Source organism: Paenibacillus sp. JCM 10914 (genome assembly GCF_001315105.1).
Taxonomy (GTDB): domain Bacteria; phylum Bacillota; class Bacilli; order Paenibacillales; family Paenibacillaceae; genus Paenibacillus_AQ.
In genome coordinates this window covers 1-105,673 of the sequence record NZ_BAZR01000017.1, presented here as the reverse complement: position 1 = coordinate 105,673, position 105,673 = coordinate 1, and the positions used below count along the sequence as shown (strand labels likewise).

The window sequence follows — 105,673 nt, the reverse complement described above, 5'->3', positions numbered from 1 at the left end:
TTCGCTTAATTTGGATATTCTGCGATTTTGATCCTCATTGGCCACTTTGAATAACCCCTTTAAAATTAAATAAGGATGAACGCAAGTGCTAATAAACGGTTTATTTACAAAACTCCTGATTAGTTGGAGCAAACTAGAAATTAAGGACATGAAGAGACGATACGAAATAAGAGACGATCAATGGGAAATCATAAAGACATACTGTCCCCTGCCTATAAAAAAACTAGGAGAAAGACGTCCGAAAGATCATAAGATGATGTTAAACGCGCTGTTTAGGGTAGCCAGAACCGGGGCACCCTGGAGGGATCTACCCAAATATTATGGCTCGTGGTCCTCGGTGTACAGCAGGTTTCGTAGCTGGCAGAAGGCTGGAATTGGGGATCAAATCTAAGAGCATGTTTCTATTGAACTTGATTTTTATAAATGTGATGATCCACGCTACGATTGTACGCGTACATCAGCATGGAGCCGGGGCAAAAGGGGCAGAAATTTCAGATTATGGGACGCTCCAGAGGCAGATTAACGACTAATATTCATGCCGTTGTTGGTGCACTTGGCAACCCGCTTCGCTTTGAATTGATGGCGGGGCAAGATCATGATTCAGTTAAAAGCTACGAGATGTTGAAGCCATGGATCTAACCCAATAAATAAGTCTTGGCGGTTCGAGTGTAAGATACCAAAAAGTATGTTGGAACTGCTTCTAGAACAAGAGGCGTCCTTTACCAAGGAATCCCCGAGGGGGATTTGCGCGTCTTTAACACAAGTAGTTACCAGCTCGAACTAAGACACAGCCTGTCCGTTACGGGTGACATCGATCGTAGCCAGATAGAGCATTTTAAGCAAGAATTCATCGGTTAAGAATATACTTATTCCCTTGGTCACATGGCGGAGCTACCGGTGGTAGCTCTCGATCATGTTCGTTATGTAAATCAGTTTGCCGATCTCGGGTGGTCGTTTGTTGTTGAGTTTCTTCTTCTATGATTTGTACATCTGTCAACCAAGAGACCTTTAGGCTTAAACAACATTTCGAGAAGCGCATCTTGCAGGCGAGATCGCTCATTTGAACAACAGACGAACAGCCGGAGACCAAGCCGGTACACCGCTGCGTTTAAAAATTCCGGACTGTGTCAGAAGTAATGAAAAATCGAACCTGTCCCGAGAGTACACAAAATTGGCGCATTCCCCCTGTGAAAGCTTTCGGAACCGTGGCTGCTCAAGGGGTTATCTCAAAACGATCACCTTCGCTATTATTGAGGCGGCATCAAAAACTTAAGTGTTTTCGACAATATTCAACTATAAATTTCAGCTGACTACAGTTACTATGTTATGGGACAAAACGTACAATGGTACATTGCAGGTAATATTATACATTATTTTGTTGTTTTTTGGAATAGGAGTATAAACATTTCCTAGCTGATTAAAACTGGAAGAATACTGCGAACCCTTTTGACATTTGCTATTGACAAATAAAAGAATCTATAAGGATCTGTACTCTAAGACATCCTTAAACCTGCTGAAAGAATGCCTTTTGCCCGAGGGGATTAACGAACGAGGCGATAACTGGCACGAGGTGATTAAGAAGGCTACCAGAACGTGCCCCTTTCATTCGCGCTTGATCGCCAATTTCACTCCTTACAACCCGCCTACCTGTTCCCTCTTATCGAAAACCAAAAAGACCCGCAGCAAGTCATGTCATCCCATGACGTTGCTGCAGGTCTTCTGTGCTTCGGAGCCTTAACTGTTACAACTATTATGAAACCTCATTATCGACTTATCGTTTATAACGTCCACACCAACCCCATTCCTCACATCTACTTTCCCTCAAACATGCTCGTAGATGCTCTGACAATCAGCTCCGGTTGAAGCTTGAGGTGTTTCACCTCGTTGTCTTCCGTATCTTTTTTGCGCCTGATCTGCTTGAGTAGCAGCTCGATGGCCTGGGCGCCGATACTTTCGACTGGCTGGCGTACGGTCGTGAGCCATGGATGGAACTGCGTCGCGAACACTTGATCATCGTATCCGACGATCGACATGTCGTCCGGTATGCGAAGCCCGTTGTTCTTCAGGGCATCCATCACCCCGAAGGCCATCATATCATCTCCGGCGAAGACCGCCGTCGGCAGGCTGCCTGATGCAATCCAGCTTTCAGCAATTTGATAACCGGACGGAATGTCGAAGTTCCCTTGCTCGATACGGCACTCGAGCCCCGCTTCCGCCATCGCTTCCTGATAGCCGCGAACCCGCTCCTTGCTGCTAAGGAAGGAGCTCGGACCGCTTATATGAGCGATGGAGACATGGCCAAGATCGATCAGATGCTTCGTCGCCTCATAACCGCCGCGGAAATTATCAACCTGTACGGACGGTGCAAGCGAGTTATCCTTCTGATTGTCGACGAGCACGTACGGAATATTTTTGCGCGTCAATTTCTGTTCATACCGCTCTTCGTTAATCGGGGAAAGGACGATCATCCCGTCTACCCGATCCTCTTGAAATATAGCATTGTTCATATCATTCTCATCCGCTTGCGAAATGAAGAGCGCCATCAAATAATGATGCTCCGCCACCTTATCATTGATTTCCTTCACAACCGCATCCAGGAACGAGTCGTTCAGCGTCATGATCGCAATGCCGATCACGCCTGTTTTGCCAAGGGCCAGACTTCGTGCGGCGGCGCTGGGGGAATAACCAAGCTCCTGCATCGCCTGAAGCACCTTGATCCGGTTCTTCTCACGTACCGTTCCGGCATGATTGATGACCCGAGATACGGTTACAACCGATAATCCCGACTTCCGTGCCACATCAAAAATATTCACTTTCATCCGTTCTTCTCTCCTTGCGATAATACCGCGTATGTCATTACGATATCACATTTTGAGTGAAGTTGGCAGTCCCGCCGCCTGCACGGATCGAATAAATATTTTAGGTGCTAAGCAGCGTTCTCAATAAAGTAATAACTTCACCGCGAGTCAGCGATGCATCAGGTCCGAAAGCCGAGGATTGGGGCTGGAATAACGAGACACCCGCTTCACTCAACGCCACAATCGCTGGTTTGGCCCAAGTAGGAATATCTGCATCATCAGTGAAATCAGTTGATGCGGATTCCGTGGCCAGCTCCAGCTTCTTCGCCGATGCCAGCAATACGGCCGCTTCCGCTCTCGTCAGCTTTTGCGACGGTAGGAATTGCTCGCCAAAAAGTCCCTCCCCGATTCTCGCCTGCGCAATTTGGGCTACAGAACGGCTGGCCCAAGGCGCGATAGCCGTTTGATCCACGAACGGCAGCGCTGCGCCATCCCCTTCGAGCTTCAGCGTCTTCGCCAGCATAACGGCAAACTCCGCGCGCGATACGCTTCATCCGGCTTAAATTTACCGTTCGGATATCCGTTCACAACACCCTCTGCAAGCGATTTCACAATATCCTCTTCTGCGGCATGACCGGCAATATCGGTTGCCGCTACGCCCGTCGGGGACCACCAGTTGCCGGAGACGACGATCATACTGAGCAGACGAATCGAGTTGCCATAGTAATAACGCCATTCGACCGCGGTCGAGTTCGCTTCTTCCGTATGATAATCCCACAGATCGTTCAGCCATTGCTGATTGCTCTTGTCGATCATCGCACTGACCATGAACGGTGCTGTAAATTCAAGACCGCCATCCCATTCGCTTAGCTTCGTCTGGCCGTCAAGCGAGTAGCCCGACCAAACTTCGTGCGGCGCGTTATGCTTCTCAGATACGAATTTATTCAATGTCGACAGTTGATCATACGCTCTTTTATCGCCTGTGAGCAGAAAGTCGGATGCAATTCGCCAAGGCGTACGGCAGGAGTTGTAATTATACGCTCCGTCAAACTCCGACTCCAGAAAATGTCCGCTCTCCGACGTCCATTCAAATTCCGATACGGGTTTATAAGTACCGTCCAAATCACGATAGACAAAGTCCGGCAGCAAGCCGGTCTGCGGACTATACGACGTATGTACATCATGGATAATGCCGTATGTAGTCTCGATTACGTTGAGCCAGCGCTCATCGCCTGTAGCTTTATAGAATTCCTTCAGGTGCTGAAGCATGAAGTCCGAGGGACGGGATGCCGGTTTGAAGCTCGGCTCGCTGTCGGAAATCGGAACCCAATCGCCAAGTTGCAGGTGAAAATGCTCTGGATGAACTTCGCTTTCCATGATTGCGTTAATCACTTTGACCGCTTCATTCTTGTAATTAATCGCACCGGAACTGCCCCATTGCTTATCTGCTAGTAGCAGCGCATAAGCGATGTCCATGTCGCCGTCGATCGCGGAGTCTGTACCGTTCACATCGATGATCGCACCGTCGCGGTCAGCTTGCTGCCAAGCCATCAGATCAGGATGAATCTCGCTCGGATGGGCGCGGAAGAACCGGTACATGCCGTCGAATATCTTCTTCGCTTCCGAATCATGGCCAGCCATAAGCGCGGTAATCATCATGCCGTAGCCATGCGCTTCAGATACCGTAATAGCATCCCCGTTCCAACCACCGTCGTTGTACCAGACATAATACTGGTTGCTGTTGTGCGGGTTTTTCTTTATATATTTCAGCTTATATTGGTCGTACAGCAAAGCAACTTCAGCGTCCATTTGCTTCTGGGTCACATGACTTGGCTTGATGCTTCCTTCCGCATAACTCATATGCTGAGGGAATGGCCGAAGCGGTTTATCCTTACCGTCTCCACTCCCCGCGCTTGCGGCATGCCCGACCGGGGCCAATGTAAGGGATAAGATCAAGGCAAATACCAGCACGATAATGGAAATCATGGCTGCTGGCGGGTAAGGCTTGTAGGAATCACGAAGCTTCATGTTCATCACTGCCTTTCGGTTATAGTTGATTTTCCGATTCACGAAATATAAACGCTTTAACTTTTGGTGTTACAAATCCCGTCCCCCAAATACTCCCTTCGCTCCTTCCCATTTTGAAAGCGCTTATATATGGATTGTAAAATTGTGTTATATGAAAGTCAATCATAAAATTAAAGCGTTTTAATTTTAATTTATGGACCAACCATTTTCAGCACGAACTGCCTCTCATTTGTACCTGGGGTCTCTCCTAACTTATCAACTCAAAATAAAAAGAGGAATGACCATAAAACGGCCATTCCTCAGTCCTCCACATCTAAAGTTCATCTATATAAATCCCTTAAGAACACTTACTATACCACAGTTCCCGCACGTCTTACAGCCTTCGATATTAATCAAGGATGCACCGCCGCAGGATGGACATAGATCGAGTGACATGGTGCTGCTGCCTGTATGTGAGCCATGTCCGCCATACCCTGTGGCTGTCGTCGCCTCGGCATCGCCTGCATCAGGCGGTGCCATCGTGGCCGCGACCGGTGCCGGATCATGGTCATGATCCTCCTCCACGCCGCTGGCAACATGCGTTTCCAGCGCCTTCGCGACCGCATCCGCGATAGACTCCACGCGGTTCGCGCCGAAGCCGATCGCGCCGGTGCCCCCGATGCCCTTGAGATGCTTGATCAGCAGTTCCACCTTGTTGCCGTGATCCCCGTAACGGAGGAACAGCGAGCAGACACGGCCGAGCGCCTCCGCCATGGCGAACACATCCGATCCGGCCTTGCCGACATTGAGGAAGATCTCGCTTGGAATGCCGTTCAGATCGTTGATCGTAATGTACGCCATCCCGAACGGCGTGTTCATCTTATACGTTGCTCCGCGCAGCACCTGCGGGCGCTTCTTGTACTGCTTGTCGAGCCCGCTCTTGCCTGGAGCCGCAATAGCTTGAACAGCCGGTTCCATTGTTGCCGGCTGAGCGCCTACTCCATCTTCGGCAGTTTGACCTGCTGCACTTTGCCCCAGAGCCGTATCTGGTGAAGAGGCTATAACAGCCTCCGTGGCTGTGGCTTTGTCTTCCTTCTTCTCGGTTTGTAGCACCTGTACGTCGCGGCTGCCGTCGCGATAAATCGTAACACCCTTACAGCCAAGATCGAACGCCAGCTCATACAGGTTCTTCGTGTCCTCGACGGTGAAATCTGCCGGACAGTTAGCCGTCTTCGAGATCGAGCTGTCAACCCACCGCTGAATCGCGGCTTGGACCCGAATATGATCCTCGGCGGACAAACTCATCGCTGTGACATAGTAATCCGGAAGCTCTTCACCCGGATGACTATCCACCATTCCTGCGCAATCGGCACGAACTGCTCGTCGAAGCCCAGTCGGCTTTGACGGAAATACTTGAAGGCAAAATATGGCTCAATGCCTGTTGAAGTCCCGACCATCGTGCCCGTACTACCGGTAGGCGCCTGGGTAATCACCGTTACGTTACGTGCACCTTTCTCACGAACTGCTTCGGCCACTTCAGGATATACCTCAGCCATGTTTTTCATAAATCCGCTTTGCAGATACAACTCCGCATCGAACGCTTTGAACGAACCCTTCTCCTCCGCTATATCAGCAGAAGCCAGGTACGCTTCACGAGCTATGAAGCCGTACAGCTTGTCGAGGAATTCGAGCGATTCCGGACTGCCGTAACGAATATTCAGCTTGATCATCAGTTCCGCGAGACCCATCGTTCCAAGGCCCACCCGGCGCTCATTCTTCTGATTCTCTTCATTCTCTGCAAAATGGTATGGCGTCCGGTCGATAACATTATCGAGGAACCGCACGGAATAACGCGTTGTGGTCGCCAGCTCATCCCAGGCTACATCGTGGTTAGCTTCATCGTAGAACTTCGACAGGTTCATCGCGGACAGATTGCAGACGCCCCAACCGGGAAGCCCCTGCTCACCGCACGGATTCGTGCAGATGATCGGGTTAAAATACCAGCTGTTGGACATCTGGTTGTAGTATTCCATGAAGACAACGCCCGGTTCAGCCGATTTCCATGCCGATTCGATGATCGTATGCCATACTTCGCGCGCTTTGACGGTTCTGTAATGGATCACTTGGCGTCCAGCGGCCTTCCATTTATCCAAATCCCCGTCCCACAACTCGTCATAGTCTGGATCGGAGGTGTCCGGGAACACAAGCTCCCAGTCCAGGTCTTCCTTCACGGCCTTCATGAAATCATTGGACACGCATACCGACAGGTTGGCATTCGTAACTTGTCCCATCGTCTGCTTGACCGTGATGAAATCGACGACGTCCGGATGCCAATCGTTGATCATCAGCATCAAGGCACCGCGACGACTTCCGCCTTGTTCGATCAACCCTGTCGTATAACTGAACAAGCCGCCCCAGGACACCGCACCGCTGGAAGAGCCGTTCACGCCTTTTACAATCGCACGACGAGGACGCAGCGAGGACAGATTGATCCCAACACCGCCGCCACGAGCCATAATCTCGGTCATCTCCGTCAACGTCTCCATAATGCCCCCGCGGCTATCCTTAGGCGAAGGAATCACGTAACAGTTAAACAGCGTTAACTCATCGCTTGCGCCTGCACCTGCGGCGATACGCCCGCCTGGCACCAGCTTCCAATCATCCAGAATCTCGCGGAACTTGCCGCGCCACTCCTCTTGCAATTCCGGTGTTGCCTCTACCGATGACATAGCGGATGCAAGCCGATCCCACATTTCTTCCGGTGTCTTCTCGATGGTTAACGTCAACTTCTCCACGTTCGATTCCACAAGCTCGCCCTTACGTGTCTTCACGGTGACCTTGCGACCCTCGCGCTTCACGATCTCGCCAACTTCCTTCGTCGGAAACTTAGGATCATCCTTCGTCAAGGCCAGCACTACATCGCCAACCTTAGCGTTGTTGGTGTCCGCATCCTTCCAAGCATACCGGTCCAAAAAGATCTTCTCACTTAAACCTTCCAGCCGCTGATTCTGCATCGTACTCAAGCGCAACTACCTCCTATATAAAATATGAACTAGAACAACTGCTTCCCAGGCAACACATAGCCTGTTATGTAGCGTATCAAACATATAGAAATATTCCGCCAAACCATATATATTGATGTATTTTTATTATACTACACTATATATAGATTAACTATGCCAATAATGTGAAAATTAAGGCAGCAACCCCACCAACATAACCTCCAGCTTCCGCGTTCTTCCTCTCGCTCTCTTTTTTGTTAGAGCCTATGAAAAATAACGTGAAAATCTCCAAATCCAACAATCATGCGCTCTCTTTAAGTTCCACCCTAACCAAGTAGTCTCTCGGATGGGCGCATCGGTTATGAAGATACTCTTTTTCGTCCATACTACATATACGCCATGGACCGTAAATCTTTCATCTTTAGGAGGAAATCTCAAATGAATTATCAGCCGTCAGCTGATTCAGACACCACCATCGACCCGCGCTTGCCTGTACCGCTGCAGATCGATCGTTCCTGGCTTGAGGACCTGGACAGCCGACTGGATAAGGGGGGACCGTGGGGCGACCACCGCTTGTCACAGCTTGCCCTAGAGGGCGAGAAGTCCCGATTGGTTACAAGCTTTGATGAGCTGCAATGTCTCAAGCACCTGAACGGACTATCCCCGCTTCCGCATCAGACCGATACGGCCAGAAGAGTGCTGTTTGAAATGTCGGGTCGCGCAATCCTTGCCGACGAAGTGGGGCTTGGAAAGACCATCGAAGCCGGTCTCATTCTCAAAGAATACATCGTTCGCGGTTTGGTAACCAAAGTGCTAATCCTTGTCCCTGCCTCCCTCGTGCTGCAATGGTACGTGAACTGAATTCCAAATTCGGAATTCCGGCTGTCGCACAGAAGAAAGCTTATTCCTGGGGCAATGATATCGTTGTCGCTTCAATGGATACGGCCAAGCGCGATCCGCACCAGGAGCTTCTCCTCAGTCAGGAGTACGATATGCTCATCATTGATGAGGCCCATAAACTTAAGAACAAAAAGACATCCAACTACCAATTCATACAGAAGCTGCGCAAAAAATACTGCCTGCTGCTGACCGCAACCCCCGTGCAGAATGATCTGAGCGAACTGTTCAATCTCATCACGCTGCTCAAGCCCGGCCAATTGGGTGGACAAGGGCAATTCGCGGCCAATTTCGTGGTCGATAAACGCAGACCCAAGAATCAGGACCAGCTTAAAGAGGAACTCGCCAAGGTGATGATTCGTAACCGCCGCGGTGAGGGTGAGGTGAAATTCACCAAACGATCGGTTCGTAACGTCGCCCTTACCCTCTCACCCGAAGAACAGTCATTATACGACGGGGTCACTTCCTTCGTCAAAGACCAGTATCAGGCAGCGGGCGGGAATTTGAGCAGCATGCTCTCCCTCGTTACGCTGCAGCGGGAAGTTTGCAGCAGCCGCGATGCGGTGTTCGTCACTCTCGTTAATCTGTCCAAGAAACTTCCGGAGGACTCTCCGCTCCGCGAGAAAATATGGGAACTTGTCTATTTAATCAAAGCCATTAAGTCCAACACCAAAGCCGAGAAGACCATCGAGCTGATCAAGCAGATGGACGAGAAGGTCATTATCTTCACCGAATACCGGGCGACACAGGAATATCTGTTAAATTACTTCCGCGATCACGGGCTGATCTGCGTACCTTATCGGGGCGGCATGAACCGCGGGAAGAAAGACTGGATGATGGATCTCTTCCGCGGTCGTGCCCAGGTCATGATCGCGACCGAGGCCGGTGGTGAAGGCATCAACCTGCAATTCTGCCACCATATGATCAACTTCGACTTGCCATGGAACCCGATGCGGGTAGAGCAGCGAATCGGACGTGTGCATCGCCTCGGACAGACACATGATGTACAGATCTACAATCTGTCCACGACCGGTACGATTGAAGAGCATATTCTTAACCTGCTGCATGAGAAGATCAATATGTTCGAGATGGTCATCGGAGGACTGGACGTAATTCTAGAGCGGTTCGAGAAAAAAGAATCCATCGAGAAGAGCCTGTACAAAATCATGCTGGAAGCTGGCAACGAGGACGAAATTCGTCAGCGTATTAACAAGCTCGGAGAATCGCTTCACGATATCAAGCAGGATGTAGAGCAAGAGAGCAGCCAAATCGAAACCTTACGAGAGGAAGAAGCCTAATATGACCATGACGCCGCAGGAAGTGCAGCAGCACTTCATGGCTTATCTAGAAGCCACCGAATGCACCGTCATCGAGAAGTCGCCCGAGCATATCACCGTCAAATTGTCTCCGCAAGCGGATAAAACGCTTACGAACCGCCCTTATTATTGGGGCTTTGTAGAGCGTACAGGCGCTCCGGCGGAGACCTTATCGTTCAACTTTGTATTTGATTCCGAAGCTTATGACGAACGGTTAGCCAAGGCGAAGGAAGCCGACACTGAGTCCAAACTAGCCGCGCCTGCCCAGGATCAGATTCTCTCCCGCTATTACGGTAATGCCCCGATCCTGCCCGTTCTCGGGCCGGGACGGATCCAGCGGGAGAACGTAGGCTACGGCAGCAGCGACTTAACCAGATCTGGAATGCTTCGCGAGAAGAAGGGAAATGTCTATACCTGTTTCAGCAGAGGGATAAAGAGCCGGGGCCAAGGAGCCGCTCAACGCCCTATGAACAGTGGCTCGGCGTATGCTTTAAGGTGGAATTCAGCTGCGATTTGAAGCGCGAAGAATTGTATTATCTCGGTATTTCGCTATCCAGCCGTGCAATCAGTGCTAACTTCCCGGGCATTCTTGAAGGACGTGACCTCACTCCACGCTTGCCCGAAAGTGTACACGTTCGCCCAGCCATCCTCTCTCTGAAGGAAGCAGCCTCCATACTGGAGAATCATTTGATTCAACAATTGAGTAAGCTCGACTACGAGTGGGCATCGCTGGCCAGAGAACGGCTTGAGGATGAATGGCTCGTGATCGACGGGTATTATGAAGATCTGTTGAAGGAGCAGGATGAGGAGAAAAAAGCGCTCATTGAAGCACAGTATCAGAATCGCCGCTCTGAGATGCAATGGCAATATGAGCCTAAAGTAAGCCTGTCCACCATAACCTGCGGATTATTCCATCTTTGTTCGCCGGTGAATGCGTCCACATGACGCCCATCTACAAAAGCAGGCAAAAAAAGAACCCTGCTCCCGCATCTGCGCGCGACATCTTGCAACAGCCTTTGCAAGGCTTGTCCGATATGATGAGGGCATCACCATATCCATGGCGTGCAAGAACCAAGGAAAGGCGGTAAAGCCCTTGAAGTTCTGGAAGCATAAGCAATCTGATCTACAACGGATAGCATTCCCATCCGTTAGGAAAAGCGTTCGTACAGCTTCGTCAACCTTGGCGGCCTCGATGATTTGGCTGTCCGTGATGCATTCACTGGGCGGCGTAGTCTGGGCCGATTTGGTTCATACTACTGCGCCATTGGCCGAACAGGCCGTTAATACGTTCCATTCAAGCTACTACACAGGATCCTCCTACTGGGGGTCAGATCATACAAGCATCCACTCCTCAAAGTTTGACGCAATTTGCAGAGGAGACGGTATCCCGATTATCAGCGCACGCACCGTTCACGGCATGGGCCGATGCTAAGTTGACCTATACCCCACTCGGCCCGGGAACGCATGGCTGGCTTGTCACGATAACAGCGCAAGATATCCCGCAATGGTACCTAATCATCAGCGCCTCCGAAGATGGCGGATATATTCTTAGCGAATACGGAATCGGAACCACGCTTCCCTACAGCCAGGCTTCACTCGGTGAGCGGCTTGTCGCAGAAGGGCTTATGAGGGCAGGTGGCGGTTTGCCGACAGGAAGTACGGTCCGTATGCTCTACAATGTGTCTCCCTTATGGCAGATTGAGCTTCCCGATCAACCGCCCGTTTATATCAACGCACTAAATTATGAGCGCTTGCCTGAACAGCAATCACTGACCTTAACGAGCTACAAGCGAGATCTGTCCGGCGGTACAGGTCAGGTTAAGGGAGTGGTATCGTCATCAGACATGACAATGGATGCTTGGCGTGTAGGACAAACAGCCTTGGCCCCTCGTTCTCATAGCGATAATCCGTATGACAATCTAATGTGGCTGACAACAACGGACCTTCCCGCCCACAGCAGTACCGAGCTTCGAGGCTTGCTGGAGCAGCATCGGGTCTTAACCTTTCGCTCGCAGGACGGTAATGCTGCGTTTGGTGCGCCGTTCAACATAACGGGCTGGCATCGCTGGATTTCAAAGAACGCCGACAACCGAGGAGCCACTTACGTTGCCGTCCCGCTTGCCCATACAGACACACTTCGTTTTCTTCCGGGGTCGCAGTTAATTGGCGAAGGCAAGTTCTACGTCTATCCCCAGTCATTATCACAAACCTAACAAAAAAGGACGCGTATTCCCGCAGTTGGGAAGCGTCCTTTTTTTCATTTGGAACGTTTTTTTCGTTTACTCGTAACATCCTGCTTCCATATGGAGACCGATAACGGAATCATGCCGAACCATTTGGTTGTCCACGCTTCCTTCACCTTCGCCTTTCGTCGAACTTCCCTAGGTGTATCTATATAGTGAACAACACGTTCCGTAATGTATTTAATCAGTTCATCTCCGCTAGCCATATCATCATCTCCTTAAGGTATATCCACGTCCCGCTAATAGTTTGCTCCATTCGGTCAGATCCTAGACCTCCATATGCTGCACGATCGCATGAAATCCGGAAAGTTGCACATTCTAATCAGACCGACACTCATTCGAAAGAAGGAATCATTATGATGAAAACGGCAGGGATGTGGGTGCTTTTGCTCGCCCTTGTGGTTCCGTCCCCCGTTGCAGCAGAAGCAGCTACTGGCATTACCACGATCCCCGTCAGCAGGCTTGTAACCGAGACACCCGAAGTCACCCCTACTTCCGATGTGAACAGAAACAACGTAGAAACTCGGCACCTCCACCCATTCGCCTACGATGTCATTCTCATTGATGTCGGTCATGGCGGTATTGATGGCGGCACTTCCTACGGAACCATTCTGGAGAAGGATATCAATTTGGCGATATCCCGCCGACTATTTATGCTGCTGCGTCAAGAGGGATACCATTGTGTCTTGAATCGCGACGCCGATTATGCACTCAGTGACGATAATCGGTGGCATCGCACATCTTCGCGACATCGGCGCGATCTGTCACAGCGTAAACAGTTAAGCAAAGAACTGCCTACGAAAATGGTCGTTAGTGTACATGTTAACTGGGGCAAGAATCCGTCCAAGGGCGGCGGGATCGTCCTTCATCAAGCGGAGGGCCGCAGTACTGCGCTCGCAGCGATTATTCAAGATCAACTAAATCAGGTTTACCGTAATCACAACACGATCATGGTGGGCAAACCCTATTATTTGCTGAATACGACCGATGTACCGGCCGTCATTGTAGAAACGGGATTCCTGAGTCATGCGCAAGACCGTGATTTACTTACGAGCCGTAATGGTCAAATGCGCATTGCCGAAGCGATTGCAGATGGGATTATTAGCTACCTGACAGCCCTCTAATGGGGCTGTTTTTTATATATTCGACCATTTTTCCTAACTATGACTAGGCAATTCACCTCATTTAATGTAAGATAAATTGACATTAAAGTGAAAAAAGAATCATTTTTGCGAAAAATTTAGTAGAAATTTCAGGGAATTATGATAGTATAACTAACATAAACAGAGATTAGAACAAAGCATGTACCGACAATAGGGATTGGGGGAGATCGCTATGTTTGATTGGTTAGGTTTTCGGCAAGGACTTCCGCTCTGGGTTTCCTGGCGGTTGAATCGCAACCTTGAGAAGGATGTCGAGGAGATTTTTGAGGGCATTGCCGAGACGCGCAAAGAACTTCTCTTCTCGTGGAGCCATGAGTATTGGGGACACATCGAAAGATTGAAAGAGCAATGGGACAAGCTAAACCTGGGAGATAGCGGCATAGAGATGTCCGCAGAAGCTGGCTTGAAATTAAACCAGGAACAGCTTTTTCAATCGTTGTATTCAAGAGCTGAAGATTTTACTGAATTATTTCTTTTGAATACTGCTGGCAAAGTCACATTCTCTACATATACGCCACATATTGGCACGATGTATCGTGACGATAGCGTTCTGGGTATCGCCATAACGAACCTTCGCAACACTTCAACTGATCAATTGCTATATGGTCCATACGCAGACGCCATGACGAGTTCAATCGGCCCGCGAACTTCTACCTTTCATGACCAAATGACGCTGTTATTCATGCATACCTTGCGTGTTAACGGTCAATTTGCCGGTATCTTATGTGGCCGAGTACCGGGTGACGTGATCGGCGACCTGATTCAACGTGAATCCGGCCATGTGTATCCGGATTCGGGGGATAACTATATATTTATGGCGAAGCCAAATCTTAATCTGCATATCGCTCCGGGAACCGCCTTGTCCAGAAGCCGCTTTGAGGACCGAACCTTCACGCACGGGGAGAATCTTAAGGACGGGGTTACCACGAATTGGGGCACGGTCTCTGTGAAAGAACATACCGAGTTGGAGATTATGTTTACAGACCCTGCCACCGGCGAGCTCCATCCTGGTGTTGCTAATACAATTCAGAACGGTAATAATCTATTCGTTGCATTTCCAGGCTACTCCGATTATCGTCACATCCCCGTTATAGGCAAGGGCGTCACCTTTAGACTGCCTCATTGTCCCGATGATTGGGGCATGATGTGCGAAGGTGATCTTGAAGAGGTCTACCGAATTCGCGGTATTCGCTTACGCTTTGCGAAACTGCATAACTGGCTTACCCTTGTCTTTAGCGTTATCATGGCCGTCATCGTATACCTGGCGGCCGCTTACACCGCTCCTATCATAGCTGCATGGATTGGGGGAGCGGCTTGTCTGATCACAGGGCTTCTAACCTCTAGCCTGGTCGGACGCAAGGAGATCGGGCGCGTGGCGGAACGCCTGCGGAACATTAGCCGCTTCATTCGCATCAATGCAGAAGGCAAAGGCGATCTGACCCAGCGGCTCCACCCCAATACATTCGACAACGACGAGACACGCGAGCTCGCCAAATGGATCAACAATATGATCGACTCGCTTGAGAGCATTATGATTCAGGTGAAGTTAACGGCTGGCGATGTGTCCTCCAGTCAACAAATCATGAATGATACGACGGCAGATACTGTCACATCAGCGGCCGGGTCAGCACCAACATCAATGAGATGATCCGCAGCATGCGCAGCCAACTTCAGGATATCGATGCGGTGAAAGACAGCGCGGAACAGATGCGCGAGACGCTAAGACTGCTGGAGCAGCAAGCCAGCGAGCAGATCGACGTGGCCAAGAACGAAGTCATCCGCATTGGAGGCAAGATGTCCCACATCTCCTCCAAAGTCGAGGAGACGAACCAGACGATTCGCACGTTCATGCGTACGGTGCAAGAGATCCGCAGCGTGCTGCAAGCGATCGAGCAGATTTCCTCCCAGACGCATCTGCTTGCATTGAATGCCTCCATTGAGGCTGCCCGAGTGGGTGAACATGGACAAGGCTTCGCGGTCGTGGCGATGGAAATTCGCAAACTTTCGGAATTGACCAGAACATCGACGGAGCAAGTTCACAGCATCATTAGCCACATATATAAGGATGCCGAGCAAGCTTTTCAATCCATGGAGGAAGGGACCAAGGTCGTGCAGGAAGGGAATATGCTCGTATCTGCTGCATCCGAACTGCTGACCGCTGCCGCCGAGGACGATCAGCGGAAGCATCAGGCGGTGGATGAGGTGGTTCAGCTGATGGAGAAGATTGCTTCGGTCAGTAAGGAGAATCGCAAAATTTCCAAGAATGTAGAGAGCAAGGTACTGGAGCTTACACAAGAGATTGAGAGTATCCGATATACGTCCGACAATGTTAAGGTTATCGCCACATCGATGCAGCAGCTCGTGGGGCAATTCAAACTGAAAGACACACGAACCCATTAATGTCTCGGGTCCCAGACCATGTGAATAGCCTTCCTTGTCCAAGTGCCGATGTTCCCGCACAGGACCTGGAAGGCTATTCTGGATTTGATCACTTAATGAAGCGGAAGTGGATCGGGTCTCCAACTGGAGCGCTCGCGCACCAGATCGCTAATCCCCACGAAATCAACCTTTTTCTGCAAGGCCGGAATGGAACGCTGAATCGCTTCCGCTGTGCGGGTGCCATACACACCGACATGTCCTATCGTGATACAGTATTCTTGCTGTGTCGCATGCTGGGCTGCGGCCGCAAGTTGCTGATTTACGTGGTCCACGGTGTGAACGTCGTCGAGGAAAATATCGTTCTCAACGGTCGGCAGTCCCTTTGTTGCTGCCAGCTTGCCTGCCACACTGCGGTAATTGGTTTTGCTGTCGATGAAGAACAGCCCTCTCTCCTTACACACGTCCAGCACGATAGACATGATCCTTTCATCTCCTGTTATCTTCGAACCCATATGGTTGTTCACGCCTATTGCGTAGGGAATCGAATCAATAGCCTCTTCCATCCGTTTCCGAACCTCCTCATCGGTCAGAGAACTCAAGATAGCACCAGGACCAAGCCAGGAAGCACGTCCTTGCTTCGGTTCCATCGGCATATGAATGATCACATCATGACCCTGTGCATGCGCAGCCTCCGCGTCCTTCTTGCTTGATGGCAGGAACGGCATAACAGCAACCGTAATTTTCACCGGAAGGGCCAGCATCTCTTGGGTCCCCTTCTGATTATTGCCAAAATCATCGATGATCACAGCCAGTTTATGCTTCCTCGCCCCCAGCTCCTTCTCCGGCTTGGATACCGATGGCACAGGCTGACTAGCAGGATCTAATGCTTGAATCATAGTATGACTCTCATTGCTTTCATTGAGCTGCCCGCTTGCATATCCGATGGCAGCTCCGTTCATACCTAGACATGCCGTGAATAACAATACCATGATCTTGCGATAATGACTCCGCATCTTCTCGCCCCTCCCACTCCTTCGTAATATGCCGAAATTGACTTATCCCTATTGTGGGAGAAAAGCAGCCTAATTATGTAAAGCATCCGAAAAAACGGTGCCCGCGACCAGGAAAGCTCGAATCGAAAAGGTCAAGCAAAGACTCCACTGAGTCTTGCTTGACCTTTTTTTTCAATAGTATGAGTAACCAAACGAGATCCCTGACCAGGAGCTGTCACATTCGCAAGCGGCTCATCTATCTGGTTCACTGTTCATCGCTGAGCACCATGCCCTCTACTTGCTTCATCACATCTTCCTTCGCCAGATCGGGATGATCGATGAGGATTCCGTAGCGCAGTTCGCCCTCGTCCCAACTGAGCCAACGAATCTCTTCCGTATATTCACCCGGCATGCCACGAACCGTTACATTTCCATTAAGTTCGGCATCCGCGGGGCGATCGAACACCGATAACGTCAGCGTCGGAACCCCGTTGTTGGTATAGTAGACCGTAACTTCCGTCCGGTTCAATTCCCCACCGTATACGTTCCATTCCACGGTCTCAACTGTCTGATCTCCATCCGGGAAGACCAGGAACGGTTCTCCCAGTGCTGCGGCGGCCTCTTTCACAGTCCCGGTCTGTGTAGGATTCTCCGCCTCGATATCTACGATGTCAACACCTTCCGGTAGATCAAGGGTAAAGGTATCTTCAGTAAAAGTCGGCGTAAAATCCAGAGCGGTATAGGTCACTTCGGAACGGACATCACCGGAGATGGACTTTGACTTGACCAGGAACCAGGTTTTTTGATCTACCCACAGCTCCATGTCCCCCAGCAGCGAGTCTTTGGAATTGGCTGTTATCTTCAAATGGTACGTGGTATGCCCAAGCAGCTCTTCCTCGCCCACCACCTCAAACGTATGCGTATTCTTCATACGCTCCAGCATGGCGGTAAGCTGTTCTTTCTGAGTTTGGCTGACTGGCAATTCCGTGCCCGCAATATTAAGCGTCTGCGCCTGACTGCCTCCTTCCTCATAGATTAACAACCGGCTTCCGTCATTCAGCGTATACGATATTTGATCTTCATTCCTTTTATCTACTGTAATGATCTTTCGTTTTCCGTCACTACTGGCGAATTCCTCGAAGGAGAACTGATCCGTCAGTTCTTCATTCATATAGAGCTTGAATTCACCTTCGCCTTTGTAGTTTTCCTGTCCGGGACTGTCTTGCAGCACATTGGACATAATCTCTTCCGAAGATGCGCTTAAGCTGCCGCTGCATCCTGACAGAATGGTTACCACTGCAAGCGGTATGATCCACATATTTCTAATATCCATGAATTTCGCCTACCTTTCTTTAATCCAGCACGCTGCTATGGTGCCGCAACCTTCTTCCGACCAGAGCCGGATGTGTCCTTCATGTCTCTCCATCAGCATCTTGGCTATGCTTAGTCCAAGCCCTGAGCTTCCACTGCCTCTGGATTCTTCCCCCTGGACAAAAGGAAGCAGCATCCTCTCCAGCATCTGTTCTGGTATATTCGTTCCTTCATTCTGAATGATCATGACCGTGCCGCCGTTACGCCATGCCTCCAGTGCTTCACGAATGGGCGGGAAAATCTCCTCTGGCAGGGGCTGATCCTGCGAGAGCGCCGCCAATAAGATCATGTCGCCCTCATCCGTATGACGAATGGCATTGGCCACCAAATTGTCGAGAACCCGGATCATCTGCTTCACATTGACATGATAGGTGCCGAAAGCCCTTTGATCAATGCGGAGCTGGATTCCTTTCTTCATGCAAGGCTTCTCGTAACCGGATAAGAGCATCTCGAAGAACTCCTCTCCATCCACCTCTACGATCCCGGTTTGGTCATGGGAAGCTTGCAACGAGGCATAGATCGCCAGATCATCGATTAATTGCTTCATATAGGCCAATTTTTCCACCAAAATCGCCTTGTACTCTCTGCTCTCCTGATCTGTAAGCGGCCGATCGCTCATAAGTCCTTCTGAATATGCCTGGATCACCGTCAACGGCGTTTTCAAGTCATGGGACAGTGCGGCCAGGATGAATTCCTTCTCTTTCTGCTGTTGGACAATCTCTTCTTGAGACTTCTTGATCTTCTCTTTCATCGTATAAAAATGAGTCTGTAGCTCACCGATCTCATCTCTGGCCGGACGTGTGCCAGGAATAATCTCGCCCTCAGCAAATGCGGTCATCTGACGCTGCAGCGTCAACAACGGCCGGTTCAGCTTCCGGTTGAGCAGATAGATCACCGCAAGGAATACAATAACGATGAAGACCATCAGTCCCCCGCCGATCCATACGGTCCGCTCCTTGATCCCTTGCAGCCACTCCTCCCGGTTGATCGTCACTTCATAAAAGCCGGTTAGTTGGCCTCCTTGATGCAGCACAGGCCTTTTGACCGTGTAAGTGCTCAAGTTTTTCTGAATCTGGTTCACGTCTTGATACAGCTGTTCCTGATTGAGCTTCGTAAGCCTGCTTGCCACCGGCTCCTGAATCGAAGAGTAGAGAAGGACCCCGTCGAACCGATAAAGCTTGATCTTCATCGTCTCATCCGTCAGCTTATCGATGTCCTCATAGTGTTGCCGGGGCTGGATTCTGTAGTATGTCGGATTTTCAAGTACTGGCTCCATGGCATCAACCGTCATGGTCACTTCCATGTATTCGAGCAGGTCGCGCTTCTGGTCATAGTTACTAACGCTGACATACAGCAGATAGAGGGCAACCAGCGGAAGCAGCATGACGATGAGGTAGCTGATCATCAGCCAATTCCGAATCCTCATAGTACCTCTCCTATAAAACGGTACCCCACTCCCCAGACCGTCTGGATAAAGGTAGATGAGCGAGTGTCATCCTGTAACTTGGCCCGCAAGCTTTTGATATGCACCGTAACCGTGTTGTTGCCGTTCCCATCCTCTGGCTGCTGCCAAACGTGCTCATACAACGCTGATTTGGAGAAGATTTCGAATGGATTGTTAGCCATCAGGCACAGCAGATCCCATTCCTTGGCAGTCAGTTGCAGCAGTTCTTCATGGAGACGGACTCTCTTCGATAAAAAATCAATACGAAGCCCATGGGCATAATGGATATCTCGGTCCGTATCTTGCTGATTCTGATAGCGGAGGTACCGCCTCAGATGAGAAGCTATCCTGGCGCTTAGCTCCTCCAGACTGAATGGCTTGGTCACATAATCATCGGCACCGAGATCAAGCCCACGGATCTTGCTTTCATCCTCTAGCCTGGCACTCAGGATCAGGATCGGCACATCCGATTCCTTGCGAATGCTGCGGCAGAGCGTGAATCCGTCCACTTCTGGCAGCATAAGATCCACCAGCACGATATCATAAGGTGACAGCTTATAATCCTCCCAGCCTTCTCTGCCCGTGGATGCCCATGTGACCCCGTAACCCTCGCTTCGAAGATGGTCACATACAATTCTTGCAATTTCCTTGTCATCCTCTACCAACAATACGTTTGCTTCATGCTTCATCGCTGGCTCCCTCTCTCTCTGTCTCTATTCTAAGGGAAGGCTCGAGCTCTCCCCGAATCTTTATAAACCCTTCATAAGTTATCTAATGATGGTATTTCATGAACGGGGGCCGGAGTAATCCGGCTAACAAAAAAAGGCTTCTGTCCCACATAAAATGTGGAACAAAAGCCTATCATTGATGAGTATGAATGCGGTCGAGAGGACTCGAACCTCCACGGGGGTTAGCCCACACGGACCTGAACCGTGCGCGTCTGCCAATTCCGCCACGACCGCGTATTTAGATCGTCCGCTTCAAGAACAGCTCTTATTGCGGCGACAAGATACATAGTATCACGCCACACATTTGGAGTCAACCATTTTTTTCTCCTTGATTATAATCCTGTATTTCGGTTAAAATAAGAACATAAGTTCTTATTATGTAATCATTTTCTATATAAAGGCGGTGAAGATGATGGCTATACCAGCTGTTACTACAGAAGAACGTGCACTCATCAAGAGTTATCTGCTGCTGATGTTTATTCATAAGGTATTCGAGCGGGATTGCCGTATTATTCAAGAGAGCGGCGTCTTCAAGACGCCTCAATTGTACGTAGAGGTTGTGGCTAATGGTGCCAAGCGCGCCGCCATTCTGCTTCGTGAGGTTAAGCAAGAATTTACGCGCAGAGCAATCAAGGTGTATGATGTCGAGCAAGACAACGACGGAATCCAAGCTAAATTTGCCTGCAGGGGCTACCTTGGTTCCATGAACATCCTCTGGCCCTCGTTCCGGGAGGAAATGATGGATCGTATGCGCGCCTATCTGGGCCTCTCCTCTTCTGAAGCCGAGAACGTCCACCCATTACACCCTGCCGCTGCCGCTCCATGAGATGATCCGTCATATCATAACAAAAACAACCGTCCCCAGCTGCCACTTCATGGAACAGCGGGTGTGACGGTTGCGATTACATATGTCACTGCAGGTTATGCTGAACGCGTGTCAGTCCCTGAGACAAGGCATGTCCAGCACTTGCTGCTGAAGCTACGGCTACTGCTCCATAATCTCAGCATCCGTGGCCCCCTTGGCACGCGCCTCATCCATATGATAGAAGGTGCACAGCTCATTATTAGCGAACAGGCCGATGCCAAGCGCGATCAATTGCTTTGTCTTCTCATCCAGTTCTCCGTCGCGAAAGCATGCACCCGTAAACTCATGATAAGCTTCTGCCATCTTGGGCATCGTATGCTTCAGGTTCAGGATTTCGTTCTTGTATGCTGCAATTTTGTCATGGGAGAGTTCCATCTCAAGCCACCTCTTCTGCACGGATTCCATACCCGCTTAAGATGTCCGACCGTCTTCGGATCTATGCCTAATCCTCCACAGGACTTACGCGTGGTTCCTTCTTCAACTGATAACTGTATCGGCGGTCCAGCTTGACTACGCGCCGATTTCTACGGCGAATGATCACCTGCTCCGCATCCCAGGCTACAACAAAACCGATGATATCGTTGCTCTCCATGCCGTCTCGCACGACGCGCACGAGCTCTCCGGATAATCGTAATTCATTTAATCTATCGTCGCTGATCATATGCAGCCTCCTTTGTCTCTCTTTCCATCCTGCAAAAAAAGAACCTAAATGATGATCATCTCATTTAGGTTCTTTTGAATGCTTATCGATAAACATCATCTGGAAGTGCAGATGAATCTATAAACCCAAGTTAGCGCTGTGCTGGCTCAATGCTGTCATTCTTCTCGTACCAGTAGTCCAGAACGGTAGATGACATGACACGCTTTTCAATATATTCCACTTGCTGAGTTGTAAACTGTTCCTTCCATTCGAAAGAAACCTCCTCGCAAAGACCAGCAATCGTCAGCAGTTCTGACCAGGCAACATAACGTTTGTACCAGAAGAACTGAGGATGTTCAATCATATAGGGATATAGATCATCAAACTCCGTATGTTTACAATCCAAAGCACGTTCAAAATGTACCTTCGCTTGGTTCAGCTTCTCAATCAAAAACGGCTCGGTTACAGGTTGTTTCCCCATCGTGCTGCCTCCTCTCTAATGCTACCTCTTTATTATAAGCGAAAATCGCGGAGGCGAAAAGATTTTGTTGTGATTTTAGGCGGAAATCCGGATAAAATCAACTGTATTTTTCCATAGATCCGTCCCCTCGACTATTCCTCAAAAGCTTGCACCTTAAGACCTACAGCGAATTGGGGCTCGGCACTATTTCTGCTCCGCGATCTAAAATTTAACTAAACGAAACTCCCCCGTCTTCCAATGAGGAGATCGTGACTAATGACTCGACCAGAATATCTTGTTCGCGCAGCGTCCGCGCTCCGGCCTGGAAGCTTTTTTCAATGACAACACCCAGTCCGACCAGATCAGCTCCAGCCCGCTCGATAATCTTGATCAATCCTCTTGCCGCATCACCGTTGGCGATAATGTCATCTATAAACAGAACCCGGTCGTTCTCACCTAAAAACTGCTTGGACACCATGATGTCCGTTACGATTCCTTTCGTAAATGAAGGAACCCGCTCGCACAGTGCATCCGGATCGGCCAGCAGCGTTTTCTTACGACGAGCGAATACCATGGGCACTCCGAGCTCCAGTGCCACCGCGAATGCAACCGAAATCCCGGAAGACTCCAGTGTAATGACCTTCGTCACACCCCTGTCCTTAAATCTGGTCGCAAACTCACGCCCCATCTCCATAATTAAAGCCGGGTCTACCTGATGCGTGAGCAGGGCATCCAACTTCAGCACCTGATCCGACAACACGACGCCTTCTTTAACTATCCGCTCCTTCAACCATTCCATCTAAATGACCTCCTACCATTCCTATGACGTAAAAGTAACATATTCCTCCATGCACGGCAAGTAAAAACCGTACAATCGACCATTATCATGTACGGTTCCCGTCATAATTGTTGACATTGACAACGAAGCACGGATATAGACCTGATTTCAATTGTTGAATTCCTCTTGTCTCATCCTCACCCTGACACGATTTAGGACGAGTCGGAGTCATGTCCGATCTTGCCACGGCATACCTTGTACTATGGCAGACATTATATGATCTTGAGGAGGCCGCTTCGCTTGCGCAAATATATCCGAGTTTTTCAAATCGCCTTTACATATATCGGAACCGTTGTCGGTGCGGGATTTGCTACCGGGCGGGAGATTCTTCAATTCTTTACCCAATATGGGCAGTGGGCTACACTCACGATTTTATTCTCAACCGGATTGTTCATCTGGCTCGGCACCAAGATCATGACCATATCCAGACGAATTGGAGCGAAATCCTTTGAGGATCTCAATCGCTATTTATTCGGCCATACTTCTGGAAGCTGGATCAGTCTGTTTATGTTTATCATTCTGCTTGGGGTCAATAGCATTATGCTTGCGGGAGCAGGCTCCGTCTTTGTTGAACATCTGAATATGAGTTATCAGACAGGTTTATTGATCACGATGATCGGTACGTTCTTCATCCTTCGCAAAGGCATCCAGTCCATCATGACCATGAATAGCCTGGTCGTGCCGATGATGCTGACTCTATCCGTAGCCATCGTTACCCAGACCTTCCGTGCACCGGAAGCAACGCGATTCATCACGATGACGACCGACCATAGTTTACCTACTGTCTGGCTTGCCCCATTACTTTATACGGCCTTCAATCTGGTAATGGCGATGCCCGTCCTGGTCCCGCTCGGCAGCCAGACGCAAAGTGCCCGCGCCGTCAAATGGGGTGGCATTCTTGGCGGCGCAGGCGTAGGGTTTATGTTAATGGCAGCTCATTTCGCCATGTCTGCGCAAATGCCCGGGATTGCTCAATTCGAGATCCCAATGGGCAGCATAGCTGTGCAGCTTGGCTGGATGGTTCAAATGATCTATCTCATCTTGATTTTTTTAGAGATTTTCAGCACGTTTGTTGCTAACATCTACGGCATTACGCTGCAGGTACAGCAGCGTACTTCCCTTTCACCGAAGGTCATCACGCTTGGTATCATGGTCTTCTGTTACGTCTTCAGTCAATTCGGATTCAGTTCCTTGCTGTCCTTGCTGTATCCCATATTCGGCGGGTTATGCCTGTTATGGGTGCTTCGACTTACGCTGTTCGGCACAGCCGAAATCAGAGGCAAATAAACGCCCGGGCTACAACTACATCACAATGAGTTTCACGTTATCCACTTGCAGCTGAACTTGTTCAGCAACGTGTTTGTGACAGGTCATCAGCATGATCTGGCGCGATTGAGACAGTTCGGTGATCAGCGCAAGCGCCTGGTTAAGACGCTCACCATCGAAATTCACGAACAGATCATCCAAAATAAGTGGCATACCAGCGGCGTGCGGCATCGATTGAATGAGACCGAGCCGCATCGCCAGGTAGAGCTGCTCTGCAGTCCCTCGGCTTAACCGACTGCTTTCCGTCTGCTGTTTATCTGCCGCTCGTTCAACCAGCAGCGTCTGATCACCCATCCGCATCAAGATACGGTGATACGTACCTCCGGTCAGTACTGAGAAGTAACGGGAAGCCAGCTTCAATACGTGTGGCTGCTTCTCCTCCTCATACATTCGGCGCGTGCGCTGGATCAACTGCACTGCAATCGATCGCACAGCATACTGAGCTACCTGTTCCTTAAGCGCCGAACGCTGTTCTTCCAGCTGCTGTATAACCACTTTCCCCTTGTCCGCTGCGGCAAGAGACTCCTGTTCCTGGAGCAAGCGCCCCCGGCGCTCCTGCCATTCATCACGCATTGCAGCCATCGATGCCGCTTCCTGCTCGCGCTCTGCAAGCTGATTGCTCAATCCTTCAGCATCCGTTACCTGAAGGAGTTGCAACAACTCGTCTTTGCGCTGCTCGTCACAGCCGCTGAACATGGAGATCTCAAGATGACGCACGTTCCGATTCAATTCATCTCGCCGCTGAGCTTCTGCACCGATTCGCATAAAACCTTCCTCGTCTGCCGCTTGAGCTAACTGAAGCAAGTTCGCTTCACTTTCCTTCAGCATAGCCTGCTCCGAACGGAGCGCCATCTGCTCTTCATGAAGTTCTTGCATCCGTTCGTCAAGCATGTCCCTCTCCCTCAAAGCTTCCTTATATTCCTGCCAGCGCGTATATAGCTGTCTTAGCTCAGCGATGACAGCACCTGCGCTAACGGTTTCGACGCAATCAGCAATCATAGATCGGTCAATTGCACTGCCAAACCGGGCATGGATCATGCCTCCATTCAACCTGTCACTCGTTCTCAAGAGGGCGTTGCTCCGAGTCGTGTAGGACTCCGTCTGATTCAGCAATTCATCGATTTTCAAGCGTAGTGCACGCTGCTGCCTGATCCATTCCTGCCCTTGCTCTGCTTCCGCAAAAATATCCAGGAGTGTATCTGGTGACAGATTCATCGGCAAGTCCCGCTCCTTCAGCCAGGTCTCCCATCTCCGTTCCAGCTCGTGGAACCGCTGCTCTTCATGCTGTATCGCATGCTGAACACGCTGCAACTCAGCCACCTGCAGCCTTACCTTCTCCTCCACGGACTTACATTCCGAGGACAAGCGCTCGATGCGCTGCCGCCAAGACTGCCAGCCTTCCATGAGCGAACGCAACTCGCGCATCTGTCCTTCCAGCAAGAGAGGGTCAGGCTTCAATCCCCCCTTCTCCTTACGACTGCCAAGGCCGGTTCCCGCAGCAGCGTAAGGACTCGAGATCAGACTCGCATACAAGCGCATCGCTTCTTCGATCTCCTGATCATCAGCAGTGGCTGCAACATACACTACATCCCCGGATGCATGAGCCTCACGTCGACCCGTCATAAACACATAGCCCATGCCAAGCAGCATGATCAGACCAGACCCTATTGCCGCTTCTGCTGCACCAAGCCATGACAGCACCGCTATGAGCAATGTCGTGATGACCGCCATCCCAATCAACAGCCGACTATATAGCCCTGGTGCTCGTGTGCTTCTCAATTGACGTGGCTGGGTCTCGCTTACAGGACCGGACCATCTTTGTTCGCGCCAACGTTCCATTTCCAGTTGCAGTTGGTTCCATAACCTGGACGTCTCATTAGGCGATGTTGGCTTGATCATGTCATAGATCGCTTCCCCGCGTTCCTGTTCTTCAAGCAGCTGTCTTTGCGCTTCCCGGAGATTGGACTCGGCACCAGCTGTCGACCGGTCTGCCGCTCGATGTTCTTGGATTAACGCTTCCATCCGCCGGTCATACCCGCCAAAATCAGCGGCATAACGGCGCACTTCCCCGCGCTCTGAACCTGAGGTCGATAGCGCCAACAGTTTCTGCTCGTTCCAGGAAGGATCAATATGACGGAGCAGTTGCTCTATCCTGGCAGCCTGCGCCTGGTATTTCGTCGTCAGTTCTGCAAGCTCGCGCTGCCCCGCCTCGTACACATTCCGGCCGCTCCATAGCTCCTCAATCTCAACATCGTAAGACGCTGGCACCTCTTGAATTGGCAGCGCCTCACGCTTCTTCCGGACCTCGTCAAGTGCTCGCTCTACACGAGCGGATTGCGTCGATAGAAGCCGTCCTTCCTGCTGAAGCTTCTCCCACCTGGCCATGCCATCGGGGGGGAACACACCGCTATTCTGCAGATCATCCAGTTCTAGCCTTGCCTCACACCAGTTAAGCCACTGGGGGCGTATATCCATAGCCTTGCGCAGCAATGACAAATCCTCCGCTTGGCTCGCTCGTGCTGTATCCAACCGTTCCAACTGTTCCTGCAACTCTTTAATCGTCTGCACAATCTCATTGTAGCGCGGCAGATCCCCCCGTCTTTCGCGAACCTGCGCCTTTAACTGCTCAATGGATTGCAACAGCTTTGCGCTATGCTGAACCTTACCGCGTGGCTTATAGAGCTTGTCCATCTCTTGCAAGAGTTGGCGCTCAGCAGCCAGTATGTTAGCTCCGCCGCCGATTCCTGCGTGAAGCAGATAACCGCTCATTTCGCTGGAATGAAGGATGCGCACTTCCTGCAGCTCCGTAAGCGAGATCGCGAACAACTGGCGGAACAAGTCCTTGGATACCTGCCCAAGTGCATGCTCCTCCAGCTCCTGCTGTCCAAGCTCAATCATGCTTCCTTGTGTATTTTCTTTATGTATCGATAGGCGTTCGCCTCTGGCCGATGCCGACCCAGCGTGCTTGTAACGGCTGTAACGGCGGACGACCCATAACGTTCCATCTTCGGCGCGCAATCGAAGCTCGCCGCCGTGAACACCTTCATCAACGGGCTCTCCACGCTCGGCCGGTGAGTTTTTTGCCGGAAAGCCGTACAGCATCGCTCGAATGAAATACAGCACCGTACTCTTGCCGGCTTCATTCGGGCCGTAGAACAGCACAACGGGCGCATCCGTCTCATAATTCTTATCCCGGACAACCCCAAACCCTTGAATATGGATCTGCGCAAGCCTCATATCCCCGCACCTTCTTTCTGCGAAGATTCCCCGAGCAGCAATCGGAGCGTCATTTCCTCTGCTCGCCGCAACCACTCGAGAAGCTCATCAGGCTCCAACTCTTGCAGGATGTCACGAATTTCTCCATGCTCCATCAAGGGTGCAAGGCTCGACTTCACAACATTTTCAGCCTCGATGAGCCGTGCTCGCTCCATTCTGGCAAGTCTCAGCAAATCACCGGTGAAACTGTCCTCCGCCAGAAGCTTTTCCATATCAACCACCGTGCCGGACTGAAGTGAGAAGCTCTCGATCCAGACACAGCCTTGAAATCCAACAGCTGCTCCTCTGGCCACTTCTCTTCTTCTTAATTCCATCAGCAGATCATCCAGCACATGGCCGTCCTCGAGCTGATGATGAATCAAGCTGCGACCGGTAATCTTAACTCGTATCACGCTGAGCATCTCCGGATTATCCTGACTTATCGCCTCGACCTGCTGCTCCAAAGCGATTCTCCATTCATCCACTTCCGTGCAATGGTCAACAGGAACCACCACCTCGGTCCAACGCATTGAATCAAGTTCATGGAAGAGAAGCTCCGTGTTCAGGTCATCATCCACATCAACAACATAACAACCCTTGGGTCCCTGTTCCCTGATGTGGCGCCCCTGAATGTTGCCGGGATATACGATGAATGGCTCCTCGTGCACGAGACGACGAGTATGAACATGCCCAAGTGCCCAATAATGATATCCGTAGCTCACCAGCTCATTCCTTGAGCACGGCGCATAAGTCTCGTGCTGCGGATCACCATCCACATTCGCATGCAGTAAGCCAATATGATACAGGCCTGGTGTGGGAGCAGGATAATGCACGGCAATGTTCTCCACCACCTTGGATGTCGGGTACGACATCCCCGAAATAACCGCGACCGCTTCTCCGTCAATGCGGCGAACAGCGGTTATACTGGAAGGTTCGCCGCCGAATACATGGACATGATCAGGCAGCTTCACGGCAAGTCTCACACTGTCGAGCGGATCATGGTTGCCGTGGATGACATAGACAGCGATTCCGCTTTCACCTAGTCTTCTTAACGAATCCATAAACCTCAGTTGGGCTCGAAGTGAGATATTGGAGCTGTCATATACGTCGCCGCTAATGACAACAAAATCGACGTGCTGTTCCAAGGCAAGCTGAACCAGACGGTCCAGCGCCTGAAGGTTGAATCTTGAATATATAAGCGCAGGCTGTCCGTAAGGCCGCTGATCCCGACAAACGGGCTGTCAAGATGCAGGTCGGCCGCATGTATGAATCGGAAAGAACCCATAACGAATCCCTAGCTTTCTGTCTCAGGTTGAAATTTCAAATACATCTTCTTCAGCTCGTTCACAGAACGAGACAGCGAATATTGATTCTTCGCTTTATCCGAGGCCGTTCTGGCAAGCTCATATCGATATAGCGGGTCACTTATAACCTTCTCCAGCGCAATGCTCAGCGCCATCGGGTCTTCCGGCGGCACAAGGAGGCCGTTTACACCGTCCTCAATCTGTTCGGCAATTCCCCCGACATCGGTCCCGACAAGCGCCAGGCTGCTTAACGCGGCTTCGGCAAATACCGATCCGAAAGCCTCAGCCCTCGAGGGCAGTACAAAGATATCAAAGAATGGCATGAATTCCTCAGGATGCAGCGTATATCCGTAAAAAATAGTCTCTTGATAAATGCCAAGCGTCTTGGCCATCTCCTCCAGCTCCTGGCGCGAAGGTCCGTCGCCGATAATATGGAGGACATAATCATACCCTTTGCGTTTCAACTCCGCGCAGGCTTGGAGCAGCGTATCCAGCCCCTTTGCCGGTACGAGCCGGCAAACAGTGATTAACTGAGGTACGGCATTCTCGTGCGGAATCGGCTTGAACCGCTTATCATCAAATCCGTTATGAATGACGCCGATCGATTCGGGCGTGTCTACGTACGCAGACATATATTGCTTGAAGGAATTCGATACCGTCAGCAGCCGATCGCTGATGAACTCCAGTTCCTTATACAAGGAGACGAGAAACCGATGCTCCAGCCCGCCTTCCTGCACTCTTCCGTTCAGAATCAGCTCGCGCTCATAACTGGAGTGAACCGTCTGAATCAACGGAGTGTCGGGGAACACAGCTTTCATGGCCATGCCTGCGATCGGATGATGACTATGAATCAAATCGTACGGCTTCTGAATCCGCAGTCGGGTCCACCACAAATAATCACGATAGGTTTGCAGATACTTCGCAACAATCGGGCTCCCTTCGAACTCTTTGTAATCAAAAGTATGGAAGATCGGATCCTCCTGTCCCTTGTTACGAATTCGCTTGGGCAGCCAGAACATCTCCATTTCCCAGCGAGATGAATGAAAACGTTCCTGCAGATAAGGAATCATGGATGAGACGCCACCTGGCTGCTCCGGAGGGAAGAATAGGGCTTGTAGAAGTTTCATGGGGATCCCCTTTCTCTAAATCTCTTTTCAGATTCTTTTTCGATATGATATATTAGAACATATGTTTCGTGCAAAGGAAAGCTATCCCTGTTCAGGAGTGAATCCATTTGTCTTATGAATTATACGCCGGGTCGAACTCGCCGCTGCCAACCTTGTTTGCCGTCTGTGGCGCGTATATCGCCCTCATGATGCTGATCATGTGCTTGTTTATGTACAGCAAGCAGCGCAAGAATGCATATCTTTATATGGCGGCAGCTTTCTTCTTCATTATGACATACGAGGGTCTGAACATCCATTCAGCATTGACCGGCACATCCGTCTTTTCGCTTGAAATGGATATCGTGCGAATCATGCATTTATTCTCGTTTGTCCTGTTGAACATTTCGATCCTTATGCTTTACCGCAAACTCAAAACCCTCCATTACTGGCTTCCATTGCTGTCAGCCGTGCTGCTGGTGCTGCCGCTCATACTCCCGGCCTTCCTCCCCTTCACGATTCAACCGAGTTGGCAAAGTCTATATTGGGATATGTTCCAGGTGGGAACGCTTTACCTGTGCTTCACCAAAATTCTCCCGCGGATCGGTCAACCCCTTAAATACGGAGCCGTGCTGATCATCTACACCCTGTGGGCCGTACTGGAAGCCATACATACATATACAGGCGGTCTCGCTCAAGGCATGCAGGGGTTTGCCCAGGCGCTGCCATTAACGTTCTATAGCCTCGTGTTCTTCATCTTGTTCAGGCGGATCGTCGAACTGATGCAATCGATCTACCGCTCTGCGATTACAGACGGATTAACCGGACTATACAATCGCAGGCATTTCATGAAGTATCTGGACCATTACACGTCGCAACAATTGAAGATCGCTGCGATCTTCTGTGATATCGACAACTTCAAGAAGCTCAACGATACACAGGGCCACGCTCGTGCCGATGAAGTGCTGAAGCAAGTCGCCGCGATCATAGAGGAAGAGCTTCAAGATATCGGTATTGCCGGACGCTACGGAGGCGAAGAACTCGTCGGTTTGGTTGTTGACAAGAAGATCAAGCCGGCACAAGTTGCCGAGAACATCCGCGCCAGAATCGCAGCAGAGAGCATTGTAACCGTCAGTGTCGGCTACAGTATTCTGCGCAAGGGGATTCGCGGTGACGAATTGATGAAGCAGGCAGATAAAGCCATGTACCACTCCAAGACCACCGGAAAGAACAAGGTATCGGATTATCGCTCAATCAAGTCGGCTTCGGCTGGAACTACGCCAGGATCATCCTTGGGATCGGCGTAGAAGATCACAGGATAACCAAGAAGCTGCCCCTCATACGAGTGGGCGGCTTCTTGGTCTGCTCTGCCTTTCTTTACTATCCACTCAGCGGCATGATAAACTTATGAAACTTATTCTATACAAGGAGCTATATATCATGGTAAAACACCAACTGCCTGTTGGTTTTGTCACCAGCATGAACGACCTGCTCGGTGACGAATCCTACGACTTCTGGGACAGTTACGATGACCCACGCACGCATGGACTGCGGTTGAACCGTCTGAAGACGATGGAAGCACCAGAAAGCGTCCAGCGATTAATCGAGCATTTCCAGCTTAGCCCTGTGTCCTGGTGTGACACCGGCTACTATTATGATGAAGACAAACGCCCCGGCAAGCATCCCTACCATGCTGCCGGACTATATTATATTCAAGAGCCCTCGGCAATGTCCGCCGTGGAATGGCTGGACCCGAGACCCGGTGAGACGATTCTTGACCTAGCTGCTGCGCCTGGCGGCAAGACAAGTCATATCGCGTCGAAGATCCTCGGGAAAGGACTGCTTGTCGCCAATGAAATCCATCCTGAGCGAGCACGGATTCTCGCAGAGAATGTGGAGCGAATGGGCATCACGAATGCCATTGTCACGAGCAGCACGCCAGATGACCTTGCTCGCCGCTTCCCGGCCTGTTTTGACCGAATCATGCTGGATGCGCCCTGCTCCGGCGAGGGTATGTTTCGCAAGGATGGAGGAGCGATCGCCGAATGGTCACCCGCTCACGTAGAGCTGTGCGCTGCCAGACAGTGGGATATCGTTCAGGAGGCGGTCACGATGCTGAAGCCCGGGGGGACTCTTGCTTACTCCACTTGTACGTTTAACCGTGCGGAGAACGAGGAGCTGATCGAACGAATACTCGCTCATTATCCAGAGCTGTCCCTGCATGAAACGACGCGTTTATGGCCGCATATCGAACGGGGTGAGGGTCACTTTGTCGCCATACTGAAAAAGCAGGAGGATGCTTCCGCTCCCATCGACAGCCGCATAGAGCCTGCTGTGTCGCAACCGTCAGCCGGCAAAGCCGGTCGCAACAGCAAGCAAAGCGTGGATCGCTCTGCCATGGCGGAGTTCCAGGAATGGGTAAGCCAGGACCTCTCTGATTTCGAACTTGGGCCGGGATCTCCGCGACTGTTCGGTGAAGAACTGTACTGGCTCCCTTCCAGCGATCAGATTAGCTGGACGGATCAAGCGCTAAAGGGACTCAAAATCCTGCGCGCAGGGCTGCATCTTGCCCACCTGAAGAAAAATCGGGTCGAGCCTGCCCACGCGCTGGCCATGGCCTTACACCCTAATCAAACTGCCCGTTCTTGGGATGTAGACTCCGATTCGCAAGAGGTCTTAGCCTACCTTCGCGGCGAAGTGCTATCCGTTCCGGCCGATTACCGCGGCTGGACGTTAGTCACGACCGACGGCTTGCCGCTGGGTTGGGGCAAGGCTAGCAATGGACAGCTAAAGAATCATTTTCCTAAAGGACTGCGTAATCCAAAATAATGCTCGATCCTGTTAAAAAGTAGGCTATATTAAATTCTAATGTTGATTTGTGACCATAAAAAAACCGCCTTGTGAAAAGGCGGTTAAAATTGAGCTATCGTCTCCCGTTAGCGTAATCACCTTAAGTGACAAGGTCATCTTACCGTCTGGTAAACGAGACCTATGGCTCCAGAATCAAAGGTCTTGTTTTCGACTAGCTTAAGATTGATCTTCTCCTTGAGACCTTGGAATAACGGCAATCCCTTACCGATCAGAACGGGAGAAACCGTAATTTTATACTCATCAATTAAATCAAGCTGCATAAGGTGGTGTGCGAACCTAGGACTGCCGAGGATGACCATATCCTTGCCTGGCTGCTGTTTGAGGTTATTGATCTCTTCCGCGACATTTTCTTTCACGAGTCTGGAATTATTCCATTCGACTGTCTCCAGCGTCGTGGAAAAAACGATTTTGGCTGTCTTTTCGATCCACTCGGCATGATCCAGTTCATGCTGCGAAGCTGATGGGTTCGAAGGCACAGACGGCCAGTAACTGTGCATCATCTGATAAGTCCCGCGTCCCCAAATGACAGTGTCGGCAGTACTCAGAATTTCTTTCGCATGTTTCTCCAAATCAGCATCATAGGAAACCCAGCCAATGTCCATTTCACCATTTGGTCCTTCTACATAACCGTCAAGCGAAGCGTGCAGAAATAGAACGAGTCTTCTCATTTTCAGTTCTCCTTTGTTCATGAGAGATATCTACATTATACATTAACTACATTTTAGCAGAGTTCATCTTGGGTTGTTTCTTATGGATTGCTAAAATGGAACCAAGCGAAGCGCATTTTTGATTTTAGGACAGACAATATTTCGTCAACGCTTGATGAACGCCGTCTTCGTTATTGGATGCGGTTACCGCATTGGCCGCAGCTTTGACCTCCACCGGTGAATTATCCATGGCAATCCCCATGCCGGCATAGGTAAGCATGGTAATATCATTGAAGTAATTGCCGATCGCCATCACCTCATCCGCTCGATAACCGCGCTTCTCTGCCAATTGCTTTAATGCATTGCCCTTAGAAGCTTCCATGTGCATCAGATCGATGAAGAACTCACCGCTGCGCAGCATGTTGAGAGGAAGCGTCCATTTGCTCCATTCTGTATACAAACCATCCATAACCGCTGCTTCGCCAAAAGCCGTGAATTTGACGATCGGCTCCGTAAGTTCCTCCCAAGCCGGCAGATTGCCAGGAGTCATCAGATAATTGTCGTACATAACGCGAACTGGGCCAGTCATCTCCTCCACATTATCGACATACATCTCAAATGCCGTATTGATATCGAAATGAATTCCTTGCTCACGGCAATAGGCCATGAACGGGTTAAGCGCCGCTTGATCCATTCCGAATTGATGAACAATCTTATGCGTCTTCACCTCGACCGTAGCTGCCCCGTTATGACTGATGACATAACCTCCAAGTCCGAGGCTTTCCATGAACGGAATCGAATTCAAGGGACCACGACCGGTGCACAGTACAATCTCAACCCCGCGTTTGGCCGTCTCCATGATCGTATTTCGGGTGCTCTCGGATATTTCATGATTGTCATTCAATAAAGTTCCGTCAACGTCTAGTGCCACCATTCTGTATGTCATATACTCTCCATCCATCCTTTTTGATATATCTAAGTTGATCTTCCGATAACAGCCAGCTCTTCTGGCGTCAGCTCACGATAGGCCCCTAGTTCAAGCTGATCATCCAGTTGCAGATCCCCCATGCTAATCCGCTTGAGATAGATGACCTTCTTGTCTACCGCCTCGAACATACGCTTCACCTGATGAAATTTCCCTTCATGGATCGTCAGCGTGATTCGCGACACCGTAACGTCATCATCCCGGTGTTCGGTCGAGTTAATGACAAGCTCAGCGGGTAGGGTGTGATAGCCATCGTCAAGAGTGACCCCCTCTGCAAATGCGAGCCGGTCTGCCTCGTCTACCTTTCCTTCTACGACAGCCTGATACGTCTTCGGTACATGCTTACGTGGAGACAACAGCTCGTGAGCGAGTTTGCCGTCATTGGTCAACAGCAGCAATCCCTCCGTATCCTTATCGAGCCGGCCGACGGGAAACGGCTCGAAGACTAGATACGCTGGCTCCAACAGATCCAGCACGGTTCGATCGCGCAGATCCTCTGTCGCTGAGATGACGCCCGGTGGTTTATGCAGCATAATATACACATATTCACGATACTGGATAACCTCGCCATCGAACTCGATTCTGTCATGATACGGGTCCACGTGCTTCGCCGGGTCTTTAACTATGGTCCCGTTCACGGCAATCATTCCCGCCTTAGCGAGCTTCTTCAGTTCAGCACGCGAGCCGTAACCGAGATTGGACAGCACCTTATCCAGCGCTGGGTTGATCTTCCTTTCGTACTCATACGGATGTCCACCTCCATCCCGCCGGATATTCATTCTTGAGCATTCCCGACTGCCATTTACCCCAGCCTGCGGAATAACCATCTATACAGACTAACACATAGCCCTTACGCTCTGCATCCCCTCCGCGCCGCACGCGCTCCTCCGTTATGGATAAGGTTTCGCCTTTTAGATAACGAACGGCCTCCCCGTCCTCAGAAGACAGATTGACGCAACGCACACACTCATGCGGGTGCAGCGCGGTGGCTAGCGGATGGCCAGGTACGAAGCGCCCATTCTTCAACTGCCCCATATACCAGCCTGGACGAACAACCTTTAATTGCTTCAATCGGCTCTCTGGAAGCGGGGACACGTAGATATGGTTGCCGTATATGACCGAATAACCGCATAGCTTGACCTGTAGATGGGTTTCGATAAATTCTAAGAATGGCTGGAATGAAGGAGCAGCACTTTCAGCAGGCGTATGCTTTGTACCACTGCGCTGCGCCTTACCCGGACGTTCGGCGCGTCCTCGCTTGCCTGGTCTAGTCGCTTCAGGCTCTGCAACCATTTCCAGACTCGTCTTCATCTCATCTTCCGTTACCGTAAGTTCGCCTTTACGCTGTAGCACGGCCATGAAGTGGCCTTCGCCCCGCACTCGGTGCGGCCATAATCTTGCTGTTCCGGCAACCTGCTGCAGCAACTCTGCATCTGTCCCCTCCTGTTCAGCCAGCCAGCCCGTTTCTCCAGGAGAGAAGCCGTGTGTACGATCAATAGGCAGCACTTCATAATCCCGGTGATCCAAGAGAAACCGTGCGATCATCGCCTCATTCTCTTCTGGTGAGAACGTGCAAGTCGAATATACCATTCGTCCCCCGGGCCTGAGCATCCTGGCCGCTGCATCCAGTATCTCCTGCTGCATCTCAGCAAACTTCAGCGGAGAGGATTCATCCCAGTATTTCAGCATGGATTCGTCCTTGCGGAACATGCCTTCGCCTGAGCAAGGGGCATCAATCAGAATTTTTGTGAAAAATTCAGGGAACGCTCCGGCGATCCGTTCCGGATCATCGTTTAGCACGACCGCGTTTCGCACCCCATACATCTCCAGATTTTTAGCCAGCGCTTTGGTTCGGTCAGGGTGGAGATCATTGCTCACGAGCAGTCCTTCGCCTTGAAGCTTGGCCGCGATTTGCGTAGATTTCCCTCCGGGAGCAGCGCATAGATCGAGCACCAAATCCCCAGGTGTAACGTCAAGCAACTCCACCGGTGCCATTGCACTCGGCTCCTGAATGTAATACAGACCAGCGTGGTAATACGGATGACGACCTGGGCGCTCGCCTTCCTGCGTATAATACCCGGTCGGACACCAGGGAATGGGTTCCAACTCAAACGGGGAGAGATCCCGGAACGCATCCGTCGAAATCTTCAGCGTATTGACTCGAAGACCGGCATGCGGTAATTGCTCGTAGGACTTCATAAAATTGTCATAGTTCGTGCCGAGCAGTGTTTTCATCTTCGCCTGAAACGGCGAAGGCAGATGTAACGCCATATTGTGTACCTACCTGTTCGTTGTTATATCGATTAACCGTATTTGTCGGGCACCCGCCAAAGTTTTCGCATGTTCCGCTCCGACTTTTAATATTGTATAATAAACTACAGCAAAAAGGACAAGTCCTTATTCTTATTATGATGAAAGATGAAGGGGTGGAATCATGAGCCGCAAGAAAAACAACAAAAAGAACAATTACACCATGCTATATGCCTTTGGCGGACTGTTTATCGTATTGATCGCCGCGCTCGTCTTCATTAATCAGCAAGGCGCCGACAGCGACCTGTACGGGGGCAAGAAGGTGGCCAACCTCAATCCGGCTACGCAGGCTCTGCTTGATGATCCCAACTATCAGCAGATCATCCTACCGGACCAATTGAAGGCAAAAGTAGACAACAAGGAGAGCTTCTACGTCTACTTCTTCGCATCCGATTGTCCACACTGTATGGCGACCACGCCACAATTGATGCCACTCGCTGACGATGCCGGCGTTACGCTGCATCAATACAATCTGCGTGAGTTCCAGGAAGGCTGGCGCGACTATAATATTGAATTCACACCTACGCTGGTTTACTTTGAGAACGGTGTTGAGCAAGAACGCATCGTGGGCGGCATTAGCGCTGAAGGTACGCAAGAAGGTAATACCATCGAGCATTTCACGACATTCCTGGATAAACACAAAGGGAGTGTAACGCCATGAACCGCGCCCGAGCTATCCTCGTGACGAGTGTGATCACCGGTATGCTGCTCAGTGCATGCGGTGGCAAAGAATCCGCAACCGCCGGTCATCAGCACGGCGCGGAATCCGAACGGTACGAGACAACGGCCAGTTTGACGGTCATGCCAGAATTCCTCGCGAATTACACGGACAACACGCAAGCCATCTATGCTACAGTAAGCGAAGTGGAAGACATCATTAAAGAGATTAAATGTTATTGCGGCTGCATGGACGAAGAGAACGGTTACCATGATTCGCTTCACCGCTGCTTCATCGCTGAGAGCACAGATGGAGAAGTCAAGTGGACCGATCACGGGGCTCAATGCGGTATTTGCCTGACGGAGCTTCAAGACGCCAAGCGATTGCAAGATGAAGGCAAGTCCATCGAAGAAATCAAGCAATTCATTGACAACAAATACAAGGGCGCAGAGGCCTAGAGAAATAGAGAACTTAAATACACAAGAGCTGTCCGCAGAAGACGGGATGAATGGTCCGTTTCTTCGGGACAGCTCTTGTTGTTTAGGAATGGCCTGTCGTTTGCATCGCCCCTGGTTTCGGACGGGGGCGTTCGGGCTTCGTACGCTGCGGGATATTCGGTCGAATATCCTGCGATGCTTGATCGACAGCGGTCTGAAGCCTTGGATCCCAGATCTCGATCGACAGATCGCGGTATGCAATCGGGAGGATGTCATAGGCGGCTAACTGTTTGGCATAACGACGCATCTCGCTCACCAACACGCCCATCTCTATGCCAAGCTCATCTTCCGCATACGGCTCCAACTGCTTAATCGCGCTGTTGAACATTTTATAAGCGCCTCTAACGTTATGATTACGAAAATGAAAAAGTCCGACGGCTGCCTGAAGCAGCCCTTTATACCTTGGATCGCGTTCCTGCTCAAGCCATAACTCCTCCAGCACTTCATGGCATTCGAAATAATCGCGGTCACGATTAAAATACACGAGATAAGCGACGTACAGCGGCTCAAAATTCATCTTCATTGACTTTCTTCTTCGCCTCTGCCAGAAGCTCCTTGACCTCATCCAGCAGCAGTCTCATTGCATCCATATCATGATCCTGCCAGATCGCATTGAACCGACCTTGGAAAGTGATCGCTTCATTGACCAGGTGAAAGAAATAGAGCTTGTGGATCGCATTCAGCACTTGCGTCGTAAGGTTCGAATCATCCTCGAAGCGTCGCTGTGCCTCAAGGATGTCTTCACGGATGCTGGACATCTCGGTATCTAATGTATTAGCCGCCTCTCCCGCTTTCTTAAGCCTTGCTCTGATCTCCTCGGGCAAGCTTTCTCGATATTTATAGCTCAAAGAATGCTCGATCGTGGCCCAGAAGTTCATCGCTAGCGTGCGTATTTGAATCTCAGCCAGCACTTTTTTCTGACCAAGCGCAGTCTGCACGGGATATTCGATAATCATATGGAAACTGCGGTAACCGCTCTCTTTGAAATTCGTAATATAATCCTTCTCATATAGCACGGTCAGATCCTTCCGCGCCCGAATATACTGCGCTACCCGCCGAATATCCTCCACGAACTGACACATGATCCGTATCCCTGCGATATCTTCAATCCCGGTCTCTATTTCATCCATCGGTACATTCAGGCGCTTCGCCTTATCCAATATGCTTGAGATCCGTTTGATCCGACCCGTTACGAATTCGATAGGCGAATATTCTTCCCGCTTCTTAAGCTCTGCGCGCATCGTCTTGAATTTAACCTTCAATTCTTCTACGGTCTGCTCATACGGAAGCAAAAATGTCCCCCAGTCTCTAACGTCCATCGCACTTGCCTCCTGTCTTTGACCCTTGCCGATGTTATCGATGATCGGCCCCGACGGCTTCGGAGATATGGCTGAATCCGTCTCTTGCAAGCAGCTTCCGCAGACCGGCATGCAGCTTGCGATTAATTTCAGGGCCTTCATAAATCAAGGCTGTATAAATCTCAACCAGGCTTGCGCCTGCGCGTATCTTGTCATAAGCGTTCTGTGCCGTAAAGATGCCGCCCGAACCGATAATCGGCAGAGCTCCACCCGTCTGCTTATATATACGGGATACAATCTCCGTGGAACGCTGGCGGAGCGGCATTCCGCTAAGCCCGCCCGTTTCCTTTGCATGTCCGTGCGTAAGCCCCTCACGGGACAACGTGGTATTGGTGGCGATAATGCCGGACACGCCGCTTGCGCTTATCGTATCCACCATGAATTCCAGCTCTTCATCGCTGACATCCGGCGCGATTTTGACCAGCACGGATTTGGCGTCGCCATGAATCGCTGCTTGCCGGGACATCTCCGTCATAACCGCTTCTAGCAAGGAAGACAATTCACTGCCATGCTGCAAGCTACGCAAATCCGGCGTATTCGGAGAGCTGATATTAACGACAAAAAAGTCGCCATAAGGATACAGAGCCTGAATACAGGTTGATAGTCGTCGTTGGCCTTCTCGTTGGGCGTAGCTTTGTTCTTGCCAATGTTAACAGCCAGCGGGATCCGCTTTCCCTTGAGGGCTGACAATCTGTCAGCCATCGCCGCTGCGCCCTCGTTATTGAAGCCCATCCGGTTGATGAGCGCCTGATCGGGCGGAAGCCGGAACAGTCTGGGCTGTTCGTTGCCCGGCTGGCCCTTCGGCGTTACCGTACCCACTTCCATAAATCCGAAGCCGATCGAAGAGAAGCCCTTGACGGCCTGTGCATTCTTATCCAATCCGGCGGCGAGCCCGACCGGGGTCGCGAAATGAAGGCCAAACAGATCGACGGCCAAATCGGGAGTTTCGCTGACACCGTACATCCCCCGCATCACTGTGTCCGCACCAACTACGCCTGAGGCGCGGCCAAGGCCGCCGACTACGAGATGGTGGGCCTTCTCGGGATCCATTTTGAAAAAAATCGGTTTGCCTATGTTGCGGTACAGCACATCTATTCTTCCTCTCATCCATTGATTTCTCTACTCTTCAGTTTATCCGTTTCTGCATGAAAAAGAAAGTTCTTCAGCATAAACCGGGCCGATGTCCTTCATCTAAGAGTTATGGCATTTTGAGGACAAACCTTATACAATATAAGGGTATTCACTCGATCATTAAGAGAAAGCGGGGAAAGCTCATGTCAGCCAAACGCAAACCTCCTACATTACAGCAAAAAAAAGAAGAGGTTAATAAGAAGGCCATACTCTGGATCGGTTCCGGTATCGCTCTCCTAATTATCCTCATCATCGTACTTATCGTTATCGCGCAGATTTAATAAAGCCAGTGATACACCGTGTTGGGGTTGGTCTGACCCTTGGTGTGCTTGAGCTTGAAACGCTCGTGGGGCGTCCATAGATCATCAGGCAAAACCCCTTCCCCAATGACAACCGCCGTTCCCATCGGAACAAGGTCGAACAACTCCTCCACGTCCTGCTTCAGCATACGGATGCATCCTTCGGATTCATTGGCTCCAATGCTGCCCAGATCCTCCGTACCATGAATGGCGTACAACGAGTCCGACAACTGCATGCCTCTTGTACCATACGGTCCTCTAGACGTACCGTTCGGATGGACAACTTTATCGCTGATATGGAAGCTGCCAAGCGGCGTCTTATTCCCGCCTAAACCTACCGGATAGTTCCGAAGCATGATATTGCCGCTAACGACGGCCAGTCGGTGATGTTTCCTGTCGATCACAACCCGAAGCGGCTCCTTGAAAAAAGGTGCCCCATCCGGCAAAGTTCCCCAGTGCATCCCTTCATCTAGCCCTCCCGGCAAGCTTGGACGACCTGAACTCCCCTTCTGTGACTGACGTTTCATCAATGCTTCGAACATGCCTGCCATCGTCTCAGAACGACCGGAGAGCCAATTCTCCGGAAAAGGGCGCGTCAGAACGTCAAAGCTCTCCGGCAACTTTCCATGACGCTCCCGATATCCGCTCACCGCCTGTTGAAGCACCGCCGTCTCGAGCTGCAGCTTCGCCCATGCTCCAGCGCTCTGCTTCAAACCCGAGCTGCTGACAGGCTCACAGTTACATTCCGCAGCGGCACCTTCAAAAGGCCGGATCGCAATCGTCCCTTGCTCATCTCGCCAAAGTCCGTATAACCGTTCAAGGTCCTCGCTCCAGAGCAGCCATTTGCCCGAACGCTGCATACCAAGCGCAACCGACCACGAAGGCAGCTGCTCGGAATGCTGGAGAAGAGAAGGTAGCACACCTGCATCATTTTTGTCCTGCTTTGATGCGAGGGCGGTAAATAAGGGTGGGTTACTCCCGTTCTTGTTCTGGTCCTCTAACCCTTGTACAGCCGCGGTCGCCGGATTGGAGTCGGTTACGAATCCCCAATCGAACGGACGAGTAGCCATAGCCCCCGGAGCCTGGACAGGCGGAATAAACACCAGTAGCAGCATGATTAACGCTGCCAGCAACCAGCGTTTTCTTAATCGCTTTCGCTCACGTTCTTTCTCCATCTGCAGCAAACGCATTTCGTAGCTCTTCCATATATCAGACGGAACCTGGCTCCGTTCAAAGGCTTCATAGACTTCCTCAGCCCTGTTATAACAATAATTAGCTTTTCCCTGCTCGCCGGCCCGTTCATATTCCTTGCCTAGCAAATACCAGGCCATTTTGTTGTCCGGGTGCGTTTCGACATACCTTTTGAGGTGCAGCGAATGGTTCATTCGAGTTCCTCCCATACGACGGTCGATCTATCTATTAATCTTTATATCGGTTGGCGCACGAAGATTATGTATGAGATGTCATACGAAAAAACGCCCTTTGCTATACAGCAAAGGACGTTGATATAAGTGCAGCTTATCTATTTACTCCGCGTTAAACGGCTCGTCAGCAATTCGAATGGAATCGGTAGGGCATCCATCACATGCATCCAGCATATCTTCATGCATATCTTCGGGAATTTCGGTTACTCCGCGGTTGCTATCCCCATCAAATATGACTTCGGCCAATCCCTCGTCGTCGTAATCATAGATGTCGGGTGCTGTTGCTCCACAAGCGCCGCAAGCAATGCAGGTATCTTTATCCACCCAAGTAAACTTTGCCATAGTCTCTCGTCCTCCTGTATATCTATAAACATCTCTATAAGCAAATATAAGCTGACGGTTTACCGTCACCATCTACATATATTAATACAATTGTTTTCGGAATACAAATCATTTTCCACTCAGAATCACATATTCATTCGTCCTTTTTCGTAGCGTCCTGCCTCTTATTCTGATGATCCTCACCGAGATTTCGCTCGAAATCCATCTGCAGGGAAGTCCCTCTGCGCTTATGATCGCGAATCAGGGATGAGGGATCTTCGCTGAGCATGCCGGCGGTCAGGACGGCACTCTCTCCGAACTTGTTGCGCAGTTCATCCATCACCCGAGTCAGGGATTCCTTCTTCGGCTGCTGCTCATAACTGAACAGGTCGAGCTGAATTGCCGAATCTTCCTTTGTGATAAGCTGCTGTAAGGTAACGCCCAGGAGCCTGAGCGGCAGGCCTGGCTTCCAGTGACGCTCAAACAACTGACAGGCTTCCCGGTAGATATCCTCTGTGGTCTCCGTAGGATTCGGCAGATGTCTGGAACGCGTGATCGTCTTCATATCCGGCGTACGGAGCGTAATTTGGATGCCGCTGGATAACAGCCCCTGCCTGCGAAGTCGACGCCCCACCTGATCGCTCAGATTTAGCAGAATGCGCCTTGCTTCTTCCAGCGTCGTAACGTCTTTGGGGAGCGTAGTCGTGTGACCGATGGATTTGCTCTGTTCGCGCTCAGCCACGACCGGCGCATGATCGATGCCGGCTGCCGCGCGTTTCATCCAGGAACCGGTCACGCCAAACACCGAAACGAGTAAACTCTCCTCAGCAGCAGCTAGTTGACCAATCGTCTGGATGTTCAATTTCCTGAGCTTGTCCGCCGTCTTGCGTCCAATTCCGAACAGCTCAGCGCACGGCTTGCCCCACAGCACGTTCTGCACGTCACGAATGCGCAGAACGGACAAGCCGTTGGGCTTCTTCATATCGGAAGCCATCTTGGCGAGGAGCTTATTGGGAGCTACGCCAACCGAGCAAGGTAATGACAATTCTTCACGTATCCGATGCTGGATTTCACTTGCGATATCCAGCGGTGTGCCAAACTGCTTCGAGCCGGTAATGTCAAGATAACATTCATCGATAGAGGTCGCTTCGAGCAGCGGTGTATAACCGTATGCGATATTCATAAACGCGTTGGAATATTTACGATATAGATGGAAATCCGGCTGAATGATGATAAGCTCCGGCAATAGTTTGAGTCCCTGCCTCACCGTCATCCCCGTTCGTATCCCGCGGGAACGCGCTGCGTAGGAACACGTCACAATCACTCCTTTACGCAGCTCTACGCTGCCGGCCACAGCTGTTGGCTTGCCCCGGTAGAGTTCCGGCTCCTCCGCTTCATGTACCGAACAGTAAAATGCGTTCATATCCACATGGAGAATAACACGGCCGCTGGCCGGATAATAATCGTCGATATGTCCCATGAACGGATTCCTTCTTTCTTCTAAATACGGTTTAAAGTTAAGCCGTTACCAATATATATACGCTACCGCCTCCAGCATACCGCGCGACCTGACGATGGTCAAGAAAGGGGCGGTTGTGAAAAGTTTGGTTTACTCTGTTACTTTCCCGCAAAGAAATGCTATAATACAAAATTATAAACAATGCGGTCCAATCCCGGACACCCAAAAGGAGGACATCATGTCTAAGTCCATATCCATCTTTGATACGACACTTCGCGACGGAACCCAGGGCGAAGGAATCAGCTTGTCAGCGGACGACAAGGTCAAAATCGCCAAGAAGCTCGATGCTCTTGGTGTTCATTATATTGAAGGCGGTATCCCGGGAAGCAACAGTAAGGACATTGAATTTTTCAAAAGAGTCCAGGATCTCGGCTTAACCTCAAAAGTAACCGCATTTGGCAGCACCCGGCGCAAAGGTTCCATCGCCGATCAGGATGCCAACCTGCGCCGCATTCTGGAATCCGGCGTTTCCGCTGCGACCTTGGTCGGAAAGTCATGGGATTTCCACGTCCATACGGCGCTTCAGACGACGCTTGAAGAGAATCTGGCGATGATCTACGATTCGATCGCTTTCTTGAAGCAGAAGGGGCTTGAAGTGATTTTTGACGCCGAGCACTTCTTTGACGGTTACAAGAACAATCCGGAGTATGCCGTTGCCGTCTTGACCAAAGCTCGGGAAGCGGGTGCTGACTGGCTTGTTATGTGCGATACGAACGGCGGCAGTCTGCCGCACGAAATTTCCGGCGTTGTCGCATCCCTGTCGGATCAACTACCGGGCGCTCCACTCGGCATTCATACCCACAACGATTGTGAGCTTGCTGTTGCTAATACATTGAGTGCTGTACAAGCAGGTGTCCAACATGTTCAAGGGACGATGAACGGATATGGCGAGCGATGCGGCAATGCGAACCTGTGCTCGATTATACCTAACCTTCAGCTCAAGCTCGGCTATGATTGCATCGGTGACGACAATCTCCGGACGTTGACCAATACAGCCAGATACATCAGCGAGATTGCCAATGTCAATATGCCGGTTAACCAGCCGTACGTCGGTAACGCCGCCTTTGCCCATAAAGGCGGCATCCATGTATCGGCCATCCTGCGCGATTCCCGTACGTACGAGCATATTGAGCCTGAGAAAGTCGGGAACAAGCAACGGGTGCTGGTCTCGGAATTGGCGGGACAGAGCAACATCGTGTCCAAGGCCCACGACATGGGTCTCGACTTCGACCCGGCAAGTGAGCAAGCCAAGCATATCATCGGCAAAATCAAGGAGCTGGAGCATGAAGGCTACCAGTTCGAAGGAGCCGACGCCTCATTGGAGTTGCTGCTTCGAGAAGCGAACGGCGACTTGAAGGAACTGTTTACCTTTGAATCCTTCAAGATGTTGGTGGAGAAATCCGCCGGACAACCGGTCGTATCCGAAGCCTTTGTCAAAATCAGGGTGGCCGGCGAGAGCATTTACACCGCTGCGGAAGGCAACGGACCCGTCAACGCGCTCGATAACGCCATGCGGAAGGCTCTCGTACAATACTTCCCGGCCCTGAAAGAGATGCATCTGGCCGACTATAAAGTGCGCGTGCTCGATGACAAGGACGCCACGGCGGCGAAGGTCCGCGTCCTCATCGAATCCAAGAATATCGAGAACTCCTGGAATACCGTCGGCGTATCCAGTAACGTGATCGAAGCGAGCTGGGAAGCACTGATTGACAGTATGCGATACGCTCTGCTCGGAGCCATCGGACCGGAACATTCCCAGGAATCGACCTCCAGACAAGGACTCATTAATCACTAATGCCTTGTCCATAACAATAAGCGCGCATCCGATGGTTACGGTGCGCGCTTATTGTTTACTTGCAGGCGATATGTGAGCTTGCTTAGTTACTGCTTCACGAGCTTCGCGACCTTCTTATGCAGATCCTCGGGCTCTGGTGCACCAAGAATGATCTCCTGAATGACACCATTGCGATCAATCAAGACATTCATCGGGAACACCTTTCCTTTATACAAATCTTCGTATACTTCACCATCGGGATCGACAAGAACAGGATATTGCAAGGCAAAATCCTGTACGAACTGCTGCGCTTTTTTCGCATTATCGTACTTAGATACGTTGATGCCATAAATATCGAGCTCGTCCGGATATGCTGAAGCCAGTTTACTCAGTTCAGGCGCTTCCAGCTTGCACGGCTCGCACCAGGAGGCCCAAAAGTTAATTAGCATCGCTTTATCCCGTTGGCCGCCACCGGAATACGAAGTATCTTCCTCCATCGCTTTCAGTGTAAAGGATGGAGCCAGCAGGCCCTCCTTGGCCCCGGTTTCTGTGGGCAGCGGCTGTTCCTGCATGAACACGGCCTGAATGTTCTCACCCGCTTGATTATAAACAACAGCCCCGGCTGCAATAATGAGCAGGACCACAATGATCCAATTACGTTTCATAGGTTATGGGTTCCTTTGCTAATACTGAAGTTATACTCCTTATTGTACCCTGAAACCCTATCCTTTTAAAACACGGATCACAAATTGTTCACAGGCAGGAGGTTCGCCGCATCATGTCCGATCAAGAAGCTGGCTCGCATACACTCATCATCCGTTCGGATGTAATGCAGCATCTGGCCGAACATCTTTATGCCTGTTTCCCGTACGAAGCCTGTGGTGTGTTGATCGGAGTCCTGGATGGACAAAAGCAAGTTTATACGGTTACCCGCATTATTCCGATAAAAAATACAGCGGAGGACCCGCTGCATTCTTTTGCACTCGATCCGAAGCTATGGACAACGACCCTGTTCACGGAGCGAGGAATTATCGGATTGTTCCACAGTCATCCGCATTCGACCCCCGCCCCTTCGGGCAACGATCTTGCTCAGCTTCAATCGTTCGGAGGATTAATGAGGATATACGCGATTGCCGCTCCTGCTGTATTCGAGCAGCGCACGATTCATTTAGAGACGTATAAGATCAGCAGCAGCCATACCGCAACTCCAGTATATACGCTGACATCGATTCCCTTGAATATCGGGCACGGCCATCGTTAACTTTCACTTAAATACACATACATATCTCCAAGGGTTTCTGCATCCCCGCGTGCCTGAATCTCTGTTATATAGTCCGCCCATAGCCGAGCGGTCATGCACGCATCTGATAGAGCATGATGTCTGCCTTCTACCGGTATCCGGCTGTTGTGCAGCAGTTCATCGAGGCTATAATCACTCTGACCAGGGTACAGCTTCTGTGCCAGCATCATCGTATCCAGCAGTCTGTGCGTAAGCCGCACCTTCGACGTCTTCCATAAAGCCGCATTCAAAAAACCGCGATCATGTGCCGCCGCATGTGCGACCAGTACCCTCCCGCCGACAAATGCCATGAAATCATGCAGCCCCTCCATTAAAGGTGGGGCTGCATCAACCATGTGCTGGGAAATGCCCGTTAACTCCGTGATAAAGGGAGGCACTGGCACACCGCTATTGACGACCATGTGGAAGGTTTCTTCTTTTTTTACCTGCTCGCCTACAACCCGCACAGCACCTAAGGATAATATTTCGTCACCATGCTGGTAGTTAAACCCCGTTGTCTCCAGATCGAATACAACGACCTCCAGTTCGTCCAGAGGCGTGCCCAGAGCTTCCGGTCTGCGGTTATCCTTCATCTGCGAACGGATGAAAGCCATCTGCTGGGCCGATTGCACTCCGCGGACCGACGCTAACGCCGAGTTGATGTTCCCTGAACGCAATGATCGCCAGAAACCTCCGTTCGAACGTACCGGATCTGTCATAGGCTCCTCCTTTCTGCAAAACGGTGCTCTCGCTGTAATGAACGGTGTATTCTTCTGACAATACCAAGCGTATCGCGCAGCTCGTACTGCATGGTTTTATCCTTCAGCTGTTCCTGCGGAATATATCCGCTGCTTGTTATTAAACCGTCGACGATCTCGTAAGGCGTATCATTCCTGAGCCGCTGAGCCGTCCAGAACGCTTCCTGAACGCTTTCGAGCAACAGATTCCCACCTTCAAGCAGAATAACTTTTTCGATCCGCTTCAATGTGGAACTTTCAATGATACCTCGCTGTAATGCCATGGTACGTATGCTGTTTACTAACGGAATATAGGCGCCATACTTCACATCAAACCCACCGGCATGCTCGCCGAACCGCTCGGTGACGATTCGTCCCATCACATTGAGCGTGGCCTTATGCTTCACCGTATTCCGCAGTACAGCATGACCAATATTCGGGTACTGTTCAACTGAGCTGCGAAAATGCTGCAGCCACGACTCCGATAACTCACGGCTGCCGGCAATATGTCGAAGATCTGAAGCAATGATGAAATTGCGCACCGGCTCCCACTGCTGATCGCTGCACCATTCACTAATCTGCACTTTCCATTGATGGAGCGGCTTGCTCCATAACGGCTCTGAGCACATGACTTTGCCAGAACATTTGGGATATCCGACTAATTCCAGTGCATCAGCCAAACGAGCGCCAAATTCCCTGAAATAGGGAAGCTGGCCTTCTTCCAGTTCATCTCCGATAATCAAACCGTTATCCTGATCACTCCACAGAGTGGCCTCTTGCCTTCCACTACTGCCAAATGCAACAAACGCATAACGTGCAGGAGGCCGGCCGAAGCCAGCCTCCTCCATGTTCTGCTCACAGATTGCCGCGGCACGCTGTCCGATCAGATCGTGCATCTGATTGATTGATGCGATCCATTCTCTCAGCTCCACGTTCTTACTCATCTCGATGAGTTGATTCTGACAAGCGATCCGTTCATCACATAACTGCTGGGCTGAGTCTGCTTTCTGAATTTCCGAGAATAACGGAAACGGATTTACGGATTTCAGAGGTTTCATGCCGCGACCTCCTTATAACAAATTTCGAGAAGCCACTTGTGGCTTAGTAGTGATTTAAGAACGAAGATCCGGTGTCTTTCCTTCCGACTCCACCAGAAGCTTCATTTGTTCTGGATATCCGTAAGTGCCATGCTCACTGATATCAAGACCCATCAATTCCTCTTCTTCTGTTACGCGAAGACCCATCGTGATTTTCATGACATAAAGGATAACGAATGAGATCACAAGTACGAAGGCAAACGTACCGATCAGACCGAGCAGTTGTACGCCCAGCTGAGCAAAACCGCCGCCATAGAACAATCCCGCTTGACCTACTTCTGTAATTTCAACCAATCTTGGTGCTGCGAACAAACCTGTGGAAACCGCACCCCACATACCTGCAATACCGTGCACAGAGAATGCATATACAGGATCATCAATCCCTTTGCGGTCAAACCATTGCGCCGTGAAGAACGTGATTGTACCCGCTACAGCACCGATGACAACGGCTGCCCAAGGCTCAACGAAAGCACAAGCACCTGTGATTGCAACGAATGCGGCAAGAATACCGTTAAGCATACTTGGAATGTCGGCCTTGCCGAGAACTGCCCAGGAGATGAACAATGCGGCAAGCGCTCCTGCGGCTGCGGCGATATTCGTGTTCAATGCTACGAAACCGAAGAAGCCGTCAGTTAATGCAGAGATCGTGCTGCTGGGTTGAAACCGAACCAGCCGATCCAGATAATGAACACGCCGAGTACAGACAACACCTGGTTATGACCAGGAATACTGTTTGGCTTACCATCTTTATTATATTTGCCAAGACGAGGCTTCAGAAGGATAGTGGCCACAAGCGCCGCAGTGGCACCGGTTAAGTGAACGACTGTTGATCCGGCAAAGTCCTGCATGCCCAGATCTCCGAGCCAGCCGCCGCCCCATACCCAGTGTGCAACGATCGGGTAAATGACAATCGTGAACAAGAGGCCGAATACGATGTATACACTTAGTTTCGCCCGTTCAGCCATACCGCCGCAAGCAATCGCCAAGGATACAGCTGCAAAGGATAGATGGAACAAGAACATGATGGTGGTCGGTACATCGAAGCCGGACAATGAATCAAACGATCCAGATGCATTATCACCGCTTAGAAAGAAACCTTCAAACCCGAAGAAGCTGTTACCATTACCGAAGGCTAGACCAAATCCCAATCCCCAGAATGCGACGATCGCAATACCGAAAGTCAGGAAGGTTTTACCTGCTACGTGACCTGCATTCTTCATTCGAACCGACCCAGCTTCAAGTAATGCGAAGCCTGCTTGCATGAAGAACACGAGTAGTGCTGCCAAGAATACGAATACCGAGTTCAATCCTGCTGTTAATTCTAGGTTGGAGGCTCCCCCATCAGCGGCGAACGCGCTCGCCGGGAATGCGAGTAATGCGATCAATCCCGCCATTAAACCAAGCCATCTTTTTTTCATGTTTTACACTCCCCTTTGTGTTAACTAATGTAACATCAACTTGAATTCATATTGTCATTATAGGGGGCGATTCTGAAATTCGCAACGGTTTTTTTCAAAAAAAAGTCCGAAATACGTCTTTTATGTAAGATAATATAACATTAAGTGTTTACAGTGCAAACGGCATTAAAATCGATGTAAGGTATAAACCGCATCATGATAGGCTAAATTCGTCACAACTATGACGTTTGACTGTATGGTTCCTAATCATGTATCATATTTCTATTAAAATGAAAATATAAATGCATTCATTAACGGTACGTCCAATGAAGGCTTGTGAGGTGATAATTATGGGGATCATGAGCGGGAACCTTTTCCGAATAGGTGAGCTGGCTAAGGCGGCCGGAATCAGCGAACGGACGATCGACTACTATACGAAGCTGGGTTTGATCTCCCCTGAAAAACGAACATTGAAAAATTACCGGCTGTATAGTTCTGAAACCTTAAGCACTCTCGAACGTATTAATCAGTTGAAGCAAGAGAAATATACTCTCGATGAGATTAAGGATAGACTGGATCGATTGAAATCCGTGACAGACGATTCCGAAATGACGGAGAAGCTGACCAAGCTTGAGATACAGATGAAGCAACTGGAACGCGATGTCAAGGAACTTAATCCGCTTCTCAGTGAGCTGAAACCAAGTCAAGCTCGAGAGGCGCTTGCTAATATTTTGCCTAAAGGAGCTGCCTGTATCGAGTCACTTCAGATCTTACTGAATCAGTTTACTTCAATGTAGCACTGCCAAATTAAATAACGGAGGTATGATAAATGTACTCAGACTGGATGTTTCTTCTCATTATCATTGCTTTTATTTTCTCCCTGTGGGCTCAGTTCCGCGTCAAGGGAACCTTTAAGAAGTGGGCTGTCGTTGAGAACAGCACCGGATTGACCGGTTATGATGCAGCCAGACGCATGCTCGATGCGAACGGTCTGCACGATGTACCGATTGAACCCGTGCCAGGAACGCTCTCTGACCACTACGATCCAACGAAACGCGTTGTCCGTCTGTCAGAGCCTGTCTACTACGAACGCTCCATCTCGCGGTCTCAGTTGCCTGTCACGAGGTGGGCCATGCAATTCAGCATGCCGAACACTATCCGATGCTGGTCGCTCGTCACAGAATGTTCCCGGTCGTTAACTTTGCATCCGGTATCGCACCATTTCTCTTGATTGCTGGTTTCTTGTTCCAGGCGATGAACTTGGTAGGTCTTGGTATCATCTTCTTCTCCTGTGCCGTTGCCTTCCAGCTCGTCACCCTGCCGGTCGAGTTTAACGCTAGTAACCGCGCCCGTCAGCTCATGGTACAAGAAGGCTACATTTCCAACGATGAAGAACGTGGGGTAGCCAAGGTACTGAACGCCGCGGCACTGACTTATGTAGCTGCAGCCTTGATCTCCTTGCTCGAGCTGATCCGCTACATCATGATCTTTACGAGCAACCGCGATTAAAACATTCAAGCATAACAAAAGGGCTTTCCTCTCTGCCATGTATCGGCGGTAAGGAAAGCCCTTCTTCTGTTTATGGTGAATATTTCGCTGACGTTCTGCAGAACGCATACGACAAACTGCCTAGGGAGACGGGGCGGAATTCGTCCCTACATCTTCCTCCTTCTTCTTGCCTGTCTTTTCGATACCGAAATATTGCAGTAAAAAAGCGCGGAAGGCTTGCGCAACCGGCGGCAGCTTCTCATCGGCACGGTGAATCAAGCCAATGGAGCGCGTAACCTTCGGCTCCGAGATCTGTACCCGTGCCGGCTGCAACGGGTTCGTCTGGAAGAGCGCCATCTCCGGCAGCAAGCTAACGCCCATTCCTGCGGCTACTAACCCGCGAATCGTATCCGTTTCTTCACCTTCAAAGGCGATTTTAGGGGTGAACCCTGCCTCCAGACATGCATGCCACACGATGGGGCGTAAGGAATAACCCTTGCTAAACAAAACGAAGCGCTCTTCCTTCAGTTGCTCCAATTTAATCGAATTCTCTCCGGCAAGCGGATGATTCGGCGGCAGAACCGCGAATAACTCCTCCGTGAGTACCACATCGCCATCAACCTGATCGTGACGGTCCGGAAATGGAGACACGAAGGCCAAATCCACCTCGGCCCCAATCACATCGCGAATCAGCGTCGGGAACATCCCTTGTTTGAAACGGAATTTTACATTCGGATATTCCTTCCGAAATTCAGCCACGATGGACGGAATTAAATGTATCCCCAGGCTATGCGGAAATCCGATGCGGATCTCCCCTTGCTCCGGGTCCAGAAATTCATGAATTTCGACGACCGCACGGTCCAAATCCTTCATGATGCTCTCGACTCGCTTACAGAAGAGCTGGCCGACCGGCGTTAATTGCAGGTTCCGGCCCTTCTGCATGAACAGATTCACGCCTAGCTCTTCTTCCAACTGATGTATTTGTCGGCTGACGGCTGATTGTGCTACATGCAGCTCCTCGGCCGCTTGGGTAACGTGCTCTTTTTGCGCAACCTTGACAAAGTATTGCAACTGTCTTAATTCCACGCCTTTTATCGCTCCATTCTTATTCCCTGGAAGACTCTAAACCCATCTATCCAATTTCTATTATAACAGACCTTCCAAGGTCCGATTATGTCCGACTTTTAAATAACCGAATCATGAGTCCATAGAGGAAGAACCCACCGAGTAATCCACCAACATGAGCTATAAGACTGACCCCAGGGGTGAACGAGAACAGGATCCCAAGCACAAGCAGCGTGAACAGCGTCTTGCGGGACGTGTCATCGATGACATGGCGCTGGAACAGCGCAATGTACAGATAAGCCCCGTATGCTCCATAGATGGCTCCTGATGCGCCTACAAGGAACGTATACTCCGGCATTCGTTCATAATAGGCGAGTCCAATGATATTGCCTAACAATCCGCTTAGAAGATACAGGATAGCGAACTTCCAGCTTCCCATAATACGCTCAAGCGGCGGTACAAAGACCAGCAGTGCAAAGCTATTAAAGAGCAGATGCTCAAACCCGTTATGCAGGAACATCGCCGTGAATAATCGCCAGGTCTCGCCGGAGAATTGCGGCAGATCGGTAATCGCTCCGTATTTCAGCAGTGCCACCGGATTCCGGGAGCCTCCGTCGAAGGACACGATGATGAACATAACAATATTGATGACTAACAGCAGTGAAGTTACAGGATAAGCCCGTAAGTAGCTTCTCCAATTTTCATAACGTACGAATATCATAGCATTCCTCCTCATCCTTGCCAGGCCGGGTCGCCATTTGTGGACATACCCTTTTTAAAAAGATTATAATGTACCATGAACCTGATCACCAAACTTTGATATACAAGGAGGAGATTTATCATGGCTCAAGAACGTTCAGGAGCTGCCACATTCAAGGGCAATCCTATTACACTCATCGGACCACAGCTGAAGGCTGGTGATGCCGCGCCGGATTTTACGGTCAGCAAGAATCTGCTGGAGGACGCATCTCTTCAGGACTATGCAGGCAAAATCAAATTAATCAGCGTTGTGCCGTCTCTGGACACAGGTGTATGTGATGCCCAGACTCGCCGCTTCAACGAAGAAGCCGCCGGACTTGGAGAAGATGTTGTAATCCTCACGATCAGTGCTGATCTTCCATTCGCCCAAGCCCGTTGGTGCGGTGCCGCAGGTGTAGACTCGGTCATCACATTGTCCGACTATAAGACACGCTCTTTCGGTGAAGCCTATGGTGTACTGATCAAGGAATTCCAGCTCGATATGCGAGCGATCTTCGTTATCGATGCGAATGACACCATCGCTTATGTCGAATATCTTGGCGAAATGACGGAGCATCCGAATTACGAAGCCGCAGTCGAAGCTGTTAAATCCCTCCGATCATAACCCAAGCGCTACATAGAGATGGAACGAAAACTTTTAAAAAGCGGGAGAGCTACTCTCCCGCTTTTTCGTTCGTATTCGGTTACGCATCCACTCGATACTTGCTAAGCTTCTTGTCGAGTACAGCGTACAAGTTTAATATTACACGATAATTCGCCCCCAGATCGCCAAGTGAACCCCGGGAGGCTGAATACATATCTACCGCACTGCGGACCGGACTAATGCCAAGCACGGAGACGGTGATGTCCAGTGTCCGTCCGAACGAGGTTCTCTTCTCAAGGGTGATTTCGCCTACCGACTTCACCTCGTGCAGAACCTTGTAACCTGGAATCTTCTTCAGTGTAGAGGAGACCTCTTCAAAACATTTTTCTTTTGAAAGATTGTAATAACGCGTCTTCAGCTTGGGATCTTTCGCACGGTCGCTTGTGCCGTCATAGCTGCGCACGATACCAATCAGAACTCTTTTTAATGACAAAGACCGTTCCTCCTTTATAAATGACCGTTCCCTTCCATACTCTAGTTTAACATTGTTTAGGCTTTCAGCAAACCATTATATACAGCAAAAAGGCACCTCTTTCACTTCGGATACGAAATAAAAGAGATGCCCATTCATGGATTGATAGAAACCCGCCTATGCCGTCCGGTAAACATTGTCTTCGAACCTGCTATAGCAGGTGGGTGACCGCAGAATCGCTTATGAATTCCCCATGTCTTATAGACAGGGCCTTCCAGCCACGATTACATATTGATCTCCCTAGACATCGTCATTGGTTCAAAACAACGGAAAACCGAAACGAACATCGCAGGATGTAGTCTTATTATAGGGTGTTTTGCCGGAAAAGTAAACCTGCCCGCTTACGATTTTGAACTGGAATCGCCTTTTTTCTCGGCTGTCTCCAGCAGTGCCTGCTCGGTCTCCGACTCTTCTTCTTCCTTCTGCTTCATTCTCTCCTGCTGCTCCTGCATCTTGGTGAACGTCGCGTAGAAGTTGAAGAAGGCGAGCAGTGCAATAATACAGAAGAGGAAGATTACGAACAATACTGGCATTTGCATCCCGATATAGATGACGATAGCGCTTCCAGCCAAAGTCGAGAATACACGGAAAGGACGGATTAATGTCAGCAGTACCGCATTCTTAAGCAGCTGTGTCGTCTTCATCTCATAGTGAACCGTCATGGAGAAGAAATTGAATAAGGAAACGAACAGGACGATAAGCAGCACCAACATGACAATGCCGACTAACTGGAATCCATCCAATTGCGTCATATACACCGTGTAGTCCACGTACATAATCACGAACAACAGCGTATATACGAAGCCACCGATCATGCTCTGTTTGTAATTTTCCTTATAACCGCTGAAGAAAGTCTTGAATACCGATACATCCGGATTGCCCATCACCCATTTACGTACCACCGTAAACAAGGCAGCGGTGGCAGGGAACAGAACGAACGGGGACAGAATGGCCAAGATCCAATTCGACAGCAGCTGTTCATTGTGTGCATTCGGGGTTTGTACCGCCATCAGGAATTTGGTCAAGACGATAAACAGGAATGGCGATGCGCATAGGACCCACAAGATATTTGAAAAAGCAATACGGGTAATCCACTCGGTGAGCTATATAAGCCACCCATGGCTCCTTTCATTTCCAAAACATTTCCTCCTCACTCTAATCATGCATGTATCTATTAATATACCTTATTTTGCCCATGCATTGCCAGAGCCTAATTTGCGTAACGATGGGTAGGTGTCCAATCCGAGCGCAGCGATTTTCCATACGATATCTCGTAATCCATTCATTTCAATGCAACAATTCTGATAACAAGAGGGAGGGATTATATATGTCTTGTGTAGGTGGCGTTGGCGGTTACGGTTACGGAGGAACTACAGGTATAGTTCTCGTTCTCTTCATCCTGCTGGTTATTATCCTCAGCACATTCTATATCTAATGTCCCTTTGTCTGTCAGCAACAGTATAATGGATACACTACATTCGTGGTAATAACTGCGCGGCCATGGCTGCTTCCTTGAGAAGTACGTCGCAGGCACATGAAAAAAAGACGAGGAACGGCTCATCTGTGATGAGCTGTTGCTTCGTCTTTTGTCTGTTGTTATGGCTTATTCGTCGCCGCCACGGTTAGGACGACGGTCGCCGCCGCTGTATGAACGCGGCTTGCGATCTCCGCTATTGCTGCTGCTGTTGCGATCGCGATTGTAGCCGCCCTCGCGGTTGCCGTAACTGCTTCCGCCATCACGGTTGTAGCCGCCCTTGGAGTACCCGCCGCGATTACCGCTGCTGCCACCGTCACGATTGCCTCCACGATAGCCGCCACCACTGTTGTTACGTCCGCCGTAACCACCGCTCGGCTTACGGCCGCTGCGAATGTCCGGCTTCCGGCGCTTGGCGCGGATTGGATCTTCCGGTGTCAGATGGATATCCGACGCTTCCTTCTTGTCACCAGTCAGGATTTTCATCGCAGCTGCCAGCAATTGTACAGAGTCATATTGCTCCAGCAATTGTATAGCCAGACCTTTGTATTCCGTCAATTCGCCTTGCTCGATGATCTCAAGCACGCGCTCAGCGATGATGCGTTGCTTGCCTTCAATCGCTTCTGCAATCGTTGGCAAAGGCTTACGAGGGATACGGTGACGCGTAACGCGCTCGATGAAATAGAGGTGATCCATCTCACGAGGAGTTACGAAAGACCATGCAGTACCTTCTTTACCCGCGCGGCCCGTACGACCGATACGGTGCACATAACTTTCCGGATCTTGCGGCAAGTCAAAGTTGACGACATGCGTTACGCCCGATACGTCGAGACCGCGCGCAGCAACGTCCGTAGCCACCAGCACATCGATGCTGCCGTCACGGAATTTGCGCATAACGGTATCGCGCTGATGCTGGGAAAGGTCACCGTGCAATCCGTCTGCAGAATATCCGCGTTTTTGCAACGCTTCTGCCAGTTCATCAACACGACGCTTGGTGCGTCCGAATACGATGGCAAGCTCAGGTGATTCCATATCGAGCAATCGGCTCAGCGCTTCGAATTTCTGACGCTCTGGAACTTCGATATACGCTTGGTCAATCAGCGGAGCGCTGACGTGTTTCGGAATAACGGATACATGCTCAGGTTCATTCAGGAACTGCGAAGCGAGCTTCTGAATGTTCGGAGGCATTGTCGCGGAGAACAGAAGAGTTTGGCGCTCATCGGGTACAAGCTTGAGAATGGATTGAATATCTTCCATGAAGCCCATGTCAAGCATTTCATCCGCTTCATCCAGAACAACGGTCTGAACATCGTCAAGACGAATGGTTTTTCTGTTTATATGGTCAAGTAAACGACCAGGTGTGCCGATAATAATCTGAGGCTTCTTCTTCAATGCCCGAATCTGACGTCCGATATCTTGCCCGCCATAAATAGCCAACGAACGAATTCCCTTGAAACGGGAAAGCTTGCCAATCTCTTCAGCAACCTGAATGGCAAGTTCACGGGTAGGCGTCATGATGAGAGCGACGATACGCTCTTCTTCCTTGGCGATCTTGTGAATGAGAGGAAGGCCGAATGCTGCTGTCTTACCTGTACCTGTCTGTGCTTGTCCAATCATATCCTTGCCGGTGAGAGCAATCGGAATCGATTGGGATTGGATCGGCGTGGCCTCCTCAAAGCCAAGCTCAGTAATTGCTTGAAGCACTCGCGGCTCCAAGCCAAAATCTGCAAAATTTTTCAATAGGTTCATACTCCTTCTATCTGTGGACATCCACTTTCTTCTCTGTATTCTTAAGTAGTGGTAACGTTTATAGGCTTTCCTGGCCAGCAGGATTTTCTGCACGAGGCAAACCGGTATATTTCTCTTGTAACACCAGCGAAAATGGGGACTGGCTAATGTATAATCATCCTGATAAGCTTGTAAAGTTATCAAATGTAACGGACTACTCAAGAATATCCAATACATTATATCACAAAACAATTCTGGAATACCAGCAAGCTTAAACAAGTCATAATAACCGGGAGGTGATTCCTATGTTGAAGCGTCTTTGGTCCTATGTGTCCATTGTACTGGGCGCTCTGATTATCGCAGGCGGGTTCAACCTGTTCCTGATCCCCCACCATTTGCTAAGCGGAGGCGTATCCGGCGTGGCGATGGTCATCGGCTATTTCACGCCGCTCAATATTAGCATTATGTATTTCGTGCTTAATATTCCGATCCTGATTGCAGGTTGGTATCAGCTAGGCAAACGATTCGTTGTGCTTAGCATAGTATCCGTTGTCGCTACCTCCCTCTTCCTGGAGATCATTCCTGTTAAAGCCGTTGCTACTGAAATGCTGTTGTCATCCGTATTTGGCGGCGTATTGGTCGGATTTGGCACTGGCTTATCCTTTCGCGTTGGCGGCTCCACCGGCGGCTTTGATATTATCGGCTCCATCGTGACGAAGTACCGTGATTTCCCTGTAGGGAGTGTGCTCGTAACCCTTAACGCCGTCGTCATTCTCGCTGTAGCGTATCTGGAGCAGAACTGGAACCTTGCCCTTGCGTCCATGGCTTCAATATATGTAGCTGGAAGAATGATTGATATGCTACATATTAGCCATATTAAAGTTACGGTCTTTATCGTGACCAACCAAACCGAGGCATTGCTTGAAAAATTGCTAAAACGACCGCGCGGTATTACCAAGATCAAGACGCAAGGAGCCTTTAGCCACAAAGACAAGGATATGCTTATGACGGTGACTACACGATATGAACTGGTGGAATTGAAGCAGATCATTACCGAGACCGATCCCGACGCCTTCGTCAACATTGTGGAAACGACGGCAGTCATGGGTCAATTCCGCAAGAATTAAATCAATGCCCCTGTGAGTAAGCGGCAAATTTGTGGTATAATATTCGTGCGCGGTTCCTACAATATTCATGAGATCTGTTTCCCGGGCATCTCTCATTGGCCCAATTTTAATTGTTTTTCCGTTTTACTGAAGACGTCCTGCCTAACCAAAACTGGAAGGAAAGGGTGATTTTTATGGAAATGGAAACGGTAAAATTGTCACAAATCGTCATGAAATGGTTCCCGGAAATGATACCCTTCTTCAGACAGAACGAGCTCAATTCCATGATCGTTCTTAGGGATGGACTGAGTATTCTTGAGCAGGATGATGCCCTGGAAATTATTCAGTTCAGCATTTGCGAGCATCAGAGTCAGACACCGCTTCATTAATATGTTACTGCAAGACCTGATAACTGCAAGGCGAATGCCGTTCTTCTTCCACTGTTTAGTGGAGGATGAGCGGCATTTTTTTTTAGCAAATAACCTATACTAAAGAAACTTCAATCCCTCTAGTCACTCCCTCACCATTTATTGTGAAAATTCAACACCCGCTACCAAAAAAAACGGATTTTTTCGTTTAGAACGCCATTCACCTGTTTAATGTACAAAATATGCCTGCCACACGACCCAAGTTCTTATGGATTGTGTAACAATCCTGTTCTTTTTGCAAGTTGGCGATCCTTTATAATCGTGATGTGAATGTACACAAGGGAGAGAGTAATTATGAATATCATCTTGGCACTGCTTATGTTGGCCACTGCAGGCTTTAGTGGCGGCTCAGGTCCACAGGATGTTAGCGCATCCAGCAAACTTACGGCCTCATTGAATACGATACTTATCCAGAACAAGCATCAAAACCAGCAAGGTCAGGACGACATCAAACCCAATACAACGGAACTTGATCCGCAAATGGATGCGCCTAAGGTTAAGGGCATTTATGTAACAGCCTACAGCGCAGGGGGGTCCCGCATGAATCAGCTTGTCGATTTATTGGATCAAACTGATCTTAATGCGATGGTAATTGATATCAAGGACGATGAGGGATACATAACGTACAAGACAGATAATCCGAAGCTGCAAGAACTCGGAAAGTCTCAGCCCTTCATCGGAGATATCCAGCAATTGATGAAACGCCTGGAGAAACACGATATCTATCCGATCGCACGTGTCGTTGTGTTCAAGGATACCATCCTCGCCAAGAAGAATCCGGAACTCTCCTTCCGTCACGGCGATGGAAGCGTATGGAGCAACAGCGGCGGCGACAGCTTCGTTAATCCGTACAGTAAGGAAGTGTGGGATTATAACATTGAAATCGCCAAAGAAGCGGCGAAGCTTGGATTTAAGGAAATTCAGTTTGATTATGTGCGTTTTCCCGAAGGATTCGAGAAGCGCGCAGACTCGCTGAAATACACCAAGACGGAGCAATCACGTGTGGACGTCGTGTCCGATTTCGTGCAATATGCCCGTGAAGAACTGGCACCGCTGGGCATTCGCGTATCGGTTGATATTTTCGGTTACGCCGCTTCGGTACCCGCAGCCGAGGGCATTGGACAGGATTTCGTCAAGATTTCCAAGAATGTCGACATCATTAGCCCCATGGTCTATCCAAGCCATTACACGGCTGGCTGGTTCGGGTCCCCGGTACCGGATAAGGCTCCTTACCAGACGATAAAAGGCTCCATGGAAGACACGCATAAGAAGCTGGACGAGTTGGATGAGAAGAAGCCGATCATTCGGCCATGGATTCAGGACTTCACGGCCAGCTGGCTTGGAAACGGCAATTATGCCAAATATGGCAAGAAAGAGATAGAAGAACAGATTCGTGCTCTGAATGACACGGGCGTCGATGAGTTTCTGCTCTGGAATGCGTCCAACCGCTATACGCCGAACGTGGAATACGTGACAACGGGTGAATAACCAAGAAGGACAACCTCTAGCAAGGGTTGTCCTTCTTTTCGTTTGGGCTCCTCTTCTCTTCTTTCCATGCGTCCAGCTTGACACCAGGTGCTATGATAAGAATATAAAGCTTACATTGACCTGCAGGTTGATGTAAGCTCTAACGGACAGCTCCCTAAGGAAGTATTGTAGGCTGGGAATCCCAGCCATATAACGGGTACGCTGCGGCATCCATTTCATAAGAGAGAGGTTTATCCCCATCATGCAACCAACAACCACGACCGGCGGCAAGCTGAAACAGTTCGCTATCATTCTGATTCCGATATTGATCACCCAGCTTGCGTTGTCCGCCATCACTTTTTTCGACACGAACATGTCCGGCAAATTCAGTTCTGTCGATCTCGCTGGCGTTGCCATTGCAACCAGCATCTGGATTCCGGTACAAACCGGGTTAAGCGGAATCCTGATGGCGATTACGCCCATCGTATCGCAGCTAATCGGCGCCAAGCAAGAAGGAAAGGTCGCCTATCAAGTCAATCAGGCACTCTGCTCTCCATCCTCCTTGCCCTAATCGTTCTGGGGATTGGTTACGCCATCGTCCCTTCTATTCTTGGTGCGATGAACCTAGAACCGGAAGTTCGCCGAATCGCGGGTCAATTTCTGGCGGCCATTTCGGCCGGTATCGTGCCACTCTTTGCCTATACGGTTCTTAGAAGCTTCATCGATGCACTAGGGCAGACACGAATCTCCATGCTCATTACGCTTTCAACCCTCCCGATCAATGTGGGGTTGAACGCACTATTCATTTATGGTTTGTGGGGATTTCCCCGCCTTGGAGGCGTTGGAGCCGGTGTAGCTTCTGCCATAACGTATTGGAGCGTATTGGCGATTGCCATCGTTACGGTCCACCGAATGAATCCGTTCTCGGGATTTAACGTCTTTCGGCAACTGCAGAAGGTGTCTGTCAGCGCCTGGAAGGGGATTCTTAAGATCGGCATCCCGATTGGCTTTGCTATCTTCCTCGAGACGGCCGTGTTCGCCGCTGTCACCTTGTTCATGAGCAGCTATGATACAACAACGATCGCGGCACATCAGGCAGCCCTGAATTTTGCCTCGACCCTCTACATGCTGCCGTTAAGCATATGCATGAGCTTAACGATTCTGGTCGGTTACGAAGTTGGCTCCGGTCGCATGAAAGATGCCTGGAAATATGCCAAGATCGGCATAAGCACCGCCGTTATCCTGTCGCTCATAACAGCTGTCATTCTGCTCGCTGCCGGGCAGCAAGTTGCAGGTTTGTATTCCAATGAGCCGCATGTCGTGGCGCTGATTCAGCAATTCCTTATATTCGCAATCTTCTTCCAGATTTCAGACGCGATCGCCACGCCAACACAAGGAGCGTTAAGAGGTTACAAGGACGTTAATGTTGCGTTTATATTAGCCTTGGTGTCCTTCTGGGTTATCGGCCTCCCGGTTGGCTACATTCTGGCGACCTTCACGGAATGGCAGGCCTTCGGCTACTGGATCGGTTTGATTGCCGGCCTTGCCGTCGGAGCTGTTCTGATGCTCTTCCGGCTTGTACGGATTCAGCGCAGATTCAGGGATAAATCCCTGGCTCCAGCTGTGAACTCGTCATTGTAAATACGAAGGGCACTCCCATAAGCGAGTTTCATTCCTTAAGGTTATGGTTCTAACGAATAGATTGTGTACACTACTGAAGTCATAACGATGCTTAGGATGTTACTCCCGCGTCGCTATGGCTTCTTTTTTTGATCGTTAGTCGCTTGTTTGAGTGAATAACGGACAAAGGATGCATATGTGCAGGTATTTTTCGTTGGAACTATGGCTTCAGAGTAAAAAGATGCGTATATGCAGTTTTTATAACCACTCCCGTCCAATTATCCCTGATTTAGCTTAAAAAACCTGCACTTTTACAAGTATTTCGGAATTATTACCCAATCGCCCCACTAATTGCTGCACATTTGCAGGAATTTCTTCCTCCAAGCATCTCTTGTTGGATTACCTAATCCATTCCGGACAAACGGGGGCGGAACAATTCGTACACGAATCGTTTCTAACAGCAAAAAGAGCAGCTTGCAAGATCTCAGATCCTGCAAGCTGCTCTTCTTTAATTACCCACGCTTATTGAGATAACCGCAATGCCAAGTCGTACAGGTCACGATCGAACTCTTTCTTCGTGTTGACGACTTTATCGATATCGGTCAGCACAAGCTCCCCTTTAATCAAACCGCAGCCCTTATCGGATTCGCCGCTAATTAGGCTCCGTACAGCGAAATCTCCGAGTCTGCTCGCCAGATTGCGATCGAACGGCGTTGGAGCTCCACCGCGCTGAATATGACCAAGCACCGTCACACGCGCGTCGATGGATGCGTTGCATCCTTTAAGATCGCGTACGATATCCTCGCCGCGGCCGACGCCTTCAGCCACAATAATGATACTATGGCGTTTGCCTTTGGCAAAATTCTCACGCAGCCGGTCAGCCACCTCGTCCAGGTTATACTCCACTTCCGGCACCAGAATCGTCTCGGCTCCCGAAGCAAGTCCGGCGTGCAGCGCGATATCGCCGCAGTGGCGTCCCATTACCTCAACTACGGATGAGCGGGCATGGGATGACATCGTGTCGCGCAATTTGTTCACAGCGTCCACAACGACGCTTACCGCCGTATCAAAACCGATCGTATAATCGGTAAAAGAAATATCGTTGTCAATCGTACCCGGCAGCCCCATCGTCTTGATCCCCAATTTACTGAGTTTGTTGGCACCCTGGTATGAACCGTCTCCGCCAATAACCACCAGACCATCAATCCCGTGCTGGTTCAGAATATCAGCGCCTTTCTGCTGACCTTCCGCCGTCTTGAATTCTTCGCAACGTGCGGACCGCAATACGGTACCTCCGCGCTGAATAATATCCCCTACGCTGCGCAGATCCATTTTGGTAATATCGTTCTCTAGCAGCCCTTGGTACCCGCGCTGAATCCCGTATACCTCCAAGCCGTAATACAAGCCGCTGCGCACCACGGCGCGAAGAGCCGCGTTCATGCCTTGGGAATCACCGCCACTCGTTAGAACCGCAATTCTTTTAACTTCTGCCATCTTACTTACTCCTCCTTCAATATGTCACTCTTGCTTATGCTTTCGAATCCATCGACTGTTCACATAGAAGAAAATCCTTGTCATGGGACTGTTCTTCATCAAACGTTTGGATATCGTGCGAACGAACTGCTGCTCACTGACTTTCGGATCGGATAAATATAACGCCAGTAACCCCTCAATGATCATACGGTGAAAAGAGGTCGAGGGAATCGCTCTGACATCCTTCCGGGCCCACTCCACGATGGAAGCTAATCGGTTCAGCATAGTATCGGCATTCTCGTAATAATTACAGAAGTTCAGATCGCCGCCCAGCTTATCCTCGTCTTGATCAATAAGATAATCCAGCATAATGTGGAGACTACATACATTCGGAAAATAAGATGCATGTATGGACGATGCATCCTCATCATCCAAGAATGGGTCCGTTGCGGCAAGGAACAGCATGAATACCCCCAGGGTAGAACCGGTTGCTGCCGCAAATTCGTTCCACCGCAAATGCGGAGTACGATGGGCGTGCCGGGACCACCATTCAAGCAGTGCTGCTTCTCTCTGACTGGGATGGATATGTTTATGCACTTGCAAGTCAGTATACAGCTCCGCCAAATCCCTTATGTAAGGCTGTGCCGCCCCATAGCCTGATAACTCGCCAATACACTTCCTGCATGTCTGCACGAGTGCGACAAGATATCCGCCATCCTCCCGCTCTGGACGAAGCGCATAATAATCGCTTAGCTCAGCCTCAGGTGTAACAGCGTCCAGCATGGATTGATGAAGAAGCCTGAAATCCGCTGGATCCAGTGAAGTGCTGCGGTCACATAAATTATCGAGATAATCGCTTATCGTCTGATAAGCTACGATTAATGGGATGAGGACATGCTTCTCAGGCAGATTCGCCGCGGCATATACCGCTCCGCCTTGGCAGTGAAACCGTTTTGTCTCTATACTGGCTAACGCCTGCCTTCTCAGCTCTTCATCCGGAATAAGATCGGCCATGCGGCTCCACTTATCCAGCTCCATCCGCACCTCCGGAAGTATGAACTTGTACACCCTGCTCATTAATCCAACCGGACTGCGCGGAACCTTACGGCTTAGCTCTTGATTATTCAATGAACTCTGCCTCCACATGGTTGTCTTTTATACCTATCCAAATCAAACCTATTATAATATGATCACTCATTTTGTACAAATAACCCGGCGATAAATCTCATGACCGATCAAGATATGCAGGCGACTGTCTAGCCCCTTGAAACGAACTGTTATATACTTATACCCAGTTAATTACGACGAGCATCTATGGCAATCGCTAAAAACAATGCCGGCAGCGGGTTCGTAGAGAGAACGGAGAATCATACGCATGAAACTTAACGCCTCGTTCAGACCGGACCAGAACTGGCTCCGAGCCTTTATGTTCACGATCTTTGGAACCACTGCGCTCGTGATATCCTACTTTCCGTTATATTTCAAGGAAATCGGATTTAGCAGCACTCAGATTGGTTACCTTTATGCCATCGGTCCGCTTATCTCCATCTTCTCCAATATGATCTGGAGCTACACCAGTGATAAATATCGCACGATCAAGCGCATCATGAATGTGCTCATCATCGGCCAGCTCATCGCCCTGCTCGTGTTGTGGCAGGTGTCGAGCTTCGGCTTCGTCATGATCATTATCAGCTTGTTCTACTTCTTCTATTACCCGGTCTATCCGCTCGCAGATACGATGGCCATCCAAACCGCGCAGCGGTATGGGCGCAGCTTTACGGTGATTCGGGTATTCGGATCGCTTGGCTTTGCTTTTTTCGCGCTTGCTATCGGATATACCATCAGCTATACAGGAGCGGCCGGCACGCTTGCCATCGGGATTGGCATTGGCTGCTGTACCTTGTTCTGTTCGTTCCTGCTACGCGATGGCGTTACGACGAAGTCCGAACCGGTTGAGCTGGCGATCTTATTCAAAATTTTGCGCTCGAGGGAGATCCTGTGGTTCTTCGGCTGCTCGTTCTGCCTTGCTATCGCCCATCGCATGAATGAGGCTTTTCTTACCCTCACGTTATCCGATCTAGGAGCCACCGAGGGGATGATCGGCTGGTCGCTCATGATATCGGCAGCCAGCGAAATCCCGATCTTCTTTTTGCTGAGCAAGTATGGCAACAACATAAAGGAACTGCCTCTTCTGGCATTCGCCAGCCTGATGTTCGCGATCCGGTTCCTGCTGATGTCGCTCGCCACAGACCCGGTTGCGGTGCTGGCCGTTCAATCGCTCCACAGCATTACGTTTGGCGTATTCTACGTCACGGCCGTCCGTTACATTACCCAGATCATTCCACCGCAGTACCGCGCAAGCGGCATGGCGCTGTTCATCATCTTCTGGTCAAGTGCCTCCGGGCTGGTAAGCGGCGTATTCGGCGGCATGTTGTATGAAGCAGCAGGAAGACCGTTCTTCTACATGATTGCGCTCCTGCTGGCCTTCCTCGCCTTTCTCGGATTTCTGTACCGACATCTATGGGACAAGCCGGAGAATTACAGCAACAGCCTGGGTGCATGAGATTCAATAATCAGCTTGGCCAAAAAAGACACAAAAAAGCACAGTTCTCAACGATGAGAACTGTGCTCCATGCCTTGGTAATTCTATAAGATCTCCGATCGGGAGTTAGCTTACAGTTTTGTTACGTTGGCTGCTTGAGGACCACGGTTACCTTCAGTAATATCGAATTCTACCGCTTGACCTTCTTCCAGGCTCTTGAAGCCTTCTTCTTGGATTGCGGAGAAATGTACGAATACATCCTCGCCACCTTCAACGGAAATGAAGCCGTAACCTTTTTCTGCGTTAAACCATTTAACTGTACCTTTCAAATGAACAACCTCCTAAAAATACCGCCATCTATGGCGAATATCCATATTATATCCCATGTTTTCTGACATTGCAATCCGTCAATTCACCCTACGGGGGCTTTTTTTGAAGCTCCAAAATATCATAAGATTATTTGCTTTTGGGCCTTGGCTTGCGTTATCATTTACCCAAAAGCCTAAGTAGCAAACGGAGAATGCATATGATCAAAAAACATGAAATATACAAAAAAGACAAGTGGAACATGATGACGGTTGAAGTTCAGGGCCGCTACATCGTTCTGCGCGAGATTTCCGACCAATGGGGCGAAGAAACCCATACCTTCATGAGTCGACCGGCATTGATGCAGTGGGCCCAGAATCGTTTCCGCAAGGAAGATTTTGAAGACCGCGAAGATGAATGGCGCGAAATTATAGCTGCCTTCAAGCAGGTATAACGCAATGAACTATACGAATATTGTCATCTACATCATTCTGACCTTCAGCCTTGGCGCGATCATGATCATGAACCGGGATCGGATTCCTGTCAAGCTGCGGAAAGGGATGGCCCTCATTGCGACCGCCTTCATCCTGTTTGCCTTTTACCTCATTGTATACAGTTTCCTCGCTCTGGGTTCCTCGTAATTTCTGGGAATGAAAGGACAAGGTGCATGACATACTAACTCATTAATTGAATAAAATGAGGAGGTTATGTCATGAAAGGCGCCAAAGTGCTGTGCGTAACCGTAGCGCTCGCCCTGATTCCCTTGTCCGTTGCTCGCTCTGAGTCCTTGCCAGAAGGAACCCGGCAATCAATAAATACATATCATTCAAGGAGGATCTCTATGGATCAAATATTAAAGCGTTCAGATGTCCCGAAGGAGCACCAATGGAAACTCGAGGACATGTTTGCCGACCAAAAGGCATGGGATGCCAGCTTCGCAGAATTAAAGACGCTGCTTAAACGTGCTGCTGATTACCAAGGTAAACTGAACAGTGCCGCAGCCGTCAAGGAATGCTTCGAGCTTGAAGACGAAATCTCTTACCATGCCGAGCGTCTTTACGTTTATGCTCACATGCATCACGATGAAGATACGGCCAATCCTACATACCAATCGCTATCCGCCAAAGCCAAGAAGCTGAATGTCGAAGCCGGCGAAGCACTGTCCTTCATAACCCCCGAAATTCTTGCACTGTCCGAGAGCCAGCTCGATCAGTTCATTGAGGATAAAGCGCTCCAGGATTACAAATTCACTTTAACCGAAATGAAACGGGAGAAAGCTCATATTCTGTCCAAGACTGAAGAAGCACTCCTGGCTCAAGTCGGCAATCTCTCTTCTGCTCCGCAGACGATCTTCGGCATGCTGAACAACGCAGACATGAAATTCCCGAAGATCAAGAACGAAGAAGGCAAGGAAGTTGAGCTTACGCACGGGAACTATATTCAATTCCTGGAGAGTTCAAACCGTGAGGTTCGCGAACGTGCCTTCAAAGCGGTATATGAAACTTATGGCAAGCAAAAAAACACACTCGCTGCCACGTTAAGCGCGAATGTGAACAAGAACATGTTCTATTCTCGCGTCCGCAAATATCCTTCCGTTCTGGATATGTCCCTTTACGGCGACAATATTCCGAAGGATGTATACACGAATCTGATTGATACCGTGCATGAAAGCCTGCCTTTGCTGCACCGTTACATGGAACTGCGTAAGAAACTGCTTGGCGTTGATGAACTGCATATGTATGACCTGTTCGCTCCGCTTGTCGATGAATATAAATGGGACATCACTTACGAAGAAGCCAAGCAAATGACCAAGGACGGTCTTACGCCGCTGGGCGAAGATTATCTGAAGAGCCTTCAGGAAGGCTATGATAATGGCTGGATTGACGTTTACGAGAACGAGAACAAACGTACAGGAGCATACAGCTGGGGAGCTTACGGCACCCATCCTTATGTGCTGCTGAACCATAAAGATAACCTGAACAGTATGTTTACGCTGGCTCATGAGATGGGGCATGCGCTTCACTCCTATTACTCCGATAACAATCTGAAGTATCGAGATGCACAGTACACGATTTTCCTGGCGGAAGTAGCATCGACAACAAACGAAGCGCTGCTGATGGATTACCTCTTGAAACATTCCAAAGATCCGAAGCAGAAAATGTATCTGCTCACCTATTATGCAGATCAGTTCCGTACCACCGTCTTCCGGCAAACGATGTTCGCGGAATTCGAGAAGCTCGTCCATGAACGCGCAGAAAGCGGCGAGTCGCTGACGCCGCAAGATTTGTCCGACATCTACTATGAGCTGAACGTGAAGTACCATGGCAAGGGCATGCAGGTCGATAAGGAGATCGGAATGGAATGGGCACGCATTCCGCATTTCTATACCAGCTTCTATGTGTATAAATACGCAACCGGCTTCTCGGCAGCAACCAGCTTCTCGAAGCAGATCCTCGAAGAGGGGCAGCCGGCGGTCGACCGTTACCTCGGTTTCCTGAAGAGCGGCGGCAGTGACTACTCCATCAACATCTTGAAGAAAGCCGGCGTTGATATGTCATCTCCTGAACCGATTCGCGAAGCGATGAGCGTGTTTGAGGATGTCATTAAGCAAATGGAGCAGCTGACGAAGTAAAAATATCATTTGACCAGTGGAATAAAATCCCTTGCCCTACGCAGGCAAGGATTTTATACTGTGTGAGGAGGTGTTCCCTATGAAGATCCAATGGAGTTTAATAGCTGCGTTAGTGTTCGCGCTCGTGACTGCCGTATTTGCGGTTATCAACGTGAATCCGGTAGAAGTGAATCTCTTATTCGGGATCGTTAATATTCCACTCATTCTGCTGATTCTTGGCTGTTCTCTGATTGGAGGACTGATCGTGGGTGCATTCGGTATCTACCGTCAGTATCAGATGCAGAAGCAAATCCGTACGTTAGCCGCGGAGATCATCCATGTTCGTGAGGCTACGGGGTACACCCTGGAAGTGCAACAAGCTGCCGAGGAACAGAAGAAGCAAGAAGAAGCCGCACAAACCGCGGCGCAAAATGCGCAAGATAAACAGCCCTAGACGAGCAAAAGGATTTTCTGACATATCTAGTTCACTTCGAGTGGACAGAGATTCGTGTAAATCATGAAACGAATATAGACAGCATCAGAGTTCCTTTTAAAGCAAAAGCAAGATGAAGGAGGTACCCTATCTATGTCGATCCAACCTAATGAGAACTACGTACTGAATCTGCTAGAAGACCTGCTTAATACGCCAAGCCCTACCGGCTACACGGCTCATATTATGAAGCGAATCGAGCAGGAAGCCGCCGAGCTTGGCGTTTCCTTAACATGGAATGAGAAAGGCGGCGCGATACTCTCCGTGCCTGGACAAGACAATAGCCGCACCATCGGTCTTAGCGGCCACGTCGATACACTCGGTGCTATGGTGCGTGCCGTCAAATCAGGCGGTACACTCAGACTAACGTCAATCGGCGGATTTATGATGAACAGCATGGAGAATGAATATTGCGTCATCCATACCCGCAGCGGTCAGAAATACACAGGCACGATTCTCTCGACGCATCCTTCCGTTCATGTATATAGCGACGCCCGCGACTTCAAACGAATCGAAGCCAACATGGAAGTTCGGATTGACGAATGGGTAGATTCCGCTGAGGATGTGAAGAAACTTGGCATCGGGGTCGGGGATTATGTCTCCTTCGATGCTCGCGTCGTCATGACGCCTAGCGGGTACATCAAATCACGTCATCTGGATGATAAAGCCAGTGTCGCTGCCCTCTTCGGCCTGCTTGAGAGCATGAAACGCGAGAACTGGAAACCGAAACATAATGTGAAACTGTTGATCTCGAATTACGAAGAGGTCGGGCACGGCGCAGCCTACATACCTTCTGATATCAATGAGATGATTGCGGTTGATATGGGCTGCATCGGTGATGATCTCAGCTGCAAAGAAACCGACGTCTCCATCTGTGCGAAAGATTCATCCGGTCCTTATGATTACGAGATGACCAGTCGATTAATCCAGCTGGCTGAGCGTGAAGGCATTCCATATGCAGTCGACGTCTATCCTCATTACGGGTCCGATGCGTCCGCAGCGCTCTCGGCAGGCAGCAATATCAAGGCAGCACTCATCGGTCCGGGCGTTCACGCTTCGCATGCCATGGAACGAACCCACAAGCAAGCCGTGTTGAATACGGTAAGACTGCTCGCAGCCTATATTCGTTAAGAACAAGAAGGACGCTGCCTGGATATTCTGTCCAGGCAGCGTCCTTCTTGTTCTATCTTACTACGATTGGGTTACTATGATCCTTACTCTGCTCTATCTTCTCTGCCAGCTCATTCAGATAAGTCCAGCGTTCCATCAAACGCTCCAGTTCCAGCTCGTTGTCCTGTTGCTGCTGCAATAACGCCTGCAATCGGGCCGCATCGCTGCCAGCAGTTTCCATCTCGGCTTGGATAACGGCGAGCTGGTTCTCCACCGCTTTGATCAAGCCATCAATCTGCTCGTATTCGCGTTGTTCCTTATAACTGAATTTCAGCCGTTCGCGCGGGGCATCCTTGCTTGCCTGCACTGGAGAATTCATTGTTTCTGAACGTCCAGCAGCAGGAGTTGCAGCAGTGGTGCTACCGCCTTTACCAAGAGTCCCCGCCGCATCCGGACGATTGCGCAGCATCCATTCCGCATATTCGCTATATGAGCCGACATGAATTCTGACCTGGCCTGCCCCTTCAAAAGCCAGAATCTTGTCCACCGTCCGATCCAGGAAGAAGCGATCATGGGATACAGAGATCACCACGCCAGGGAACTCGTCCAGATATTGTTCCAACACGGACAATGTCTGAATATCCAGATCGTTGGTCGGTTCATCAAGCAGCAGCACATTCGGCGCACTCATCAATACCCTGAGCAAGTACAAGCGGCGCTTCTCGCCGCCTGATAGCTTCATAATCGGTGTCCACTGCATCGCAGGGGGGAAGAGAAACCGCTCCAGCATTTGAGCTGCCGTAATCGTCGATCCATCAGCTGTACGCACGACTTCAGCTTCATCCTTAATATACTCAATGGCCCGCTGATTACCATCCATCTCCTGATGTTCTTGCGTGAAATAACCGATCTTGACCGTCGGTCCCACGACAACCTGACCGTAATCGGGTTGAAGTCGTCCGGCTATTAAGTTAAGGAATGTTGATTTGCCGCTGCCATTCGGCCCGACAATACCGATCCGATCTTCGGGAACGGCGATATAGGATAGATCCTGAATTAAGACCTTGCCTTCGACCGACATCTTTAAGTTCTCGATCTCCAGAATCTTGCGTCCAAGCCGCGTCGAAGCAACCGAGACATCCAGGTCACCACTGGCATGTGTGAGCTCCTGCTCCTTCAGCTTCTCGTAGCGGTCAATTCTCGCTTTCTGCTTCGTAGTACGAGCTTTGGCTCCTCTGCGCATCCAGGCGAGTTCACTGCGCAGCAGATTCTGACGCTTCTGTTCGGATGCTGCTTCACGTTCTTCCCGCTCCGCCTTCAGTTCCAAGAAGCGGCTATAGTTCGCTTCATACCGGAACAACCGTCCATGATCGAGCTCGAGCATCACATTCGCTACACGATCCAAGAAATACCGATCATGCGTAATCATCAGCAAAGCGCCCCGGCGCTTTTGCAAATACTGCTCTAACCAGGCAACCGACTCGTTATCGATATGGTTCGTCGGCTCATCAAGAATCAGCAGGTCGGAAGGCTGAATCAGCGCTGCCGCTAACGCAACCCGCTTCCGTTGCCCACCCGATAGCGTCCCCATCTTGGCATCGTAATTGCGTATTCCGAGCTTCGAGAGAATGCTCTTGGCATCGCTCTCCAACTGCCACGCCTGAAGCGTATCTAGCGTCTGGTTCAGCTGTAGCAGACGCTGCTGCAGTTCCTCATGATGTGGATGTAGCTCAAGCAATTCCATCGTCTCCGTATATTCTCGGACGGCCTTCATCTCGGGAAGGTCACCTTCGAACACTTGCTGCAGCACGGTCTTATCGGGATCAAACTCGGGATTCTGAGCCAGGAATCGCACTCGAATCCGGTTACCGATCGATACTTTGCCGGAGTCTGGCGGTTCCTGCCCGGCAATGACCCGGAGAAAGGTTGATTTCCCCGTGCCGTTCACGCCGATGATGCCGATCCGATCCTGATCCTCCATCCCGAAGGTTGCATCCTGAAACAGAATTTTCTCGCCATAGCTTTTGGTTAATTGTTCTACAGTCAAGATGTTCATTGTTCAATCCCTACTTATTTCTATAGATTTTATGAAATACACCAAAGCGTTGCATCTTACGCCATGAGCCACAACATCGCAGCTCCATAGGCAGCGGCTCCGCCGAGCAGAGAACTAATCAGATTAACGGCGTCATTGGACATCCAGCCGTATCCTCGCAATCGCTGCGTGGGCTTATCGCAATGACGCGACACTTCAACCGATTTGCCGCATACACCGCAGCGGTACATCACTTGAAGCGTGGCGCCCAAGAATGAATCGGCGAACGCACCGACCAAGCCGCCTGCCAGGCCAGCCCATATGTAGGACATCGCGCTTATGTCCATGCCGGCCACGACGCCCAGCAGCCAGCCGCTTACGCCGATCAGCAGGCTGCCTGCTGTCGCTGCCAAGGAGCCCAACCACGATACGCCGCCGGATTCGCCGGTTGTCAGTACCTTGCCGCTCAAGATCGAGCGAGGTGCGCTGCGACTTAGGCTCCCAAGCTCCGTCGCCCAGGTATCCGCGGTAACGGTTGCCATGACGCCAATGAATAACAATACCCATACCTCGGAAGGATGCCAGGCATGAAGCAGACATAGCATCATACCGATACCGCCATTCGCCAACACCTGCCCGGCATCCCTGCGCCCGGTCTTGGCATAGGATTTCTCAAGGTCCATCTTGCGCTTCTTGCCGTAACGAGAGAGCAGTGTCGATGTTATGAAAAAAAGAAGCAAGGTCCCGAACCAAAACACGTCCCCCGCTCCGTAATATATGGTGCCCATCAGAACAGCAGCCGCCGTGCCGGAGGCCGACAGCGATCCCTTCCAATACGCAGCTCCTGCAACCAACGTGGCGCCAGCGGCCCCGATCAGCCATTCCATGCTCGAATTATCCCTCCATTGTTCTGCACATCGTTATCCGATCTCACAGCGGCCCAGACGAACTTCGCCCCAGAACAATTCAAATACATCTCCGGAATGGGTCGGACCTACTCCCTCAGGAGTTCCTGTGAAGATCAGATCCCCTTTCCCGATCCCATAATGTTCTCCGATATAATCAATAATCTCCTGCAGCGAGAAGATCATATTCCTTACGTTCCCGCGCTGCACCTCTTCTCCATTCTTGCGAACCGTAAAATCGGTATCGCTCAACTTATCCGTTCCCGGAAAAGAAATGGAAGGCGTAAGCGGTGCAGAGGATTTAAAGGCTTTAGCCGCCGTCCAGGGATGCCCCTTCTCCTTAATGACGCTCTGGACATCCCGAAGTGTAAAGTCAATTCCAAGTGCCATCGTATCAATTAACTCATCCACCTTCATGCCCGGCGTGTAATCACGACCGGCTTGGATGACCAGTTCCCCTTCAAAATGCAGGCTGCCGCGATTCTGGGGAAGCTTAAGTACACTGCCTTCCAGCGGAACGGCCGCGTGAGATGGCTTCAAGAAGATCATCGGCTCATCCGGAACGGCATTGCCAAGCTCCGCCGCATGCAGTTGATAATTCCGTCCCACACAATAAACATTGTTCACTAAAGCACACATATACTATAACCTCCATTTTCTTCGCCAGAACGGAACTTTCGGTGCGATCTTCTGAATAAATATTTGCCCCCAGGTATCAGGGCGATTCGTGCAGATCATGATAGCGGGATTCATTCGAGCGAGAGCTCTCATACTCTTCGCATCATCCACTGTCCATGCCATCGGCGTAATATTGTTCTTCACCAGATCCGATGCGAATGCAGCATCCAGATGAGAATAACCGATGGAGAGGAAAGAACACTTCATTTGCTTCAACCGTGACAACAGATTACGGGGATGGGCATCGATGATCAGTCCCGTCTGTACCTCGGGATCAAGCTCCTTGGCTTTGACCAGAACTTTCGGTTCAAAAGAAGTCAGCACGACATCGGGCAACATTCGATGGGCATGCACCCTTGCCAAAACCGCCTCCTCCAGGCCAGGATACATGTCTCCGCTCGTCTTCAGCTCAATATTCAGCTTGAGACGACCCTTGACCAACTGCAGCACTTCGTCCAGTGAGGGCACCTGTTCACCCTTGAATTCCCGCCCCTTCCATTGCCCCGCATCCATCCTCCTGATCTCCTGCCAGGTCAAATCCTTGACCTTCCCGCGTCCGGTCGTCGTACGGTCTACACTGAAATCGTGAATCACGACAGGAACCCCATCCTGGGTCAACTGTACATCGATTTCCATCCACTTTACGAAAGGCTCATCCATCGCCATCTGAATCGCTGCACGAGTATTCTCGGGCGCTTTGCCGGAAAAGCCCCGGTGAGCCACGCATAAATTGTTCATGCTAGGGACCTCCTCCGTATGAACTGACGAATAAGAATCATTCTGCGCTGCCTGCTATAACTTCGCCATCGGGCGTGACTTTGACGCCGCCAATCGATCGATTCTGTACCTCCTGAAGCAAAGCTCTGGCTTCATCGCCTTCCAGCGGAATCACCTGACCAATCTCCGTACGATACGGTGTCAGTGACAGATCACAATCTCCCTGAATCGTGCAGGATGCGCGGAATACGGCTGTTCTCCAGGTGTCGGCATTCGCCGATTTGGTGAAGATAAAGTTGCCTGTACTATAAGCAATCCATTTCCCCTTATACTGCTCAAGCCCTTGCAATACGTGTGGGTGTCCACCAATGATCAGATCCGCTCCGCCATCAATGAATGCGCGAGACAGATTAAGCTGGTTCTGATCGGGCGTCTTATGAAGCTCCTGCCCCCAATGGGCAATAACGACGACCAGATCCGCCTTTGCTCTGGCTTTCTGGATGGCTTCCACTGCCTTGGGCAATACATGATCATACGCTCCGGCCACACCAGGTCTGTTCTCCAGTGCATACCATGTCGTCTCCGGCAGGACACGGCTGAATCCGAGCAAGGCCACTCGTATTCCCTGTAGCTCGAAATACTGGGCCGCGAACGCTTCTTCTTCGTTCACTCCCGCTCCAACGTAACGAATATCGTTGTCCTTAAGATACTGGAGCGTATCCAGCAACCCCTCCTGACCCTGATCAAGGATGTGGTTATTCGCCAAATTGACGGCTTCAACACCCGCTGCACGCATGGCAGGGAGAACTTCCGGCGAGGACTTGAATACAAACTTCTTGTTAGCGGCACCGACACCTCTTGTCGTAATCGGCGTTTCCAGGTTTAGCACCGTGAGATCATCCTCGAGAAAGGCCGTTCCAAGATGTTGATACGGATAATCATATCCGTGCTGCTTGAGCGCATCCTCCACCTTACCTGAGAACAGCGTATCACCTGCAAAATGCATAACGACCCGCTGCTCAGGATCCCCGGGCGTATCTCCCTTCGGTTCTGCTACAACAGGCGTGACCGTATCCGGCGGTAGCTCAGCCGTGTCCCGTTCCTCCTGCCCCTCTGTTTCGGAGAGGCTGCCTTCGTTACCGGAGCCACTTCCATTCACGGCAGATTCCGGTATATCCGGGGAATAAGCCGTTTGTGCCGGATCTTCTGTGAACTTGAAATAATAGATAAGTAGTGCAGCAATCATTAAAATAAGACTTAAGTTAAGTATGATCCAAACCTGTCCGTTTCGCTGCTTACGGGCCAGCTTCTCAGCTTTATGTTTATCTGATCGTGACAGATTCATAGGTCACTCCTTTTGTTCCACTAGTAAGACCCCAGGCCCGAGGTCCGTTCCTCCATTATACCAGCTTCCAGGCAAAGAATAGAACCCCCCGTCGCCGAGGAGTTCTATGCGTAAATTATACGTATTCACGTGGCGTAAAATCAGGTCCTACAGTCCTAATTGCTTGATAACGGAATCGCTCAGCACTTCCATATATAGCGGATCGCTGTTCAAGGAATCGATGCGCTCAAGCCGCATATCCATTCCCTTGGCAATGCTCTTCGCCTCAATATCCAGGTCATACAGAACTTCCAGATGATCGGATACAAACCCGACTGGTGCTACAAGCACATCCTCGATTTGTTCTTCTTTATTGAGCGTTTGCAGTGTATCCAGTACATCCGGACCCAGCCATGGCTCGGCCGTACGCCCGGCGCTCTGCCATGTGAACTGCCAGCTCTTTACTCCAGCCTTCTCGGCAACTGCCTTCGAGGTCTCAAGCAATTGATCCTGGTACGGATCGCCCATCGACAAGATGCGCTCGGGGAGACTGTGAGCGCTGAACAACACTCTCACGCTGTCTCGATCTGCACCTGCTTGCTCGAACTGATTGAGCTTTGCGGATACACGATCGGCAAACACTTCAATCAGCTTCGGATGCATATGATAGCTCTCCACAAATGACATTTGCAATCCAAGCTCATCCGCTTTGACTTGTGCACGCTTCACGTACGAACCGACACTCATCGAGGAGTAATGAGGAGCCAGAACAATCCCTACCGCTTCCTTGATCCCGTCGCGAACCATGCTCTCAACGCCGTCTTCTATGTAAGGAGACGCATGCTTTAACCCTTGGTAACACACAAATTCATAATCGGCTGACCGTGGATCCACGTTCAATGTCTCCTGGAGTGTGCGCACCTGCCGATCCGTATTTTCGCGCAGCGGAAATACCCCACCTACAATCGCTTCATAACGCTCGGTCAGTTCTCGCAACTGTTCCTCGGACGGCTTGTGACCTCGGCGAATGTGCGTGTAATAACTCTCGATTCCCTCCATGCTCTCCGGTGTCCCGTAGGACATTACCAATACGCCAATCTTGTTCTTCATACCGTATCACCTCTGACGATTATAATATTCAACTGTTACGTACGCTGTGCACCTGCCTGCTGCAATACATGCGAGGAATACTCATGGACGTAGGACGTCAACTCTCGCAGCTTGTCCAATGAGGCTTCGGGGAACAAACCGTGGCCAAGATTAAACACGAATCCCGGTTCCTGAATCCCTTGGTCAATAATTTCCTTGGCATACCGCTGAATAACCGGCATTGGACCTGTTAGAACGGTTGGATCCAAGTTGCCTTGAACGGCATACTTATGCTCCAGGCGACGGCGCCCTTCCGTAATCGACACCCTCCAATCTAGCCCGATGACCTCTGCTTGAAGATCGGTCAAGGTTGGAAGCAATTCACCGGAGCTGACGCCTGGGAAGTAAATCTTCGGTACGTTCAGATCCTTCAGTTCAGCGAAAATACGCTGAATCGTCGGCAAGACGAAGGTCGAGAAATCCTGCGGCGATAACGCACCGACCCAGCTATCAAACAGTTGAAACGCTTTCCCTCCGTTCGCCACGTGAGCGCGCAAGTAGGCGATCACCATGTCGCCTAATTTGTCCATCAAGGAGAACCATCCTTCGGCTCGCTGTACATCATTTCCTTGGTACGGAGATAATTCCTAGAAGGTCTGCCTTCGATCAAGTAACTGGCAATCGTGAATGGAGCACCTGCGAACGTAATTAGCGGCACTTCCAGTTCCTTGTCGAGAATACGGATCGTTTCCAGTACGTGTCCCAAATCACCTTCAACATCAATTGGACGAAGTCGTTCTACGTCTGCCGCGGAACGGATCGGGTTGTCGATGACAGGACCAATGTTTTTCACAATATCAAAGTCTATCCCAATGGATGCAACTGGATTCATGATATCCGAATATAGAATTGCTGCGTCTACGCCGAGTTTCCGTACGGGCATCAAAGTGACTTCTGCCGCAAGCTCCGGCTGACTGCAAATTTCGAGCAATGAGTATTTTTCTTTAATTTTGCGATACTCCGGATCGTAGCGTCCAGCCTGTCTCATATACCATACCGGTACATGGCTGACTTCCTGCTTCCGACAAGCTCGGATAAATTGATCGTTATAGGTCATGATTAGGCCCCCATCAATGTGTATAAAGTTTCCTAAAGAACATTATGCCCTTTTTAAAAGTAAGTAACAACCTACATCCATGGACATCCTATGAAAATCAAATGACAATCTTATGACAATATGTGCAAATGTCACTTTTTAAATATGTTATACTGGAAGAACGGCAATTTTTCAGTGCGTAGATGATCTATCCACAACTTGATTCATAATGGACAACTTAGAAAGGATGTGACGAGCACATTGAATCGTTGGAAAATCAATCTCATTGTGCTTTGGTTCGGACAATTTTTAGTAAACGCGGGCATGACCATGATTACGCCGTTCCTCACGTTATATCTGGCACAAGATCTGAATGTTACGGGCACCCGAGAGATCGGAATATGGGCAGGGCTGATATTCGCTGCAAATTTCGTGACCTCATTTATCTTCCAACCCATATGGGGAAAGGTGGCCGATAAGTATGGACGCAAGCTGATGCTGCTTCGATCCGGCTTCGGCATGGCGCTTGTCATTGCATGCATGGGCTTCGCCACACAACCATGGCATTTGCTCGTATTACTTCTGTTGAACGGGACTATCTCCGGATTTAACCCGGCAGCCATCTCCCTTGTCTCGGGCACGACCCCGAAGAATCGGATGGGCTTCGCGATGGGCATCATGCAATCCGGACAGGTTGCAGGTACAATCCTCGGTCCATTAATCGGCGGGCTGATGGCGAATTGGGTTGGATTCCGGCCGATCTTTTTCATCACCGGCGGGCTTATATTCCTCGCTTCTCTGCTTGCCTTGTTTCTCGTACAAGAGAAGTTTAACCGAGAGAAGGCCGCTATGACGCCGCAAGTATCAGTAATCGCCGGGCTGAAGGAGCTGAGCCATATTCCGCAATTGCCCGCTCTGTTCACCGTTACGTTTCTGTTGCAGTTCGCTATGATTGCTCCGATGGCACTGCTGCCTCTGTATGTACAGAAGCTTCACGGGTCATCGGTGGATATCGCGATATGGACCGGATTCGTCATTGCGGTAACCGGCCTATCGAACATGATCGCTTCACCGATTCTCGGCAAGCTCAGCGACAAGGTCGGCGCTCATCGCATATTGACTTACGCTCTCATCGGCACGGGACTTACGTTAATCCCGCAAGCCTTCGTCCTATCCGTCTGGCAGCTCATCGTCGTCCGGTTTATGATGGGCGTCTTCATGGGAGGGCTGCTGCCAAGCGTGAACGCCTTGATTCGCTCGTACACACCGGATGGCATGGAGAGCCGATCCTTCGGCTTCAACACAAGTTCGCTTGCGCTTGGCAACATGCTTGGCGCGGTCATCGGCGGCTTCCTCTCCGGTTTCATCGGCATCGAGGGACTATTTATTACGTCAGGCTGCCTGCTGATCATCAATATGATCTGGGTGAAGAGAAAGCTCTTCTCCCACAAGCCTGCGCCGAAATTTCGGTAGGACGCAGATAAACCACGAAATCGAAAGGAGCCGCTCATGTAACAGGAGCGGCTCCTTTCGTACGTAACTCTATTTCACGCGGGCCAGAATCAACCGTCATAGGCCGGCAGCAGCGTGCTGATTAGCCTCTCATCCGCAGCGATTCGCGCATTAAAATCGCGTACCGCCTGCACCGAAGGTCCATTCTTCTCTGAATTCAGCGTTCTCCCGCGGAGAAAACAATTGTCGCCGGCGATTAATGCGCCAGGATTGGCCAACTCCAGCGCATAATCCAGGTAGAGCGGATAATTCTCTTTGTCCGCATCAATGAAAAAGAAATCGAAAGTTCGGCCTTCCTCTCTCAGAGCCGCTAGACTGTCCGCAGCTGGGCCAATCCGGTATTCAACCTGATCTTGAAAACCGGCCATTGCCAAATGCTTGCCAGCCAGTGCTGCATATTCTTCCTTCAGTTCAAGGGACGTGAGCCTGCCATGTGCAGGGAGCCCCCGGCACAGACAGATGCCGCTATAGCCGCCGAGCGCGCCGATCTCAAGGACGCTGCTGGCACCGGACGCCTGTACCAGCAGCGTCAACAGCTTGCCGTAAGCCGGTGCGACCGAAACCTCTGGCATGCCCTGCTCGCGGATAGCCTCAATTATATGCTGAAGCTCTTCATCTTCAGGGTACAGTTGGTTAACATATTCATCAGGGGTCGTAAGCAATGAAGTGCCTCCTTATTCTTAATCGCATGACTGCTTTCCCGTTCAACCTCACGAAACCTATCATATGATAATTGTCTTAGTTAATGCAATCGCCTATACTATATAGATTGAACTGGCGGCGTCCATCGCCGTACACATGTTAAATGGAGTTGACATCGTTAATGCCTCGTTTACAATTGATCGCGACAGCCCCGATGGGGTTAGAAGCTGTCGTAGCCCGCGAGCTCAAGGAGCTTGGCTACACCGATATGGAAGTAGAAAACGGCCGGGTTACCTTTTCAGGTGATCTCATCGATATTTGCCGCTGCAATCTGTGGCTCCGCACATCCGATCGCATTCTCGTCAAGATGGGGGAGTTCAAGGCCCTTACTTTTGACGAACTGTTTGAAGGAACGAAAGCACTCCCTTGGGAAGAATGGATTCCTGCGGACGGCGAATTCCCGGTTGAAGGGCGTTCGCACAAATCCCAGCTTAGCAGCGTTCCTGCCTGTCAAGGTATCGTGAAAAAGGCGATTGTAGAGAAGCTGAAGCTCTCTCACCGTACAGAATGGTTCCCTGAGGATGGCCCCCGTTATGTGATTGAAGTGTCACTGCTTAAGGATCGCGCCTTGCTTACGCTCGATACGACAGGACCAGCGCTTCACAAGCGCGGCTATCGCAAGCTGGTTACGGAAGCCCCGCTGAAGGAAACCATGGCCTCGGCTCTTCTACAGTTAAGCCGCTGGGGACCTCACCGCCCGCTCTATGATCCATGCTGCGGCTCAGGCACCATCCTGATTGAAGCGGCATTGCTTGCGTGGAACATCGCTCCCGGCCTGCGACGCTCCTTCCCGTCCGAACAGTGGGACATCATTGGAGATCAGCGGTGGGAGGAAGCTCGTGAAGAGGCCTTCGATGCAGTCAAGGACGATATTCCGCTATACATCGCAGGAAGTGATATCGATCCGAAGGCGATCGAAGTAGCCAAGGCCGCGGCCAAAGCAGCGGGGCTCGGCGGAGAGATTGACTTCAAAGTGCTGCCTGCAGCCAAAGCTATTCCAGAGGGAGAATTCGGATGCATCATCACGAACCCTCCTTATGGCGAGCGCTTGAGTGAAAAGGAAGAAGTGGAGCGTCTGATCCGGCAGCTCGGCTCCGTCACCCACTCGCTTTCGACCTGGTCATTCTTCGCACTCAGCCCGACCAAGCAGTTCGAGCACTACTTTGGCCGCAAAGCGGACAAGCGCCGCAAGCTGTTTAATGGCCGTATTGAATGCCAGTATTATCAATACTTGGGTCCGCTGCCTCCACGAAACCGGGAGTAGCGTCAAGCTGATGCCGCCTGCAGGCGGCATTTTTGCTATCCGCGTGCATTTGAAATCTCACCAGGTATAGCTATAATAAGTACATCTTTATCGCTTGTATGGTTCTACTGTAAAGGAGGCTACATACTTGCTCTCATCCCATCACAGATTGGACTTGCGGGAACGGGCTGCCCGAATGTTGCATTATCGGCATACTTCATACTTCCTGTTCCTTATATTCATGATGTACAAGTTAATTTTGCTAGACCATCAACTTCACTTAGCCAATATGCGATTGAATCTGGTCGATTATGTGATTGCAGTCGGTTCGCTGCTGGTCATCTCATGCTGGACCTTATGGTTGCCCCCAAGAGGAAGACTAATAGGGCTGACCCTGCTGAATCTGCTGTGGACGGCCATTATTTATGCAGATCTCATCTACTACCGCTATTTCGAGGATTTCATTACGATTCCCGTATTAATGCAAGCCGGCCAAGTCGGATCCCTAGGGGGCAGCATACGCTCTCTGATCCAGTGGGGAGATCTGCTCTTCTTCATCGACTGGCTCATTCTGATCCCGTTAACCGTTTATATCCTATTTCGGGGGAAAGCTCCTACGTCGATCGGTTACAGCATGCCTGGAGAAACCCGGCGTTTACGTCGCAAGACCCTGTTCCGTCGATTCCTGATCGGAGGACTTGTACTTCTTGCAGGCTTGGCCATGACGGTCCTCCCGATCAAAAAAGCTTCGGACACTTGGGCAGTCGGCCTGTTCGAAGGTAACTGGTGGAACGTTACCCTGTACAATGTGACCGGGCTTATCGGGTTTCACGGCTACGACCTGTACCGGTATAGCAGAGATCATCTGATCGGACCCCCGAAGCTGGCCGAGGAAGAGCTGCAGGAAATCGAGCAATGGTTCAGTGCCAAGCAGCGTCAGGCCACAGACGCTGGCCCACTCTTTGGCAAGTATAAAGATAGCAACGTGATTATGATCCAAACCGAGGCGCTCATGAACTTCATCATCGGCCGTTCGATTGGTGGTCAGGAGATTACGCCTAATTTCAATAGACTGATGGACGAGAGTCTTTACTTCAGCAATTTCTATCATCAGACCGGCCAGGGCAGAACCTCGGACGCCGATTTTGTCACTCACAGTTCCTTGCTACCGCTGCCGACAGGATCCGTGTTTACGAGATATGCGGATCGGCAATGGGATACACTACCGGAGATTTTAACAGAGCGGGGATATGCCGCTAACGTATTTCATGCCTACGACAGCAGTTTCTGGAACAGGACGACCGTCTACCGGGAGATGAATTACGATCGCTTCTTCAGCAAGAACGATTACGAATTGAATGACATTTTGGGCTGGTCATTAAGCGACAAGGCATTTTTCGAGCAATCCATGGATTATATGAAGGACATTCCCCAACCGTTCTACTCCTTCCTGATTACGCTTACCAGCCATCATCCGTATGATATTCCAGCACATGACCGCACGCTGGATACGGGTGAATTCGAAGGAACGATGTTCGGGGATTATCTGCATTCCATTCACTACGTGGATGAAGCTTTCGGCGAATTGGTCACTTCGATGAAGGAACAGGGACTATGGGATCATACGATCCTACTCATCTATGGAGACCATGATAATTCCATCAAGGAGCAAGCATTCTATGAACGCTTCCTCGGGCGTGAGTTAAACGCGCTCGATATGGAGCAGATTATGAATCAAGTGCCTCTGCTCATCCGCCTTCCCGGCGGCACCGAAGGACAAGAATTTGCTGAAGCCTCGGGCATGATGAACATCACGCCCAGCATCCTCCACCTGCTGGGGATACCCGAAGAGCCTTACTACTGGATCGGAGGTCATCTATTCGATGACCGGGAACGCCTGATCCCACTGCGCAGCGGGGTATTCTCCAATGCCGAGGTGTTCTATCTTCCTTCGGAGACCGCAGGGCTTGAGGGCGGAACCTGTTATGATCTGGGAACCGTGAGCCAACCGATATTGAAGCATGCCGCGCAGGTTACGAGGAGACGCAGAAGCAGTTGCGAATATCAGATCAGGTTATCACCTATGATCTGCTCAAGCAGTTTAAATCGGAGCCTGGTGTCGATTAAACCTATTTCTTCAACCCGAAACATTACCGCTACAAGCACAAAAAAACTGTCCCACCACATAACGTGGCGGGACAGTTTGCACAGGATCAATACACTACCGGCTGGTTGAACGAAGCTTAGACAGACGCTCCTGTTCCTCACCTAACAGTTCTTCGGCCAATTCAACAGCATTCGGATTTCCGTGTTCCATCAGTTGGCCCACAGCGTTCTCCGTATGAGACAACGCGTTCTCTGCCTGCTGGACCAATTCATCCGACGGATGTGACATCGCCGAGGAGACGGCGCGGTGCAGTTTCTCAATCGAGTCTAATGCACTGTTGCTCGGGTTGTTGGAATGAAGACTGGAATCGTGACTGTTCATGTATAAGCTCCTTCCATGATGTAGGCTCCTATTGCTCTCTTAGCATGGATGGTCGCCTTAAGAACTATACATGATACAAGCTACTTCACGAACGGCAATGCCTTCGCCAGGACTTCATCTTCCGTCGGTGCGCTGACATATCGTCCGTTAATATAAATAAATGCACGTTTGCCGCATGGGCCACAATACGATTTGCAGCCGATCTTAATATCGGCGCCGGGGACCATCTTCTGGATTTTGGGAATGATCGTCTTCAATCTGGTATGTCTGCATTTCTCACAGACGCGAATATCGTTAGCCATTAATAATGCACCCTTCTTTGCCTGACGCTGCCTAGTGGTCGCCGTGATTGCCTTGGGATGGATTTGTAATCACAAATCCCTCTTCCGGAAAGTAAAGATAGTCGATCTTCACGCCATCCAGGAAAGGTTGTCCCACCTCCAGAATCACATCGATCTCTTTGTCCGTCGATACCACGACATCGGTGTCCTTCGGTGTATCCAGATCAAGTCCGTAATGGGCATGATCGCCATGTGCATGGGTAACTACGACGCGCAGTTTCTTGCCCTGATTCTCTTCCTTGTCCAATTCTCGCTTTAACACTTTCGCCGCGTTACGGGTTATTTTACATTTCACGTATATTCATCTCCTCACGGATGGTTCATTCAATATGTTATTGTAGACCTCCGTCGATATTTGCGCAAGCATCCTTGCATGATAACCAGATCGATTTCATGGATTATGCACGCCTGACAACACCCGGATGCTCTCTGAGAATGTGCGGGTATTTACGCTCGACTCTGGCTACGAATCCGTTCATCAATAGCATGGTAAATCCGATATCGTCAATGGGTACCAGTGGCATAATATCTGGCAAGACCCAGTATAGTAGAGCGGGAATCACGAATAAGAGCTTATCCCCTAGCTTAACCTGGGAAGAAACCAAATAACCTGATATCCGCTGAAATACATGTGTCCAGCGCCGAAGCGACCATAGTCTCCTCCACTTCATGGTAGTTCCCTCCTTTATCATGTGTACGAAAAGAGACCACTGCCTTCATATTCCCTCAGCAGCGGTCGTCTCTTAAATATAAGATACGTATACATTGAACTTGGGTTTCGGATTGTTCATTCCAGTGACATAAACGCCGAGAGGATACTGCCTACTTCAACACACAAATCTTCGAAATCTGCAAGCGGCAGCGGATTAATGCCATTACCGATCTCAACCGTAAAGCCAGGCCTGCGAAAATGTTGGATGAACCAGTCCTTGTAGCCGGCATCGCTGCCATGCAGCTTGACCGGGCGGTAGCCTCCTGCTTGGCCCAATATCCGTGCCATCGCTTCGCTCTCCGGAGGCTCGTGCTCTCTGTAATTCCAATAGATTTCTTTTCCCTGACTATGCAGTGATATGACCCGCTCCGGCGATATTTGCAGCGTATGTTCATGCAGTGCCTGCGCTTCCGGCTCACAAAGCGGCGACACCCCTGTGTAATCTTGAGGGGACGGCGTCTGTTTGCCACGACGCTGGCTCTCCTCGTCCCAGTGGGCCGGGAATTGGTCGCCGAGATCCACCCCGCGAATATTCGCTTTCCATCTGCGAAAGTCCTGACGATTAGTATTCCATTGCAGTAACTGTTCATAATACCGATGCGCAGGCCCAACACCCTCTTGCACGAGTTCCACCCCATCGGGATTCGCCATCGGCACGATCCATAACGTGTATTGATCATACCATGCCTGAGGATCATGTCCATACACGGCCCTATCCTGCGTTGATAATGCGGATGCATAATCTTCAACAAATCGCATCAGGCAAGGAGTTGTCATCCATTCATTCGCATGTAAAGCCGCGTTAATATGAAGCCGCTTGCCGCCAACCCCCACTCGGCCAGCATGGATCGGTTTACCGAGGACACTCGTTCCGATCCTGCTCCAGGTAACGGATGGATAACGCTGCTTCATTCTCCTCACATCACGATCAAGCTCGGCTGGTCCGTACTCTCCGGATAACGTGATCAGATGATTGCAATCGGAGATCGGAAGCACAATCGATTTTCCATGAGGCAGATGGCTGACGGACAAACCAGAGTTTAATTCAACCAGAGCCTCACAGCTGAATCCGAATGTGGCCGCGATGCTCTCAAGTGTATCTCCCTCTTGAATCACATAACGACGGCGTAAAGAAGCAGGGATATAAACAATTTGTCCCTGACGTAAATAGGACTGCTGGGCTGCCCATGGGTTCGCTGTTATCAACTGTTCGAACGCCAGACCATGTCTGGCCGCTACACGACTTAAGGTGTCGCCTTTCTGTACGACATATTGCTGCATGATAGAGTTCCTTTCCGCGGCAGGGCCGCCTCGATTAGCGTCCATACCATATATATGAGCAGCCGGTTGTCCATCATGTATTCGATTAAAGTACGATTGGCCGGAGTACAACGCAGCAGCAACAGCCAATTCCCAAACCTCCATCTCAAAACAAACAAGCCGAACAAGGCTAATCCCTTGTCCGGCCGGAATGTGACAACTTAAGGATGAATCACAACTTGGTAATCTGCCATACGACCGGTGTCCGCTTGATATGGTCACCGAGCCAGTCTGAAGCGATGCTCTGAAATATGACCGGATCGCCTGTACAGAAGAATTGATGAACCGGGCTTTCCTCACTGCTGGCGAGCTGGCCTTTCTCATACAGGATCGTGCTCACTTCCCGGGCCGTTTCATCAGCGGAACTGATCAGCTTAACCTGAGATCCCATCACCGTCTGAATCGTGTCCATGAGAAAAGGATAATGCGTGCATCCTAGAATTAGACAGTCAATCGACGATTTTCTCATCTCTACCAGAGAATTTTTGACGACTTGCAGAGCTCCGTGTGATCGGAACAAACCATGCTCTACAAGCGGCACTAACTCTGGGCAAGCCTGGCTCTCCACCTCAACATAAGGCGACAGCTGCTTTAGAGCCGCGGTATAGGCTCCGCTGCCGATCGTGCCGACTGTACCGATTACGCCAACCATGCCTGTCTTGGTAGCACTAATTGCCGCACGCGCTCCCGGATGGATTACGCCTATGACGGGAACCGGCACTTTGGATGAGATATAATCAAGCGCTGCCGCAGTAGCGGTATTACAAGCGATCACAATCATTTTGGGATCATACTGAATGAGATAATCCACAATCTGTTCCGTAAATAAACGGACTTCTTCCGGTGTACGGGGTCCGTAGGGTGCGCGGGCGGTATCTCCGAAGTAGATGATTTTCTCCCGCGGGAGTTGTCTCATCACTTCTTTGGCGACCGTTAATCCTCCCACACCCGAGTCTAATATCGCGATTGCTTGCTGCACGAACCCACCGCTTCCTTCTTATCAATTTCATCATTAACTGTGATACCATATGTTCATTTCCTGCGAAATGTACCTAAATCTTAACCCATTTCCCCGACTGCCATCAACAAGGGTTCTATCACGCTAACGCTCAAGATCTCCCATTGTTCATGTAATTGTAGGACTCTGGCACCAATTGATGCCGTCTTTCCGGTTATACTAGGATAGAATGAAACTGTTAGCACAGCAAAGGAGCGTTGCAATAAATGAGTGACAACATACAGCCTCATTCCTTATACCATCAAGCCAGGGAATTCATACAAACATGTTATGTAGAGCTTGGTTATACTTCAGCACAGATCGAAGCGCGCCTGCAGCATATTCGGGCCGAGATCAACCAGCACGGTACCTATGAACATACGACCGAAGAACTGATTCATGGGGCCAAAATGGCATGGCGCAACAGCAACCGCTGTATCGGCCGCTTGTTCTGGGACCGCCTCCAGGTTCGGGATGCGAGACATCTAACGGATAGTAATGACATATTCCAGCAGCTCCTGCATCATATTACAGACGCTACGAATAATGGAAGAATCATTCCGACCATCACCATATTCAGACCCGAGCGCCCTGGGGAAGAACCGCTCCTCATTAAAAATCATCAGCTGATTCGCTATGCCGGCTATGAATCACCCGATGGATATGTCGGAGATCCTGCATCCGTTGCCTTTACCAAGCAATGTCTACAGCTCGGATGGCAAGGGGACTTAACTGATTACGATATTCTCCCGCTTGTGATCAAACAGGGAAGCCATCCGCCGGAGTGGATTCCGCTGCCTCGATCCAAGGTGATGGAAATCCCGCTGGAGCATCCCGATTGGGCGGCTTTCGCCGATCTGGGATTACGCTGGTATGCCACGCCGATCATCTCGGATATGCTGCTTGAAATCGGAGGCATCCGATATACGGCTGCTCCGTTTAACGGCTGGTACATGGGTACCGAGATCGGTGCCAGAAATCTGGCCGACAAGGAACGTTACAATAAACTTCCGCTTGTCGCCAAGTTGATGGGCCTGGACACAACTAGCGAATCGACACTGTGGCGCGACCGTGCGCTCGTGGAATTAAATTACGCCGTACTTCACTCGTACAAAGCTGCAGGGGCGAGTATCGTAGACCATCATACGGCTGCGCATCAGTTCGGACTGTTTGAACAGCATGAGCAGCGAGCTGAACGTGAGCTTACCGGAGATTGGAGCTGGCTCATTCCTCCTGTATCTCCGGCGACAACGCCCATTTTTCATAAATCGTACAACAATGAAATCAAGTCGCCGAATTTCTATTACCGAGACGCAAGCTTATCATAGGACAGCGTAAAGCCGGGGATCGCAAGCACCCCGGCTTTGTCATGTATTAATCTTGATCTTTAACAGCTTCCACTATGTCAAACTCTTCTTCCTCAAACTCCACTTGGAAGGACGAGGACGACACTTGTGCAATCTCTTCGTCAGCCAGCCAAGATTCCTTACGGTTACGCCAGGATTGAATTTCCGAGATTACATTTTCCGCACGATCGGTAACGATTCCGATGAAGTTGACGCCCTGCTCTCCTACCTTCTCTGCCGCTTCCGATACGATGCTGCCGATCTCACGAGCACCGTCTGCAATATCTTCACGAAGTTCTTTGCCTGATTTCGGCGCCAGAAGAAGCGCGGTGACGGAACCTGCTACACTGCCGATCAATACGCCCCACAGAAGTCCTTTGCTCTTCTCTTTCATCTTCTCATCTCTCCTTCTATTTCGCTTGCCCCTTATCGGATTTCGAGGTGAAATTGCTCCATGTGTGCCATATCGTCATTCCGGCATCCACCCACCGGAAGATCTCCCCGATCTGCCGTTCATTCTCGAGGCGAGCACGTTCCAGATGCTCAATGGCGGTTATGGAGGCTTTTTCCCCAACAGTCTGAACCGCATTAGCCGTCTTGACCACTGCAGCCGCAGCATCACTCATCGATGCCGTAATGGCCTCGCTTGTGGCTAACTGCCTCTGAACCATCGTCAGGGCCTGGGTTGACTGCTCCAATACAACAGATGCTTCTTGAGCCAGTTGAGCACTGTCTCTTGCCAAATCGCCCAGTACCCCTTCTGCTTGTCGCACCAGCCGTTTGACGGACAGCAGCACCCATACTGCGATCACCGCCAGAAATACAAAGGCTGCTGACGCAATCAGCACGCTCCACTCTGCCATGGGAATCCCCCTTCCATCCGACCGGGCGAATGCCTAGTCGCTTGATGCATTATAAGCAGGATGGGCTTGTCTTGACACAGCATCCGACATTTTTATTTTGTGTGCATCACATGGACTTGCAGTCAAGAAAAACAGACCTTCCAAGATCCAACTTGAAAGGCCTGCCCTATAATAAAATCGGTATGAGATTGAAAGAGCTCTTAGTACATCTCGTTCTTCACATATTCACGAACCTCGGTTGCGAACTGTTCCAATATGTCTGGCAGTGACGCTGTGAGCGGATGCAGGGACTGTCGATCCCAATCGTAATAATCCTGAACGAGCGGCTTGCGCAGCCGCACCAATTCCAACAGTACGGCATGGACTTCGGATGGGAATACTTTTTCTTCATGATTAATATCCATGATATCCTCGTAACTGCTTGCATCCCGCATAATAAATCCATCAATTAAGTAACTGCCGACATCTGTCACAATTTCAATCGCGAGGTGAAGCCCGCGTTCCTGAACGAGACCATAGACGAGTCCTCCATCCCAGGACTCCGCCGCTGTACGCAAGCCGGCAGCAATGTCAGGTATGGCGTTAAGTCGACGCTCGATTTGCTCTTGATTCACATAATACACTGCAAAAATCTCCTTCAGCTTGAAGTTTTATTAAATCAAAGGACTACACTTCAAAATCAACGCTTAGTGTATGATCCTTAACCGTATTAATATAACGAATGACTTCCTGATGTACAGGGTGGACGGCATAAGCTTGCAAATCTTCCAGAGAGTCGACTTCAACGATGAGTGCAAGATCATAGGATCGCTCTGAACGAACCACGTCCGCGCCCGCTGTCAGTGATCGCAACATCGGAATCTTACCGTCCATATCCAGCAGAACTTGTACAGTCTTCTCGATGTTCTCTGGCGTAGGCTCTTTCAATTTAAAGAACACAATATGTTTAATCATCATCCATTCCTCCATCTCGCATGTATGTACACTCCTGTCTATCATAACCCGTTCGCCAAAAAAAAGAAATCGCTCTCACCTTACTGTATAGAGACAGCACGCGCCATCTCCATCGAATATGACAACAAAGGGACCCGCCTGGATACTATGCAGGCCGTGCCCCTTCATTTCATAAAATCACTGTATTTGGTCTAACATATTGCGTGCAATCCATACGCCTGCTGCTCCAGCCTGGGCAAGGCCGCGCGTTATACCTGCACCGTCACCACCGCAGAAGAGTCCCTTGATCTCCGTTTCAAACGTTTCGGTCAACTTGGGCCGGGCTGAGTAAAATTTAGCTTCTACGCCATAAAACAAAGTATGTTCAGACGCAATCCCGGGTGTTACCTTATCCAATGCATCCACCATCTCAATCAGGCTCTTCATGGTGTTATATGGCAGCACCAATCCGAGATCTCCAGGCACCGCCTCTTTCAGGGTTGGTTCGAGAAACCCTTCACGAATACGGCCATCCGTCGATCGACGGCCACGCAGAACATCGCCGAATTTCTGCACGATGACCCCGCCGCTGGACAGATCATTTGCTCGCTTGCAGATCTCTCTTGCATATTCATTTGGTTTATCGAACGGCTCTGTAAACCTGTGGGAAACAAGCAGCGCAAAGTTCGTGTTAGTCGACCCCAAAGCCGGATCCTTGTAAGAATGGCCATTGGCCGCCATGACGCCGCTGTGGTTCTCTACCACAACGTGCCCGGAAGGATTGCTGCAGAACGTGCGCACCCGTGTACCGACTGAGGTATTAAAGATGAACTTCCCTTCATATAGATGCTCATTAATCTCTCGCATGACAACATCCGATGTTTCAACACGCACCCCGACATCAACCTGATTGTTATGCATGCTGAGTCTTCGTTTCTTCAGGATGCTGGTCAACCACGCCGATCCATCACGTCCTGGTGCAACCATGACCAGATCCGCCTCATGCACCTCGCCGCCTTTCATCGTTATGCCGGTGACCCGATGAATGCCATCCTCTTTTACCGTAACCAGATCCTCGACCTCTGCCCGAAAGGCCATATCGATTCTCGGTTTCAGATATTCATATATGGATTTCAAAATCTCAAGATTCTGCTCTGTACCGAGATGCCTTACCTGTGCGCGCAGCAGCTTAAGACCAGCCGCATAACCTCGCTTCTCAATGCTGGATATTGCAGCGGTTGTCGGATCTGTAATGGCTGGTGTCGCACCATGCTCCAGATTGATCGCATCCACGTATTCAATAAGTTCCTTCACCTTGGAGCCAGGCAAGTAATCGGTCATCCAGCCCCCGAATTCAGTTGTAATATTAAATTTCCCATCACTATAAGCGCCTGCCCCTCCAAAACCAGCGGTAATGGAGCAGGCCGGAAGACATCCTGCAAACTCCTTGCGACCAACGGCCGGCGGACAAAGCTTGATTTTCTCCTCCAAGATCGGGCAGCTTCTTCGGTAAATATCATGTCCCTTGTCAATGAGCAGCACTTTGCTGCCAGGTGACTTCAATGTAAGCTCGTAACTTGCGAATATTCCAGCCGGACCGGCCCCAACAATGATCACATCATATTTACTCATCGTATCCCCCTGTTAGAAAAATAGTGAGGCTCAAAGCACATCCTGTCCGCAGGCACAAAAAAATTCCTGCTACGTCAATAGGTATGCCTGGGCACCCTATTCGTAGTCAGGAATTTACGGTTCCTTGTAGAAACCCCCGAACCTTATTCTCAGGGATATACGAATAAAATCTGAAGCGTCATATCATAACAACACTCATAATATAATTGTCGCACACGAATATGTCAAGATAAAACGCAACTAATGTACGTGTTTGTTATGATTTATATTCAATAAATTTGAGTATAGAGAATAATCATATCATAAACACGAACATTAATAGAGACCCAGATAACATATGCCATGTTCCTCAATACTCGCTTATTCAAGCTGACATATCATGTAACAACGAAATGGAAACAAATGTTTAACGTTTAGCTATTGAAAAGTGAGTGTCGAATCATGTAGTATTGTGTTAAAAAAAATCGGAGGAATTATGCCTACACATCTGCAGCAAGAAAAACACTCCATTGAGGCGTGGTCCCTGATCAATCGTAAATACTTGGGAAAAGGTGTGCGAGTCAAGCGCTTTCGTCGGCCGACCCGCTGCCAGGTCAGAAACCGCGTCTTGCTTGCCATCCTGATGGCAAATGATATCAAACTGTCACAATTAGCCGAGGAACTCGGTGTATCATCGCGCAGCGTCAGTGCCTGGGTATATGAGGGAAGAGTTCCCGGCAAGAACAACCTTGAAAAGGCTTGCAGCTACCTCGGCTATCCACGACATATTCTGTTCAGGGAAGAATTGCTGGAGCAATCGCCATTAATTTGCCAACCTGCACCTTCTCGATTCATGAAGCGCACATTGACCCGCTCACCGGTCAGTAATCGTATTCTTACCGGGTTATGCATGGTACATGACTTGTCCGTTAGCGATGTAAGCCGCTGGATCGGCGTCCATCCCGGCACCTTCCGCAAATGGCTGCATCAAGGCACCGTACCGTCTGCGGCGTTCCAGGAAAAGGCGGAGCAATTCTTCCGTATTCCTAAAGCCGTACTGTTCGCGGATTGTGTATTGAAGAAAGATTCTTAAACGATCATTGCTCAGCACGCCGGATTTGATCTGGCTTCTGCTGAGCTTATTTTCTGTAAAGGCATAATGTGAACAGATAAGGGAATACAAATAACATCGAGGATCGAGGTGACGAAAACATGAAAAAGCTACGTCATAAGGAGATTGGCGGAGCACTGGGATTACTGGCCGGAACAACCATGGGAAGCGGCATCGGATTTTTGCTCAGTTGGCATTCCTACAATCTGATTGTCCTAGTCTCCCTCTTTGGCTTTATCGGTTTGGCAGCAGGTCGTTGGGCTGGTCCCCGCATCGTATTTAAAGAGTTTCCTTAAACTAAACTGTATAAAGCCAACTGCTTCTCGATGTTTCGTCAACCCGGAAGCTTAACTGTATAGCCAATATAAAAATGGTTCGTAATTGCCTTAGCAATTAGAACCATTTTTAATGAGAATGATGCGGTCGAGAGGACTCGAACCTCCACGGGGGTTAGCCCACACGGACCTGAACCGTGCGCGTCTGCCAATTCCGCCACGACCGCATGTTATGTAAGTCGTGATCAATTTGATCACCGTAATTAAGAGTATATAACGCCTAGATTTAAATAGCAAGCATTTTTTTCGGAATAAGAATGGGCCTACTTCTTAAAGGATAATCCCTCCGATTTCAACGCTGCTCGCAGTTTAGGCAGGGATGCTGGTCCCATCCCGTGTAGCTGCAATATTGCCTGCTCGGTGCACTCGGATAACTTCTCCAGCGTTGTAATGCCATTATGCTCTAGAGCACGTCTTGCCGGTGCCGAGAGCTGTAACAGAAACCCACTCTCCGGTCTGCGGTCTTGCTCGCACTTCGGCAGGTGGGACAGTCGCTGCTTTTATAAAATTGATGTCCTTTGCTGCATATTTTTAATGTAGGCTTCGAGTCCGCCATATGATACCACTCCTTCTTCACACGGTAAGCCAAGACCGCGATCAATTCACGGTCTCGGCTTCGAATACAACTCTGAACCAATTAAATCGTCCACTGATCATGAATAATACCGGATAATACCCACGTATTGCCTTCCTGTTGGAACACCAGTCGCAGACTTTGCCAATCGATACCGCCATAGTCCGGATGAATGCCGTCAAAGTAATATTCAACGAGGACAGCATCGGGGTACTCGGCACTCGCATTGTTGATGGAATTCCCTTCGCTCCTGGATTGATTATAACCGATCCAATCCGCGTTGGCGAAGTCGCTTGTATATACAAACTTATTGAAATATTCCTCGAAGTTCATCGAGATCGGTTCACCGGTGCCATCGTACTCGCCCCATTCGTAAACCTGACGATGATCGAATCCTTGACGCAGCTGTTCTTTGGTTAATGTGATATCTTGTTTACGATCAACATAGGCATAAGGGGAAAATGTGATTCCCTGAGCGTGCGCCAACTCCGCAAGCTTGTCGAAATCCTTATGTTGAAGCGCCGTAATTGCCTGCTTGGAGATATCAGCTGTGGCAGACTTCGCTTCCCCAGGATGAAGTGCTGGATAGATTGCGGCCGATTTGGCTGCATTATCCCAGGTTATCGTTCCCCCCAGACCTTCAGCGGCGTAACGAAGTGGAATATAAACCCGGCCTTCGCGCAGCATCGGTGCTGCGTCAAGCCGCACGGTATGGTCATCCATGACGGCATCCAAACTTCCCACTGTATAACGGGCCGTGTGGCTGCTGTTGCTTACGGTAGCGGTTTGCTCCGCTTGATTCCAGCCGATTTGCGCTCCCATGCCTGTTGATACAGTACGGAATGGCACCATCACCCTCCCTTGATGTACAAAGGCAGGCGATTCTTGCAGCAGTCTTCCTCCGTTAACAGTAATGTCAATCCATGGGGATGGGGGATTTTCGGCCGCAGCGACATTCGGACCGCCAACGTGTACACCGCTTGTCATGATCATCGCTCCTGTTGTTATCCCTGCGATCAGCAGCTTTCCCAGTCGTCTCTTCATGTTGATCACGTCATCACCTCCGTTGTTTATTTCTTATTGGTCTATACCCGCTTATCAGGATTACTTAACAGGATAATATGCTGGCTATGCAGAATATTTAATCCAATACCATTATTTATGTCGGGAGGATTTCTGCTTGAAAAAATGGATTTTACCTGTCATCATCCTGGTGATGAGCATCCTGTATATTTTCTTTATCCCATCGGATCCGATGGCTGTCAAGTTGTTGTTCAAAGTTATCCCCATGCTGCTCATTATCGCCTATGCCTACTTGCATTTTCCTTCCAGGAAGTCCATAGTACACCCCCTGCTGCTCATCGGTTTGTTCTTCTGCATGATTGGCGATGCCACCCTCATCTGGTTCATCGTTGGCCTCTCTGCCTTTCTGATCGGACATTTATTCTATACAGCCGGGTTCCTTACGCAGTGGCGTTATTCGCTCCTCAGACTGCTCAGCATCGTTCCTATTGCGATATATTCGGCTTGGATGGGCATTCAGCTCGTATCCTCGCTTAAGCTGAATGGGCAAGCAGAATTGATCATTCCTGTTATCGCTTACATTACGGTCATTTCCCTCATGCTCTGGTCGGCGGTAATGACAGGTAATCTATGGGCGACCTTCGGAAGCCTGCTGTTCGTTATATCCGATTCGATTCTCTCTTGGAATATGTTCGTGTCCGGCATCAACCATTCCGGCATCTGGATTATGACCACTTATTATGCTGCCCAATTCCTGATCGCTTCCAGCGTACGTACGGGTACGGTAGGTCAGGGAAAAAGAACGGATCTTAAAGGTCCTATCATCTCTTCGATCTAATGAAATTAACGCGCAGAACCAAAAATGTCGGTGCGGGGATACCCTGCACCGACATTTGTTTCATTTCATCCAGTTGCACCAGCAAGCATGATCAGTCCCGCCAATTCATGCGTACCTGCTTGATGCCCTCCACCTGCCATAGCTTCTCGAATAACGCATTGATTCCTTTGCTGTTGAACGAGTATACCCGAAATTCCATCGTAACCCTGGTAGCGTCATCTTCCGCCGTGTCATTATTCACGATCATGCCTTCAACCGTCATATTCGCCTTCTGGAGCAGTTCCGTGATCGTGCTGACATGAACCGGCTGATCCCCCGTCTCGATAATGATCTTCAAGCTGCCGGACTTCTTGATGAACAGAAATCGGGATTCGATCTTATTCAGCACGAGTGTACTCAGAAGCACCACAGCCGTTGTCGTCACGGCCGGCCAATAGAAACCCGAACCGACGCTGAGGCCGATCGCGGCAGCTACCCATAGCGTTGCAGCCGTTGTGAGTCCGGAGATAATATGGTTGGTCCGCCGCAGAATGGCACCGGCTCCGAGGAAACCGATACCGCTGACGACTTGGGCTGCCAGACGAGCAGGGTCAAATCTCGCGTTGGGATGATCCATCAGCGCAGAGTCAAAGCCATAGATGGAGGTCAGCATGATCAGCGTTGCCCCGACCGACACCAACAAGTGAGTCTTCAGCCCCGCCTGTTTATTCCTGCGTTCGCGCTCCCAGCCGATCAAACCGCCCAGCAAGGCAGCCAATAATATTCGCGTTAGCATGGTTTCCGTGTTTAGATGAAATATATCCACTTCTGATCTCCACCTTTTTCATAATTAAGGCGGTTCTTTGCTATCCCATATGTTCATCCTGCCAGCGCCACAGTTCCTTGCTGGAAGTCGATATGCCAATGACACCGCTCTTCAGAGCGGTATCGAAATCCTCGAGATCGATCATCAATCCCCCGGCAATAACCGGTACGTCCACCTCGGCTCTAATTCTGTCCATAATGCGCTGACATACCATGCCTGGGAGCACTTCAATCGCATCCGGATTGGAGGCTTTGATCATCTTGATTCCGTTATCAAGCGACACCGAATCAAACACGAATAAGCGCTGAACCGTCAATAAGCCTAATTTTTTCGCTTCAATAATAGCCGTATTTTTCGTTGTGACAATACCGTCGATGCCTACCTTCTCTGCTAAATAGGCTACCCCTGTCTTATCTTTGCCAATCCCTTCAATCAGATCAAAATGCACGAATGAAAGCTTGCCCGCTTCCCTGATCTGCTCCACAATCGACTCAATGATAAAAATATCGGTCTTCAGTATAAATACGATATTCGACTCGGTTGCGAGTACGGAGGACAATTCGTCCGCATTCATTAAGGATGTAATGATGGGTTTTCGTTTTAAGCAATAAGTAATTCGTTGAGCTCCTTCTACACTGGTCCTCATGTCTTCACCTCTTTGCCAAGATCAACCTCTCCGATTCTCCCGTTGAACTGGCATATTTTTGTTGCTGTTTCAACTTAGACTGCGTCTCTTCATTAGGTTTGCTTCAAAGTACTGTTAAGATAGATGTCGTGAACCGAGTTTATCACATAAGTCGGCTTCACCGTGCTGGTGTTGAGATCTTCCGGTACGGACACGCCAGTGAGGACGAGTGCCGTACTCATACCAGCTTCATTCCCCATGCGAATATCCGTTTCCAACCGGTCACCCGACATCAGACAATCCTCCGCCTTCACTCCCAAAATATCAATCGCAGTCAACGCCGTCAATACAGAAGGTTTGCCCATAATCGTCGTAATCTTGATTCCGGCCGTTCCTTCAATTGCGCCAATCATGCCGCCGCAATCCGGAATATCACCGCCAGGCATCGGGCACGTTCGATCCGGATGCGTGGCGATCACCTTTGCACCACGCTTGATAGCCTGGTAAGCGAAATTTAAATGCCGATAGTGGAACTCCCGGTCCCAGGACACGACAACCATATCCGTTTCTTCCGGGGACTGTGCAAAATCAATCCCATTAGCCAACAGTTCATTCTTCAGGATGTCTTCACCGATGACATAAACCTTTGCCCCCGGGTGATGCTGCTGCAAGTAGTGAATGGTGACCAGCGCTGGGTTTAGTATATTCGTCAGCTCGACCTGAATGCCAAGCTTGGCTAGCTTCTTCAAGTAATTTTCTCTGGAATCAATCGTCTTGTTCGTCAAAAACAGCAGTTTCTTACCCAGACTTTGCAGATAATGAACAGTCTCAACAGCCCCTTCAATCGCCTCTGATCCGAGATAAATCGTACCGTCCAAATCGAAAATATACCCTGAAAAATGATCCATGCTCGTTCTCCTCTGCTCTGCAATCTGTAATTCAATGTAATATTTGACAAGGTTTCAAAAAATAAAAAACGAATGCTTCTTGTTACGAATGGGTGGCTGAGATTATGGAATCGTCATGCGGCTTCTCCCGTGCCATCAACTCGTCGTGTCGATCTTCATGGTCGAAATAACGCGAATCCCCTTCGGAACGACTGCTCTCGGCAATTCCCCAAGTCATCTCCAGCAGATCCTGAAGGATCATCCATTGCCGCTGTTTTTCTTCCGAATTCCAATCCAACATCTCACCCATCATCTCCATCAACGGTACCGCGCACCGCTCGGTTCGCTGACGATCGAAGAGTACCCAGCCCGTTCTGCGCAATAGAAAGTCCAGCGCGGTCAAGGTCATCTCATGCTCGATCGAGTACGATATTTCAGCACGAAGCAAGGTGAGTTCCGTCGTCTCCTCGCGTGGCACCACTCGAAATATTCGCAGTATTTCTTTCGTGTTAGCACCATACCTCGATATCAATTTGAGAATGTCATTCGATTGAATGCCGAGCATTCTGCCTTGCTTCGTGAGAATCTCTTGGAATTGATGGAGGGACAACCCCTCCATGTCGCCGCCGCTGATGTGCGCTCGATTTGTCGTACACGGAGGATAAATCGCTCCGTTCGTGTCTTGAAAGTGCTTCGCCACCATGTTCACGACTCTCTCTGCCATTTTCCGAAACCCGGTAAGCTTACCGCCGGCAATGGTGATCAATCCGGAATCGGAGGAGAACAATTCATCTTTTCTCGAAACTTCTGAAGGATTCTTCCCTTCCTCACGAACAAGCGGCCGAATGCCTGCCCAGCCCGACTCGATGTCATGCACGCCGAGCACGGCATCAGGGAATGCAGCGTTGACTGCATCGATTAGATAACGCCGGTCTTCGTCTGTAATCCCAGGCGTCTCCAAAGCACCCTCATATACCGTATCCGTCGTCCCGATATAGGTCTTGCCATCCCTCGGAATCGCGAAGATCATCCTGCCGCCGGGTACATCAAAATAAGCAGCTTGTGATATAGGCAGCTTGGTATGGTCGACTACGAGATGAATCCCCTTGGTTAATAAGAGCCGCTTGCCGTGAAGGGACTGATCCATCTGACGTACTTGATCCACCCACGGACCTGCAGCGTTCACGATGACCTTGGCGAAAATTTCGTAGTTCTTCCCGCTCATCCGATCCATGGCACGGACACCAATCACTTTCCCCCCGCGATAGATGAATTCCATTACCTTTGCATAGCTGGCAACAATCGCCCCTTTGGCCCGCGCTGACTTCATGACTTCCATCGTCAGCCGTGCATCGTCCGTCCGATATTCATAATAATACCCCGATCCCTTGAGTCCTTCTTTACGAAAGAGGGGTTCGAGGGATAACGTCTCCTCGCGCCGAAACATCTTTCGGCGTTCTTGCGGCTTTACTCCAGCCAGCTTGTCGTATAGATACAGACCGATGGAACTCGCCAGATAACTATACGTACCGCGCTTATAGACGGGCAGCAGCATTGGAATCGGTTCGACCAGATGAGGAGCGCTTCGATGAAGCAGATCCCGCTCTTGGCCAACCTCTCGCACGAGACCAATCTCCCCTTGCTTTAAATATCGGAGACCTCCATGAATCAACTTCGTTGATCTGCTGCTTGTTCCAGAGGCAAAATCATTCATCTCCAGCAGTCCGACCAACATCTCCCGGGATGCCGCATCCCAGGCAATTCCAGCCCCTGTGATTCCGCCACCGACCACAAGTAAATCCAATTGCTTCTGCGACATTTCCTGCAAATAAGTAGTCCGCTGCTTGGCGGATAAACCTGAAAAGCTTGTGCTCATTGACATTCTCCTCTCTGCTTCTGACATGAAGAGTTATCCACGGCTGCTATTCATTCTCCGAAAAAGGCTAACAAAAAGAGAACCGCTCCGGCTGAATGCATACCAAACCATGTACGCATTTAAGCTAAAGGGTTCTCCGTTATCTCCGCCACTTTATGCACTAAATATGATTATTCATTATATGCCGACTTTATGATTATGTCTACCATAATCCTGTTTCTTAGCGATCGACCAGACTTACTTCTTCCGCAGCGCCGAAGGCGCCATCTGCTTATATTTCTTGAAGGTCCGGCTGAAGTAATAAATATCCTTGAAACCTGTGGCCGTCGCAATCTCGGACACGGTCAAGGGGCTTGAGCGCAGCAGAAAATCCGCACGATTGAGCCTTGTCTCGTTCACGTATTCGGTAACGGTTCTGCCGCTGATCTCCTTGAATAACCGACTGAAATGATAGCGACTCAATCCAGCCATCCCGGACAGCAACTCCACGGATAGTTCCTCACGATAATGCTCTTCGATATATTTGAAGATCGGCGCAAACCGCTCCACGTTCTTCATCCGTTCCACGTACTCATCCTGCGTAAGCACGGTAGCTACATAACCGCGAAGCAGCAAGGTCAAGAGCCGATACAGTTCCGATTTAATCGCCAGCTCATAACCGAATTCCCGCGCCTCAAGCTCCTTAACAATCGCCAACATCGAAGCACGTGCATCGTCCCCGTTAATCTGGTTGGCGAAGAGCATCCGATTCTGAGTGATCGGAGTAATGAACTTCATCTCCGGGGCATCCAGCGAATGGCTTTGCAGTAACGAGAAATCAGCAATTAACGCATAATAAAACAAATGCTCAGAGAGGCTGATTCCATAGTGCAGCTCATTGCGGTTCACGACAATCAAGTCGCCCGCCTTCACATTGAAGGTAGAGGAACCGCATTCAAGCGTTGCTTCCCCTGAGACAAAATATAGAAATTCGAGATGCTCATGCCAGTGATGGTTAAACAATACCTGACCCCGGCCAGCGTAATCGCAGCGATGTACCTTGATCGGAAATTGAGGATCCGGCATGGTCATCGGTTCACGCAGTGTATAGTCCAATGCTCTGGTCTCCTTCCAGCAAGACAGCATAATTGTACAAACAAACAGCACGGATTATCATGGTGTCTTCCACTAAAAGCATTATAATACGAAAGTGTAATGCAGTAAATTCAGAGGAGTGAAATCATGAAATTGATCAACGTTGGCGTCATCGGTACAGGCTCGATCTCTGCTATGCATTTGCAATCCTATCAAAAACATGACGGAGCGAACCTGCTCGCCGTCTGTGATTTAAATGAAGAAAGAGCACAGCGTGCGGCTGAAAAGTACGGCGCTTCGAAAGTGTACACCGACTATCATGAGCTGCTGGCCGATCCGGAGATTGATGCCGTCAGCATCTGTACATGGAATAATACACATGCAGAAATCAGCATTGCCGCACTTAACGCAGGCAAGCACGTTCTGGTAGAGAAACCGCTCTGCCGGACGGTGGAAGAGGCTCTGCGCGTACAAGAAGCCGTTAAGTCCTCAGGCAAACTGCTTCAGGTGGGCTTTGTTCGGCGCTATGATCCGAACGCACAAATGCTGCGTGAGTTCGCAGACAAGGGAGAGTTCGGGGAAATTTATTTTGCCAAGGCGTCTTCCATCCGGCGCTTGGGTAACCCTGGCGGTTGGTTCTCTGACATTGAACGTTCCGGCGGCGGCCCGCTGATCGACATTGGCGTACACGTAATCGACTTATGCTGGTATATGATGGGACGTCCGAAACCGGTCGCTGTAAGCGCTAATACATACCGGAAACTCGGTAACCGCTCGAATGTGCGCAACCTCTCCTTCTATCAAGCCGCCGATTACGATGCGGAGAAGAACACCGTTGAGGATATGGCGAATGCGATGATCCGGTTTGAGAACGGTGCTTCCTTGATGGTTGACGTGAGCTTTACGCTTCACTCGAAAGAGAATCAGCAATCGGTTAAATTGTTTGGCGATAAAGGCGGATTTGAGATCGATCCTGAAGTGGTGATCGTTACGGAGAAGCATGACACCATTATTAATATCGAGCCTCAAACCGATAACAAAGGTTTTGACTTCGACGCCGCTTTCCAAAGCGAAGTCAATCATTTCATCAGCAGCATCGAGAACGGCACTTCACCTCTCAGCCCGGTTGAGGACGGCGTCGAGATCATGAAGATTCTGTGCGGCATTTACGAATCTGCCGAAAAAGGAGCTGAGGTGCTGCTATGAAACTTGGAGTAAGCTCATACAGCCTCTATCAAGCTATGAATAAAGGTGACATGACGATTACCGATGTCATCGATTACGTAGCCGAAATCGGCGGAGAGCATATCGAGATCGTTCCGCTTGGTTTCAACCTACAGGAAACCCCGGAGCTGATCGATACAATTAAATCCCATGCCGCTGCCAAAGGTCTTGAAATCTCCAACTATGCGATCGGTGCCAACTTCGCCGAGCTGGATGATGCGGCCTACGAAGCGGAGATTGCCAGAGTGAAGAGTGAGGTGGATATAGCGGCCGCGCTTGGCGTCAAACTGATGCGTCATGATGTCGGTTCCTCCAAGGACCTCTCCATCACTCACTTTCTTCAAGAACTGCCGCGTCTGGCGAACGCCTGCCGGATCATCGCTGACTACGCAGCGGAACGAGGAATTACGACCAGCGTGGAGAATCATGGGTTTTTCATTCAGCACAGCGACCGGGTGAAAGCTCTGGTACAAGCCGTGAATCATCCGAATTTCAAGACAACGCTGGACGTCGGTAATTTCCTATGTGCGGACGAGATTTCCACGGTAGCCGTGGCGAACAACATCGGCCTCGCGTCCATGGTGCATTTCAAAGATTTCTACTATCGTCCCGCGAAACGGGTGCCTGGGGCAGGCTGGTTCAATTCTTCGAGCGGCAACTGGCTGCGCGGTGCGATCGTAGGTCAAGGCGATATCGATATGCCGGAAGTGATTCGTATCGTGAAGGAATCCGGATATGACGGCTACATCTCGCTCGAATTCGAAGGGATGGAAGATTGCCGCATTGGTACGAAATTCGGCCTTGATTATATTCGTAAGGCATGGAGCGAAGTATAACCTAAACCATATTGAAGGAGGAATTCTACATGTCGAGACCTATTATGCCGAACAAAATCGGCGTTATTGTTGACAGTTTTCGGGTTGGTGTACGGGAAGGACTGGTCAAAGCACGTGAGGTCGGAGCCGACGGCGTCCAAATCTACGCCGTTAGTGGCGAGATGGACCCGGCCAACCTCTCAGCTTCCGCACGGAGAGAACTGAAGGATTATATCGATTCGCTCGGGCTTGAAATCTCGGCGCTCGTCGGTGATCTCGGAGGTCATGGATTCCAGGATCCGGCCGAGAACGCTGCCAAAATCGAGAAATCCAAGCGCATCATGGAGCTCGGACTTGAGCTTGGCACGAACATCGTAACCACGCATATCGGCATCGTTCCGCACGATCAGAACAGCCGTGTGTACGAAACGATGCACACCGCCTGCTCGGCGCTCAGCACGTTCGCCAACTCGATGGATGCCTTCTTCGCGATCGAAACCGGACCCGAGCCGTCCGCGCATCTGAAGTCGTTCCTCGACGGACTTGGCTCGAACGGCGTATCCGTCAACTTCGATCCAGCCAACATGGTGATGGTGACCGGTGACGATCCGGTTCAAGGCGTATATAACTTGAAGGATTATATTGTCCACACGCATGCCAAGGATGGCATCAAGCTTGTTGATTACATCGACCCGCGCGATGTGTACGGTGATTTCGGTTACGAGGCTCCGGCGCTCGATCATGACAAGATGGCCGACATGGCCGAGTCCGGTGAGAAATTCCGCGAGGTTCCGCTCGGCGAAGGCGGCGTGGATTGGAACGCGTACCTTCAAGCCCTTAAGGATATCGGCTACACAGGGTACTTGACGATCGAACGCGAAGTGAAGACGAGCCCTGAGGCGGATATCAAGCTCGCTGTAGACTTCCTGAAGAAATTCAGAGCGTAGATTTATCGAGGTTGTCTCAAATGTAGGGCAGCCCGCTTAATGAAAGCAATCGGGGAAAATAAATGACGGTGCCTAGGAAGGAAATTCCTGCACCGTCATTTCTGGTTTTCGTCCATTGCCGCCTTCTTAGCAATCAGCCTTCCCTGCTTTCACATGGGTTGGCTGCACCTTCACGGGTCTAACCGCGACTTTCAAGCGCCACAAGTCCCTCTTAGGGACTTGCATCCTTCTATCTGCCACTTTCACGTGCCACAAGTCCCTCTTAGGGACTTGCATCCTTCTTTCTGCGACTTTCACACGCCACAAGTCCCTCTTAGGGACTTGCAGGCTTCTATCTGCCACTTTCACGTGCCACATGTCCCTCTCAGGGACTTGCATCCTTCTTTCCGCTACTTTCAAGCCGCCTCACT

Annotated in this window: 91 protein-coding genes, 2 tRNA genes, 1 other RNA gene, 14 pseudogenes and 1 riboswitch; of the genes and pseudogenes, 41 read left to right on the top strand and 67 right to left on the bottom strand. The window is 50.1% G+C overall.

Annotated features, from left to right (window positions below):
- Positions 1–148: 148 nt before the first annotated feature.
- Positions 149–391 carry a transposase gene (locus tag JCM10914_RS31950; protein ID WP_370570264.1) on the top strand — a complete coding sequence of 81 codons (243 nt, stop codon included), beginning with the start codon at positions 149–151 and terminating at the stop codon, positions 389–391.
- Between the two features lie 71 nt (positions 392–462).
- Positions 463–639 (top strand): hypothetical protein, encoded by a 177-nt coding sequence (locus JCM10914_RS28965; protein WP_023963543.1) that lies wholly within the window; start codon positions 463–465, stop codon positions 637–639.
- A gap of 1,172 nt (positions 640–1,811) precedes the next feature.
- Here JCM10914_RS28965 and JCM10914_RS18080 read toward each other — a convergent pair.
- The 4 genes and pseudogenes from JCM10914_RS18080 to JCM10914_RS18065 form a co-directional block, all read right to left on the bottom strand.
- Positions 1,812–2,819 carry a LacI family DNA-binding transcriptional regulator gene (locus tag JCM10914_RS18080; RefSeq protein ID WP_023963542.1) on the bottom strand — a complete coding sequence of 336 codons (1,008 nt, stop codon included), beginning with the start codon at positions 2,817–2,819 and terminating at the stop codon, positions 1,812–1,814.
- A gap of 100 nt (positions 2,820–2,919) precedes the next feature.
- Complete coding sequence (locus tag JCM10914_RS18075) at positions 2,920–3,321, bottom strand: S-layer homology domain-containing protein (protein ID WP_023963541.1); 402 nt, start codon at positions 3,319–3,321, stop codon at positions 2,920–2,922.
- Positions 3,303–4,826: a glycosyl hydrolase family 8 gene (locus JCM10914_RS18070; protein WP_023963540.1), complete on the bottom strand. Its 1,524-nt coding sequence runs from the start codon at positions 4,824–4,826 to the stop codon at positions 3,303–3,305. The genes JCM10914_RS18075 and JCM10914_RS18070 overlap by 19 nt, the downstream gene beginning before the upstream one ends.
- 337 nt (positions 4,827–5,163) lie before the next feature.
- A pseudogene (locus JCM10914_RS18065) lies at positions 5,164–7,819 on the bottom strand (adenosylcobalamin-dependent ribonucleoside-diphosphate reductase).
- A 426-nt stretch (positions 7,820–8,245) separates the two neighbouring features.
- Here JCM10914_RS18065 and JCM10914_RS31445 point away from each other — a divergent pair.
- The 3 genes and pseudogenes from JCM10914_RS31445 to JCM10914_RS18050 all read left to right on the top strand — a co-directional run bounded on the left by JCM10914_RS31445 (position 8,246) and on the right by JCM10914_RS18050 (position 12,233).
- Positions 8,246–10,002 (top strand): annotated as a pseudogene (locus JCM10914_RS31445) (DEAD/DEAH box helicase).
- A gap of 1 nt (position 10,003) precedes the next feature.
- Positions 10,004–10,965 (top strand): annotated as a pseudogene (locus JCM10914_RS18055) (YqhG family protein).
- A gap of 413 nt (positions 10,966–11,378) precedes the next feature.
- Positions 11,379–12,233 carry a hypothetical protein gene (locus JCM10914_RS18050; RefSeq protein ID WP_023963533.1) on the top strand — a complete coding sequence of 285 codons (855 nt, stop codon included), beginning with the start codon at positions 11,379–11,381 and terminating at the stop codon, positions 12,231–12,233.
- Between the two features lie 44 nt (positions 12,234–12,277).
- On the opposite strand, the gene JCM10914_RS18045 is transcribed toward JCM10914_RS18050, so the two are convergent.
- Positions 12,278–12,469 (bottom strand): YqzE family protein, encoded by a 192-nt coding sequence (locus JCM10914_RS18045; protein WP_023963532.1) that lies wholly within the window; start codon positions 12,467–12,469, stop codon positions 12,278–12,280.
- A gap of 150 nt (positions 12,470–12,619) precedes the next feature.
- Between JCM10914_RS18045 and JCM10914_RS18040 the strand changes: the two genes are divergently transcribed.
- From JCM10914_RS18040 to JCM10914_RS31945, 3 genes are all read left to right on the top strand, one after another.
- Complete coding sequence (locus tag JCM10914_RS18040; protein WP_023963531.1) at positions 12,620–13,387, top strand: N-acetylmuramoyl-L-alanine amidase; 768 nt, start codon at positions 12,620–12,622, stop codon at positions 13,385–13,387.
- A 211-nt stretch (positions 13,388–13,598) separates the two neighbouring features.
- Positions 13,599–15,074 (top strand): methyl-accepting chemotaxis protein, encoded by a 1,476-nt coding sequence (locus JCM10914_RS18035; RefSeq protein WP_023963530.1) that lies wholly within the window; start codon positions 13,599–13,601, stop codon positions 15,072–15,074.
- An 8-nt stretch (positions 15,075–15,082) separates the two neighbouring features.
- Positions 15,083–15,826, top strand: a complete 744-nt coding sequence (locus tag JCM10914_RS31945) for a methyl-accepting chemotaxis protein (protein WP_023963529.1) — start codon at positions 15,083–15,085, stop codon at positions 15,824–15,826.
- Positions 15,827–15,918: 92 nt separating this feature from the next.
- Here the strand turns inward: JCM10914_RS31945 and JCM10914_RS18030 are convergent, their stop codons facing one another.
- The 5 genes from JCM10914_RS18030 to JCM10914_RS18010 form a co-directional block, all read right to left on the bottom strand.
- Positions 15,919–16,818 carry a divergent polysaccharide deacetylase family protein gene (locus tag JCM10914_RS18030; RefSeq protein WP_023963528.1) on the bottom strand — a complete coding sequence of 300 codons (900 nt, stop codon included), beginning with the start codon at positions 16,816–16,818 and terminating at the stop codon, positions 15,919–15,921.
- 244 nt (positions 16,819–17,062) lie between these two features.
- Positions 17,063–18,130: a DUF2092 domain-containing protein gene (locus JCM10914_RS18025; RefSeq protein WP_023963527.1), complete on the bottom strand. Its 1,068-nt coding sequence runs from the start codon at positions 18,128–18,130 to the stop codon at positions 17,063–17,065.
- Positions 18,131–18,139: 9 nt separating this feature from the next.
- Positions 18,140–19,594, bottom strand: coding sequence for a HAMP domain-containing sensor histidine kinase (locus tag JCM10914_RS18020; RefSeq protein WP_023963526.1), 1,455 nt, complete (start codon positions 19,592–19,594; stop codon positions 18,140–18,142).
- A complete protein-coding gene (locus tag JCM10914_RS18015; RefSeq protein WP_023963525.1) occupies positions 19,591–20,301 on the bottom strand; it encodes a response regulator transcription factor in 711 nt (236 codons plus the stop codon). The genes JCM10914_RS18020 and JCM10914_RS18015 overlap by 4 nt, the downstream gene beginning before the upstream one ends.
- A gap of 189 nt (positions 20,302–20,490) precedes the next feature.
- Positions 20,491–20,574, bottom strand: a tRNA-Leu gene (locus tag JCM10914_RS18010).
- Positions 20,575–20,752: 178 nt separating this feature from the next.
- Here JCM10914_RS18010 and JCM10914_RS18005 point away from each other — a divergent pair.
- Positions 20,753–21,166: a hypothetical protein gene (locus tag JCM10914_RS18005; RefSeq protein ID WP_036718836.1), complete on the top strand. Its 414-nt coding sequence runs from the start codon at positions 20,753–20,755 to the stop codon at positions 21,164–21,166.
- An 85-nt stretch (positions 21,167–21,251) separates the two neighbouring features.
- Here JCM10914_RS18005 and JCM10914_RS18000 read toward each other — a convergent pair.
- The 4 genes and pseudogenes from JCM10914_RS18000 to JCM10914_RS17985 all read right to left on the bottom strand — a co-directional run bounded on the left by JCM10914_RS18000 (position 21,252) and on the right by JCM10914_RS17985 (position 23,104).
- Positions 21,252–21,580 (bottom strand): annotated as a pseudogene (locus JCM10914_RS18000) (carboxymuconolactone decarboxylase family protein).
- A 67-nt stretch (positions 21,581–21,647) separates the two neighbouring features.
- On the bottom strand, positions 21,648–21,866 hold the full coding sequence (locus JCM10914_RS17995; RefSeq protein WP_023963522.1) for a hypothetical protein: 219 nt from the start codon (positions 21,864–21,866) through the stop codon (positions 21,648–21,650).
- A gap of 130 nt (positions 21,867–21,996) precedes the next feature.
- A complete protein-coding gene (locus tag JCM10914_RS17990; protein ID WP_023963521.1) occupies positions 21,997–22,326 on the bottom strand; it encodes a hypothetical protein in 330 nt (109 codons plus the stop codon).
- A gap of 208 nt (positions 22,327–22,534) precedes the next feature.
- The gene (locus JCM10914_RS17985; RefSeq protein WP_023963520.1) at positions 22,535–23,104 is read right to left on the bottom strand and encodes a xanthine phosphoribosyltransferase; all 570 of its coding nucleotides are present in this window, start codon (positions 23,102–23,104) and stop codon (positions 22,535–22,537) included.
- A 279-nt stretch (positions 23,105–23,383) separates the two neighbouring features.
- Between JCM10914_RS17985 and JCM10914_RS17980 the strand changes: the two genes are divergently transcribed.
- The gene (locus JCM10914_RS17980) at positions 23,384–24,430 is read left to right on the top strand and encodes a hypothetical protein (RefSeq protein WP_023963519.1); all 1,047 of its coding nucleotides are present in this window, start codon (positions 23,384–23,386) and stop codon (positions 24,428–24,430) included.
- Between the two features lie 15 nt (positions 24,431–24,445).
- Here the strand turns inward: JCM10914_RS17980 and JCM10914_RS17975 are convergent, their stop codons facing one another.
- The 3 genes from JCM10914_RS17975 to JCM10914_RS17965 form a co-directional block, all read right to left on the bottom strand.
- Positions 24,446–27,706, bottom strand: coding sequence for an AAA family ATPase (locus tag JCM10914_RS17975; protein WP_023963518.1), 3,261 nt, complete (start codon positions 27,704–27,706; stop codon positions 24,446–24,448).
- Positions 27,703–28,869 (bottom strand): DNA repair exonuclease, encoded by a 1,167-nt coding sequence (locus tag JCM10914_RS17970; RefSeq protein WP_231638697.1) that lies wholly within the window; start codon positions 28,867–28,869, stop codon positions 27,703–27,705. The genes JCM10914_RS17975 and JCM10914_RS17970 overlap by 4 nt, the downstream gene beginning before the upstream one ends.
- 149 nt (positions 28,870–29,018) lie before the next feature.
- Positions 29,019–30,155: a glycosyltransferase family 4 protein gene (locus JCM10914_RS17965; RefSeq protein ID WP_036718833.1), complete on the bottom strand. Its 1,137-nt coding sequence runs from the start codon at positions 30,153–30,155 to the stop codon at positions 29,019–29,021.
- A 107-nt stretch (positions 30,156–30,262) separates the two neighbouring features.
- Between JCM10914_RS17965 and JCM10914_RS17960 the strand changes: the two genes are divergently transcribed.
- Together JCM10914_RS17960 and JCM10914_RS17955 are read left to right on the top strand one after the other, a co-directional pair.
- Entirely contained in the window at positions 30,263–31,438 is a 1,176-nt protein-coding gene (locus JCM10914_RS17960; protein ID WP_023963514.1) for a GGDEF domain-containing protein, read from the top strand.
- Between the two features lie 133 nt (positions 31,439–31,571).
- Positions 31,572–32,960 carry an RsmF rRNA methyltransferase first C-terminal domain-containing protein gene (locus JCM10914_RS17955; RefSeq protein ID WP_023963513.1) on the top strand — a complete coding sequence of 463 codons (1,389 nt, stop codon included), beginning with the start codon at positions 31,572–31,574 and terminating at the stop codon, positions 32,958–32,960.
- 134 nt (positions 32,961–33,094) lie between these two features.
- Here JCM10914_RS17955 and JCM10914_RS17950 read toward each other — a convergent pair whose 3' ends face one another.
- From JCM10914_RS17950 to JCM10914_RS17935, 4 genes and pseudogenes are all read right to left on the bottom strand, one after another.
- Positions 33,095–33,670 carry a dihydrofolate reductase family protein gene (locus JCM10914_RS17950; RefSeq protein WP_023963512.1) on the bottom strand — a complete coding sequence of 192 codons (576 nt, stop codon included), beginning with the start codon at positions 33,668–33,670 and terminating at the stop codon, positions 33,095–33,097.
- A 124-nt stretch (positions 33,671–33,794) separates the two neighbouring features.
- Complete coding sequence (locus tag JCM10914_RS17945; protein ID WP_023963511.1) at positions 33,795–34,595, bottom strand: Cof-type HAD-IIB family hydrolase; 801 nt, start codon at positions 34,593–34,595, stop codon at positions 33,795–33,797.
- Positions 34,596–34,624: 29 nt separating this feature from the next.
- Positions 34,625–35,379: pseudogene (locus JCM10914_RS17940) on the bottom strand (pseudouridine synthase).
- Entirely contained in the window at positions 35,376–36,905 is a 1,530-nt protein-coding gene (locus JCM10914_RS17935; RefSeq protein ID WP_023963509.1) for an RsmB/NOP family class I SAM-dependent RNA methyltransferase, read from the bottom strand. The pseudogene JCM10914_RS17940 and the gene JCM10914_RS17935 overlap by 4 nt, the downstream one beginning before the upstream one ends.
- Before the next feature lie 163 nt (positions 36,906–37,068).
- On the opposite strand from JCM10914_RS17935, the gene JCM10914_RS17930 reads away from it, so the two are divergent.
- Together JCM10914_RS17930 and JCM10914_RS17925 are read left to right on the top strand one after the other, a co-directional pair.
- The gene (locus JCM10914_RS17930) at positions 37,069–37,605 is read left to right on the top strand and encodes a thioredoxin family protein (protein WP_023963508.1); all 537 of its coding nucleotides are present in this window, start codon (positions 37,069–37,071) and stop codon (positions 37,603–37,605) included.
- Positions 37,602–38,060, top strand: coding sequence for a PCYCGC motif-containing (lipo)protein (locus JCM10914_RS17925; RefSeq protein ID WP_023963507.1), 459 nt, complete (start codon positions 37,602–37,604; stop codon positions 38,058–38,060). The genes JCM10914_RS17930 and JCM10914_RS17925 overlap by 4 nt, the downstream gene beginning before the upstream one ends.
- An 82-nt stretch (positions 38,061–38,142) precedes the next feature.
- Here the strand turns inward: JCM10914_RS17925 and JCM10914_RS17920 are convergent, their stop codons facing one another.
- The 3 genes and pseudogenes from JCM10914_RS17920 to JCM10914_RS17910 form a co-directional block, all read right to left on the bottom strand.
- On the bottom strand, positions 38,143–38,622 hold the full coding sequence (locus tag JCM10914_RS17920) for a DUF309 domain-containing protein (RefSeq protein WP_023963506.1): 480 nt from the start codon (positions 38,620–38,622) through the stop codon (positions 38,143–38,145).
- On the bottom strand, positions 38,606–39,418 hold the full coding sequence (locus JCM10914_RS17915) for a GTP pyrophosphokinase family protein (RefSeq protein ID WP_023963505.1): 813 nt from the start codon (positions 39,416–39,418) through the stop codon (positions 38,606–38,608). The genes JCM10914_RS17920 and JCM10914_RS17915 overlap by 17 nt, the downstream gene beginning before the upstream one ends.
- 34 nt (positions 39,419–39,452) lie before the next feature.
- Positions 39,453–40,546 (bottom strand): annotated as a pseudogene (locus tag JCM10914_RS17910) (quinone-dependent dihydroorotate dehydrogenase).
- Positions 40,547–40,731: 185 nt separating this feature from the next.
- Here JCM10914_RS17910 and JCM10914_RS29330 point away from each other — a divergent pair.
- A complete protein-coding gene (locus tag JCM10914_RS29330) occupies positions 40,732–40,869 on the top strand; it encodes a hypothetical protein (protein ID WP_162834837.1) in 138 nt (45 codons plus the stop codon).
- On the opposite strand, the gene JCM10914_RS17900 is transcribed toward JCM10914_RS29330, so the two are convergent.
- From JCM10914_RS17900 to JCM10914_RS17890, 3 genes are all read right to left on the bottom strand, one after another.
- Positions 40,866–42,272 (bottom strand): L,D-transpeptidase, encoded by a 1,407-nt coding sequence (locus JCM10914_RS17900; protein ID WP_023963502.1) that lies wholly within the window; start codon positions 42,270–42,272, stop codon positions 40,866–40,868. The two genes, JCM10914_RS29330 and JCM10914_RS17900, sit on opposite strands and share 4 nt — an antisense overlap.
- A 141-nt stretch (positions 42,273–42,413) precedes the next feature.
- The gene (locus JCM10914_RS17895; protein WP_023963501.1) at positions 42,414–42,653 is read right to left on the bottom strand and encodes a ferredoxin; all 240 of its coding nucleotides are present in this window, start codon (positions 42,651–42,653) and stop codon (positions 42,414–42,416) included.
- 133 nt (positions 42,654–42,786) lie between these two features.
- The gene (locus JCM10914_RS17890) at positions 42,787–44,112 is read right to left on the bottom strand and encodes a DNA polymerase IV (protein ID WP_023963500.1); all 1,326 of its coding nucleotides are present in this window, start codon (positions 44,110–44,112) and stop codon (positions 42,787–42,789) included.
- Positions 44,113–44,329: 217 nt separating this feature from the next.
- Here JCM10914_RS17890 and cimA point away from each other — a divergent pair, with 217 nt between their 5' ends.
- Entirely contained in the window at positions 44,330–45,946 is a 1,617-nt protein-coding gene (cimA, locus tag JCM10914_RS17885) for a citramalate synthase (RefSeq protein ID WP_023963499.1), read from the top strand.
- Between the two features lie 86 nt (positions 45,947–46,032).
- On the opposite strand, the gene JCM10914_RS17880 is transcribed toward cimA, so the two are convergent.
- Positions 46,033–46,590, bottom strand: coding sequence for a TlpA disulfide reductase family protein (locus JCM10914_RS17880; protein ID WP_023963498.1), 558 nt, complete (start codon positions 46,588–46,590; stop codon positions 46,033–46,035).
- 113 nt (positions 46,591–46,703) lie between these two features.
- On the opposite strand from JCM10914_RS17880, the gene JCM10914_RS17875 reads away from it, so the two are divergent.
- Positions 46,704–47,186, top strand: a complete 483-nt coding sequence (locus JCM10914_RS17875) for a M67 family metallopeptidase (protein ID WP_023963497.1) — start codon at positions 46,704–46,706, stop codon at positions 47,184–47,186.
- Here the strand turns inward: JCM10914_RS17875 and JCM10914_RS17870 are convergent.
- The 3 genes and pseudogenes from JCM10914_RS17870 to JCM10914_RS17860 all read right to left on the bottom strand — a co-directional run bounded on the left by JCM10914_RS17870 (position 47,183) and on the right by JCM10914_RS17860 (position 50,456).
- Positions 47,183–47,923: a 3'-5' exonuclease gene (locus tag JCM10914_RS17870; RefSeq protein ID WP_023963496.1), complete on the bottom strand. Its 741-nt coding sequence runs from the start codon at positions 47,921–47,923 to the stop codon at positions 47,183–47,185. The genes JCM10914_RS17875 and JCM10914_RS17870 overlap by 4 nt on opposite strands.
- Positions 47,920–48,999 carry a DUF294 nucleotidyltransferase-like domain-containing protein gene (locus JCM10914_RS17865; RefSeq protein WP_023963495.1) on the bottom strand — a complete coding sequence of 360 codons (1,080 nt, stop codon included), beginning with the start codon at positions 48,997–48,999 and terminating at the stop codon, positions 47,920–47,922. The genes JCM10914_RS17870 and JCM10914_RS17865 overlap by 4 nt, the downstream gene beginning before the upstream one ends.
- A gap of 54 nt (positions 49,000–49,053) precedes the next feature.
- Positions 49,054–50,456 (bottom strand): annotated as a pseudogene (locus JCM10914_RS17860) (ammonium transporter).
- A 329-nt stretch (positions 50,457–50,785) separates the two neighbouring features.
- Between JCM10914_RS17860 and JCM10914_RS17855 the strand changes: the two are divergent.
- On the top strand, positions 50,786–51,232 hold the full coding sequence (locus JCM10914_RS17855) for a MerR family transcriptional regulator (RefSeq protein WP_023963492.1): 447 nt from the start codon (positions 50,786–50,788) through the stop codon (positions 51,230–51,232).
- A gap of 32 nt (positions 51,233–51,264) precedes the next feature.
- Positions 51,265–51,944, top strand: a pseudogene (locus JCM10914_RS17850) (zinc metallopeptidase).
- A gap of 120 nt (positions 51,945–52,064) precedes the next feature.
- On the opposite strand, the gene JCM10914_RS17845 reads toward JCM10914_RS17850, so the two are convergent.
- Together JCM10914_RS17845 and JCM10914_RS17840 are read right to left on the bottom strand one after the other, a co-directional pair.
- On the bottom strand, positions 52,065–53,009 hold the full coding sequence (locus JCM10914_RS17845) for a LysR family transcriptional regulator (protein WP_023963489.1): 945 nt from the start codon (positions 53,007–53,009) through the stop codon (positions 52,065–52,067).
- Between the two features lie 85 nt (positions 53,010–53,094).
- A complete protein-coding gene (locus tag JCM10914_RS17840; protein ID WP_023963488.1) occupies positions 53,095–53,709 on the bottom strand; it encodes a rhomboid family intramembrane serine protease in 615 nt (204 codons plus the stop codon).
- A gap of 120 nt (positions 53,710–53,829) precedes the next feature.
- Here JCM10914_RS17840 and tpx point away from each other — a divergent pair, with 120 nt between their 5' ends.
- Entirely contained in the window at positions 53,830–54,351 is a 522-nt protein-coding gene (gene tpx / locus JCM10914_RS17835; protein WP_023963487.1) for a thiol peroxidase, read from the top strand.
- A gap of 79 nt (positions 54,352–54,430) precedes the next feature.
- Here the strand turns inward: tpx and JCM10914_RS17830 are convergent, their stop codons facing one another.
- The 3 genes and pseudogenes from JCM10914_RS17830 to JCM10914_RS17825 form a co-directional block, all read right to left on the bottom strand.
- Positions 54,431–54,823 (bottom strand): DUF1499 domain-containing protein, encoded by a 393-nt coding sequence (locus tag JCM10914_RS17830; RefSeq protein WP_023963486.1) that lies wholly within the window; start codon positions 54,821–54,823, stop codon positions 54,431–54,433.
- A 145-nt stretch (positions 54,824–54,968) separates the two neighbouring features.
- A non-coding RNA gene (ssrS, locus tag JCM10914_RS28495) (6S RNA) lies at positions 54,969–55,160 on the bottom strand.
- Positions 55,161–55,203: 43 nt separating this feature from the next.
- A pseudogene (locus JCM10914_RS17825) lies at positions 55,204–56,000 on the bottom strand (YesL family protein).
- 189 nt (positions 56,001–56,189) lie between these two features.
- Between JCM10914_RS17825 and JCM10914_RS29325 the strand changes: the two are divergent.
- Positions 56,190–56,297 (top strand): sporulation protein YjcZ, encoded by a 108-nt coding sequence (locus tag JCM10914_RS29325; RefSeq protein WP_197286857.1) that lies wholly within the window; start codon positions 56,190–56,192, stop codon positions 56,295–56,297.
- A gap of 168 nt (positions 56,298–56,465) precedes the next feature.
- Here the strand turns inward: JCM10914_RS29325 and JCM10914_RS17820 are convergent, their stop codons facing one another.
- The gene (locus JCM10914_RS17820) at positions 56,466–58,076 is read right to left on the bottom strand and encodes a DEAD/DEAH box helicase (RefSeq protein ID WP_023963484.1); all 1,611 of its coding nucleotides are present in this window, start codon (positions 58,074–58,076) and stop codon (positions 56,466–56,468) included.
- 293 nt (positions 58,077–58,369) lie between these two features.
- Between JCM10914_RS17820 and JCM10914_RS17815 the strand changes: the two genes are divergently transcribed.
- The 4 genes and pseudogenes from JCM10914_RS17815 to JCM10914_RS17800 all read left to right on the top strand — a co-directional run bounded on the left by JCM10914_RS17815 (position 58,370) and on the right by JCM10914_RS17800 (position 62,706).
- Positions 58,370–59,191 (top strand): YitT family protein, encoded by an 822-nt coding sequence (locus JCM10914_RS17815; protein ID WP_023963483.1) that lies wholly within the window; start codon positions 58,370–58,372, stop codon positions 59,189–59,191.
- Positions 59,192–59,364: 173 nt separating this feature from the next.
- Positions 59,365–59,559, top strand: coding sequence for a hypothetical protein (locus JCM10914_RS17810; RefSeq protein WP_036718824.1), 195 nt, complete (start codon positions 59,365–59,367; stop codon positions 59,557–59,559).
- A 333-nt stretch (positions 59,560–59,892) separates the two neighbouring features.
- Positions 59,893–61,086, top strand: coding sequence for a putative glycoside hydrolase (locus JCM10914_RS17805; protein ID WP_023963481.1), 1,194 nt, complete (start codon positions 59,893–59,895; stop codon positions 61,084–61,086).
- Between the two features lie 241 nt (positions 61,087–61,327).
- Positions 61,328–62,706: pseudogene (locus tag JCM10914_RS17800) on the top strand (MATE family efflux transporter).
- 501 nt (positions 62,707–63,207) lie between these two features.
- On the opposite strand, the gene pfkA reads toward JCM10914_RS17800, so the two are convergent.
- Together pfkA and JCM10914_RS17790 are read right to left on the bottom strand one after the other, a co-directional pair.
- Entirely contained in the window at positions 63,208–64,179 is a 972-nt protein-coding gene (pfkA, locus tag JCM10914_RS17795) for a 6-phosphofructokinase (RefSeq protein WP_023963478.1), read from the bottom strand.
- Positions 64,180–64,203: 24 nt separating this feature from the next.
- Positions 64,204–65,286: a tetraprenyl-beta-curcumene synthase family protein gene (locus tag JCM10914_RS17790; RefSeq protein ID WP_023963477.1), complete on the bottom strand. Its 1,083-nt coding sequence runs from the start codon at positions 65,284–65,286 to the stop codon at positions 64,204–64,206.
- A 247-nt stretch (positions 65,287–65,533) separates the two neighbouring features.
- On the opposite strand from JCM10914_RS17790, the gene JCM10914_RS17785 reads away from it, so the two are divergent.
- Positions 65,534–66,721, top strand: coding sequence for an MFS transporter (locus tag JCM10914_RS17785; protein WP_023963476.1), 1,188 nt, complete (start codon positions 65,534–65,536; stop codon positions 66,719–66,721).
- A gap of 110 nt (positions 66,722–66,831) precedes the next feature.
- Here JCM10914_RS17785 and JCM10914_RS17780 read toward each other — a convergent pair whose 3' ends face one another.
- On the bottom strand, positions 66,832–67,029 hold the full coding sequence (locus tag JCM10914_RS17780; RefSeq protein WP_006211711.1) for a cold shock domain-containing protein: 198 nt from the start codon (positions 67,027–67,029) through the stop codon (positions 66,832–66,834).
- 197 nt (positions 67,030–67,226) lie between these two features.
- On the opposite strand from JCM10914_RS17780, the gene JCM10914_RS17775 reads away from it, so the two are divergent.
- The 5 genes from JCM10914_RS17775 to JCM10914_RS17755 all read left to right on the top strand — a co-directional run bounded on the left by JCM10914_RS17775 (position 67,227) and on the right by JCM10914_RS17755 (position 71,238).
- Positions 67,227–67,460 carry a hypothetical protein gene (locus JCM10914_RS17775; RefSeq protein WP_023963475.1) on the top strand — a complete coding sequence of 78 codons (234 nt, stop codon included), beginning with the start codon at positions 67,227–67,229 and terminating at the stop codon, positions 67,458–67,460.
- A 4-nt stretch (positions 67,461–67,464) separates the two neighbouring features.
- Entirely contained in the window at positions 67,465–67,647 is a 183-nt protein-coding gene (locus JCM10914_RS17770) for a hypothetical protein (protein ID WP_023963474.1), read from the top strand.
- Between the two features lie 200 nt (positions 67,648–67,847).
- Complete coding sequence (pepF, locus tag JCM10914_RS17765; RefSeq protein WP_036718821.1) at positions 67,848–69,638, top strand: oligoendopeptidase F; 1,791 nt, start codon at positions 67,848–67,850, stop codon at positions 69,636–69,638.
- A gap of 79 nt (positions 69,639–69,717) precedes the next feature.
- Positions 69,718–70,071, top strand: coding sequence for a lipopolysaccharide assembly LapA domain-containing protein (locus tag JCM10914_RS17760; protein ID WP_023963472.1), 354 nt, complete (start codon positions 69,718–69,720; stop codon positions 70,069–70,071).
- A gap of 132 nt (positions 70,072–70,203) precedes the next feature.
- Positions 70,204–71,238, top strand: a complete 1,035-nt coding sequence (locus tag JCM10914_RS17755) for a M42 family metallopeptidase (RefSeq protein ID WP_023963471.1) — start codon at positions 70,204–70,206, stop codon at positions 71,236–71,238.
- A gap of 52 nt (positions 71,239–71,290) precedes the next feature.
- Here JCM10914_RS17755 and JCM10914_RS17750 read toward each other — a convergent pair whose 3' ends face one another.
- The 7 genes and pseudogenes from JCM10914_RS17750 to hemE form a co-directional block, all read right to left on the bottom strand.
- Positions 71,291–73,273: an ABC-F family ATP-binding cassette domain-containing protein gene (locus JCM10914_RS17750; protein ID WP_023963470.1), complete on the bottom strand. Its 1,983-nt coding sequence runs from the start codon at positions 73,271–73,273 to the stop codon at positions 71,291–71,293.
- Between the two features lie 56 nt (positions 73,274–73,329).
- Positions 73,330–74,139, bottom strand: a complete 810-nt coding sequence (locus tag JCM10914_RS17745; RefSeq protein ID WP_023963469.1) for a DUF92 domain-containing protein — start codon at positions 74,137–74,139, stop codon at positions 73,330–73,332.
- Between the two features lie 33 nt (positions 74,140–74,172).
- Entirely contained in the window at positions 74,173–74,796 is a 624-nt protein-coding gene (locus tag JCM10914_RS17740; RefSeq protein ID WP_023963468.1) for a fumarylacetoacetate hydrolase family protein, read from the bottom strand.
- A 3-nt stretch (positions 74,797–74,799) separates the two neighbouring features.
- Positions 74,800–75,573, bottom strand: coding sequence for a glycerophosphodiester phosphodiesterase family protein (locus JCM10914_RS17735; protein ID WP_023963467.1), 774 nt, complete (start codon positions 75,571–75,573; stop codon positions 74,800–74,802).
- A gap of 37 nt (positions 75,574–75,610) precedes the next feature.
- Positions 75,611–76,897 carry a CapA family protein gene (locus JCM10914_RS17730; RefSeq protein WP_023963466.1) on the bottom strand — a complete coding sequence of 429 codons (1,287 nt, stop codon included), beginning with the start codon at positions 76,895–76,897 and terminating at the stop codon, positions 75,611–75,613.
- A 147-nt stretch (positions 76,898–77,044) separates the two neighbouring features.
- Positions 77,045–77,986: a ferrochelatase gene (gene hemH, locus JCM10914_RS17725; RefSeq protein WP_023963465.1), complete on the bottom strand. Its 942-nt coding sequence runs from the start codon at positions 77,984–77,986 to the stop codon at positions 77,045–77,047.
- 35 nt (positions 77,987–78,021) lie between these two features.
- Positions 78,022–79,082: pseudogene (hemE, locus tag JCM10914_RS17720) on the bottom strand (uroporphyrinogen decarboxylase).
- Positions 79,083–79,322: 240 nt separating this feature from the next.
- Between hemE and JCM10914_RS17715 the strand changes: the two are divergent.
- Complete coding sequence (locus JCM10914_RS17715) at positions 79,323–80,534, top strand: MFS transporter (RefSeq protein ID WP_036718816.1); 1,212 nt, start codon at positions 79,323–79,325, stop codon at positions 80,532–80,534.
- A 69-nt stretch (positions 80,535–80,603) separates the two neighbouring features.
- Here the strand turns inward: JCM10914_RS17715 and JCM10914_RS17710 are convergent.
- Positions 80,604–81,235, bottom strand: a pseudogene (locus JCM10914_RS17710) (O-methyltransferase).
- A gap of 161 nt (positions 81,236–81,396) precedes the next feature.
- Here JCM10914_RS17710 and JCM10914_RS17705 point away from each other — a divergent pair.
- Together JCM10914_RS17705 and JCM10914_RS17700 are read left to right on the top strand one after the other, a co-directional pair.
- A complete protein-coding gene (locus JCM10914_RS17705) occupies positions 81,397–82,539 on the top strand; it encodes a class I SAM-dependent RNA methyltransferase (protein WP_023963459.1) in 1,143 nt (380 codons plus the stop codon).
- A 175-nt stretch (positions 82,540–82,714) separates the two neighbouring features.
- Positions 82,715–84,645, top strand: a pseudogene (locus tag JCM10914_RS17700) (LTA synthase family protein).
- Between the two features lie 94 nt (positions 84,646–84,739).
- Here JCM10914_RS17700 and JCM10914_RS17695 read toward each other — a convergent pair.
- The 6 genes from JCM10914_RS17695 to racE all read right to left on the bottom strand — a co-directional run bounded on the left by JCM10914_RS17695 (position 84,740) and on the right by racE (position 88,358).
- Positions 84,740–85,006: a hypothetical protein gene (locus tag JCM10914_RS17695; protein WP_023963457.1), complete on the bottom strand. Its 267-nt coding sequence runs from the start codon at positions 85,004–85,006 to the stop codon at positions 84,740–84,742.
- A gap of 80 nt (positions 85,007–85,086) precedes the next feature.
- The gene (locus tag JCM10914_RS17690; RefSeq protein WP_023963456.1) at positions 85,087–85,308 is read right to left on the bottom strand and encodes a DUF1450 domain-containing protein; all 222 of its coding nucleotides are present in this window, start codon (positions 85,306–85,308) and stop codon (positions 85,087–85,089) included.
- Positions 85,309–85,339: 31 nt separating this feature from the next.
- A complete protein-coding gene (locus JCM10914_RS17685; protein ID WP_023963455.1) occupies positions 85,340–85,642 on the bottom strand; it encodes an iron-binding protein in 303 nt (100 codons plus the stop codon).
- Positions 85,643–85,745: 103 nt separating this feature from the next.
- Positions 85,746–86,018: a hypothetical protein gene (locus tag JCM10914_RS17680; protein ID WP_023963454.1), complete on the bottom strand. Its 273-nt coding sequence runs from the start codon at positions 86,016–86,018 to the stop codon at positions 85,746–85,748.
- Between the two features lie 116 nt (positions 86,019–86,134).
- Complete coding sequence (locus JCM10914_RS17675; RefSeq protein ID WP_036718844.1) at positions 86,135–87,340, bottom strand: M14 family zinc carboxypeptidase; 1,206 nt, start codon at positions 87,338–87,340, stop codon at positions 86,135–86,137.
- A gap of 211 nt (positions 87,341–87,551) precedes the next feature.
- Entirely contained in the window at positions 87,552–88,358 is an 807-nt protein-coding gene (gene racE, locus JCM10914_RS17670) for a glutamate racemase (protein WP_023963452.1), read from the bottom strand.
- Between the two features lie 245 nt (positions 88,359–88,603).
- Here racE and JCM10914_RS17665 point away from each other — a divergent pair, with 245 nt between their 5' ends.
- Complete coding sequence (locus JCM10914_RS17665) at positions 88,604–89,704, top strand: nitric oxide synthase oxygenase (protein ID WP_023963451.1); 1,101 nt, start codon at positions 88,604–88,606, stop codon at positions 89,702–89,704.
- A 46-nt stretch (positions 89,705–89,750) separates the two neighbouring features.
- Here JCM10914_RS17665 and JCM10914_RS17660 read toward each other — a convergent pair whose 3' ends face one another.
- From JCM10914_RS17660 to JCM10914_RS17640, 5 genes are all read right to left on the bottom strand, one after another.
- Entirely contained in the window at positions 89,751–90,116 is a 366-nt protein-coding gene (locus tag JCM10914_RS17660) for a YtxH domain-containing protein (RefSeq protein WP_023963450.1), read from the bottom strand.
- A gap of 16 nt (positions 90,117–90,132) precedes the next feature.
- Positions 90,133–90,585: a DUF948 domain-containing protein gene (locus JCM10914_RS17655; protein WP_023963449.1), complete on the bottom strand. Its 453-nt coding sequence runs from the start codon at positions 90,583–90,585 to the stop codon at positions 90,133–90,135.
- A gap of 200 nt (positions 90,586–90,785) precedes the next feature.
- Positions 90,786–91,208 (bottom strand): DUF86 domain-containing protein, encoded by a 423-nt coding sequence (locus JCM10914_RS17650; RefSeq protein ID WP_023963448.1) that lies wholly within the window; start codon positions 91,206–91,208, stop codon positions 90,786–90,788.
- 43 nt (positions 91,209–91,251) lie between these two features.
- The gene (locus JCM10914_RS17645; protein ID WP_036718842.1) at positions 91,252–91,539 is read right to left on the bottom strand and encodes a Dabb family protein; all 288 of its coding nucleotides are present in this window, start codon (positions 91,537–91,539) and stop codon (positions 91,252–91,254) included.
- A 177-nt stretch (positions 91,540–91,716) separates the two neighbouring features.
- A complete protein-coding gene (locus tag JCM10914_RS17640) occupies positions 91,717–93,150 on the bottom strand; it encodes an NAD(P)/FAD-dependent oxidoreductase (protein ID WP_023963446.1) in 1,434 nt (477 codons plus the stop codon).
- Between the two features lie 83 nt (positions 93,151–93,233).
- A riboswitch (purine riboswitch) is annotated at positions 93,234–93,333 on the bottom strand.
- A 292-nt stretch (positions 93,334–93,625) separates the two neighbouring features.
- On the opposite strand from JCM10914_RS17640, the gene JCM10914_RS17635 reads away from it, so the two are divergent.
- Both JCM10914_RS17635 and JCM10914_RS17630 read left to right on the top strand, forming a co-directional pair.
- Complete coding sequence (locus JCM10914_RS17635) at positions 93,626–94,222, top strand: helix-turn-helix transcriptional regulator (RefSeq protein ID WP_023963445.1); 597 nt, start codon at positions 93,626–93,628, stop codon at positions 94,220–94,222.
- Between the two features lie 119 nt (positions 94,223–94,341).
- On the top strand, positions 94,342–94,536 hold the full coding sequence (locus JCM10914_RS17630; protein WP_023963444.1) for a hypothetical protein: 195 nt from the start codon (positions 94,342–94,344) through the stop codon (positions 94,534–94,536).
- A gap of 122 nt (positions 94,537–94,658) precedes the next feature.
- On the opposite strand, the gene JCM10914_RS17625 is transcribed toward JCM10914_RS17630, so the two are convergent.
- From JCM10914_RS17625 to JCM10914_RS17620, 3 genes and pseudogenes are all read right to left on the bottom strand, one after another.
- Positions 94,659–94,742: transfer RNA gene (locus JCM10914_RS17625), tRNA-Leu, on the bottom strand.
- A gap of 96 nt (positions 94,743–94,838) precedes the next feature.
- Positions 94,839–95,131 (bottom strand): annotated as a pseudogene (locus JCM10914_RS28490) (RNA polymerase alpha subunit C-terminal domain-containing protein).
- Between the two features lie 81 nt (positions 95,132–95,212).
- Entirely contained in the window at positions 95,213–96,193 is a 981-nt protein-coding gene (locus tag JCM10914_RS17620; protein ID WP_036718839.1) for a copper amine oxidase N-terminal domain-containing protein, read from the bottom strand.
- 136 nt (positions 96,194–96,329) lie between these two features.
- Between JCM10914_RS17620 and JCM10914_RS17615 the strand changes: the two genes are divergently transcribed.
- A complete protein-coding gene (locus JCM10914_RS17615) occupies positions 96,330–97,010 on the top strand; it encodes a lysoplasmalogenase (RefSeq protein ID WP_023963442.1) in 681 nt (226 codons plus the stop codon).
- 91 nt (positions 97,011–97,101) lie between these two features.
- Here JCM10914_RS17615 and JCM10914_RS17610 read toward each other — a convergent pair whose 3' ends face one another.
- The 5 genes from JCM10914_RS17610 to JCM10914_RS17590 form a co-directional block, all read right to left on the bottom strand.
- On the bottom strand, positions 97,102–97,815 hold the full coding sequence (locus JCM10914_RS17610) for an MgtC/SapB family protein (RefSeq protein WP_023963441.1): 714 nt from the start codon (positions 97,813–97,815) through the stop codon (positions 97,102–97,104).
- Between the two features lie 40 nt (positions 97,816–97,855).
- Positions 97,856–98,461 carry a glycerol-3-phosphate responsive antiterminator gene (locus tag JCM10914_RS17605; RefSeq protein WP_036718811.1) on the bottom strand — a complete coding sequence of 202 codons (606 nt, stop codon included), beginning with the start codon at positions 98,459–98,461 and terminating at the stop codon, positions 97,856–97,858.
- 92 nt (positions 98,462–98,553) lie between these two features.
- Positions 98,554–99,348 (bottom strand): HAD-IIA family hydrolase, encoded by a 795-nt coding sequence (locus JCM10914_RS17600; RefSeq protein ID WP_023963439.1) that lies wholly within the window; start codon positions 99,346–99,348, stop codon positions 98,554–98,556.
- Between the two features lie 82 nt (positions 99,349–99,430).
- Positions 99,431–101,203 carry a glycerol-3-phosphate dehydrogenase/oxidase gene (locus JCM10914_RS17595; protein WP_023963438.1) on the bottom strand — a complete coding sequence of 591 codons (1,773 nt, stop codon included), beginning with the start codon at positions 101,201–101,203 and terminating at the stop codon, positions 99,431–99,433.
- Positions 101,204–101,440: 237 nt separating this feature from the next.
- A complete protein-coding gene (locus JCM10914_RS17590; RefSeq protein WP_023963437.1) occupies positions 101,441–102,298 on the bottom strand; it encodes an AraC family transcriptional regulator in 858 nt (285 codons plus the stop codon).
- A gap of 126 nt (positions 102,299–102,424) precedes the next feature.
- Here JCM10914_RS17590 and JCM10914_RS17585 point away from each other — a divergent pair, with 126 nt between their 5' ends.
- From JCM10914_RS17585 to JCM10914_RS17575, 3 genes are read left to right on the top strand one after another with little or no spacing between them, the layout of a single operon-like run.
- Positions 102,425–103,483, top strand: a complete 1,059-nt coding sequence (locus JCM10914_RS17585) for a Gfo/Idh/MocA family protein (RefSeq protein ID WP_023963436.1) — start codon at positions 102,425–102,427, stop codon at positions 103,481–103,483.
- On the top strand, positions 103,480–104,337 hold the full coding sequence (locus JCM10914_RS17580; protein ID WP_023963435.1) for a sugar phosphate isomerase/epimerase: 858 nt from the start codon (positions 103,480–103,482) through the stop codon (positions 104,335–104,337). Before JCM10914_RS17585 ends, JCM10914_RS17580 begins: the two co-directional genes overlap by 4 nt.
- Positions 104,338–104,366: 29 nt before the next feature.
- Positions 104,367–105,263 carry a sugar phosphate isomerase/epimerase gene (locus JCM10914_RS17575; protein ID WP_023963434.1) on the top strand — a complete coding sequence of 299 codons (897 nt, stop codon included), beginning with the start codon at positions 104,367–104,369 and terminating at the stop codon, positions 105,261–105,263.
- Positions 105,264–105,673 lie beyond the last annotated feature (410 nt).

Coding starts and splice junctions, on each gene's coding strand:
- tpx (WP_023963487.1), top strand. CDS start 53,830: ATGGCTCAAGAACGTTCAGGAGCTGCCACATTCAAGGGCAATCCTATT.
- JCM10914_RS17925 (WP_023963507.1), top strand. CDS start 37,602: ATGAACCGCGCCCGAGCTATCCTCGTGACGAGTGTGATCACCGGTATG.
- JCM10914_RS17785 (WP_023963476.1), top strand. CDS start 65,534: ATGAAACTTAACGCCTCGTTCAGACCGGACCAGAACTGGCTCCGAGCC.
- JCM10914_RS17705 (WP_023963459.1), top strand. CDS start 81,397: ATGCCTCGTTTACAATTGATCGCGACAGCCCCGATGGGGTTAGAAGCT.
- JCM10914_RS17920 (WP_023963506.1), bottom strand. CDS start 38,622: ATGAAGATGAATTTTGAGCCGCTGTACGTCGCTTATCTCGTGTATTTT.
- JCM10914_RS18080 (WP_023963542.1), bottom strand. CDS start 2,819: ATGAAAGTGAATATTTTTGATGTGGCACGGAAGTCGGGATTATCGGTT.
- JCM10914_RS17985 (WP_023963520.1), bottom strand. CDS start 23,104: ATGGAATGGTTGAAGGAGCGGATAGTTAAAGAAGGCGTCGTGTTGTCG.
- JCM10914_RS17660 (WP_023963450.1), bottom strand. CDS start 90,116: ATGAAAGAGAAGAGCAAAGGACTTCTGTGGGGCGTATTGATCGGCAGT.
- JCM10914_RS17945 (WP_023963511.1), bottom strand. CDS start 34,595: ATGACATACAGAATGGTGGCACTAGACGTTGACGGAACTTTATTGAAT.
- JCM10914_RS17955 (WP_023963513.1), top strand. CDS start 31,572: ATGGTAAAACACCAACTGCCTGTTGGTTTTGTCACCAGCATGAACGAC.
- JCM10914_RS17900 (WP_023963502.1), bottom strand. CDS start 42,272: ATGAACCATTCGCTGCACCTCAAAAGGTATGTCGAAACGCACCCGGAC.
- JCM10914_RS17575 (WP_023963434.1), top strand. CDS start 104,367: ATGTCGAGACCTATTATGCCGAACAAAATCGGCGTTATTGTTGACAGT.
- pfkA (WP_023963478.1), bottom strand. CDS start 64,179: ATGGCAGAAGTTAAAAGAATTGCGGTTCTAACGAGTGGCGGTGATTCC.
- JCM10914_RS17580 (WP_023963435.1), top strand. CDS start 103,480: ATGAAACTTGGAGTAAGCTCATACAGCCTCTATCAAGCTATGAATAAA.
- JCM10914_RS17665 (WP_023963451.1), top strand. CDS start 88,604: ATGAGTGACAACATACAGCCTCATTCCTTATACCATCAAGCCAGGGAA.
- JCM10914_RS17965 (WP_036718833.1), bottom strand. CDS start 30,155: ATGAAACTTCTACAAGCCCTATTCTTCCCTCCGGAGCAGCCAGGTGGC.
- JCM10914_RS17865 (WP_023963495.1), bottom strand. CDS start 48,999: ATGAAACCTCTGAAATCCGTAAATCCGTTTCCGTTATTCTCGGAAATT.
- JCM10914_RS17630 (WP_023963444.1), top strand. CDS start 94,342: ATGAAAAAGCTACGTCATAAGGAGATTGGCGGAGCACTGGGATTACTG.
- JCM10914_RS17595 (WP_023963438.1), bottom strand. CDS start 101,203: ATGAGCACAAGCTTTTCAGGTTTATCCGCCAAGCAGCGGACTACTTAT.
- JCM10914_RS18035 (WP_023963530.1), top strand. CDS start 13,599: ATGTTTGATTGGTTAGGTTTTCGGCAAGGACTTCCGCTCTGGGTTTCC.
- JCM10914_RS17930 (WP_023963508.1), top strand. CDS start 37,069: ATGAGCCGCAAGAAAAACAACAAAAAGAACAATTACACCATGCTATAT.
- JCM10914_RS17935 (WP_023963509.1), bottom strand. CDS start 36,905: ATGGCGTTACATCTGCCTTCGCCGTTTCAGGCGAAGATGAAAACACTG.
- JCM10914_RS17995 (WP_023963522.1), bottom strand. CDS start 21,866: ATGATCAGCGACGATAGATTAAATGAATTACGATTATCCGGAGAGCTC.
- JCM10914_RS18030 (WP_023963528.1), bottom strand. CDS start 16,818: ATGCGGAGTCATTATCGCAAGATCATGGTATTGTTATTCACGGCATGT.
- JCM10914_RS17855 (WP_023963492.1), top strand. CDS start 50,786: ATGGGGATCATGAGCGGGAACCTTTTCCGAATAGGTGAGCTGGCTAAG.
- JCM10914_RS17815 (WP_023963483.1), top strand. CDS start 58,370: ATGTTGAAGCGTCTTTGGTCCTATGTGTCCATTGTACTGGGCGCTCTG.
- JCM10914_RS17775 (WP_023963475.1), top strand. CDS start 67,227: ATGATCAAAAAACATGAAATATACAAAAAAGACAAGTGGAACATGATG.
- JCM10914_RS18075 (WP_023963541.1), bottom strand. CDS start 3,321: ATGCTGGCGAAGACGCTGAAGCTCGAAGGGGATGGCGCAGCGCTGCCG.
- JCM10914_RS31945 (WP_023963529.1), top strand. CDS start 15,083: ATGCGCAGCCAACTTCAGGATATCGATGCGGTGAAAGACAGCGCGGAA.
- JCM10914_RS17585 (WP_023963436.1), top strand. CDS start 102,425: ATGAAATTGATCAACGTTGGCGTCATCGGTACAGGCTCGATCTCTGCT.
- JCM10914_RS18020 (WP_023963526.1), bottom strand. CDS start 19,594: ATGAGGATTCGGAATTGGCTGATGATCAGCTACCTCATCGTCATGCTG.
- JCM10914_RS17740 (WP_023963468.1), bottom strand. CDS start 74,796: ATGTGTGCTTTAGTGAACAATGTTTATTGTGTGGGACGGAATTATCAA.
- JCM10914_RS17735 (WP_023963467.1), bottom strand. CDS start 75,573: ATGAACAATTTATGCGTGGCTCACCGGGGCTTTTCCGGCAAAGCGCCC.
- JCM10914_RS18040 (WP_023963531.1), top strand. CDS start 12,620: ATGATGAAAACGGCAGGGATGTGGGTGCTTTTGCTCGCCCTTGTGGTT.
- JCM10914_RS17750 (WP_023963470.1), bottom strand. CDS start 73,273: ATGAACATCTTGACTGTAGAACAATTAACCAAAAGCTATGGCGAGAAA.
- JCM10914_RS17975 (WP_023963518.1), bottom strand. CDS start 27,706: ATGAGGCTTGCGCAGATCCATATTCAAGGGTTTGGGGTTGTCCGGGAT.
- hemH (WP_023963465.1), bottom strand. CDS start 77,986: ATGAAGAACAAGATTGGCGTATTGGTAATGTCCTACGGGACACCGGAG.
- JCM10914_RS17730 (WP_023963466.1), bottom strand. CDS start 76,897: ATGAATCTGTCACGATCAGATAAACATAAAGCTGAGAAGCTGGCCCGT.
- JCM10914_RS17895 (WP_023963501.1), bottom strand. CDS start 42,653: ATGGCAAAGTTTACTTGGGTGGATAAAGATACCTGCATTGCTTGCGGC.
- JCM10914_RS17890 (WP_023963500.1), bottom strand. CDS start 44,112: ATGGGACATATCGACGATTATTATCCGGCCAGCGGCCGTGTTATTCTC.
- JCM10914_RS17805 (WP_023963481.1), top strand. CDS start 59,893: ATGAATATCATCTTGGCACTGCTTATGTTGGCCACTGCAGGCTTTAGT.
- JCM10914_RS17990 (WP_023963521.1), bottom strand. CDS start 22,326: ATGGGGAAACAACCTGTAACCGAGCCGTTTTTGATTGAGAAGCTGAAC.
- JCM10914_RS18070 (WP_023963540.1), bottom strand. CDS start 4,826: ATGAAGCTTCGTGATTCCTACAAGCCTTACCCGCCAGCAGCCATGATT.
- JCM10914_RS18015 (WP_023963525.1), bottom strand. CDS start 20,301: ATGAAGCATGAAGCAAACGTATTGTTGGTAGAGGATGACAAGGAAATT.
- JCM10914_RS28965 (WP_023963543.1), top strand. CDS start 463: ATGGAGCCGGGGCAAAAGGGGCAGAAATTTCAGATTATGGGACGCTCC.
- JCM10914_RS17605 (WP_036718811.1), bottom strand. CDS start 98,461: ATGAGGACCAGTGTAGAAGGAGCTCAACGAATTACTTATTGCTTAAAA.
- JCM10914_RS17655 (WP_023963449.1), bottom strand. CDS start 90,585: ATGGCAGAGTGGAGCGTGCTGATTGCGTCAGCAGCCTTTGTATTTCTG.
- JCM10914_RS31950 (WP_370570264.1), top strand. CDS start 149: ATGAAGAGACGATACGAAATAAGAGACGATCAATGGGAAATCATAAAG.
- JCM10914_RS18025 (WP_023963527.1), bottom strand. CDS start 18,130: ATGGATATTAGAAATATGTGGATCATACCGCTTGCAGTGGTAACCATT.
- JCM10914_RS17640 (WP_023963446.1), bottom strand. CDS start 93,150: ATGAGTAAATATGATGTGATCATTGTTGGGGCCGGTCCGGCTGGAATA.
- cimA (WP_023963499.1), top strand. CDS start 44,330: ATGTCTAAGTCCATATCCATCTTTGATACGACACTTCGCGACGGAACC.
- JCM10914_RS17755 (WP_023963471.1), top strand. CDS start 70,204: ATGTCGATCCAACCTAATGAGAACTACGTACTGAATCTGCTAGAAGAC.
- JCM10914_RS17635 (WP_023963445.1), top strand. CDS start 93,626: ATGCCTACACATCTGCAGCAAGAAAAACACTCCATTGAGGCGTGGTCC.
- JCM10914_RS17950 (WP_023963512.1), bottom strand. CDS start 33,670: ATGAGAAGACTCGTTCTATTTCTGCACGCTTCGCTTGACGGTTATGTA.
- JCM10914_RS17680 (WP_023963454.1), bottom strand. CDS start 86,018: ATGAAGTGGAGGAGACTATGGTCGCTTCGGCGCTGGACACATGTATTT.
- JCM10914_RS17770 (WP_023963474.1), top strand. CDS start 67,465: ATGAACTATACGAATATTGTCATCTACATCATTCTGACCTTCAGCCTT.
- JCM10914_RS17695 (WP_023963457.1), bottom strand. CDS start 85,006: ATGAACAGTCACGATTCCAGTCTTCATTCCAACAACCCGAGCAACAGT.
- JCM10914_RS17600 (WP_023963439.1), bottom strand. CDS start 99,348: ATGGATCATTTTTCAGGGTATATTTTCGATTTGGACGGTACGATTTAT.
- JCM10914_RS17645 (WP_036718842.1), bottom strand. CDS start 91,539: ATGATTAAACATATTGTGTTCTTTAAATTGAAAGAGCCTACGCCAGAG.
- JCM10914_RS17880 (WP_023963498.1), bottom strand. CDS start 46,590: ATGAAACGTAATTGGATCATTGTGGTCCTGCTCATTATTGCAGCCGGG.
- JCM10914_RS17760 (WP_023963472.1), top strand. CDS start 69,718: ATGAAGATCCAATGGAGTTTAATAGCTGCGTTAGTGTTCGCGCTCGTG.
- JCM10914_RS29325 (WP_197286857.1), top strand. CDS start 56,190: ATGTCTTGTGTAGGTGGCGTTGGCGGTTACGGTTACGGAGGAACTACA.
- JCM10914_RS29330 (WP_162834837.1), top strand. CDS start 40,732: ATGTCAGCCAAACGCAAACCTCCTACATTACAGCAAAAAAAAGAAGAG.
- JCM10914_RS18045 (WP_023963532.1), bottom strand. CDS start 12,469: ATGGCTAGCGGAGATGAACTGATTAAATACATTACGGAACGTGTTGTT.
- JCM10914_RS17840 (WP_023963488.1), bottom strand. CDS start 53,709: ATGATATTCGTACGTTATGAAAATTGGAGAAGCTACTTACGGGCTTAT.
- pepF (WP_036718821.1), top strand. CDS start 67,848: ATGGATCAAATATTAAAGCGTTCAGATGTCCCGAAGGAGCACCAATGG.
- JCM10914_RS17620 (WP_036718839.1), bottom strand. CDS start 96,193: ATGAAGAGACGACTGGGAAAGCTGCTGATCGCAGGGATAACAACAGGA.
- JCM10914_RS17690 (WP_023963456.1), bottom strand. CDS start 85,308: ATGGCTAACGATATTCGCGTCTGTGAGAAATGCAGACATACCAGATTG.
- JCM10914_RS17810 (WP_036718824.1), top strand. CDS start 59,365: ATGGAAATGGAAACGGTAAAATTGTCACAAATCGTCATGAAATGGTTC.
- JCM10914_RS17745 (WP_023963469.1), bottom strand. CDS start 74,139: ATGGAATGGCTGATCGGGGCCGCTGGCGCCACGTTGGTTGCAGGAGCT.
- JCM10914_RS18005 (WP_036718836.1), top strand. CDS start 20,753: ATGGCTATACCAGCTGTTACTACAGAAGAACGTGCACTCATCAAGAGT.
- JCM10914_RS17915 (WP_023963505.1), bottom strand. CDS start 39,418: ATGGACGTTAGAGACTGGGGGACATTTTTGCTTCCGTATGAGCAGACC.
- JCM10914_RS17875 (WP_023963497.1), top strand. CDS start 46,704: ATGTCCGATCAAGAAGCTGGCTCGCATACACTCATCATCCGTTCGGAT.
- JCM10914_RS17675 (WP_036718844.1), bottom strand. CDS start 87,340: ATGCAGCAATATGTCGTACAGAAAGGCGACACCTTAAGTCGTGTAGCG.
- JCM10914_RS17870 (WP_023963496.1), bottom strand. CDS start 47,923: ATGACAGATCCGGTACGTTCGAACGGAGGTTTCTGGCGATCATTGCGT.